Source organism: Acinetobacter sp. Leaf130 (assembly GCF_001423205.1).
GTDB lineage: Bacteria > Pseudomonadota > Gammaproteobacteria > Pseudomonadales > Moraxellaceae > Acinetobacter > Acinetobacter calcoaceticus.
On the sequence record NZ_LMOE01000009.1, the window covers coordinates 57,672 to 173,014 of the forward strand.

107 protein-coding genes and 4 pseudogenes (2 of these 111 cut by a window edge) are annotated in these 115,343 nt (G+C 38.8%); 38 read left to right on the forward strand and 73 right to left on the reverse strand.

The genetic code is table 11. From position 1 onward, the window contains the following. Positions 1 to 716, reverse strand: the 5' portion of a protein-coding gene (locus ASF86_RS17335; protein ID WP_056483991.1) for a fatty acyl-AMP ligase. The gene continues 1,174 nt to the left of window position 1, outside the view; 716 of the gene's 1,890 nt are visible here — the first part of the coding sequence; its start codon is at positions 714 to 716; the stop codon falls past the left edge of the window. Between the two features lie 838 nt (positions 717 to 1,554). Further along, on the reverse strand, positions 1,555 to 2,271 hold the full coding sequence (abaR, locus tag ASF86_RS17340; protein ID WP_056483994.1) for a LuxR family transcriptional regulator AbaR: 717 nt from the start codon (positions 2,269 to 2,271) through the stop codon (positions 1,555 to 1,557). Between the two features lie 635 nt (positions 2,272 to 2,906). Here abaR and ASF86_RS17345 point away from each other — a divergent pair. Beyond that, a complete protein-coding gene (locus tag ASF86_RS17345; RefSeq protein ID WP_056483997.1) occupies positions 2,907 to 3,323 on the forward strand; it encodes a DUF4902 domain-containing protein in 417 nt (138 codons plus the stop codon). A 63-nt stretch (positions 3,324 to 3,386) separates the two neighbouring features. Then, positions 3,387 to 3,953, forward strand: coding sequence for an acyl-homoserine-lactone synthase AbaI (abaI, locus tag ASF86_RS17350; RefSeq protein WP_081407757.1), 567 nt, complete (start codon positions 3,387 to 3,389; stop codon positions 3,951 to 3,953). 149 nt (positions 3,954 to 4,102) lie between these two features. Here the strand turns inward: abaI and ASF86_RS17355 are convergent, their stop codons facing one another. From ASF86_RS17355 to ASF86_RS17385, 7 genes are all read right to left on the reverse strand, one after another. Continuing rightward, complete coding sequence (locus ASF86_RS17355; RefSeq protein ID WP_056484003.1) at positions 4,103 to 5,464, reverse strand: MFS transporter; 1,362 nt, start codon at positions 5,462 to 5,464, stop codon at positions 4,103 to 4,105. A gap of 121 nt (positions 5,465 to 5,585) precedes the next feature. Then, complete coding sequence (locus ASF86_RS17360) at positions 5,586 to 6,611, reverse strand: enoyl-CoA hydratase/isomerase family protein (protein WP_017391544.1); 1,026 nt, start codon at positions 6,609 to 6,611, stop codon at positions 5,586 to 5,588. 12 nt (positions 6,612 to 6,623) lie between these two features. Next, positions 6,624 to 7,397, reverse strand: a complete 774-nt coding sequence (locus ASF86_RS17365; RefSeq protein ID WP_003655631.1) for an enoyl-CoA hydratase — start codon at positions 7,395 to 7,397, stop codon at positions 6,624 to 6,626. A gap of 21 nt (positions 7,398 to 7,418) precedes the next feature. Then, a complete protein-coding gene (locus ASF86_RS17370) occupies positions 7,419 to 8,546 on the reverse strand; it encodes an acyl-CoA dehydrogenase family protein (RefSeq protein WP_017391545.1) in 1,128 nt (375 codons plus the stop codon). Positions 8,547 to 8,557: 11 nt separating this feature from the next. Further along, positions 8,558 to 10,207, reverse strand: a complete 1,650-nt coding sequence (locus ASF86_RS17375; protein ID WP_017391546.1) for an AMP-binding protein — start codon at positions 10,205 to 10,207, stop codon at positions 8,558 to 8,560. A gap of 77 nt (positions 10,208 to 10,284) precedes the next feature. After that, positions 10,285 to 11,175 (reverse strand): 3-hydroxyisobutyrate dehydrogenase, encoded by an 891-nt coding sequence (gene mmsB, locus ASF86_RS17380; protein ID WP_003655640.1) that lies wholly within the window; start codon positions 11,173 to 11,175, stop codon positions 10,285 to 10,287. A gap of 11 nt (positions 11,176 to 11,186) precedes the next feature. After that, positions 11,187 to 12,704, reverse strand: a complete 1,518-nt coding sequence (locus tag ASF86_RS17385) for a CoA-acylating methylmalonate-semialdehyde dehydrogenase (protein ID WP_056484006.1) — start codon at positions 12,702 to 12,704, stop codon at positions 11,187 to 11,189. Between the two features lie 166 nt (positions 12,705 to 12,870). Between ASF86_RS17385 and ASF86_RS17390 the strand changes: the two genes are divergently transcribed. Then, the gene (locus ASF86_RS17390) at positions 12,871 to 13,752 is read left to right on the forward strand and encodes a LysR family transcriptional regulator (protein WP_056484009.1); all 882 of its coding nucleotides are present in this window, start codon (positions 12,871 to 12,873) and stop codon (positions 13,750 to 13,752) included. Between the two features lie 57 nt (positions 13,753 to 13,809). Here ASF86_RS17390 and ASF86_RS17395 read toward each other — a convergent pair whose 3' ends face one another. The 5 genes from ASF86_RS17395 to ASF86_RS17415 all read right to left on the reverse strand — a co-directional run bounded on the left by ASF86_RS17395 (position 13,810) and on the right by ASF86_RS17415 (position 19,975). Beyond that, the gene (locus tag ASF86_RS17395; protein ID WP_081407769.1) at positions 13,810 to 15,237 is read right to left on the reverse strand and encodes an amino acid permease; all 1,428 of its coding nucleotides are present in this window, start codon (positions 15,235 to 15,237) and stop codon (positions 13,810 to 13,812) included. Positions 15,238 to 15,612: 375 nt separating this feature from the next. After that, positions 15,613 to 17,052: an amino acid permease gene (locus ASF86_RS17400; protein WP_005049120.1), complete on the reverse strand. Its 1,440-nt coding sequence runs from the start codon at positions 17,050 to 17,052 to the stop codon at positions 15,613 to 15,615. Positions 17,053 to 17,215: 163 nt separating this feature from the next. Then, complete coding sequence (locus ASF86_RS17405) at positions 17,216 to 17,575, reverse strand: RidA family protein (RefSeq protein ID WP_056484015.1); 360 nt, start codon at positions 17,573 to 17,575, stop codon at positions 17,216 to 17,218. A gap of 10 nt (positions 17,576 to 17,585) precedes the next feature. Then, complete coding sequence (gene alr, locus ASF86_RS17410; RefSeq protein ID WP_056484018.1) at positions 17,586 to 18,689, reverse strand: alanine racemase; 1,104 nt, start codon at positions 18,687 to 18,689, stop codon at positions 17,586 to 17,588. Positions 18,690 to 18,709: 20 nt separating this feature from the next. Further along, positions 18,710 to 19,975 carry a D-amino acid dehydrogenase gene (locus ASF86_RS17415; protein ID WP_056484021.1) on the reverse strand — a complete coding sequence of 422 codons (1,266 nt, stop codon included), beginning with the start codon at positions 19,973 to 19,975 and terminating at the stop codon, positions 18,710 to 18,712. Between the two features lie 136 nt (positions 19,976 to 20,111). Between ASF86_RS17415 and ASF86_RS17420 the strand changes: the two genes are divergently transcribed. Next, complete coding sequence (locus ASF86_RS17420) at positions 20,112 to 20,579, forward strand: Lrp/AsnC ligand binding domain-containing protein (protein ID WP_003655656.1); 468 nt, start codon at positions 20,112 to 20,114, stop codon at positions 20,577 to 20,579. A gap of 42 nt (positions 20,580 to 20,621) precedes the next feature. On the opposite strand, the gene ASF86_RS17425 is transcribed toward ASF86_RS17420, so the two are convergent. Continuing rightward, positions 20,622 to 21,767: a DUF1624 domain-containing protein gene (locus ASF86_RS17425; protein ID WP_056484024.1), complete on the reverse strand. Its 1,146-nt coding sequence runs from the start codon at positions 21,765 to 21,767 to the stop codon at positions 20,622 to 20,624. 74 nt (positions 21,768 to 21,841) lie between these two features. Between ASF86_RS17425 and ASF86_RS17430 the strand changes: the two genes are divergently transcribed. Next, positions 21,842 to 23,941 carry a TonB-dependent receptor gene (locus tag ASF86_RS17430; RefSeq protein WP_056484027.1) on the forward strand — a complete coding sequence of 700 codons (2,100 nt, stop codon included), beginning with the start codon at positions 21,842 to 21,844 and terminating at the stop codon, positions 23,939 to 23,941. Between the two features lie 45 nt (positions 23,942 to 23,986). Here ASF86_RS17430 and ASF86_RS17435 read toward each other — a convergent pair. The 6 genes and pseudogenes from ASF86_RS17435 to ASF86_RS17460 all read right to left on the reverse strand — a co-directional run bounded on the left by ASF86_RS17435 (position 23,987) and on the right by ASF86_RS17460 (position 27,922). Further along, positions 23,987 to 24,315: pseudogene (locus ASF86_RS17435) on the reverse strand (nuclear transport factor 2 family protein). A 28-nt stretch (positions 24,316 to 24,343) separates the two neighbouring features. Next, entirely contained in the window at positions 24,344 to 24,724 is a 381-nt protein-coding gene (locus ASF86_RS17440) for a ribonuclease E inhibitor RraB (RefSeq protein ID WP_016139626.1), read from the reverse strand. Positions 24,725 to 24,852: 128 nt separating this feature from the next. Continuing rightward, positions 24,853 to 25,518 carry an RluA family pseudouridine synthase gene (locus ASF86_RS17445; RefSeq protein ID WP_056484030.1) on the reverse strand — a complete coding sequence of 222 codons (666 nt, stop codon included), beginning with the start codon at positions 25,516 to 25,518 and terminating at the stop codon, positions 24,853 to 24,855. 111 nt (positions 25,519 to 25,629) lie between these two features. Next, positions 25,630 to 26,331, reverse strand: a complete 702-nt coding sequence (locus ASF86_RS17450; RefSeq protein WP_003655668.1) for a DUF1003 domain-containing protein — start codon at positions 26,329 to 26,331, stop codon at positions 25,630 to 25,632. 77 nt (positions 26,332 to 26,408) lie between these two features. Beyond that, positions 26,409 to 26,912 (reverse strand): DUF2867 domain-containing protein, encoded by a 504-nt coding sequence (locus ASF86_RS17455; RefSeq protein ID WP_056484033.1) that lies wholly within the window; start codon positions 26,910 to 26,912, stop codon positions 26,409 to 26,411. A 527-nt stretch (positions 26,913 to 27,439) separates the two neighbouring features. Further along, the gene (locus tag ASF86_RS17460; RefSeq protein ID WP_056484036.1) at positions 27,440 to 27,922 is read right to left on the reverse strand and encodes a hypothetical protein; all 483 of its coding nucleotides are present in this window, start codon (positions 27,920 to 27,922) and stop codon (positions 27,440 to 27,442) included. A 257-nt stretch (positions 27,923 to 28,179) separates the two neighbouring features. Here ASF86_RS17460 and ASF86_RS17465 point away from each other — a divergent pair, with 257 nt between their 5' ends. Then, a complete protein-coding gene (locus ASF86_RS17465; RefSeq protein WP_056484038.1) occupies positions 28,180 to 28,881 on the forward strand; it encodes an SDR family NAD(P)-dependent oxidoreductase in 702 nt (233 codons plus the stop codon). 80 nt (positions 28,882 to 28,961) lie between these two features. Here ASF86_RS17465 and ASF86_RS17470 read toward each other — a convergent pair whose 3' ends face one another. The 6 genes and pseudogenes from ASF86_RS17470 to ASF86_RS17495 all read right to left on the reverse strand — a co-directional run bounded on the left by ASF86_RS17470 (position 28,962) and on the right by ASF86_RS17495 (position 31,382). Further along, positions 28,962 to 29,438 (reverse strand): hypothetical protein, encoded by a 477-nt coding sequence (locus ASF86_RS17470; RefSeq protein ID WP_056484040.1) that lies wholly within the window; start codon positions 29,436 to 29,438, stop codon positions 28,962 to 28,964. A gap of 25 nt (positions 29,439 to 29,463) precedes the next feature. Continuing rightward, the gene (locus ASF86_RS17475) at positions 29,464 to 29,805 is read right to left on the reverse strand and encodes a hypothetical protein (protein ID WP_056484042.1); all 342 of its coding nucleotides are present in this window, start codon (positions 29,803 to 29,805) and stop codon (positions 29,464 to 29,466) included. Positions 29,806 to 29,811: 6 nt separating this feature from the next. Next, positions 29,812 to 30,221, reverse strand: a pseudogene (locus ASF86_RS20140) (hypothetical protein). Further along, positions 30,175 to 30,378, reverse strand: a complete 204-nt coding sequence (locus tag ASF86_RS19475; protein WP_081407758.1) for a hypothetical protein — start codon at positions 30,376 to 30,378, stop codon at positions 30,175 to 30,177. Before ASF86_RS19475 ends, ASF86_RS20140 begins: the two are co-directional and overlap by 47 nt. A gap of 213 nt (positions 30,379 to 30,591) precedes the next feature. Beyond that, positions 30,592 to 31,080 (reverse strand): hypothetical protein, encoded by a 489-nt coding sequence (locus tag ASF86_RS17490; protein ID WP_056484045.1) that lies wholly within the window; start codon positions 31,078 to 31,080, stop codon positions 30,592 to 30,594. A gap of 74 nt (positions 31,081 to 31,154) precedes the next feature. Then, a complete protein-coding gene (locus ASF86_RS17495; RefSeq protein WP_155860178.1) occupies positions 31,155 to 31,382 on the reverse strand; it encodes a hypothetical protein in 228 nt (75 codons plus the stop codon). A 172-nt stretch (positions 31,383 to 31,554) separates the two neighbouring features. Between ASF86_RS17495 and ASF86_RS19480 the strand changes: the two are divergent. Beyond that, a pseudogene (locus ASF86_RS19480) lies at positions 31,555 to 31,677 on the forward strand (4Fe-4S dicluster domain-containing protein); the annotation flags it as partial. Between the two features lie 88 nt (positions 31,678 to 31,765). Here the strand turns inward: ASF86_RS19480 and ASF86_RS17500 are convergent. From ASF86_RS17500 to ASF86_RS17510, 3 genes are read right to left on the reverse strand one after another with little or no spacing between them, the layout of a single operon-like run. Beyond that, positions 31,766 to 32,209, reverse strand: coding sequence for a hypothetical protein (locus tag ASF86_RS17500; RefSeq protein ID WP_056484051.1), 444 nt, complete (start codon positions 32,207 to 32,209; stop codon positions 31,766 to 31,768). After that, the gene (locus ASF86_RS20145) at positions 32,206 to 33,099 is read right to left on the reverse strand and encodes a triacylglycerol lipase (RefSeq protein ID WP_227508805.1); all 894 of its coding nucleotides are present in this window, start codon (positions 33,097 to 33,099) and stop codon (positions 32,206 to 32,208) included. Before ASF86_RS20145 ends, ASF86_RS17500 begins: the two co-directional genes overlap by 4 nt. Then, positions 33,089 to 35,863, reverse strand: coding sequence for a type VI secretion system Vgr family protein (locus ASF86_RS17510; protein ID WP_056484054.1), 2,775 nt, complete (start codon positions 35,861 to 35,863; stop codon positions 33,089 to 33,091). Before ASF86_RS17510 ends, ASF86_RS20145 begins: the two co-directional genes overlap by 11 nt. A 261-nt stretch (positions 35,864 to 36,124) precedes the next feature. Here ASF86_RS17510 and ASF86_RS17515 point away from each other — a divergent pair, with 261 nt between their 5' ends. Then, positions 36,125 to 36,817, forward strand: coding sequence for a tetratricopeptide repeat protein (locus ASF86_RS17515; RefSeq protein ID WP_056484057.1), 693 nt, complete (start codon positions 36,125 to 36,127; stop codon positions 36,815 to 36,817). 11 nt (positions 36,818 to 36,828) lie between these two features. Here ASF86_RS17515 and ASF86_RS17520 read toward each other — a convergent pair whose 3' ends face one another. Beyond that, positions 36,829 to 37,302, reverse strand: coding sequence for a DUF4844 domain-containing protein (locus ASF86_RS17520; RefSeq protein ID WP_056484060.1), 474 nt, complete (start codon positions 37,300 to 37,302; stop codon positions 36,829 to 36,831). Between the two features lie 683 nt (positions 37,303 to 37,985). Here ASF86_RS17520 and ASF86_RS17525 point away from each other — a divergent pair. Beyond that, positions 37,986 to 38,270: a hypothetical protein gene (locus tag ASF86_RS17525; RefSeq protein ID WP_056484063.1), complete on the forward strand. Its 285-nt coding sequence runs from the start codon at positions 37,986 to 37,988 to the stop codon at positions 38,268 to 38,270. A 221-nt stretch (positions 38,271 to 38,491) separates the two neighbouring features. Continuing rightward, the gene (locus ASF86_RS17530; RefSeq protein WP_003655691.1) at positions 38,492 to 38,833 is read left to right on the forward strand and encodes a hypothetical protein; all 342 of its coding nucleotides are present in this window, start codon (positions 38,492 to 38,494) and stop codon (positions 38,831 to 38,833) included. Positions 38,834 to 39,093: 260 nt separating this feature from the next. On the opposite strand, the gene ASF86_RS17535 is transcribed toward ASF86_RS17530, so the two are convergent. The 8 genes from ASF86_RS17535 to ASF86_RS17565 form a co-directional block, all read right to left on the reverse strand. Further along, entirely contained in the window at positions 39,094 to 39,669 is a 576-nt protein-coding gene (locus tag ASF86_RS17535) for a DUF4126 domain-containing protein (RefSeq protein WP_056484066.1), read from the reverse strand. A gap of 121 nt (positions 39,670 to 39,790) precedes the next feature. Next, complete coding sequence (locus tag ASF86_RS19895; protein ID WP_004640417.1) at positions 39,791 to 39,925, reverse strand: zinc ribbon-containing protein; 135 nt, start codon at positions 39,923 to 39,925, stop codon at positions 39,791 to 39,793. A 238-nt stretch (positions 39,926 to 40,163) separates the two neighbouring features. After that, the gene (locus ASF86_RS17540) at positions 40,164 to 41,963 is read right to left on the reverse strand and encodes an ATP-dependent nuclease (RefSeq protein WP_056484069.1); all 1,800 of its coding nucleotides are present in this window, start codon (positions 41,961 to 41,963) and stop codon (positions 40,164 to 40,166) included. 335 nt (positions 41,964 to 42,298) lie between these two features. Then, positions 42,299 to 42,796, reverse strand: a complete 498-nt coding sequence (locus ASF86_RS17545) for a DUF6998 domain-containing protein (RefSeq protein ID WP_056484072.1) — start codon at positions 42,794 to 42,796, stop codon at positions 42,299 to 42,301. Positions 42,797 to 42,948: 152 nt separating this feature from the next. Continuing rightward, on the reverse strand, positions 42,949 to 45,555 hold the full coding sequence (acnD, locus tag ASF86_RS17550) for a Fe/S-dependent 2-methylisocitrate dehydratase AcnD (protein ID WP_056484075.1): 2,607 nt from the start codon (positions 45,553 to 45,555) through the stop codon (positions 42,949 to 42,951). Next, on the reverse strand, positions 45,555 to 46,712 hold the full coding sequence (gene prpC / locus ASF86_RS17555) for a 2-methylcitrate synthase (RefSeq protein WP_056484078.1): 1,158 nt from the start codon (positions 46,710 to 46,712) through the stop codon (positions 45,555 to 45,557). The genes acnD and prpC overlap by 1 nt, the downstream gene beginning before the upstream one ends. Positions 46,713 to 46,780: 68 nt before the next feature. Beyond that, a complete protein-coding gene (gene prpB / locus ASF86_RS17560; protein ID WP_003655707.1) occupies positions 46,781 to 47,665 on the reverse strand; it encodes a methylisocitrate lyase in 885 nt (294 codons plus the stop codon). Then, complete coding sequence (locus tag ASF86_RS17565) at positions 47,658 to 48,368, reverse strand: GntR family transcriptional regulator (protein WP_003655709.1); 711 nt, start codon at positions 48,366 to 48,368, stop codon at positions 47,658 to 47,660. Before ASF86_RS17565 ends, prpB begins: the two co-directional genes overlap by 8 nt. A 45-nt stretch (positions 48,369 to 48,413) precedes the next feature. Here ASF86_RS17565 and ASF86_RS19490 point away from each other — a divergent pair. Together ASF86_RS19490 and ASF86_RS17570 are read left to right on the forward strand one after the other, a co-directional pair. Beyond that, a pseudogene (locus ASF86_RS19490) lies at positions 48,414 to 48,548 on the forward strand (hypothetical protein). A gap of 335 nt (positions 48,549 to 48,883) precedes the next feature. Next, positions 48,884 to 50,098 carry an aromatic amino acid transaminase gene (locus tag ASF86_RS17570; RefSeq protein ID WP_003655711.1) on the forward strand — a complete coding sequence of 405 codons (1,215 nt, stop codon included), beginning with the start codon at positions 48,884 to 48,886 and terminating at the stop codon, positions 50,096 to 50,098. A 50-nt stretch (positions 50,099 to 50,148) separates the two neighbouring features. Here ASF86_RS17570 and dld read toward each other — a convergent pair whose 3' ends face one another. From dld to lldP, 4 genes are all read right to left on the reverse strand, one after another. Continuing rightward, positions 50,149 to 51,855: a D-lactate dehydrogenase gene (gene dld, locus ASF86_RS17575; protein ID WP_056484081.1), complete on the reverse strand. Its 1,707-nt coding sequence runs from the start codon at positions 51,853 to 51,855 to the stop codon at positions 50,149 to 50,151. Between the two features lie 297 nt (positions 51,856 to 52,152). Further along, a complete protein-coding gene (gene lldD / locus ASF86_RS17580) occupies positions 52,153 to 53,304 on the reverse strand; it encodes an FMN-dependent L-lactate dehydrogenase LldD (RefSeq protein WP_056484084.1) in 1,152 nt (383 codons plus the stop codon). After that, positions 53,301 to 54,053: a transcriptional regulator LldR gene (lldR, locus tag ASF86_RS17585; RefSeq protein WP_056484086.1), complete on the reverse strand. Its 753-nt coding sequence runs from the start codon at positions 54,051 to 54,053 to the stop codon at positions 53,301 to 53,303. Before lldR ends, lldD begins: the two co-directional genes overlap by 4 nt. A gap of 19 nt (positions 54,054 to 54,072) precedes the next feature. Then, a complete protein-coding gene (lldP, locus tag ASF86_RS17590) occupies positions 54,073 to 55,740 on the reverse strand; it encodes an L-lactate permease (RefSeq protein WP_171252352.1) in 1,668 nt (555 codons plus the stop codon). 376 nt (positions 55,741 to 56,116) lie between these two features. On the opposite strand from lldP, the gene ASF86_RS17595 reads away from it, so the two are divergent. Then, entirely contained in the window at positions 56,117 to 57,487 is a 1,371-nt protein-coding gene (locus ASF86_RS17595) for a phosphomannomutase/phosphoglucomutase (protein WP_056484090.1), read from the forward strand. A 43-nt stretch (positions 57,488 to 57,530) separates the two neighbouring features. On the opposite strand, the gene galE is transcribed toward ASF86_RS17595, so the two are convergent. The 19 genes from galE to tviB all read right to left on the reverse strand — a co-directional run bounded on the left by galE (position 57,531) and on the right by tviB (position 79,628). Continuing rightward, the gene (galE, locus tag ASF86_RS17600; RefSeq protein ID WP_056484093.1) at positions 57,531 to 58,547 is read right to left on the reverse strand and encodes a UDP-glucose 4-epimerase GalE; all 1,017 of its coding nucleotides are present in this window, start codon (positions 58,545 to 58,547) and stop codon (positions 57,531 to 57,533) included. Next, on the reverse strand, positions 58,540 to 60,210 hold the full coding sequence (pgi, locus tag ASF86_RS17605) for a glucose-6-phosphate isomerase (RefSeq protein WP_056484096.1): 1,671 nt from the start codon (positions 60,208 to 60,210) through the stop codon (positions 58,540 to 58,542). Before pgi ends, galE begins: the two co-directional genes overlap by 8 nt. Continuing rightward, positions 60,207 to 61,469: a nucleotide sugar dehydrogenase gene (locus ASF86_RS17610; protein ID WP_056484099.1), complete on the reverse strand. Its 1,263-nt coding sequence runs from the start codon at positions 61,467 to 61,469 to the stop codon at positions 60,207 to 60,209. Before ASF86_RS17610 ends, pgi begins: the two co-directional genes overlap by 4 nt. A 117-nt stretch (positions 61,470 to 61,586) precedes the next feature. Next, positions 61,587 to 62,462, reverse strand: a complete 876-nt coding sequence (galU, locus tag ASF86_RS17615) for a UTP--glucose-1-phosphate uridylyltransferase GalU (RefSeq protein ID WP_056484102.1) — start codon at positions 62,460 to 62,462, stop codon at positions 61,587 to 61,589. An 11-nt stretch (positions 62,463 to 62,473) separates the two neighbouring features. After that, on the reverse strand, positions 62,474 to 64,348 hold the full coding sequence (locus ASF86_RS17620) for a polysaccharide biosynthesis protein (RefSeq protein ID WP_056484105.1): 1,875 nt from the start codon (positions 64,346 to 64,348) through the stop codon (positions 62,474 to 62,476). A gap of 141 nt (positions 64,349 to 64,489) precedes the next feature. Further along, on the reverse strand, positions 64,490 to 65,665 hold the full coding sequence (locus ASF86_RS17625; RefSeq protein WP_056484108.1) for a DegT/DnrJ/EryC1/StrS family aminotransferase: 1,176 nt from the start codon (positions 65,663 to 65,665) through the stop codon (positions 64,490 to 64,492). Positions 65,666 to 65,804: 139 nt separating this feature from the next. Next, on the reverse strand, positions 65,805 to 66,464 hold the full coding sequence (locus tag ASF86_RS17630; protein ID WP_056484111.1) for an HAD family hydrolase: 660 nt from the start codon (positions 66,462 to 66,464) through the stop codon (positions 65,805 to 65,807). Next, the gene (locus ASF86_RS17635) at positions 66,448 to 67,413 is read right to left on the reverse strand and encodes an ATP-grasp domain-containing protein (protein WP_056484113.1); all 966 of its coding nucleotides are present in this window, start codon (positions 67,411 to 67,413) and stop codon (positions 66,448 to 66,450) included. Before ASF86_RS17635 ends, ASF86_RS17630 begins: the two co-directional genes overlap by 17 nt. Continuing rightward, complete coding sequence (locus tag ASF86_RS17640; RefSeq protein ID WP_056484116.1) at positions 67,410 to 68,012, reverse strand: sugar transferase; 603 nt, start codon at positions 68,010 to 68,012, stop codon at positions 67,410 to 67,412. The genes ASF86_RS17635 and ASF86_RS17640 overlap by 4 nt, the downstream gene beginning before the upstream one ends. Continuing rightward, positions 68,005 to 69,222 carry a glycosyltransferase family 4 protein gene (locus ASF86_RS17645; RefSeq protein ID WP_056484119.1) on the reverse strand — a complete coding sequence of 406 codons (1,218 nt, stop codon included), beginning with the start codon at positions 69,220 to 69,222 and terminating at the stop codon, positions 68,005 to 68,007. The genes ASF86_RS17640 and ASF86_RS17645 overlap by 8 nt, the downstream gene beginning before the upstream one ends. A 3-nt stretch (positions 69,223 to 69,225) precedes the next feature. Next, positions 69,226 to 70,356 carry a non-hydrolyzing UDP-N-acetylglucosamine 2-epimerase gene (gene wecB / locus ASF86_RS17650; RefSeq protein ID WP_056484122.1) on the reverse strand — a complete coding sequence of 377 codons (1,131 nt, stop codon included), beginning with the start codon at positions 70,354 to 70,356 and terminating at the stop codon, positions 69,226 to 69,228. Positions 70,357 to 70,368: 12 nt separating this feature from the next. After that, positions 70,369 to 71,478, reverse strand: a complete 1,110-nt coding sequence (gene wbjC / locus ASF86_RS17655) for a UDP-2-acetamido-2,6-beta-L-arabino-hexul-4-ose reductase (protein ID WP_056484125.1) — start codon at positions 71,476 to 71,478, stop codon at positions 70,369 to 70,371. Between the two features lies 1 nt (position 71,479). Then, positions 71,480 to 72,514 carry a polysaccharide biosynthesis protein gene (locus ASF86_RS17660; RefSeq protein WP_056484128.1) on the reverse strand — a complete coding sequence of 345 codons (1,035 nt, stop codon included), beginning with the start codon at positions 72,512 to 72,514 and terminating at the stop codon, positions 71,480 to 71,482. Further along, on the reverse strand, positions 72,514 to 73,611 hold the full coding sequence (locus tag ASF86_RS17665) for a glycosyltransferase family 4 protein (protein WP_056484131.1): 1,098 nt from the start codon (positions 73,609 to 73,611) through the stop codon (positions 72,514 to 72,516). Before ASF86_RS17665 ends, ASF86_RS17660 begins: the two co-directional genes overlap by 1 nt. Beyond that, on the reverse strand, positions 73,608 to 74,777 hold the full coding sequence (locus tag ASF86_RS17670; RefSeq protein WP_056484134.1) for a glycosyltransferase: 1,170 nt from the start codon (positions 74,775 to 74,777) through the stop codon (positions 73,608 to 73,610). The genes ASF86_RS17665 and ASF86_RS17670 overlap by 4 nt, the downstream gene beginning before the upstream one ends. Before the next feature lie 36 nt (positions 74,778 to 74,813). Then, positions 74,814 to 76,127 (reverse strand): O-antigen ligase family protein, encoded by a 1,314-nt coding sequence (locus ASF86_RS17675; RefSeq protein WP_155860179.1) that lies wholly within the window; start codon positions 76,125 to 76,127, stop codon positions 74,814 to 74,816. Further along, positions 76,124 to 77,311, reverse strand: a complete 1,188-nt coding sequence (locus ASF86_RS17680; RefSeq protein ID WP_056484140.1) for an oligosaccharide flippase family protein — start codon at positions 77,309 to 77,311, stop codon at positions 76,124 to 76,126. The genes ASF86_RS17675 and ASF86_RS17680 overlap by 4 nt, the downstream gene beginning before the upstream one ends. Continuing rightward, the gene (locus ASF86_RS17685; RefSeq protein ID WP_056484144.1) at positions 77,304 to 78,332 is read right to left on the reverse strand and encodes an NAD-dependent epimerase/dehydratase family protein; all 1,029 of its coding nucleotides are present in this window, start codon (positions 78,330 to 78,332) and stop codon (positions 77,304 to 77,306) included. Before ASF86_RS17685 ends, ASF86_RS17680 begins: the two co-directional genes overlap by 8 nt. 21 nt (positions 78,333 to 78,353) lie before the next feature. After that, the gene (tviB, locus tag ASF86_RS17690; RefSeq protein ID WP_056484147.1) at positions 78,354 to 79,628 is read right to left on the reverse strand and encodes a Vi polysaccharide biosynthesis UDP-N-acetylglucosamine C-6 dehydrogenase TviB; all 1,275 of its coding nucleotides are present in this window, start codon (positions 79,626 to 79,628) and stop codon (positions 78,354 to 78,356) included. A gap of 358 nt (positions 79,629 to 79,986) precedes the next feature. Between tviB and ASF86_RS17695 the strand changes: the two genes are divergently transcribed. The 5 genes from ASF86_RS17695 (at position 79,987) to ASF86_RS17715 (ending at position 85,383) form a co-directional block, all read left to right on the forward strand. Continuing rightward, positions 79,987 to 81,087 carry a polysaccharide biosynthesis/export family protein gene (locus tag ASF86_RS17695; RefSeq protein ID WP_056484149.1) on the forward strand — a complete coding sequence of 367 codons (1,101 nt, stop codon included), beginning with the start codon at positions 79,987 to 79,989 and terminating at the stop codon, positions 81,085 to 81,087. A gap of 4 nt (positions 81,088 to 81,091) precedes the next feature. Continuing rightward, complete coding sequence (locus ASF86_RS17700) at positions 81,092 to 81,520, forward strand: low molecular weight protein-tyrosine-phosphatase (RefSeq protein ID WP_056484152.1); 429 nt, start codon at positions 81,092 to 81,094, stop codon at positions 81,518 to 81,520. Positions 81,521 to 81,538: 18 nt separating this feature from the next. After that, positions 81,539 to 83,722, forward strand: a complete 2,184-nt coding sequence (locus ASF86_RS17705; RefSeq protein ID WP_056484156.1) for a polysaccharide biosynthesis tyrosine autokinase — start codon at positions 81,539 to 81,541, stop codon at positions 83,720 to 83,722. 190 nt (positions 83,723 to 83,912) lie between these two features. Continuing rightward, positions 83,913 to 84,638: an FKBP-type peptidyl-prolyl cis-trans isomerase gene (locus ASF86_RS17710; RefSeq protein ID WP_056484159.1), complete on the forward strand. Its 726-nt coding sequence runs from the start codon at positions 83,913 to 83,915 to the stop codon at positions 84,636 to 84,638. Between the two features lie 49 nt (positions 84,639 to 84,687). Then, positions 84,688 to 85,383 (forward strand): FKBP-type peptidyl-prolyl cis-trans isomerase, encoded by a 696-nt coding sequence (locus ASF86_RS17715; protein WP_056484162.1) that lies wholly within the window; start codon positions 84,688 to 84,690, stop codon positions 85,381 to 85,383. A 48-nt stretch (positions 85,384 to 85,431) separates the two neighbouring features. On the opposite strand, the gene murJ is transcribed toward ASF86_RS17715, so the two are convergent. Both murJ and ampD read right to left on the reverse strand, forming a co-directional pair. Beyond that, positions 85,432 to 86,982, reverse strand: a complete 1,551-nt coding sequence (gene murJ, locus ASF86_RS17720) for a murein biosynthesis integral membrane protein MurJ (protein ID WP_171252353.1) — start codon at positions 86,980 to 86,982, stop codon at positions 85,432 to 85,434. A gap of 72 nt (positions 86,983 to 87,054) precedes the next feature. Further along, positions 87,055 to 87,624 carry a 1,6-anhydro-N-acetylmuramyl-L-alanine amidase AmpD gene (ampD, locus tag ASF86_RS17725; RefSeq protein ID WP_017389265.1) on the reverse strand — a complete coding sequence of 190 codons (570 nt, stop codon included), beginning with the start codon at positions 87,622 to 87,624 and terminating at the stop codon, positions 87,055 to 87,057. 171 nt (positions 87,625 to 87,795) lie between these two features. On the opposite strand from ampD, the gene nadC reads away from it, so the two are divergent. Continuing rightward, positions 87,796 to 88,641, forward strand: a complete 846-nt coding sequence (gene nadC, locus ASF86_RS17730; protein ID WP_005049254.1) for a carboxylating nicotinate-nucleotide diphosphorylase — start codon at positions 87,796 to 87,798, stop codon at positions 88,639 to 88,641. Here nadC and ASF86_RS19495 read toward each other — a convergent pair. The 6 genes from ASF86_RS19495 to ASF86_RS17750 form a co-directional block, all read right to left on the reverse strand. Further along, entirely contained in the window at positions 88,638 to 88,805 is a 168-nt protein-coding gene (locus ASF86_RS19495) for a hypothetical protein (protein WP_081407761.1), read from the reverse strand. The genes nadC and ASF86_RS19495 overlap by 4 nt on opposite strands. 424 nt (positions 88,806 to 89,229) lie before the next feature. Next, positions 89,230 to 91,398, reverse strand: a complete 2,169-nt coding sequence (locus ASF86_RS17735) for a phosphocholine-specific phospholipase C (RefSeq protein WP_056484168.1) — start codon at positions 91,396 to 91,398, stop codon at positions 89,230 to 89,232. A 21-nt stretch (positions 91,399 to 91,419) separates the two neighbouring features. Next, positions 91,420 to 91,554, reverse strand: coding sequence for a hypothetical protein (locus tag ASF86_RS20185; protein ID WP_255787789.1), 135 nt, complete (start codon positions 91,552 to 91,554; stop codon positions 91,420 to 91,422). Between the two features lie 133 nt (positions 91,555 to 91,687). Next, positions 91,688 to 92,404, reverse strand: a complete 717-nt coding sequence (gene rph, locus ASF86_RS17740) for a ribonuclease PH (protein ID WP_056484171.1) — start codon at positions 92,402 to 92,404, stop codon at positions 91,688 to 91,690. Between the two features lie 174 nt (positions 92,405 to 92,578). Beyond that, complete coding sequence (locus tag ASF86_RS17745; RefSeq protein ID WP_056484174.1) at positions 92,579 to 93,742, reverse strand: fatty acid desaturase family protein; 1,164 nt, start codon at positions 93,740 to 93,742, stop codon at positions 92,579 to 92,581. A 33-nt stretch (positions 93,743 to 93,775) separates the two neighbouring features. Then, entirely contained in the window at positions 93,776 to 94,801 is a 1,026-nt protein-coding gene (locus tag ASF86_RS17750; RefSeq protein ID WP_056484177.1) for a ferredoxin reductase, read from the reverse strand. A 173-nt stretch (positions 94,802 to 94,974) separates the two neighbouring features. On the opposite strand from ASF86_RS17750, the gene ASF86_RS17755 reads away from it, so the two are divergent. Both ASF86_RS17755 and ASF86_RS17760 read left to right on the forward strand, forming a co-directional pair. Next, positions 94,975 to 95,613, forward strand: coding sequence for a TetR family transcriptional regulator (locus ASF86_RS17755; RefSeq protein WP_003655781.1), 639 nt, complete (start codon positions 94,975 to 94,977; stop codon positions 95,611 to 95,613). A gap of 137 nt (positions 95,614 to 95,750) precedes the next feature. Next, complete coding sequence (locus tag ASF86_RS17760; RefSeq protein WP_005037677.1) at positions 95,751 to 96,398, forward strand: TetR/AcrR family transcriptional regulator; 648 nt, start codon at positions 95,751 to 95,753, stop codon at positions 96,396 to 96,398. 108 nt (positions 96,399 to 96,506) lie between these two features. On the opposite strand, the gene ASF86_RS17765 is transcribed toward ASF86_RS17760, so the two are convergent. Next, on the reverse strand, positions 96,507 to 97,124 hold the full coding sequence (locus ASF86_RS17765) for a thiol:disulfide interchange protein DsbA/DsbL (protein ID WP_002120747.1): 618 nt from the start codon (positions 97,122 to 97,124) through the stop codon (positions 96,507 to 96,509). 180 nt (positions 97,125 to 97,304) lie between these two features. On the opposite strand from ASF86_RS17765, the gene ubiG reads away from it, so the two are divergent. The 12 genes from ubiG to ASF86_RS17825 all read left to right on the forward strand — a co-directional run bounded on the left by ubiG (position 97,305) and on the right by ASF86_RS17825 (position 108,257). Further along, the gene (ubiG, locus tag ASF86_RS17770) at positions 97,305 to 98,018 is read left to right on the forward strand and encodes a bifunctional 2-polyprenyl-6-hydroxyphenol methylase/3-demethylubiquinol 3-O-methyltransferase UbiG (protein ID WP_032033329.1); all 714 of its coding nucleotides are present in this window, start codon (positions 97,305 to 97,307) and stop codon (positions 98,016 to 98,018) included. Further along, a complete protein-coding gene (locus ASF86_RS17775; RefSeq protein ID WP_081407763.1) occupies positions 98,015 to 98,716 on the forward strand; it encodes an HAD family hydrolase in 702 nt (233 codons plus the stop codon). Before ubiG ends, ASF86_RS17775 begins: the two co-directional genes overlap by 4 nt. A 68-nt stretch (positions 98,717 to 98,784) precedes the next feature. Further along, on the forward strand, positions 98,785 to 99,531 hold the full coding sequence (locus ASF86_RS17780) for a YciK family oxidoreductase (RefSeq protein WP_056484183.1): 747 nt from the start codon (positions 98,785 to 98,787) through the stop codon (positions 99,529 to 99,531). 217 nt (positions 99,532 to 99,748) lie between these two features. Further along, positions 99,749 to 100,162 (forward strand): RcnB family protein, encoded by a 414-nt coding sequence (locus tag ASF86_RS17785; RefSeq protein ID WP_004640334.1) that lies wholly within the window; start codon positions 99,749 to 99,751, stop codon positions 100,160 to 100,162. Positions 100,163 to 100,403: 241 nt separating this feature from the next. Further along, entirely contained in the window at positions 100,404 to 100,733 is a 330-nt protein-coding gene (locus ASF86_RS17790) for an RcnB family protein (protein WP_004640333.1), read from the forward strand. Positions 100,734 to 100,854: 121 nt separating this feature from the next. Then, a complete protein-coding gene (gene argA / locus ASF86_RS17795) occupies positions 100,855 to 102,210 on the forward strand; it encodes an amino-acid N-acetyltransferase (RefSeq protein WP_045126142.1) in 1,356 nt (451 codons plus the stop codon). Between the two features lie 332 nt (positions 102,211 to 102,542). Then, the gene (locus ASF86_RS17800; RefSeq protein WP_017389269.1) at positions 102,543 to 103,511 is read left to right on the forward strand and encodes a sulfonate ABC transporter substrate-binding protein; all 969 of its coding nucleotides are present in this window, start codon (positions 102,543 to 102,545) and stop codon (positions 103,509 to 103,511) included. Positions 103,512 to 103,583: 72 nt separating this feature from the next. Then, positions 103,584 to 104,567, forward strand: coding sequence for a sulfonate ABC transporter substrate-binding protein (locus ASF86_RS17805; RefSeq protein WP_056484185.1), 984 nt, complete (start codon positions 103,584 to 103,586; stop codon positions 104,565 to 104,567). A 26-nt stretch (positions 104,568 to 104,593) separates the two neighbouring features. Continuing rightward, positions 104,594 to 105,769: an FMNH2-dependent alkanesulfonate monooxygenase gene (gene ssuD, locus ASF86_RS17810; RefSeq protein WP_056484188.1), complete on the forward strand. Its 1,176-nt coding sequence runs from the start codon at positions 104,594 to 104,596 to the stop codon at positions 105,767 to 105,769. Beyond that, positions 105,766 to 106,563 (forward strand): aliphatic sulfonate ABC transporter permease SsuC, encoded by a 798-nt coding sequence (gene ssuC, locus ASF86_RS17815; protein ID WP_003655804.1) that lies wholly within the window; start codon positions 105,766 to 105,768, stop codon positions 106,561 to 106,563. The genes ssuD and ssuC overlap by 4 nt, the downstream gene beginning before the upstream one ends. Before the next feature lie 13 nt (positions 106,564 to 106,576). After that, positions 106,577 to 107,377: an ABC transporter ATP-binding protein gene (locus tag ASF86_RS17820; protein WP_003655806.1), complete on the forward strand. Its 801-nt coding sequence runs from the start codon at positions 106,577 to 106,579 to the stop codon at positions 107,375 to 107,377. Between the two features lie 259 nt (positions 107,378 to 107,636). Further along, positions 107,637 to 108,257 (forward strand): TetR family transcriptional regulator C-terminal domain-containing protein, encoded by a 621-nt coding sequence (locus ASF86_RS17825; RefSeq protein WP_003655809.1) that lies wholly within the window; start codon positions 107,637 to 107,639, stop codon positions 108,255 to 108,257. Positions 108,258 to 108,293: 36 nt separating this feature from the next. Here the strand turns inward: ASF86_RS17825 and ASF86_RS17830 are convergent, their stop codons facing one another. Continuing rightward, positions 108,294 to 108,860, reverse strand: a complete 567-nt coding sequence (locus tag ASF86_RS17830; RefSeq protein WP_004640319.1) for a hypothetical protein — start codon at positions 108,858 to 108,860, stop codon at positions 108,294 to 108,296. An 81-nt stretch (positions 108,861 to 108,941) separates the two neighbouring features. Beyond that, positions 108,942 to 110,075 (reverse strand): TDT family transporter, encoded by a 1,134-nt coding sequence (locus ASF86_RS17835; protein WP_056484191.1) that lies wholly within the window; start codon positions 110,073 to 110,075, stop codon positions 108,942 to 108,944. A gap of 208 nt (positions 110,076 to 110,283) precedes the next feature. On the opposite strand from ASF86_RS17835, the gene ribF reads away from it, so the two are divergent. The 5 genes from ribF to ASF86_RS17860 all read left to right on the forward strand — a co-directional run. Further along, positions 110,284 to 111,285, forward strand: a complete 1,002-nt coding sequence (ribF, locus tag ASF86_RS17840) for a bifunctional riboflavin kinase/FAD synthetase (protein ID WP_056484194.1) — start codon at positions 110,284 to 110,286, stop codon at positions 111,283 to 111,285. Between the two features lie 61 nt (positions 111,286 to 111,346). Continuing rightward, positions 111,347 to 114,184 (forward strand): isoleucine--tRNA ligase, encoded by a 2,838-nt coding sequence (ileS, locus tag ASF86_RS17845; RefSeq protein ID WP_056484197.1) that lies wholly within the window; start codon positions 111,347 to 111,349, stop codon positions 114,182 to 114,184. Beyond that, entirely contained in the window at positions 114,177 to 114,707 is a 531-nt protein-coding gene (gene lspA, locus ASF86_RS17850) for a signal peptidase II (RefSeq protein WP_003655819.1), read from the forward strand. Before ileS ends, lspA begins: the two co-directional genes overlap by 8 nt. 1 nt (position 114,708) lies before the next feature. Further along, the gene (locus ASF86_RS17855; protein WP_005037703.1) at positions 114,709 to 115,191 is read left to right on the forward strand and encodes an FKBP-type peptidyl-prolyl cis-trans isomerase; all 483 of its coding nucleotides are present in this window, start codon (positions 114,709 to 114,711) and stop codon (positions 115,189 to 115,191) included. Positions 115,192 to 115,327: 136 nt separating this feature from the next. Next, a protein-coding gene (locus ASF86_RS17860) for an NADPH-dependent FMN reductase (protein WP_056484199.1) crosses the window boundary here: on the forward strand, positions 115,328 to 115,343 show its 5' end (the start). Its footprint extends 527 nt past the window's final position; the window shows 16 of its 543 coding nt (coding positions 1-16); the start codon lies at positions 115,328 to 115,330; its stop codon lies off the right edge, out of view.

Sequence of the window (115,343 nt, forward strand, 5' to 3'; positions counted from 1 at the left end):
TCCAGCGGTGACATCACATAGCAAGTCAGACCTACATATACGGTCTGTAAAACCGAGCCGATCAATCCCATATCGTGATAGACAGGTAGCCATGTAAGACCGATATCATCGGCTTGTGTGCCAAAAGCTTCAGCAATCATGACTTCATTTGCCATGATATTTTTATGGGTGACGATCACACCTTTAGGCCAACCTGTTGATCCTGAGGTGTATTGTAGGAAGCAGATATCTTCTTCAGAAATCAGAGGAAAAACCTTTTCCACCAAATCACGTTGCAATTCGGCATCAACGGCATGCAATATTAAATTTTCATTTTGAGCTTTTAATGTGATCAGACCTGATAGCTCAAGAATCTTTTTGGTTGTGAGTACGATCTTTGGCTCACAGTCATTCATAATATTCAAAATATTAGAAAAACCGTTGCGATTAAAAGGCAAGCTGACAGGTACTGCGATAATTTTAGCTTTCAGACAAGCAAAGAACGATACGATAAAGTCCAGTCCAGGCTCGAACAGCAACACGGCACGATCGCCACTGTCTACAAGGTTCATCAATACTTGAGCTTGATGTTGAACCCGCATGTTCAGATCTGCATACGTCAGAGATTGAATACCACCAGATTGTCGTCCCAAATATTCAAAAGCAATCTTGCTTCCATTTAAATTTGCGTGGGACTCCAAAGTTGCAATGATATTATCCGTACACATTACAGCCATAACTTACTCCGATTAATTATAATTCACCCTTAAAACTCGCTAATTCAGAAATTACATGTCTAGCTGGGGCTTTTAATAAAAAATGAATATACTTTTTTTGTTTAAAATATAAATTCACATTATATTTTATGTGCGAGTGTTTTTTATTACACCTGTAAGGGTTTACAGGTTGGCCTGTATTTATTGAAAATGAAGACACTAGATCTCTTTCATAAATTATTTTTATTCAGTCAATTTTGTGAAATCTGGAAATTAAAATTCAATCTTTTGCATCTATTTTGATAATATTTAACAAGGTTTTTAGCCTGTCAACTTATACCCAGTTCGTATTCTTATTTTGTTGCTCTCTTAATTGTAGATCTTGTATTCAAGATCTAATTTACTGTGAGCTTTCTCTTTTTAAGAGCAATACAAGATTCAGGTAAAATCCTCTAATAGCCTTTATTTACAAGGATAAAGCTCATAAAGGAATCTGCTTTAAATTGTATTTGAATAGCTCAAAATCATGTACAGCACCGTGACTAATATATAAACTTAGAATCGATGTATTTCATCCATAGATAATACAAAAAATACAAATATTTATTTTTTAGCAAGAATATTAATCAAAAAAATTATTTATTATTAATATTAAAATAAGAGAAAAATTAAAAACACTTCATTACTTTAAATTTAAAAAATCCAGATTCTCAAGTAAATATTTTTATATAAAAATCCCATTTTAATTAAATTAAAAAATAATTTTCAAATAATTAATTTTATTTTAAATACACACCTAATAATGGTTTATTTTATTAAAACCCAATATTAACTTTCCATATTATTTATATGTGAATTCCTACAAAATTCCTAACATCACAGCCCGAATAGCTGCTGAAATTTTGTTATTCACATTTAGCTTCTGCATTGAATTTCCAAGATGAAAATTTATGGTTCTTTCAGCCACCCCCAGAATCTGGGCTATCTCTGCTGAAGTTTTACCTTCCGCAGTCCAACGTAGAACCTCTTTTTCCCGGTTCGTTAAATAAAGATTAAACTGAGCAAATTCTGCATCATTCACAATTTTAGCAATGCTGGAATGCACTGTCTGAGACAACCAAAACATATTGGTATATTGAGCTTTCTGCTCTTTTTCTGATAATTGGTCAGCGGATCTTGCTAGTGTTAACATCCCCCTTGTACCAATAAAGTCACGGCTTGACTGTGCCCAACCAACATTTAAACCATAAGAACGCGCCTCCTCCCAAAAATCTTTTTGAGATTGCGTGTTCGCAGATTGGCTCGACCAGACAAGAGGTTGAAGTGATAGCATACAATGCTGTACGGTTGGATCTACCCTCACATATTGTTGTTTAACATAACGCTTCTGCCATGCTTCGGGATAATTATTCAACATAATCGTTTTTGGTTCAGCAATAGATAATGGCGACTGCATACCATAAGCACAATAATCAAATCCGAGCTTTAAAGCTGTAGATTTGACGACCTCAAATAGCTGATATTCATTTTTTACCATCAGAGATGCTGATAGTAGATCTTCTTGCCAATTTTCCATTTACTCTTATTAAACCTCATGCATAAATCATTTTTATTTAGTTGCATATAGTGAATTCATAATCCAATTAACAACATTTTTGAGCTTGAGAGGGTGATAAATTCTTTGGATAAACTAGTTTCAGAAAGCTTTTAAGGTTGTTATATTGCATATGTGAATTATGCTTGAAAGTCTCAAATATAAAGAACGCATTTTATTCCAAAAATGAGTATTTTTTACTTTCAAAAGAAGTCTATTATTTACCCTTATTTGCATGTTTCTATTAATTTAACTAAATAATAATCTCTACTAACAATACACTCCGTATAAGTTTTCTATTTATTATCTGGTGGAGCGTAGAATAATTATAATGATCTCGAAAATATTATTTTAATAATAGGATAGATATTATCTACAATACATATGAAAAACTTAAACTATTGATAATCTTGCAACAAGCAACTCTCATATCGAAGCTATAGATGACTCAATTTCTACATAAGTAAAACTCGCTGCCCGAAGTACTTTCTAAAGAACAACTTAACGTTGTGTACTACCAGATTACGTCTAACCTGTAAAAGCTAACAGTATTTTGTTGGCAATAATTTATGTTATTTATCTATAGAACTGTAATTCAAGTCACTTGAACAGGTAGCATGGTCACAATCCCCCCTGATTTCTCAATCTCAACAGATGGTTTTATTCGGATGAATGAAAACCAGCTTATGAATTACCCCCTCCAGCACCTTCTATCTATTGTTGAAACTACACAAATTGAAGATTCTCAAATTCTATATTGTGGGTTTACTGAATGGGCAACATCACGGAGCCCAGCTTTAAGTACCGGATGGGACTGGGAATTTATTGAGAACAATGGAATTGCTAGCTTAAAGCGAATTGGACTACCTCGAAGCAATATCATGATTGTTGATGTTTCTGGTACAGATATTGGATTTGATGTTACTGAAACATTAATCGAAAAAAAAATAGATTCTTTGTTTTGGGAACAGTTCATTTATGCTCAAATCAATACAACGCAAACAAAGACTAAATTAAGTCCAAATTTCTCTTAGAAACCTGTAAATTCTTACAGTTACCACCTTTTCAGCTGTCGAGTAAAGTCGCCTGAAAAATAAGTGGAAGCACTTGTAATGAATGTTATTGCTGGATTCCAAAACAATTTTTCAGAAGTCCTATATACCAAATTTAAAAGTTATCGCTACAAGGTATTTGTTGAACATTTGGGTTGGGAGTTGAACTGTCCAAATAATGAAGAACTAGATCAATTTGATAAAGTCGATACAGCTTACGTCGTCGCTCAAGATAGAGAGTCCAATATTATTGGCTGTGCCAGACTACTACCCACGACTCAGCCCTATTTACTGGGTGAAATATTTCCTCAATTAATGAATGGAATGCCTATTCCTTGCTCACCAGAAATTTGGGAATTATCAAGATTTTCAGCCGTAGATTTCTCGAATCCGCCGACCTCTGCTAATCAAGCAGTGTCATCCCCAGTCTCTATTGCTATTCTGCAAGAAGCGATCAACTTTGCAAGAAAACAAGGTGCAAAACAACTCATTACGACCTCACCTCTTGGGGTAGAGCGGTTATTACGTGCCGCGGGTTTTCGCGCCCATCGTGCAGGACCGCCAATGGCTATCGATGGATATGCCATGTTTGCATGCTTAATTGAAGTGTAGTTTGTTAAATCAAAGTCTAGAAATATTGATGACATTGTAAAATTATAAAGATGAGGGTCATGAGTTCGAGTCTCGTTTCACTCATTAAATTTCAAAAGCCCTAGTCAAAAGATTAGGGCTTTTTTCTATTTAAAGCATTAAACTTAATATTAAGAATGCTCAGTAATTTTGGTTTTCAAATTTAATTCTGATTTCTTATGGTAAGCCTCATCAGTTTTAGTCTGCCAATCACGTGGCATAAATGAAGTCGATATAATCGCAACGATAGCCATAGATCCAATATAAATCATAATTAAGTAAGGATTACCCTGCCCGATACTTAAAAGTTTCGTCGCAATTAGCGGGGCTAAACCACCACCAAGTACCCCAGCTAGCTGTACCGAAATTGAGATTCCGCTATAACGGATTTCTGCCGGAAATTGACGAGCAAAAAGCTGAGCCTGTGGTGCATACATAATCGGGAAAACCACACCAATCGCTAAAACAATTGCCGTCCAGACCAATACCGGATCTTTAGTGTTGAGCATGGTAAAAAATGGATAGCAATAAAGTGCCAATATGCATAAACCAAACATAAACATATTGCGTTGACCGACTTTATCTGACAAATGTCCACATAACGGCGTCATAAATAGAATGACCACAGCACCGCAAATGGTGGCAAATAAAATGTCCTGACGTGGAATCCCAAGTTGAGCAGTGGTGTAAGCCAACGTAAAGGTTGAAGCAATATAGAACCATGCATTCTCAGCAGCACGCGCCAAAATAATCGTGATGAGCTGCTTCGGATGATTTTTAAAAACTTGTAAGGCAGGGACTTTAACTTCCTCGGACTGCTGTTTTACTTTTTCAAAGTCTGGTGACTCTGGTACTTTCACTCGAATGTACCAGCCTACTGCCAGTAAAATAATGCTGGCAAGAAATGGTAAACGCCAACCCCAGCTAAACAGTGCTTCTTCAGGTAATAACGAAACCAGTCCCAGTGCGATTGAGGCTAGCATTAAGCCACCACCCGTACTGGCTTGAGGTAAGCTTCCCCAAAACCCTTTACCGCCTTCAGGTGCATGTTCAACGGCCATAAGCACTGCACCACCCCATTCACCACCCATTGCCATACCTTGAATGAAGCGCAAGACAACTAAACCGATTGCAGCCCAGTAACCAATTGACTCGTAAGTCGGTAATAAGCCAATGAGAACTGTCGGAATCCCCATCAACATTAACGTTAGCAACAACATCGACTTACGGCCAATCTTGTCACCAAAATGACCAAAGACTAAACCACCTAATGGACGCCCAATAAAGCCAACGGCATAGGTGGCAAATGCAGCAAGCACACCCGTAAGGGCATCTAGATTTGGGAAAAATAATTTATTAAAGATAAGAGCTGCTGCTGCGCCATAAATAAAGAAGTCATACCACTCAATGGTGGTGCCGACCATGCTAGAGATGCCTGCTAATCGATGTGATGACTTTTTAGTATGTGAACCGTTTCCTTGTATTGTTTGCATCGCAATTTCCTTTCTTGGATTTTCTTGTTTTGTCTTTTTTATGCTTATGACCAGCCCTGACCATAAGCATTTTCAGGTCTCACTTTATCTCCTTAAGCTTTTTTGTTTTTTGTAATACGGTTTAGCTCAATTTTTCTAAAATTTGCTCTAGCTCCGCATTACGTTCTTGCCACTGTGGTTGTTTATCTTTATCGACAATGAGCGCACGAACACCTTCAATAAAGTCGCCATGCTCAAACCAGATATCCTGTAAATCACGCTCAAGCTGCATGCACTGCGGCAAAGAGAGTCCTCGCCCTAAATGTTGCAGTTTCAAACTCGTTTGTTTGGCAATAAATGAACGTTGCTGCAAAATGCTGAGCATCTTGCTAGTCCAAGTCTTTAAGCTTTCATCTTGTTCATTTTCAAGACTTTGTTCAATTTCATCTAAATGCTGAAAACCGAAATGTTTACGAATACCTTCCGCCAATTGTTTTAATTCACTTTCGGCAGGACTAGTAATAAATCGAGTAATGATCTGCTCAATTCCTTCTTTACTTAAACTTGGCGTATCAACAAGTGCTTCTTGCAATGTTTGTAACTGCTCGCTTGGCACATGGTAGTCAATTAAATCGAGATAGAGTGCATCGCTACTACTGATCTGCTCACCCGTAATTGCCATATAAACGCCGATATCATCAAGTCGAGACAGGAAGTGTGTTGCTCCAACGTCTGGGAAAAAACCAATCGCTGTTTCAGGCATAGCAAATCTGGACTTTTCACTGCTCACGACAATATGACAAGCCTGAGCTAAACCAAAACCACCACCTAACACATAGCCATCGAGTACAACGATAACTGGCTTTTCATATTCACGCAGCGTGGTCAGCATTTTATATTCGGCACTAAAGTAGCCTTTATAGTCAGCCGTACCATTTTTATAACTGTCGTAGAGATATCGGATATCTCCACCTGCACAGAAGGCTTTCGGGCTATTTGACTTAATTAACACTGCCTGAACAGCATCATCATTTCGCCACAGTTCCAATTGGGCACCAATGCCTTCAATCATATCTAGTGACAATGCATTGAGATGAGTCACACGGTCTAAGGTAATAATGCCCAACTTACCTTGTTGCTCAATCATTAAGTGATTTTCTGTATTCATTTTATTGATCTCTTATTGATTTTTAAAATTTGGCTGGCGTTTTTCAACGAAAGCCTGCATTCCTTCTTTTTGGTCAGATGTCGCAAAAATTGAATGGAACATACGTCGCTCAAAGCGTAAACCTTCGGTGAGATTCACTTCATAAGCTCGGTTAATCGTTTCTTTGAGCATCATGTTTGCAGTTAAAGATCGTGCTGCAATTTTTTCTGCGGCTTGCAGGGTTTGTTCAAGTAATTCTTCTTTACTAAAAACACGTGCAACCAGCCCACTTTGCTCTGCTTCTACTGCGCCCATTTGCCGCGCTGTAAAGCACATTTCCATTGCTTTGGCTTTACCAATCGCATGAGTTAAGCGTTGTGTACCACCAATACCTGGAATTACGCCTAAAGTAACTTCGGGTAAGCCAAACTTGGCATTATCGGCACAATAGATAAAGTCACACATAAGCGCCAATTCACAGCCACCACCCAACGCATAGCCGCTAACAGCAGCAATTAAAGGTTTACGGCGCTGCGCGATACGGTCTGCAAGATGGAAAAAGTCATCAAAATAAATATCAGGAAATGCTAAATCAGCCATTTCTTTAATGTCTGCACCAGCGGCAAAAGCTTTTTCTGAGCCTGCTAATACCATGCAGCCAATTTCGCGGTCTTTTTCGAGCTGATCTAATGCCTGATTAATCTCACTAATTAATTCACTATTTAAGGCATTGAGCGCTTGAGGGCGATTTAATGTAATCAGTCCAACCCCATTACGCTTTTCTAATAAAATACTTTGCCACTGCATGATTTATTCCTTGTTCTGGTTTTATAGACTACGTGCGATGACTAAACGTTGAATATCGCTCGTGCCTTCATAAATTTGACAAATTCTGGCATCGCGGTAGATACGCTCAATTGGGAAGTCTTTGAGATAGCCATAGCCACCAAACACTTGTAAGGCGCTCGAACACACTCGCTCCGTCATTTCCGAAGCAAATAGCTTGGCCATTGAGGCTTCATTTAGACACGGTTGCCCTGCTTCTTTTAAACGTGCAGCGTAGTGAACAAGTTGTCTGGCAGCTTCAATTTCGGTTGCCATACTAGCAAGGCGAAAAGCGATAGCTTGGTGCTCAAAAATCGGTTTGCCAAAAGTAATACGCTCTTTGGCATAGCGAGTCGCTTCTTCGAGCGCCGCACGTGCTAGACCTACTGCTTGTGCAGCAATACCAATACGTCCACCTTCTAAATTGGCAAGTGCAATTTTTAAACCTTCGCCTTCTTTGCCAAGCATGAGACTTTTATGAATGCGCACATCGGTCAGAGCAATCTGACACGTATCGGATGCATGGAGGCCTAGTTTTTCTTCAACACGAATGACTTCATAGCCCGGTGTCTCGCGTGGGACTAAAAAAGCACTAATCCCTTTTTTACCTGCACTTGGGTCAGTGACTGCAAACACAATAATCACGCCTGCATTGTTGCCAGAGGTAATAAACTGCTTGGCTCCATTTAAAATGTAATCGTCGCCATCTTTCACCGCTCGGGTTTTAAGAGCCGCCGCGTCTGAGCCTGTATGCGGTTCAGTTAAGGCAAAAGCACCGATCATTTCACCTTGCGCCAAAGGTTTTAAAAAACGCTCTTTTTGCTCATCGGTACCAAATTTTAAAATAGGCACACAGCCAACCGAGTTATGTACACTCATGATGGTTGAGGTTGCGCCATCTGCTGCCGCAACTTCTTCGAGGGCTAGCACATAGGCTAAGTTACCCGTGTCTGAACCGCCCCATTGTTCTGAAACAAGCATGCCCATAAAACCAAGTTGCCCCATTTGAGCCAAGGTTTCCTTTGGGAATGTCCCGTCTCGATCCCAATCGCTGGCATTGGGCTTGATTTGTTCTTGGGCGAAACTTTTCGCCATATCACGAATGAGTAATTGTTCTTCGGTAAATTGCATTATTATTTCCTTTACCCTGCTTTAGCTTGTTGTTTAGCAATTTCTTGATTACGCAATAAAAAGCGCTGAATTTTACCACTTGGAGTTTTAGGTAATTCACTCACAAATTCAACTAAACGTGGGTACGCATGTGCAGAAAGTCGTCTTTTAACAAATTGGCTGAGTTGTTCAGCAAGTGCATCTGAAGGTTGAGCATCGGCAGCTAAAATCACGAATGCTTTAACGACTTCGGTACGATCTGGGTCAGGCACACCAATCACTGCGGCCTCAATCACTGCATCATGTTCAAGCAAAGCGCTTTCTACATCAAAAGGTCCAATGCGATAACCCGATGTGGTGATCACATCATCACTGCGTCCAACAAAGCTCATGCTGCCATCGGCATGTAACTCGGCAGTGTCGCCAGTTAAATAGTAATGACCAATGAAAGGCGATTTTCGGCTTTCTTTATAGCCATCGAACCACATCATTGGAGACTGGCTAATGTCGACCGCTAAAATTCCCGGTGTATCTGGCGGAAGTTCTTCACCTTGTTCATTGACAATCGCAACACGGTAGCCCGGACTTGGGAAACCTGCTGAACCGGCATGGATTTCATGTTTTAAACCATGATGATTACACACCACCATGCCCACTTCGGTTTGTCCGTAGTGATCATAAATCGGAGCATCAAGGACTTGTTTAAACCAGCGAATCACTTCTGGGTTAAGCGGCTCACCTGCACTGCTCACGACGCGGAACTGCCCTTTTAACGGCGCCATTTGTGCTGGATCAGCCGCCATCATCATACGGTAGGCCGTCGGTGCACCTGCCAAATTGTTAATTTTATAATCTTTCACAATTTGACATAGGCTATCTGTGCTGAAACCACCTTCATAAAACAAAGTAGCGTGGCCTAAAAATAACGGCCCCGTAATCGCATAGTACAGACCATAAGCCCAACCCGGATCTGCAATATTCCAGAACGAATCTTCTTCGGTTAAACCAATGGCATCTTGCATATATCGACCAACGGCAATCAGTGCTTTTAACGGCACTTCCAAGGGTTTCGCTGGCCCTGTAGTCCCTGAAGTAAACATCAATAAAAATGGATCTTGGATGCTACGCATGACCAAATCGCATTGATCAGACTGCTGCTTCACTTCATTCCAAAAGTTAAAATCACCAGCTTTGAGCGGAGTACCTTGCACATCGGCAACCGTCACAATTGGAGGGCAATTCTCAATTTCATCAAGCTTGCTGCGGTTACCTACATCGGTCACCACCAACTTGCTTTGTGCAAGCTGAATACGGTGCTCAATCGCCTTTGGGCCAAATGCAGTAAATAACGGTTGATAAACTGCACCAATTCGCCAAGCTGCAAAAATAGTCACGATCAGTTCAGGTGTTCTTGGTAATAAACCTGAAATACGGTCACCTGCTTTCACACCTTGTGATTTTAAAAAGTTCGCAAATTGACTCGACCATTCTTTTAATTCACGGAAGGTGTATTGCTCTTTTCGCCCGTCTTTTCCTTGCCAATACAGCGCAATTTTTTCGCCATCTGCATGTCGATCACAGCATTCATAACAAGCATTTAAAGCATTGAGTGAACCTGATAACATTTTTTTTGCAGTACTTTCCAAATCGAAAGCCTGTGCAGCATTTTGATAATCCATCATATCTTTTCCCTCAGTCCGGATTTGTTGTTATTCACGACAGGGTTTAATTGAGTTAAAGCCATCCTTTGGCTTTGCCGTTATGCCTCTTGAGGCAGGTATTGCTGAATAATGCTCGAAAAATCGAGATTGGCATTACCACGCATGCACATTTGCTGATAGAGCTGCTGCACCATACCACCGAGTAAAATCGGCTGCTTAACTTGGCCTGCAGCTTCGACAGCAAGTCCTAAATCTTTCAACATCAGCTGAGTTGCAAAGCCGTCTTGATAGCCTCTAGATGCTGGCGCATTTTCATTAATATGTGGCCATGGGTTACACACATCCGAACTCCAGCAACGACCACTTGAGCTATTAATTACGCCTGCCAATGCTTGCGGGTCAATGCCTAGCTTCACACCAAGTGCCATACCTTCGGCAACGGCAGCCATTGAAATACCCAAGATGAGGTTATTGCAAATTTTAGCAATTTGACCTGCACCAACCTCACCACAATGAACAATATTTTTGCCCATGTGGCTGAGCACAGGTTTCACTTCATTAAAGGTTTGCTCATCGGCACCCACCATAAAGGTTAGAGTCCCCGCTTGAGCACCAATGGTCCCACCTGAGACTGGTGCATCACAGATTTTAATATTTTTGCTATGTGCAACAGCAGCAATATCTTTAATGGTTTGCGGATCAATGGTACTGCTATCAATGCATAAGCTACCTGCTTTTAGCACTTCCAAGACACCATTTTCACCTAAGTAAACTTCTTTAACGTGCTTTGCAGCAGGTAACATGGTAATGACCACATCTGCTTGTTTCGCGGCTGCCTGTGGGCTGTCACATACCACGCCACCTGCCTCGGCGAAGTGCTGAATAGCAACTTCACTGAGGTCATAACCATAAACTTTGATTCCGGCTTTAAGTAGGTTATGGGCCATTCTGCCGCCCATATTTCCTAGACCGATAAAGGCGATATTCATCCGTGATCCCCTTAACGTAAACTAATGGTTGTGTTTACTGTACCAACTTCATGGCTGTCTTCAAACCAGCGACTAGTAATGGTTTTGGTTTGGGTGTAGAACTGTACAGCCTGTTTGCCATATGGCCCCAAATCACCCAGTTTTGAGCCTCTTGAACCCGTAAAACTAAAGAAAGGTACTGGCACAGGAATTGGAATATTGATACCCACTTGACCAATATCAATGAGGTTTTGGAAAGTACGTGCAATCGCACCGCTTTGTGTGAATAGACCTACACCGTTACCAAATGGGTTGGCATTGATTAAAGCAATCGCTTCCTCAAGGGTGTCTACACAAATAATGGAAAGTACAGGGCCAAAGACTTCTTCTTTATAAATACGCATGTCGGTATTTACGCCGCTAAAAATCGTTGCACCTACAAAGTTGCCCGATTCATAGCCTTGAACTTGAACATCGCGACCATCGAGTAGTAGTTCTGCGCCTTGCTCAACACCGCTATTAATCAAATCAATTACACGCGCTTTCGCACGTTTTGAAATGACAGGGCCAATATCGGTATTCGGCTCATGGCCTGCATTCACTTTTAAGGTTTTCGCTTTTTCGACTAACTCTTGAATCCACTGTTTACTTTCACCTACCATGACTGCAACCGACAATGCCATACAGCGTTGCCCCGCTGCACCAAATGCTGCACCGACTAAGGCATTTAAGGTTTGTTCTTTATTGGCATCTGGCATAACGGCAACATGGTTTTTTGCACCCATCATCGACTGCACACGTTTGCCATGTTGCCCTGCAAGGTTATAAACATGCGTTCCAACCGCAGTTGAGCCAACAAATGAAATCGCTTTAATATCTTTGTGCGTACACAAACGGTCAACCACTTCTTTACCGCCATGCACAACGTTGAGCACACCTGCTGGAACACCTGCTTGAATCGCAAGTTCAACGAGCATCATGGTTGATAACGGATCTTGTTCTGATGGTTTTAAAACAAAGGTGTTGCCACAAACGATTGCCATTGGGAACATCCACAGTGGAATCATCGCTGGAAAGTTAAACGGCGTAATGCCAGCACACACACCCAAAGGTTGCTGCAAAGTATAAGTATCTACACCACGTGCCACACCCTCGACATATTCACCCATTTGTAAGGTGCCTATTGAACAAGCATGTTCAACCACCTCTAAACCACGTTGAATATCGCCTTCAGCATCTGCCAAGGTTTTGCCTTGTTCAGCCGTCAGTACTTGCGCAATTTCCTTCATGTTGGCACGGATTAAGTCTTGCAACTTAAGCATGATGCGCATACGTGCTTGAATTGGAGTTTGACGCCAAGACGCAAAAGCATCTTGTGCAGCTTGAATAGCAGCATCGACTTCTTGAACCGTTGCAAATGGTACGCGACCAATCACTTCTTGAGTCGCAGGGTTAATAATGTCTTGCCATTCCTGTGTTTTAGATTCGATAAAATTTCCGTTAATGAGTAACTTAGCGGTTTCCAATTCGATTTTTTGGATTGTGTTCATAACCTCTCCGTAGGCCATATTTTTATTGTGTTCAATTGTTAGAAAATACTTTTTGATCGTATTTTCTTTATTTCAGTTTCAATTGAGACTAACAAAGAAATCTTTGACCACCAACGCAAATTCATGCACGATTGATGTGCAAATATGCACAGGGATTACAATAAAAATGAAAGTGGATTGGGATCATCTACATTTTTTTCTGGTTTTAGCTCGTACTAAAACTCTAACCAATGCTGCGCGTATTATTGGGGTAGAACATAGTACGGTTGCAAGACGGATTCAGGCCCTAGAACTTGCTTTGGGTACAACGCTCTTTAAGCGTGAAGCGACTGGATATGAGTTGACACCTGAAGGGATGGCACTTGTTCCTCGAGTTGAGCAAATGGAACAAGCTTTCTTACAAATTGAAAAACCACATCAACCTTTGCAAGGTCGTGTGCGAATTGGCACACCTGAAGGCTTTGGAACTGCGTTTTTAGCCCGCTTACTGGCTGAGTTCTCGATACAATATCCACTGCTTACCATCGACCTGATTCCAGTGCCGAAAATGATTAAGCTCTCACACCGTGAAGCCGACATTGTGGTGTCAATTGACCGCCCCACTTCTGGGCCATATATCATTACGCGCTTGTCTGACTATTGTTTAAAGATTTATGGTAGCCAAAACTATCTAGCTCAGAACCCACCTATTCGTGGTTTAGAAGATTTAACCCAACATCGCTTTGTGAATTATATTGATGATCTGGTCTATAGCCCCGAGCTGTACTGTTTAGAACGATTGCCCTTAAAGCTCAATGCAAATTTCCGGAGTAGCAGTATTTTGGCTCAACAAATTGCGGTGAGTGCTGGTGCAGGGCTTGCAATTTTGCCCAAGTTTTTGGCAGATGATAAACCAGAACTTGAAGAAGTTTTAGAGCAACAAGTTCGCTTTACCCATACGTTCTGGATGTTGACCTTTGTTGATTTACAACATGAACCACGCATCAAATTAGTTTGGGATTATCTACGTAAGCAAGCCGATAAATATCAACATTTATTGGTTGATTAAAGAGTCTAAATAAAAAAGCCAATCATGATTGATTGGCTTTTTTGAAATTATTAATCATTAATCAAAAGTTTCTTGGCCTAGTTTCTTCATGCGCGGTTTATAAAACACATGATAGCTAACGCCTAAAACAACTAGCCATAATGGACTAACATATACCGCTTTTAAGGTATCTGGTTCTAATGCCAAAATCACTAAAGTGAACAAGAAAAATGCAATGACAACATACGCCATCAACACCCCACCCGGCATTTTAAAGGTCGATTTAGCATGTAACTCTGGACTCAACTTACGGTAACGTAAATAGCACGCCATGATCAGAAGCCATACGCTAATAAAGAGAATCACACAGAGTGAACTTGCCAAAGTAAATGCTTCCATCGTGTTTGGAACAAAGTACTGCAACACTGCCCCGCCCATAATGAAAATACATGAGAAGATTAAACCATTTGAAGGTACGGCACGTTTTGATAAACGCCCCAAGGCACTTGGCGCCTGACCATCTTTCGATAAACCGAACAGCATACGACTGGTTGAAAACACACCGCTGTTCATAGAGGACATCACCGAAGACAGCACAACTAAGTTCATAATGATGGCAGAAACTGGAATACCTGCATTTAAAAACAACTCAACAAACGGGCTTTTATCTGCGCGAATGTGATCCCATGGTGTCACTGACATCACCACAAAGAGTGCTAACACATAGAATAAAATAATACGAATTGGAATCGCGTTAATCGCTTTCGGTAGATTTTTCTCTGGATCTTTCGTTTCAGCAGCCGTTGTACCAATCAGTTCAACGCCAATAAAGGCAAACACGGCAATCTGGAAACCTGCCAAAAATCCGCTTACACCTTTTGGAAATATGCCGCCATGCGACCACACATTACTTACACTCACAACCTCTCCATGTGGAGCTTGAAAATGAGTGAGGATCATGTAACCACCGACTCCAACCAGGCCAATAATGGCCAAAATCTTAATAAGTGCGAACCAGAATTCAACTTCACCAAACAACTTCACCGTAAGAAGGTTAAGCCCTAAAATGAATAGTACACAGCCTGCACTAATCATGGCCTGTTGCATTGGTGAGAAACTGGCGCCTTCGGGCAGCCAGAAACTTAAATAGTTAATGACCGCAGACAAATCAGCAATACCGACCAGTACCCAGCCTAACCAATAAGTCCAGCCTATATAATAGCCAGCCCATGGTCCGATCAAGTCATAAGCCATATCGACAAATGATTTATAATGTAAGTTGGCAAGCAGTAGTTCACCCAATGCGCGCATCAGAAAAAAGAACATGCCACCAATTAACATGTAAATCACAAGAATTGAAGGACCAGCGAGGGAGATGGTTTTGCCCGAGCCCATAAATAAGCCGGTTCCAATTGCACCGCCAATTGCAATCATTTGTAGATGGCGATTATTTAATTTCCGTTGTAAATGATCAGGGGAGCCTGCCTCATCTGGATGATGAACCATTGTCATATTAGAAGTCCTTTTTATATTTTGCTTAACTTAAAATCAGCAACCTATAGGGAGAAAAACGAACCGTATATCGTGGGTTGCTGAGTCTATACCTCAGGACAAGATGTTCAAGTATATTTTTCCTTAATTGATAAATCGTTTGTCCTGTTTTTTAAGTCACATTATTTATGTAATGCCTTCACGGCAATTTTAATTAACATATCTGGATTCTCCAGATTAGCCGGAGTGTAGCATGCGATAATGCTATATGTACTTTTCCAGTACCCTCAAAATCGCACCATTGACTCAAAAATAAACAATATTATTCCGATAAAAAATCGAAAGAAAATAAAAAAAGCCAATCATGATTGATTGGCTTTTTATTAAAACTTAATGATCATTGACGAGTTCACGTCCTAGTTTTTTCATGCGTGGTTTATAGAGCACATGATAAGTGACGCCTAAAATAACCAACCATACTGGACTGACATATAGTGCTTTTAAAGTATCTGGCTCTAATGCCAAGATCACCAAAGTGAAAAGCATAAATGCCAGAACTATATAGCTCATCCAAACACCGCCCGGCATTTTGAAAGTCGATTTTTCATGTAATTCAGGACGTAATTTACGATAGCGTAAATAGCACACCATGATGAGACTCCAGACACTAATGAATAGAATCACACAGAGTGAACTTGCCAAAGTAAATGCTTCCATCGTGTTTGGAACAAAGTACTGAAGTACTGCCCCACCCATAATGAAGATACAAGAGAAAATCAAACCATTTGAAGGTACTGCACGTTTTGATAAACGACCAAATGCACCCGGTGCCTGACCGTCTTTTGATAAACCGAAGAGCATACGGCTGGTTGAAAACACACCGCTGTTCATTGAAGACATCACCGAAGATAGCACCACCAAGTTCATGATGATGGCAGAAACCGGAATACCCGCATTTAAGAATAACTCAACAAACGGGCTTTTATCTGCGCGAATGTGATCCCATGGTGTTACTGACATCACAATAAATAGTGCCAATACATAGAACAAAATAATACGTATCGGAATCGCGTTAATTGCTTTTGGTAAATTCTTCTCTGGATCTTTCGTTTCAGCAGCCGTTGTACCTACAAGTTCAACCCCGACAAAAGCAAACACGGCAATCTGGAAACCAGCCAAGAAGCCTTCAGTACCTTTCGGGAATAAACCACCATGCGACCAAACATTACTCATGCTTGCTACAGCACCCTGTGGCGCTTGGAAATGGCTGAAAATCATGTAACCACCCACTCCGATCAGGCCAATAATCGCCAAAATCTTGATAAGTGCAAACCAAAATTCAATTTCACCAAACAAACGTACTGTCAGTAGGTTAAGACCCATCACAAACAACACACAGCCTGCACTAATCATGGCTTGTTGAGTTGGAGAAAAGCTCGCGCCATCGGGCAGCCAGAAACCTAAATAGTTGATGACCGCTGAAAGGTCCGCAATACCCACCAGCACCCAACCTAACCAATAGGTCCAGCCCAAATAATAACCAGCCCATGGACCAATCAGGTCATGAGCCATATCCACAAAAGATTTGTAATGCAGATTTGCAAGGAGCAACTCGCCCATTGCACGCATTAAGAAAAAGAACATTCCTCCAATGATCATATAGATCAAAAGGATTGAAGGACCTGCGAGGGAGATAGTTTTACCTGAGCCCATAAATAGGCCAGTTCCAATCGCACCGCCAATTGCAATCAGTTGTAAATGACGGTTAGACAGTTTTCGTTGCAGATGATCAGGAGAGTTTTCTGTATCTGAATGACGAGCCGTTGTCATATTAAAATTCCTTTTTTGAATTCCTTTGTTAAGATCAGCAACCTATGGCGAAAATCGAACCGTATGCCATAGGTCACTGAATCTGTTCACCAAAAAATGACTGGATAAACCGTACCTATCTTCCTTCTGTTAGATACATCATCATTTTTGGAGTAAAAACGAATTACTTTTGTGCTGCCGTCACGGCAATTTCAATGAGCCAGTCTGGATTAACCAAATCGGCCTGAATTGTGGCACGCGATGGAGCAACACACCCTTTTAACCAGTCAACCCAAATGGCATTTACGGCTGAAAAGTCAGAAAGATTTTTTAAATAGAGCTGTGCAGAGAGCAAGCGAGATTTATCGGTATCGGCAAGCGCCAAAAGTTCATCAATCGTTGCAAGAATTTCACGAGTTTGGCCTGCCACGTCTTGCTCGGTATTTTTAGGTACCTGACCTGACAAATAAACCACTTTGTTAAAAACAGTCACGGCGCTCATGACTTCATTGCTATTGATCTTTTGTATATCTGAATTAGACATTCGGATTTCCTTATACCTGATTAATAAATTGAACACGGGCGGTAACGGCACACATCAGTTCATAACCCACCGTACCGGATGAAACTGCGACATCATCAATAGGCAAAATAACGCCTGTACTTGATTGTCCCCAGAGCACCACTTCGCTGCCGACTTTGGCATTTTCAATACCCGTTAAATCGACTGCCAACATATCCATGCTGACGCGGCCGACTGTACGAGTGCGTACAGAGTCCACTAAAACAGGCGTGCCTGTCGGTGAAATTCGCTGATAACCATCGGCATAGCCACAAGCGACAATCCCAATCGTCATTGGTTGCTCTGCGACAAAGTTTGAGCCATAACCTACGCTTTCATTCGCATCTAAATGCTGAATGGAAATAATTTCACTGCATAAACTCATGGTGGGTTGTAACCCCCAATCGGCAATACTATGCGTTGGGTAGTCTGGCGAGCTGCCATAAAGCATGATGCCGCTACGTGCATAATCTGATTTGAGCTGGTCTTGATAACGCAGAATTGCCGCGCTATTACTTACAGATCTTTCGCCCGGTAAATCTTTAATATTTTCTTCAAATGCACTGATTTGATAATCAATACCCTGCTGACCGAAACGTTCTCCATCTGCATCTGAAAAATGCATCATGTGCGTAATCTTGGAGACGTTTGCTAAATTATTTAAACGTTCCCATGCCTGAACATACTGCTGTGGTTTAAAACCAAGACGGTTCATACCACTGTTCATTTTTAGGCAAATATCAAATTGAGCTGGATAAGGATGCTTTTGAACCCACTCAATTTGCTCTTCACTGTGAATGGTGAAACTAAGCTGATACTGCACACAATCAAATAAGTCTTGAGGAGAAAAAATCCCTTCGAGCAACAAAATTGGACCTGTCCAACCTAGAGCACGAATTCGTTTTGCTTCATCAAGATCAAGTAAGGCAAAGCCATCTGCTGCTTTAAACGCTTCATAGACACGTTCAATTCCATGTCCATAAGCATTGGCTTTTACAACGGCAAAAACCTTACTGTTTGGCATAGCCTTGCGTACCACCGCCAAGTTATTTTGCAAGGCTTGACGGTGGATGACTGCGGTAATAGGACGAGGCATGATTTATTTCCTAACGTCCGTTATGCAGCATGTGCGTGTGAATAGCGCTGAATTGAAAGACCATCAGTACTGATTTCAGTCTTATGATTCAATACGATGTCACTGATTAATTTTCCTGAACCACACGCCATTGTCCAACCTAAAGTACCGTGGCCTGTGTTCAAGAACAGATTTTTAAAGCGGGTCGCACCAATAATCGGTGTACTGTCTGGTGTCATTGGACGTAAACCCGTCCAGAAAGAAGCCTGTGCCATATCACCCCCCGGGAACAAGTCCTGAGTCACCATTTGCAAGGTTGCACGGCGGTCTTCATTTAAACCTAAATTGAAGCCACTTAACTCTGCCATTCCACCTACACGAATACGTTGGTCAAAACGAGTAATCGCGATTTTGTAAGTTTCATCAAGCACCGTAGATTGCGGAGCAAAAGCAGGGTCAACAATAGGAATCGTCAACGAGTAACCTTTCACAGGATATACAGGTAACTGTAGATCGAGTGGTTTCAAGAAATCACGTGAATAACTACCAAACGCTAAAACATAACGATCTGCGGTTAAGACTTTACCATTGACCTGAACGCCCTTAATTTCATCACCTTCAACAATCAATTTTTCTACGTTCTGGTTGAACTGGAAGTTAACCCCCAGCTCTTTAGCAATTTGAGCTAAAGCATTGGTAAATAAATAACAGTCGCCTGTCTCATCATTTGGTAAATGCAAACCGCCAACCAGTTTATCTTGGGTATTTGCCAAAGCCGGCTCTACACGACCAAGCTCATTGCCATTTAATAATTCGTAACTTACGCCACACTCTTGTAGCACGCTAATGTCGCGTTGAACCGCTTCCATTTGCGCTTCTTTACGGAATAACTGCAAAGTGCCTTTCGCACGGTTTTCGTAATTAATGCCTGTATCTTTTCTGAGTTCACGTAAGCAGTCACGGCTGTATTCAGCCACACGCATCATACGTTCTTTGTTCACAGCATAACTTTGTGGATTACAGTTTTTCAGCATTTGCGCCATCCACTGTAACTGCCACATGCTGCCATCTAAATTAATAGCAAGCGGTGCGTGGTGTTGGAACATCCACTTCACAGCTTTAAAAGGAATTCCTGGTGCTGCCCAAGGGGTCGAATACCCAGGCGAAATTTGACCTGCATTACCAAAACTTGTTTCTTCAGCAGGACCTGACTGGCGATCAAGAACAGTGACCTCAGCTCCTTGTTGAGCTAGATAATAGGCACTTGCCACTCCGATAACGCCGCTACCTAATACAATTACGCGCATTTCCATTCCCTCACGCACACCAGTTTATTTAACTAGTATATTTCCGCCTCAATAGTTTATTTCACTGTTTTTTGGGCTATAATCTAGGTAAATTTATGTTTTTATCACAAGAATTTTAAAAAAAGAGGAAATATCTATGCGCCCCCTAGATCGTATAGATCGCATGATTCTGGATATTTTGCAGCGTGAAGGACGAATTGCGATCAGTGAATTGGCATCGAGAGTCAACCTGTCGACCACCCCCTGTTCAGAGCGTGTCAAACGACTTGAACGCGATGGCATCATCATGGGTTATTTCGCACGACTAAACCCAGCTTATGTAGACCGTAATCTGCTCGTTTTTTTAGAAATTAAACTATCTGCCAAATCTGGCGATGTATTTGATCAAGTTGCCAGAGACTTAGTCGAGATTCCTGAAGTACTCGAATGTCACCTCATTTCAGGTGAATTTGACTACCTTGTAAAAGCCCGATTAAAAGAAATGAGTGCTTACCGCCGCTTATTGGGTGATCTGTTAAAGAAACTCCCCGCTTCGGCATCTTCACATAGTTATGTGGTCATGGAAGAAGTTAAAGAAACTCTATATCTAGATGTGAGTAAGTAAAGCGAGGCCACTATTGAACTCGCTTTACCCACATTTTGAACATTAGAAATATTTTAAAATCGAAATATGTTTATTTTGATGTTTGAATTTTGAGAACCATTTAACAGCAGGATAAAGCGCAAAAGACAACACAATCGTGATTAACCACAGCATCCACACATGGTTAACCGACAAATAATTGCCATGGTTGACTCCCCATATACTGAACGCAAATACATACATCAGTTTCAACACATATAAATGCAGTAAATAAAAGAACATAGGCACCGAACCAAACACCACCAATGGTTTTAAAAATGTATATTGCTGCATACGTTCAAAAGCAACCAGCATAATTAAACCGATTCCAACATTCAGCAAAATAAACAGCAAAGACGGTGGATACTTGGTAAGGTTAAAAAAGCTCATTAAAGTGAGTTGTAATGACTCAAAATGCTGCCACGGCTGGTCACCATAGATATTGATAAAACGCAGTAAAACAAACAATCCAATACTTGCCAGTCCGGTACTCAATAAATAGCGGCTTCTTTGCTTTGCAGTATATTTTGAACTAAAGAATTGGCCTAAAACATAACCCAGCAAAATAACACCAATCCAAGGCAAAACAGGATAGCTTGTTCTGAGCTTTATACCTGCAAACTCAATCCAGCCACGCTCATGTAAAACGAACCATATATTCTGTAAAAAACCATTTGTAAAATGCACTGAATCTAAAAAGTTGTGCCCAAAAATAATCACTAAAGCTGCGCCAGTAAGAACAGGTAAAGGTAAACTCACACAGCCTGCCAACACCACCATGCTAATACCAATCGCCCATATCACCTGTAAATAAATGACTTCTGGTGGAAAAGTTGCTGTCCAAGCAAAGTTCACCAATGTCAGCTCTAACACAATTAAAAATAGACCGCGCTTCAATAAAAACGCACGGGTTTGCTGTAAATCCTGTTTTTTTGAATGAAATAAAAAAGCCGAAATACCTGTTAAAAGAACAAAAACCGGAGCACAAATATGTGCCAATAACCGACTACCAAATAATGCAGGTTCAGTCACTGTTACATCCATTGGATCTATGACCTGCTTATGCAAATAGAAAGTTTCTCTTACATGGTCGAGCAACATAATCAATATGACCAAACCACGTAAGGCATCAATCGACTGTAAACGCTCAATATTTTTTTCTAAAGCCATAGCGATAATCAATAAAATAATGTAACGTTATACTATTACATTTAATTCCTTTTGTCTTTCATGGCTGCTCATTTATGCAACACAAATTAGGTTTGTTGTCTTCCTTAGGTCTATCGTTTATATCGACACTCAGTTGGGGAGAAGAAACGTCAACGGTACTGGCAACCATACGCGTTCAGGCTGAAGCTACCCAAGAAGATGTAAGTCAAAATAGTTCAGCGACTAAATTTTCCCATGATGTTTTGGACGTCCCTTTTAATCGTGCTTTTGTTTCTAAGCAGGTGATGGAACAACAAGACGTTCAGCGCATTGATGATGCATTAACCTTAGTCAGTGGGGTTTTTCATCAGAATAATTATGGTGGTGGTTTTTGGGATAATTACTCTTTCCGTGGTTTTAGTGGTGATCCAAATTTAGGGGCTACCATGATCCGTAATGGTTTGAGTGTAAACAGAGGTGTTAGTGCTCCCAAAGAAATCGTAAATATTGAGTCTTTAGAATTTTTAAAAGGACCAATGGCTGCACTATATGGTCGCGGCGAAACAGGAGGTTTGCTTAACCTCAACAGTAAAAAGCCACAGTGGGAAAGCGAAAGTGAACTTAACCTACGCGCCAATAGCCAAGAACAATATCGAATTAGTCTGGAACATACCGCGCCTATTAACGATGAACTGGCCTATCGTGTAGCAGTGGCTCATGAAGATAATCAAAGCTTTCGTGATCATGTCAGTAGTGAACGCTGGTTCTTTTCACCACAGCTCACATGGAAAATTTCAGACCAGACTCAACTCGACTTTGATAGTGAATTTACCCAGCACAAAGGAACCTTTGACCGTGGGGTAAGCACCGTTAATCACCAGTTTGTGATGGACCCGAAAACCTTTACGGGTGAATCTGATGACGGCGATATGAAAGTAAAAGATTACTTTTACCAGTTGCGTCTTAGTCACGAGTTTAATCCTGACTGGAAACTGAATAGTGCCGTCAGTTATAAAGATGCTCAAATGGTCGGCTTTTCGACCGAACCACGACGCATACAAGCCGATGGTCGTACTTTAGAACGTCAACGCCGCTATCGTGATTATCAAAGTGAAGATGTGCTGGCTCAGACAGAATTACTTGGCAAAATTGATACATCTTGGGCTCGACATGAAATTTTACTTTCAACTGAACTTGGTCAACTCGACTATCAACAATATCAACTCCGTCGTAACCATGACTCAAATTCCCCCACTACAATAAACACAATTGATATTTACCAACCTGAATATGGGAAATATTTACCAGATTTAGCACCGTTCACCAACACCAAAGAACAGCAACGTTACTTTGCTCTTAATGTACAAGATCAAATCTTTTTTAATGATCAATGGAGTGTGCTTTTCGGCAACCGTTTTGATCAGGTCGAACAAGACTTTAAAAATCACCTGACTCAGACCGAAAGCAACCAGACCCTTCATCAAAATAGCCCACGTTTCGGAGTAAATTTTAAAGCCTCTGACCAATGGGCATTTTATACAAACTATGGTCGCTCATTTGCGATGAATAGTGGTATGAACCGAAATGGTCAAACGTTTGCTCCTGAAAAAGGCGAAAGCTACGAGGTTGGTACAAAATATAAGATTAACGACCAAAGTGTACTCAGCCTTGCTCTGTTTAAAATGAAAAAACAAAATGTGCTGACAACAGATCCAATCGACAGTGCATTCCAAACAGCCGCTGGTGAAGTTAGCAGTAAAGGGATTGAATTTGACTTCAATAGCCAGCTCAATGATCGATGGCTCGTCAATGCCAACTATAGTTATACCGATGCTCAAATTGAAAAAGACCAAGACCTAGCTAAAGGTGCTCGTCTTAGCAATGTTCCAAAACACCAAGGTTCAATCAGCACCAATTATGAATTTCTGCAAGAAGGCACGAAAAAGGCAGGCATAGGTGCCAACCTCACTTATGTGGGTGAGCGCAGTGGTCATAACATTGATAATGGCTTTAATTTACCGAGTTATACGCTCATGAATTTAAATGGCTACTACGCCCCATCTGACCGCTTACGTTATCAGCTGAATGTAAATAACTTGTTTGATAAAACCTACTATGTCTCAAGCTATAGCGATTTATGGGTTCAACCGGGTGAACCACTCAATGCCTCAATTTCGGCACAGTGGAAATTTTAATTCATCTATAAAATAAAAAAGCCCGAATCATTTTCGGGCTTTTCATTAAAACATACCGTTTTCATTGACGAGTGGGTCAGGCTGTATTTGCCCAATGTCCCAAAACTCAGCAATTTTTCCATTTTCAAAAAGACAAATGTGAACCACTGCCAAGGTTGTTAACCCGTTCATTTGCATTTCAATTTTAGAATGCACAGCAACTAAATCACCATCTTCAATGACATGTTGAACTTCAAAGAAGTTACATCACCCGCATAATAAGGGTTGTGATGCTTGAAGTTAGGCGTGGTGTAATTGCTATAGGCTTCATCGACTTCACCAGCTGCGGCAAGCTCTAAAAACCGTACAGCAATTTGTTTTTGAGATAAGTTCATGATTATCTCCTACCCGTTATTTTAGACCTTACTGTAACAGGTCATCTTCTTCGTCGCCTTCCTCGAAGACATAAGCCATACAGCCCCATCCATCATATTCACCCTGAAATTTTTCAGCGATGCTGGCAAACCATTGTTCTAAGTCAACAATGTCTGAATAGTCGGGTTCCATATTAACGAAGATCGTAATAATCCATTCATTTGGCTCAACTGCATCATCTTGAAAGAGTGAAACCTTTTGTTCTTGGTACAGTAAATAGAGTGCACATTGCTCTGCATTTTTCTGATCTTGAAAAGCAATAGAAAATTCAATTTCATGTAGATCGGTTAAATCATCCCCGTCTTCAGCCATTTGCCAAAGTACATTGCCGTTATCGTCATCTGGAAATTGTTCGTAATCACGAGTCATAATATGATCCCTTGTTGTTGTTGCCGTATTAATATTATTCGGCATTAAGAATACCCGACTTTTATTGCAGTTTGGGTATATATTCCGTTCCCAATTGCATCAAATTAATTTTTTTAATTATATAAATTTTAAAAAGGCGCCTGCGATTCAATCACCACATCGGTTCCATTTAATGGATGCTGAAAAGCCAGATATGCAGCATGTAGCGCCATACGGTTTAAGTGAAATTGCTTTGGTTCAGGGTGATATAACTTATCACCCATAATCGGATGTCCAATATGCATCATGTGTACACGTAGCTGATGTGAACGCCCTGTTACTGGTTCTAGTAAAACACGAGTTTGGTCAGTGTGGGCATCATAAACTAGAGGCTGAAATAAGGTTTTGGCATGTTTGCCCAACTCAAAATGCACGATTTGTCTCGGGCGATTTTCCCAATCGGTAATGAGCGGAACTTCAACAATACCCTCTTCCGCGACTTGGCCTTGCACCAAAGCAATATAATGTTTTTTGACTGTTCTGGCCTGAAACATTTTACTTACCGCAACTTCTGCATCGCGATGCTTTGCAAACATAAGCAAACCCGAAGTCGCCATATCTAAACGATGCGTAACCTTAGCCAAAGGGAACTTTTCAAGTATGCGTAAATAGGCACTATCATGATGTTCAGGCAACCTCCCCATAACCGACAATAGACCCGCAGGTTTATCAACCACGACCAAATCGTCATCTTCAAATAAAATTGAAAGCGGATCTTGTGGCGGAGCATAAACAAAGTTGTCGTTTAAAGGCATTGTCGTAGAAACAGCAAGGGAGCATGGCGGCAGATCATAAAGAAATTTCCAATTTACCGCAAAATATTCTATACAGCTCATCATGTTCCACGTGAAACTCAGATTCAGTTTTTACCGTTTTTTATTCATTTCAGATAAAAGATCGAGCTGAATTTCTTGAATATGTGCAAGTCTTTCCCATTGATGCGATAAAAGATGATCCATTTTTTCATGTAAATGTCTAATCTCAAGCTCAGCTTTTAAATTAATTTGATAGTCATGTTGAGCGCGTAACCGATCTTTTACCTCTTGCCGATTTTGACTCATCATAATAACAGGTGCCTGAATTGCAGCTAAACAGGACAATACCAGATTAAGCAAAATAAATGGATAAGGATCAACAGGATGTACAACCATCACTACGGTATTTAAAATGATCCAAGCCACTAAAAATAGTCCAAAACAAGTTAAAAAGACCCAACTTCCGCCAAATGAAGCTATTTTATCTGCTAGTTTTTCACCCAAAGTCCAATTCTGATCGAACTCTGTCTCTGTATTTCGACTAATCAGCTCATGCCGTTGCATACTGCCAATCACTTCATTTTCTAAAGTTGTTAACTCGCCTTTTTCTGAACGTAATAGTGATTGCACATATTTAATACGGTAGTCTGCCAAATCAGCACGACAAATAAAGGTTGAAAAAGACCAATCCGGATAATCTTTCAAGATTTCTTCACCAATGACATCTCGAATGACTTCACCCGAAACCAGATCTTTTAAGGGAAAACTCTTTCCACAAACGGCGCATTGGCGACACTGGTTTTTATTGTCCATTTATTCAGCTCGCAATTGATAATACGTATATTATATAAACGATTTCAATGGATAACATCGTAAATAAAAATAGTGCTCTAACCCAATATCTGTAAAGTGGCTGGTACTATTTTTCGGTGGGCAGGCATCACAGGCAACATGTACAGCCGCCCAAGTAAATTTTTAATATGGACTACTGTGGTTATGGTCAGTACTTGAGTCTTTTCATTTTTATAAATAGATAAAGTCACATTTAAATGTTTATCGTCATCGCCAACCACTAACTCATTTTCGGTACGCTGTAACAAGGTAAAAATTCCAATTCGATCACCAGCTACATATTCATTTTCTTTTTTATGCGCATCAATTTGCTTAAAACTTCCTAAATCTTTAAGCCCAATCTTTGAAGTAATTTTATTGCGCAAGTTCATACTCCACTCTACCCATTGAGGCGTGTGATGGAACAGTTTAATGAGCTGCCCAAATACATTAAGGTCTGGTTGGCCAAGCACAATACTCCACGAATCGTGGAAGTAAGCATTGTTCAATTGAGATGAGATTTGGCTGTCATGCGGCAAGACAGAAAGATAAGGCTTATTCATAAATTATATTCTTGTAAAGTATCGTTTTTATTATAGAGAATTTTTTAGGGTGTCAAGGGAAAACATCTATGGTTTACTTCAACAATTATAACTTTGTAAGTTAGAACCTTATGCCTATAAACTTTTGATCTATAGCGTCCTAAGCCGAATCGAGACCTTTTGGGTGAGTACACACTAACGTTATACGTTTTGGTGCATGCTACTCTTTTCGATCCCTATCACACCCTTGAGATATAGTTTAGCCAGCACCCTGCGGGATTGTTTTTCTAAGAACAGCTAATTTTAACTATTTTTGGAAATTTTTACGCCATTAAGTAAATTAAAAAGAATTTATTCCCACTTCACCATAATTAGTTAAATTTAAATTCCACTTTATTTGTATTTTACGGTTTATTTTACCAATTCGTTAACTGTTTTGAGCAATTAGGCATCAAGACTATAAAAAGAGTCTAACGCTAGTGAAGTATGATTTGTCTATGTAGAATCTCTTGTGTTTAGACCACAAGAGAATTCTACTTTTCATTCAGCTATTTACACTTATTCGTTATATTAAACTTTGGAGATTCATTGAAACTCACTAAGGTAAAGCTTCTATCGATGAAGTTTTCTGTATCTTCATTAGGTGTATGAAAAAACCACTCTGAAATACCATTACTTTTTAAAATAACCTCAAAGTTAAAATTAACTCCCATATTCTTATCTTGGAAATACACTTCATACTCATTAGGTTTAATTTTCAATATTTTAGTTACTTTATAAAACGGATGATCAGGAGTATCAAATGAGAATTTAATTGACTGATTCTTTTGATCAAAGTTCACAAAATTGATATTAGTTGAATTTTTTTCCCAATTCGCCTCCACAGCACACTCATAGATCCATTTCTCTGATTTATCTTTATAAATATAATAATTATTCCTTGCTTGAAACTTTGAAAAAAACTCACTCACAGTATTAGCAAAAGAAAGACTAGGAAAAACCAGTAAAAAATATAAGAAAATAAACCTCATTTACAGACACCTACACTCACAATATTCTTAACCTTACTTTTAGCTATAGTGAAAAAAGATAAATTTTTCATCCTTTTATTTCCTAAAAAAGTATCTCATCCGAATCATTCAAACCAAACTTACTCATTACTGCTTTTAAGATTTTTTGTTTTGCTCTTTTCAGTATTATTTTTATAGATAACTTTTTCGCTTGAATACATTATAAAAACATATTATAAACTATTTCTAACCAAATAATTGGTTTTTGGAACTTTATAATGAACAACAATATTATAATCTTTGGTTATGGAACAGGTATTTCTAAAGCCGTAGCACATAAATTTGGTAAAGAAGGCTATAAAATCGGGTTAGTGGCACGAAATGCCGAAAAACTCGAAAAGGCCATTTTAGAACTTAAATCACATGGTATTGAAGCTTACGCTTTTACATGTGATTTAGCCGTTCTTGAAAACATACCAAATCTTATTAAATGCATTAAAGATCAATTAGGAGAGATTAAAAATATTCATTGGAATGCTTCCCATGATATTGAAGGCAACATATTAGAAACCCCTCCACTGGAGCTCACCAAAAGCTTTCATATTCGCGTTTCGAGCTATATTGCTACGGTACAAGCTTGCCTACGTGATTTAGAAAAAAATCATGGCAGCATTTTATCGACAAATGGAATTTTCGCGTTCGATGCAGTCGGAATAGATTTAGTTGCCAAAGAATATTCATCATTAGCAATTACTGCTGCCGCCCAATATAAAACCACCAACTTACTTGCTCATAGTCTAGCTGACTCAAATGTTTACGTGAGCCAAGTGATTGTGAATGGTTTTGTTGATGGGACATCAGGCGCACAAGATAAGACCTACACAGTACATCCTGAAACCATTGCAGAGCAGTTCTGGTACTTACACCAACGTAAACAAGAAACTGTTTCTCTTTGCGGTGAAGCAATTCAAGCTGCTTAAAATTATTTCTTATGACCGAAGAAGCGTAATAAATTACGCTTCTCTGAACTTCTTTAATTTTAAGCTTGTATGTAGATGAATTATTTTTCATATTTTGAAGGATCAATTTTGTATTTTTTAAATAAAATAGAGCGTACGGAGTCATTTATACTGTCATCATGTTTAATAACTAAATAAATATCTTTCTTAGTCAGAGGAAGTTCTTTTAGTAAATCGGGCAAGTCCGGTGTTCTTATAGCACTGACTTCACTAGGTTGCTTTAAAATATCAGGATCTTGTTCTTCGAAATTAAAATCCACACCTTGCAAATTAAAGTAAACCATAACCCTTCTGTTCAAAGAGTCACTATCATCATATAAAACAGTACCTTCTGGCAAAATATAATATTCTGGCAAAGTACTATTTTTCGAATATTTACCTTCAAACGAATATATCTTTAAAGGTTTTTCTAAAACATGAATTTCTGGTGTTTTTGTAAGTTTCCAGAAGTAATAATTTATTAAGGACTGTATGATGAAAAGTAAAATTAGCAGGGTAATTAATAAATTCTTTTTCATATCTACTTCTTATTAAAAATATCTTTTATTCTTTAATTATAAATTCATAGGTTTTAGTTAGCTTGTCATCGCCTCGCCCATAAAAATATGCATTAATTATAATTTCGTATTTTCCTTTATATTTAGGAATACCCTCTATTTTTATATGATTGTATCCATCTATATCATCTACTGGAGCAATTTTAACTCCCTGATTTTCTGGGATATTAGAAGTTAACACAAAATGTTGCTCAGAGACTTTACCACCTGTAATTTTAATAAACTGTGTATATGACTTTTCAACATAGGCATCAGGTAACTTAATTGGATGAACGTCAACTCTGCTACAACCACTTAGCATTAGCACTAACAAAATATATCTAAACATGTCTTTTTATTCTTTAACTACAAATTCATAGGTCTTACCCAAATTCCCATCACCACTAGCATAAAAACCAGCATATATATGAATCGTAAAAGTTCCCTTATATTTTGGAACTCCAGAAATTTTTAAATTATTATAAGCATCTGCTTCATTTTGATCTATTGGACTATATCAATTGGAAAATTAGTTTCAACCTCAAAAGATTGTGGTATTACTCTACCACCTGTGATGTTCAATTGTTGATTATATGTCTCTCCTACATAGGCTACTGGAAGCCTTTCAGGATCAATTGTATATTCGTGACCACACCCTGTCATAAGTAACAATAGAACACCTAAAGTTATGAAATTAAATTTCAAATTTTTAATCAAATTATTTTCCTTCCCATACAATTGGAAATTTTTCCGATTTAGAGACATTACCAATCATTGTAGAGAGAATTGCTTGGCATTCTAAATTAATTTTTTTAACTGAACTTATATCTATAGGCTCACAACTTCTATTATTATTTGAGCAAAATTCTACCGATACATCAATTTTGTTATTTTCAACCTTATCTATATAAGCATCTAACATTTGGTTGTTATTAGCAGTATTTTTACAAACAATCTTTTTTGATGATGATTTTTTTATTTTATTTAAAACCTCCTTATCTTCAATCTTGATAGAAAAATTTAATTTTTCATTACTTTTTACAATATCATCTATTGTGAAATTTTAAAAACTTTCACTACAACCAGTTAATAAAATTAATCCTAACAAACAAATAAATTTATCCATTTAAACATTTCATTTAAAGTAAGATTTTCTTATAGATTCTTTTGATATCAGAATATTATCTACCATAACTTTACTGCTTTGTAATAAGCCACCAAAAACTACTCTACAAGACATATTGCCAGTTAATAATTTTTCTAATTGGTTCTTATCGATACATACATTCATTGATTCATCTTCGCAAACTTTGAAGTATCCAGATGAAGTATATTTTCCTTTTTTTAACCTTTCTCCCTCAACTGAAATAGCTCCTGTCACAAAGTAATTTTTAATATTATCGCACTTAAAATGTGAATATTTATAATTATTCTCTTGAAAAATCTTATTTAAATCATCATTTGTTTCTAAATTAAATTTAAAAGTATCACCACTCATACCATCCAGATGTGAGTACGTTAAATTCTTAAGGGTTATATCCTTAAAAATTTCTTTATCATTTTTGGCTAAAGGATTACAACCTAACAATGGTAGGGTCGATAAAATTATTAAAAAAGTTCTCATAAATTATTTATCAATCTGTAAAATATTTTTATTTAGAATTAACCTTATCAGTATATTCCTTTGTAAATTTACCATCACCACCACATATTACACCAGCTTTCCATTTCCCACCAAGTAGTAATACCAGCAACTTCCTGACTAGGATCTTTTAATTGGAAAGCTTTATTTTCAGACTCTCTTAAGCTCGCTAATGTGATCCAATCAATTGGTGGAATTTTAGGTAATTGACCATCATAAAAGTTTTTTACACGCACACATCCATCTTTAGCCGGCTTTATTTCTAATTCACCTATTCTAGTCACTCCCGTTTCCCATAATTACTTAACTACAGCTTATAATTATTATGACTGAGATTAATAAGACAAAAAAGTAGACTGCCGGACCACATAATGAAGCCAAGTCTTAATTTGGTAAAGGTTCGTTCAAACGAGCTTATAAACCAGCTTCAATTTGTAGTTTTGAAAATGGGTCTTTCGCTTCCAGATTAACGCAGCGAACTGTGTTCACTGTAAGACTTGTGATATTAAAGCCCCATCTCAAAACATAACATGGGTAATACCTGAAGGCGGCGGTGGTCCAAACTACCCGAACATGTAAATAAATAAACCCGCTTTGGCGGGTTTATTTATTTACATGTTCTCAACTTAATAAATTACAGATCAACTTTAGCACCAACAACTTGATTTTATTCAAAATTAGCATTCGTCAACTTTGCTTTATTTGATTGATAAGCATCATTTGAGTAATTTTTTCTTAATTCAATTCTGCATTCAGTATCAATTTTTGCTTTTTTAATATCGACTGAACAATCATCATTTTTACATATTTCGACATGTGCCATATATTTATATAATTGATTATTAATTTCTTCTGAATCTAAGTCTACTCCACCTCTTACCATAAACTGATTTTCCAAACAATTTAGCTTAGAAATAGGAAATGCATTTTTTTCAGAAATTTCTTTTAAAGAAGAAGAACTTGTAACAAAACCTTGGTATGTTTTTTCTCCACTATACATAGATTGGAAATATTTAAATTTTCCAAAATTAATATCGGTAGATTGAGAATCTATGTTTTTAGAAGTACAACCAAATAATAAAAATATCCATATACATGATAAAAATTTCATTTTACTTGAACCTTTTTTAATTCGGCTTGCAATATTTGCTCTGGTGATTTAGATATACTAGGTATTGTTTCACGCATCATTTTGTTAAACCAAGCGTGACTAAATTTAGTTTCATGAAATGTATTGCTGTGTTCTTTTGGATAACTATCCCATTGCCCTCCAGCATCAGCAATTGCATCATCTGTTGTATAACTAGTAGGGCTAGGATGATACCCTTTCCATTTTGGTTTATAGCCTTCCCATTCCACCGTATTCTTTATATCGGTGACAACATTATTATTTGGTTTACAAAAAACATTTATCCAATTATTTGCAACAGGTTGTGGTGCTAGTAAATAAATTTGGGCTCTTACTGCTGGAGTAGTTAATATATTTGGAGGACTGTTTTTTGATAATAAAACTCCAACAGGGTCAATAGTAATTAATAAATTCACTGGTACCCCTGCTTTGTTCAGTTCTGTAACTAAACCAGATGAATTCCAACCACCCAAACTATGACCTATAATATTAATTTGAGTTTGTGGATTTTTCGCATAAACCTCAAGAATATCTTTAAAAGCATTTCTTTTACCTGAAGCTACAGGAATAGTTACTTTTCTATTATTATAAGCCTCCTCATAGCCATAATATTGTTTTAGATTTTTTGTATTCCCCGTATTAAAATTTTTTGCATAATTACCAACAATTTCTGTAGGCCCTAAAGAATCTCCCACACCTGGTAGTTTTACATCTCCATATATAAAAGGGTATTTATCAGCAGCCCCACCAATAAATGCTGTAAAACTTTGAGTATAAACTGTAAGTTTAACTGGTACAATCGCTGGCACAGGATTAACCGTTCCCATTGTTGTCTTAACCAAATTAGCATAAGCTTGTACTTCAGTGCCCATCGTTTATCACCACATGTATTTTATATTGCTTATTCGGCTCTTCTGTTTCTAACTTAACTAAGCCAGTTCGATCTAACTTACCGCGCTCAATTTCTTTATCATTTTCGTCAAAAATAATATATTCCGTGCCAGGTTTTAGTTTATTTCCTTGTTTATCCATTACATCAAACCATAAACCATATTTTTGTTTTCCTTGTTCGGGTAAATACGGTAATGAACTATTTACATTCCCACCTCCCATAAACAAATGCTGTCCAGCCTTCACTTCAAACTTACCGCCTGTCGTCATAAAAATGCCTGAACCGGTAATTTTGACTTGAGACCCACCTGCGGTGAGCACAATTTCTTTGGCTGCGGTCGCTTCAATTTTGTCTTCTGCTGAAATAATCTGAACAGCTTTACGGGCAATTAAATCTGCTCCGTCACCTTGCGCTTGTATCTCAACTTTGCCTTTGCCTGCATATAGTCTTGCCCCTTCTTGCGCTGCAAAAAGGCTAATCTTGTTTTGAGCATGCGCGATTAAATTCTTTTGGGTAGACAAGTTAATACTGTCTCCAGCAGTTTGGTTTAGCTGCCAATCTGCGCTTAAGTGAATGTCTTCATTACTGCTCAGCGCGATGCTATTTGGACTCGCCAGCAGCATAATTGCATCTTTGAAAGTTTTGGCTTTTGCGTTGTCTTGTTGCTCGAGTTTTTCAATAAAGGATTTTAGGTTTTCTAAATTTTCTAAAGGGTCAGTTTGCTGATTTTTGGCAACTTCACTGAGTGCCTTGGCATTGTTAAGGCCACCTTCGATTTGTTGCTTGGCCTCATTTGCATCGAGGTGTACACCTTGTGCTTGGTCCTGTTTATGAGTGCTAACGAGTAAACCACTTCCAGCTCTTACCGCACCCCACTGATCAGTTCTTAGCTCGAAGCCTTCACCTCGGCCATCACTTTCCGCCTTGTCTTTTGGATGGCTTAAGTTACCCAAGTTGAGCTGGCTTGCCGCATGGCTGCTTTGTAGCTGGGCACTGATTTGTCCTGTAGTATCATCAAAACGTAGTTGGTTAAAGCCTTTACCATCAACTTCTTCGGAGCGAATGCCGCTCAGTTTTTTAGTGTCGGGTAGTTGGCCTTTCTGGTCGAATTGGGTTGGGTTACGTTCAGCTTCGTGAATTCGACCCACCACAAATGGACGGTCAATGTTGCCGTCAAAAAAGTCGATGACAACGATCTCACCCACACGTGGCAAGAAGCGTGCTCCATAACCCGCACCTGCCCACGGGGTGAGTACATCTACCCAAGCGGAGTCGGTGTCATTTTCATTACTTCCCGCTCCACCATCATGGCTATGGTCATCAGTTCGGGTAAACAAGAAACGGACTTTAATACGTCCCCACTGATCTACATGGATGCTTTCGCCTTCCAACCCCACCACTCTAGCACGCTGTGGGTAAGCGGCTGGTCGGTGTTCTAGCGGACTATATTCAGGGACAGCTTTAATGTTGCGTCGAACGACATTCAGCTCAGCAAAGTGGCGCTGCTCAGAGTTTTGCGTATCGAATTGAGCTGCCTTGAGCTTGTCTTTTGGTAACAGGCGCTCGAGTTGCTGTTGTAATTCTTTCGGTAAATTATTCTGGTTGTAGTAGTGCTTACTTAAGATTAAGAACTCTTTATCAGCACTGTCGTGGCGCTCAAGTTCTGGGTGGTCATTGAGCTCAAACCAGTAACCCACCTGTGCATCACGGACGTTACCTGAAACGGTAAACTGTTTCGAACTCAGGTGATGGTATGCATTGATGTTCTGATTGAACTGTTCAATCTGACTATTACCGGAAGCTGTGGCTTGGTCTTCACCATTTAAGTCTTGCATCCACGCTGGGCTGACGTGCCATGCATCCTCAAGGTTTAGGCTGGCATTGTCATAGTGTTCACTGTGCTGCTGCGTGCCCTGTACGCTGCCACTACCTTCTTCTTGTTGTAGGGCATCAGCTTGCCAGCGTTGCACATGAACCGAGGTTGGTTGTAAGCGGCGTTCTGCCTTAACTTGCGTAATGGTATCGAACTGTTCTGTAGCACTGCTGCGCTGGTAGCGCAAACTACGTCGTTCAAGGGCTTGATAATTTTGGTTATCGTCAATTAAACGTAACACTTGCGGCTGAATGGACGCATTCGGGTCAGCGACCAAAAGCTGCGATTCGTCGACTAGCCAGTTAATGCCTTCGCTACGCCACAAACGGGTTAAAAAGTCATAATCGCTTTCGTTTGACTGCATCACAAATGGACGCACATCGTAGTCTTTGCTTAACCCTGCCGTGTCGAGCGTTAGGCTTGCGGCAAATAACGGGCTTTTACCTTGCCATTCTTTAAACAGAATTTCGCTAATATCCCGCACGCTTTTGTTCATAAACACGCGGCTATTACGACGTTTATGCCAAAGTGCAGTTGGGTCTTTTAAGGTGAGATTATAAATAGTGAGTGAACCGTCGCTTTGCCCTTGGCTCGCTTCAGTAATAATGCCTGTAGTTCTAAAGAACTGGCCCATGTCAGTGACCTGATCGACGACAACCTGACAGCCAATAAATTGTTTTAATGCGATGTGTGCGTTAGTCGACAGACACAGTAACTCAGCAACGCTGCCCTGATTGAGCGTATGTTCGCCATCAACACGTTGCAAGAAGACTTGCTGATTTAAAGACTGATTTGAGAATTGGATATGAACAGCACGATTTTGTGAAACAAGACCTAAACGCTCCAATATACTCGACACACTCATCTGCATTTTTATTATCAATCAAACTTATATTTAGGCCGCATTTTAATTAAAAAAAGACTAACCTGTCTATCTATACTCATTTTCAAAATGTAACTGGTCTAAATATGCTGTTTTAGGTTAATTTCTTATTAAATAGGTATTTAAACCGTAAAATCAGATCATTTTAAAGCGCTATAAAGTGCCTACATATATTTAATATTTTTCTTTTATATTCAAATAGATATTAAAGAAAATAATTTTTCAAATTAATAAAATTCAGGATGAGATATGAAAATAAAAAAGTCTGCTTTTTATATATTTATGGTGATTTTCTCACTTCATTCTTCAGCATTTGCTGAACCGAGTGTCGCCGATATTCAATATCGTGCGCAACAAGGGCAACCCGTGGCTCAATATCATTTAGGCATGATGCTTTTAAGCGGCGAACAAGGCGTTGTTAAAAACTATGAACAAGCTTTTAAATGGCTAACTGCGGCTGACCAAAATGGAAGTGTGGGCGCAAAATATAGTTTAGGAATGATGTATTACAGAGGTGCTGGCGTCGAAAAAGATGCCAAGTGCGCTTTTGATTATTTTACTAAGGCTGCGGCTAAGGGTCATGCTAAAGCGCAATATAACTTAGGGGTTTTATATGACAAAGGTGAAGGAACTGCGCAAAATTATGTGCAGGCGTTTGAATGGTTTACTCGTGCTGCCGAGCAAGGCTATCCACCTGCAGAATATAATTTAGCTCAGCTATATAAAAAAGGTCACGGCGTCACCCAAAGTGATGAGCAGGCGCTTAAGTGGTACACCAAAGCCGCCGAGCATGACGAAAGCGATGCCCAGTACAACTTGGCCCAAATGTATTTAAATGGTGAAGGCACGCCGAAAAACTTAGAAATGGCAAAGAAATGGTTTCAGCAAGCGGCCAATGCAGGCGATACAGATGCGAAAGAAATGCTTAAAAGTTTAGAATAAAGAATCAAAACTTAATGTTTATCTTGCTCCAATAAATTACTAATTTCTTCACCGTATACCCATTTATTTAAAATACCTTCCGAACTTTCTAGGCCTACAATATCGAGAAAACTTTCAAATGTAGTTGCCACTTGTTCTCGATCTTCTGTATCAAGCTTATCAGGATCGATTTGGCTAATTCCATAAGCAAGAACATGTAAAAGTTCTGCCTTAGTTGGCTCATTCTTTTGTTGATAGAGCGCAATAAAAGCTTGTGCAGCATTAGCCACTTTTTGATCCAAACTCATACGTAATGCAGGATCTTGAACCCCTGTGTATAGCTTTCCATCTCCAGCAAAATGATCTTGAGTTTTAAACTTTTCTAATTGTTGAATAACAATAGAGTTAGAATTTTGAATGCCCATTTCTGTTTTATTCTCAGTTTTTTGGGCACAACCAACTTGTGAAATTAAGACAGCCATGACTAAAACCAAAAGCTTTTTCATAATTCTATTAATTTTTTATTTAAAGAAAGTAAATATAAACTAATTTGATTATTATTTTCTACATCTTTGGAGTTTTATTTAATTCTTTATTTTTTCTAATTAAACATAAACATTAATTCCATTATTTTAAAAATACATTTAGATTTATTATTAAATCAAAAATATTCTAAATATTAAATTGACGTAATTAAAATCACCGATTATTATCTCGTTGCTGGCCTACATTGCCAGTCGGTTATGACAGACCGCGAATAACAAAGTCGATATGCAAAATTCTTATTTTGTGTGTCGGGAACTCGTTCGCCCCCTTTTTCTCTATGGTAGGGCGGAAGGGGGACACCTTTGTGTGTGCTGGTTCCTTTGTTTCCAGTCTGTCAACCCTCTTTCGTTCTACCACCATAATCAATTGACGGTGATCTGGTGGTAGAGCTCCATACTTTTAAGGAGTTGACCATGACACTTTCAAATTTATTCCCTCTCTAGTTTAATTATTTTATTTATTTAAAATTTGGGTTTCCTATTGCCTATTTTTTAAATTTATAAATTATTTTTATTTTAAAAGTTTAATTATTTTATTTTCCTGTATTTATGGGAGGATTAATTATTACCTAAAATTTATTTAAAACCTTAAAACTAATTATATTTTTATTCTACTCATAGATATAAATCATTATGAGAATAATATGACAATTTATAAATCTATTTTGGCTTTAAGTTTCATTCTAGGTAGTTTGGGTATTTCGGGTTGTAACCTACACACTCAGCAGGATTTTGAAAAAATTTGCCTGTCGGGTGGGCACACCCAAGCCAGTTGCGACTGTATTTACCAGCGACTTGCACAAGCTTACTCCCCTAAGCTGATGCAGCGCCTAGAACATGTCAGTTTGCAAAGTCCTGTTCTCCCACAGGACTTTGCCCCTACTTTTTTCAGCGTCATGCAGCGGTGTGACAAAAGTAGTATGGGCTAAGCGTTTGGCTAAGCCTCTTTATCTCTGTGTTGCAGTGGTTTCTTACTTTAAATCAGCGCAAAAGATTAAAGTCTGTTGTGGCACAGAGGCCTAAAGAAGAATATTTTTAAGAAATTTGCACTCTTATAGTTTAGATATTTCTATACTCAGCTCGTTTTTAACGATAAAGTCATGTTTAATAAGTAGTATTTTTTATCATTAATATCATAGAGCTAATAAAAATGAGTTTTTATACAGAACTACAAGTCCGTTATACAGATTTTGACACGATTGATTTATCTACTGAAAAGCAAAAAATTCTAGAAATATTAACGGAGGATTCAATCCACGAAGATGTTTATGGTGATTTAGTAGAAGCCTTTACTAATGGTCATGCAGGTCTTCGTATTGATTCCGTTTATTGCATAGAACTCATAGAAAAAATTACCGCCCTATTTCCAAATGCAAATTTTGAATGTCGAGGGTTAGGAGAAGAGTACTTCTATACGTGGATCCTCTGTGTTGAAAATGGCCAGATCATTTTTAGCAGCAAGCCTTGGGAAAGTGAAAATCCTTTTATATAAGAATAATCATACGTTCATATTGTTTTGTACGTTTTAACCTACAAACTTTTAGGGATTTTGCGGATTGGCGACTCCCTACTTTTTTCCTATGATGGGTTCATACAGGAACAGGATGTTCCAGAACACAAAACTACAATAATAGGTTCATGCACTAGGAGCGTGAGATACGACAAGAGTCATATCTAGCAACCAAATACGAAAAAGCCCRACAGGATGTYGGGCTTTTTTTATGGTCATTTTAAAATGATGATGAAGCTAATCTATAACGGGCTATGTGCCTGTTCTTGCTTTTTATGGCGTATCCAACGTATTGCCAAAATAACAGCAATAACCACCACAACTGCAACAAGTGCAGGAACTAACAAAGCTGAAACTGAAAGTAAAATTGCTCCAATCCACTCCCCTGTAGCGACTACAAAATTCCCCAAGCCGCCAGTGGTTGCAGTTGAAACCCCGCGTGCAGCAACTGTACTCATTTGCACCACACCTGCCGTACCACCGCCCACAATAATGGCTGCTGCCCAACCTGCGAATTGTGACATTTCACCACTACTCACAGCCATTGTCGCTAATGTACCGGCAATCATAGCCGCAGGGGTTGCGACCGTGTCTAAGGCATTATCGACCCATGGAATATAGTAAGCCGCAACTTCGCACATCGTTGCCACACCTAAAGCCAAGCAAACCGATGGCATGGCTAACCACTCGAAACCTTTTGATGGCTCAAACCATCCCATCATGGTTGCAATGCTCATCACCAATAGCGGCACAAACACGCGAAAACCGCAGGCAGCGCTCAGCCCCACACCAATACATAAACCCAATATTGTTTCCATAAGGTTTCCTTTTTCATGCCCATCGCAGGTCTTGTTATATAAGTCTTATTTTAAACTAACAAAAAGCCCCATCGGGTGACAGGGCTTTTTGTTAAATGCGAACGCAAATATTATTTTATTCTTAACGTTTAAACTCAGTGCAATAGCATTTAGTGCACGGCGGTAAACGATCTGTATTAATTTCTAAAAACACTCTCTGGCCACATTGAGCGCAGAAATAGAAGCCTGTTCCGGGTTTTTCGCCAGCTGTTACCATGATTGCGTTCCTATAATCGTATAGATATTAAACAGGAATATAACCCAGTTAGAGTGATTGTCAATTGTCCATTTCGCCCGATGATGATGGCATAAATGCAAAAAATGTTATTTGTACGATTTATCTTACAAGCTTTTAGGGATTTTGCGGATTGGCGACTCCCTACTTTTTTCCTATGATGGGTTCATACAGGAACAGGATGTTCCGGAACATAAAACAACAATAATAGGTTCATGCACTAGGAGCGTGAGATACGACAGGAGTCATATCTAGCAACCAAGCTTCTTAACCACGTAACTAAATCACTAATACCCTGATAATCAGCACAAGTAGCATTACAACCATTATTTATAACATCTTGCTTAAATTTAGCCCATTCACTTTCAGTTTTACTAGATGTACCTATATGAGCCTCTATCGCACCTTTTTTCCAAATCCATATCCCTTGGGCTTTCATTTTATTATGCAAAGATTCTATTAAAGGAATCGCATCCGTTTCTGCTGCTAAGATTTCATATGCTTTTGCAGCAGAAATAGTTGGATTCTTTTGTGGTAATCTTGTAGAGGTATTTAAAGAAATTCCTTTTTGTGGTGCAATTCTTTCAAGAATTACTTTGATATTTACAATATCACTATCAGTTGAAGACAGAAAATTGTGGGTAATCGCTCCATTAAAACAATAATCAAGATCACATATAGCTTTTGTAGGTAAATCCATCTCGGCTAAAATAGCCAAAGATTTCTGCGTATCATTTACACCACCTTGTGCAACCAACGCATGCTTTTCCTGCCCCATTGTAATATTAGATAAACATTTAAATATAAATGGTAATAATCGGAGTTCTGTCTTACCTTCTGTCAAAACTACATTTTCAGCAAATAGTAATTGAGTAGAGTAAGTCAAACTGAATAAGTGTTCCATCTGATGAGTTGAATTTGGTACAACGTTTTGAATCGCATCAACTAAGCGCTTTCTAGAATATGTTCCACGCTGCTCATTTTTTCGGATTAATATTGCTGTTTCTGCACTTTCTGCTGTTATCATCTGAGCAGAATGAGTTGAAATAACAACTTGATAACCATTTCTAGATAATGCAATCAACGCTTCTCTTACTTGCTCAATTGCAAAGGGATGTAAATATAGTTCAGGTTCATCGATTAGTAATAACGTAGTGGATTGTGTACCGTTCTGCCTTTTAATTTCGGCTAAATATTGAACCAAAGCCATTTGTATTGATCGTTGTGCACCATGTCCATATGAAGCAAAATCACGAGCATTACCCTGTCCTTCAAAAACTTTCAACGTACCTGTTTTTACCAAGTCATCAATCGTTGGAGTTTCAAAATGCAACTTTACACTCATCCCAGGAAATAAATCATTTACCTTTAAATTAACCCCTTGATCTATATTTGCTAGTTCACTAAATCTTTGGTCCCCGCTACTTGAAATTCTTGCTGCGACTTCTAACAAATGCTGATTCAGTTCACTTTCATGAGAAGTTTTTACAGGTTCTAAAAACTCTGCTAATAATTTTCCAATAGTAGTAGTAGTTTTTGCTTTTGAAGCATCTTCTGCGGCATTTTCCATAGCTCCTATTCTTATTGGTTCTGGTAATAAGACATTGATGGCATTATCAATCCCTGTCGGGTTTAGAATCCAATCACTACTTGTCTGATCCCAAACAGAAAGCTTTATATCCGTTGTTTTAGCATTGGGTTTATCTTGTATTCGACGTATCTTAAGCTCTCCATTTACAATTTGCCCCTCTATAGATCTCTTTTGATTTGAAGGCATCAGATCAAGTAATTGTGAAGAAATTCCAACAATTGTTGCTATTACTTCTACGGGCTGAGATACATCATAAAAATCTTTTTCTGCAAGGCTATTTTTTCTTAATAACCATTGAATTGCAGACAAACAGTTAGATTTACCTGCGTTATTATAGCCAATCAAAGGAGTAAACTCCGATAAGATTATCTCTGTATCAGCACATGACTTAAAGTTTTTAATAACTATATTTGAGATTTTATGTGACATATATTCCCCTTATTTCTTTTTAGATACCAATATGTTTAATTAGTAGTTTTAAGAAATAAATCTTATTAATAATTTCTATGTATAAGGCTTTTTATATTTATGAACTCCATAAAATAGCCCCACTTTACAGTAGGATTATTTTGAATACTTTTCAATCAATTATAGACTAAATATTAAACTGCTTAGTCTTCTAAAAAGTCTTGCGCAATTTCATTTTGTACGCTTTAACCTACAAACTTTTAGGGATTTAGCGGATTGGCGACTTCCCACTTTTTTCCTATGATGAGTTCATACAGGAACAGGATGTTCCGGAACATAAAACAACAATAATAGGTTCATGCACTAGGAGCGTGAGATACGACAGGAGTCATATCTAGCAACCAACTTTTATTTGAGTCATCTTGTAAATTCATTAATGTTCTAGCTTTTGATATATCAAGCTCATATTTACCCACACCTTTATACAAACGAGCAACTGATACCGCCCGTTTTATACAACCATAATAAATAGTCACTAAATACCCATCAATATATTGAAGTAACATCAGGTCATCTGCAAAATGGGATGTTTTTTCTGAAATAGCAACAAAACCTGTCTTTTGTGCTGTAGTTTTGACACTTATCTTTCGACCATCTTTTGCAATCACATCAAATCCATGTTGATTTGCTCTATGTGACAGTGCACCACCAACTATAAGTGCACATTCAAATTCCCCAAGTCGCCCAATCAAATGTCTTACTTCTGTTGGTTTTACACCAAATTCCTCAATTTCTAATTTGATCAACTTTAAATATTGATCACGAAGAGCAATTAAACGATCATTAGTAATCATTACTCATTTTCCAATATTTTTAAATAACCGTTTAAATTTGACAGATTCATAAAGTTAAAAATTTTATCTAATCTTATTATTTCAAAGTTTATAAAAAGCCCCACTCTAAAGCGGGGCTTTTAAAACCATATCAATAAAGTTTAACTAAAGTATTAAGCCACTTGGCCTTCTAAAAAGTCTTGCGCAAAACGCTGTAATACACCGCCCGCTTCATATACAGAAACTTCTTCTTCTGTATCTAAACGGCAAGTCACAGGCACTTCAACAATCTCTTCTTTACCATCTGCTGTGGCGCGTTCAATCACTAAAGTTAAAGTCGAACGCGGCGCGATATTACCAATCACGCTATAAAGCTCTGTACCATCTAGCTTTAAAGTTTTGCGGTTTACACCTGCTTTAAACTCAAGTGGTAACACGCCCATACCTACCAAGTTAGTACGGTGAATACGCTCAAAACCTTCTGCCACAATTGCTTCAACACCTGCAAGGCGTACACCTTTCGCAGCCCAGTCACGGCTTGAACCCTGACCGTAGTCAGCACCCGCAACAATAATTAATGGCTGCTTACGGTTCATGTAGGTTTCAATCGCTTCCCACATACGCATTACTTCGCCTTCTGGCTCTACACGCGCTTTTGAACCTTGCTTAATTGTGCCGTCTGAACGAACTACCATTTCGTTATACAGTTTCGGGTTAGCAAATGTTGCACGTTGTGCAGTCAAATGGTCACCACGGTGCGTTGCGTATGAGTTGAAGTCTTCTTCTGGTAGACCCATTTTATGAAGATATTCACCCGCAGCCGAGTCCATCAAAATCGCATTTGAAGGCGACAAATGATCGGTGGTGATGTTGTCACCCAAAATTGCAAGCGGACGCATGTTCGCTAAAGTACGTGGTGCAGCCAATGCCCCTTCCCAATATGGAGGACGGCGGATGTAAGTACTTTGTGGACGCCAGTCATAAAGCGGACTTTCGGCCTCTACGGTTACACCCAAGTCAAACATTGGAATGTAGACTTTACGGAACTGTTCAGGCTTCACAGCTTCTTTAACTAAAGCATCAATTTCAGCATCAGATGGCCAGATGTCTTTCAGGTAAATCGGGTTACCGTCTTTATCATGACCCAAAGCATCTTTTTCGATGTCAAAACGAATCGTGCCCGCGATTGCATATGCCACAACTAGTGGTGGAGATGCCAAGAACGCTTGTTTTGCGTATGGATGGATACGGCCATCGAAGTTACGGTTACCAGACAGTACTGCTGTCGCGTACAAGTCACGGTCAATAATTTCTTGTTGAATGACTGGATCTAATGCACCAGACATGCCGTTACACGTCGTACAAGCGTAAGCCACAATACCAAAACCAAGTTGTTCTAAGTCTTTTAGAACACCCGCTTCTTCGAGGTAAAGTGCAGCTGCTTTTGAACCCGGTGCAAATGATGATTTCACCCAAGGTTTACGAACCAAGCCTAGCTCATTTGCCTTACGTGCCAACAAACCTGCTGCCACGGTATTACGTGGGTTAGAGGTATTTGTACACGAAGTGATTGCAGCAATAATGATTGCGCCATCAGGCATTAAGCCGTCAGAGCGGTTTTCAACAACACCTGCAATGCCTTTTTCTTTTAGGTCAGCAGTTGATACACGTGCATGTGGGTTTGATGGACCAGCAATGTTACGTGTTACTTCTGATAGATCAAAACGTAGTACACGTGGGTACTCTGCTTTGGTCATGTCAGTTGCCCAAAGGCCAATTTCTTTTGCGTACTGTTCAACCAATGCCACTTGAGCATCTTCACGACCTGTTAGGCGTAAGTAGTCAATCGTGTTTTGGTCGATGTAGAACATCGCAGCCGTAGCGCCATATTCTGGTGTCATGTTCGAAATGGTTGCACGGTCACCCACAGACATGCTGTCAGCGCCTTCACCAAAGAACTCAAGGTATGCACCAACCACACGTTCTTTACGCAAGAATTCAGTTAAAGCAAGTACGATATCTGTTGCAGTAATGCCTGCCTGACGCTGACCTACAAACTCAACACCAATAATGTCTGGCAGACGCATCCAAGATGCACGGCCCAACATCACGTTTTCAGCTTCCAAACCACCAACGCCCACAGAAATTACGCCCAAAGCATCTGTATGTGGAGTGTGTGAATCTGTACCTACGCAAGTGTCTGGGTATGCCACGCCATCACGTGCCTGAATCACCGGAGACATTTTCTCTAGGTTAATTTGGTGCATGATGCCGTTCCCCGCAGGGATTACATCGACATTTTTAAATGCTGTTTTAGTCCACTCAATAAAGTGGAAACGGTCTTCGTTACGACGGTCTTCAACAGCACGGTTTTTTTCAAAAGCGTCTGGGTCTGCACCACCGAATTCCACTGCTAAAGAGTGGTCGACAATGAGCTGAGTTGGTACAACTGGATTAACTTTAGATGGGTCGCCGCCTTTGTCAGCAATTGCATCACGCAAACCTGCAAGGTCAACCAAAGCAGTTTGACCTAGGATATCGTGACACACCACGCGTGCAGGATACCAAGGAAAGTCTAAGTCCTGACGGCGTTCAATTAGCTGCGTTAAATAGGCAGTTAAGTTCTCGGCATCGGCACGGCGTACCAATTGCTCTGCAAGTACTTTTGAGGTGTATGGCAGTTTTTCGTATGCGCCTGGCTGAATATCTTCAACGGCTTGACGCACGTCGAAATATTCAAGCTGGGTTCCTGCCAGCGGTTTACGGTATTTTGTGTTCATTAACCACGCTCCGCCAATGGTTTAAATTTGAGGTTTTCAGGGCCTGTGTAGTTCGCGCTTGGACGAATGATTTTGCCGTCTTGGCGTTGTTCAATCACGTGCGCTGACCAACCTGCTGTACGTGCAATCACGAATAATGGTGTGAACATTGGAGTTGGAACGCCCATTAAGTGATAGCTCACAGCACTGAACCAGTCGAGGTTCGGGAACATGTTTTTCGCATCTTTCATCACTGCTTCTAAGCGTTCAGCGATTAAGTACATCTTGGTGTTCTCTTGTGCTTGTGCCAAGTCATGTGCCACTTTTTTGATGACTTCGTTACGTGGGTCAGAGATTGTATACACTGGGTGACCAAAACCGATCACAACTTCTTTTTTCTCAACACGGCTACGGATGTCTGCTTCTGCTTCGTCTGCGTTGTCGTAACGTTGTTGAATTACGAATGCAACTTCGTTTGCACCACCATGTTTAGGTCCGCGCAGTGCACCAATACCGCCTGTAATTGCCGAGTACATGTCAGAACCTGTACCTGCAACCACACGTGACGTAAATGTAGATGCATTGAATTCGTGCTCAGCATACAAAATGAGTGATGTATGCATTGCTTCAATCCACTCTTCAGATGGTTTTTCACCATGAAGTAAATGCAAGAAATGCGCTGCAATTGAGTCGTCATCCGTTTCAACTTCAATGCGACGACCGTTGTTGCTGAAGTGATACCAATACAACAACATTGAACCTAGGCTTGCCATTAATTTATCAGCAATATCTTTTGCGCCCGCTTCGTTGTGGTCTTCGTGCTCTGGAGTTAAACACCCTAGAACTGAAACACCAGTACGCATTACATCCATTGGGTGTGCAGATGGAGGAAGTTGTTCAAGTGCAGTTTTAAGTGCTGCTGGTAAGCCACGAAGTGCTTTTAATTTTGCTTTATACGCTTTGAGTTCAGCTTTGTTTGGTAATTTGCCATGTACGAGCAAGTGAGCAACTTCTTCAAACTGGCTACCCACTGCAAGGTCAAGAATGTCATAGCCACGATAGTGCAAGTCGTTACCACTACGTCCTACAGTACAAAGTGCTGTGTTGCCTGCAACTTGTCCGCTAAGTGCAACTGATTTTTTTGGTTTGAAGCCTGTTGTTGTTTCATTTGAGCTCATAAGATTGTCCTTTCCTATCTATCTGAATTTATTTATTAAACACGACGGATTCGTACCGTTTTCACTTCTTATTTCTTTTTAGCAAATGCGTTGTCTAAGTAGTCTTCAAACGCATAGTAATTAATGCGTTCATATAACTCTTTACGCGTTTGCATAATATCAACCACGTTCTTTTGCGTGCCTTCTTTACGCAAGGTTTCATACACAGTTTCGGCTGCTTTGTTCATCGCACGGAAAGCAGAAAGTGGATAAAGCGCAAGGCTTACATCGGCAGATGCTAACTCTTCAGTGGTAAACAGTGGTGTAGAACCAAACTCTGTGATGTTTGCCAAAATTGGTGCGCCAGTTGTTTGAGCAAATTGCTTGTACATATCAAGCTCGGTAATTGCTTCAGGGAACAACATGTCTGCACCCGCTTCAATGTAGGCACCTGCACGGTCAATTGCAGCTTGCAAACCATCTACTGCCAATGCATCGGTACGTGCCATAATCACAAAGCTGTCATCACCACGCGCATCGACCGCAGCTTTAATACGGTCAACCATTTCTTCTTGAGTCACAATGGCTTTGTTCGGACGGTGACCACAACGTTTTGCGCCCACTTGGTCTTCAATGTGCATTGCCGCAGCACCAAACTTGATGAGTGCTTTTGTTGTACGTGCAATGTTAAATGCAGAAGCACCAAAACCTGTGTCAGCATCGACCAATAATGGAAGATCACATACATCGGTAATACGGCGTACATCGGTCAACACATCATCAAGGTTACTGATTCCCAAATCAGGTAAGCCTAAAGAACCAGCGGCTACACCACCACCTGATAAGTAAATCGCTTTATAACCTGCACGTTTTGCCAAAAGTGCATGATTGGCGTTGATGGTTCCAACCACTTGTAATGGCTTTTCTTGGGCTACGGCATCGCGAAATAGCTGACCTGCGGATTGTTTAGCCATTGTTATGTTCTCCTTGTGCTTGTAGCAGTGTTTGCTCAATAATTTTGTAAGAGGCATTGATATGTCGATGCATCAGCAACTCGGCAAGTTCTCCATCGCCTTCTGCAATTGCATCTAAAATACGGATATGTTCGTCCCAAGCTTTGCTCGGTCGATCAGGTGTGTTTGAAAACTGAATTCGGTACATGCGGATGAGGTGGTAGAGCTCATCACACAACATTTTTTCTAGGGTTTTATTGCCACTACTTTTGATAATGCAGTAGTGAAAATCGTCCTGCCCTTCTTGCAAGTAATATCCTTTACCTGCTTTAAAGTTTTCATCTTCAGCATGCATACGCAATACATCACGCAATGCCAAGATTTGCTTTTTATCAATATGCTGTGCAGCAAGTTTGCAAGCCAAGCCCTCTAAAGAAGCACGAATTTGGTAAAGCTCTTTAAACTGTTGCAGTGAAAGCGAAACCACGCGTGCGCCCACATGTGCAGTGCGCTCAACTAATTTTTGGCCTTCAAGACGATGAATCGCTTCACGCAAAGGTCCACGGCTAATGCCATAAGTCCGTGCCAGTTCAGGTTCAGATATTTTGCTACCTGCCGGAATTTGACCCAAAACAATAGCCGTCTGTATTTGTTTAAATACATTCTCGGTCAGTGTTCTACCCTGACTTTGTAGAGGCTCTGGTGCGAAGGTCAAATCTTGCATATTGTCGACAATTTTTACTCAATTATGGCTTTTATAGCGGTATGAATGAAAAAAATCAAGGTGATTGTTGACACTTCAGAGAACGCATCAGGTCAATTTTTATAGCTTAACCTCTTATTTCACCTTATATTTAGACTATTACGCCACCTACCTATTAGTATTTATAAAACAAAGATTTAATATCAATTTATCTATAGTTTTATGGTTCTTTCCCAAGTGTTTTTTGGGCGCTAAACTTTTGTTTCAAACTTTAGTCTACAACCCATGTATGACAGTAAGATTGTAGACAATCTGTTGGAATGAAATCATGAGTTATAAATTAGTATCTATTTACCGTAATTTCTTTTAAATCTTTTTTATCGTTTCTTCTGGAAAATATCGATATTAGTGAAATTATCTGGTGCTTCACAGTAGCTTTATTGGTACATTATTGAGCATCGACATAGATGTAATGTATTTTTCGAGACAGAAAAAACTTAACTCTATGCATATTGTTGAATGAAAGGACTTTTTTGATGTTTCAACATATCCCCCCATACGCAGGCGACCCAATTCTCTCTTTAATGGAACAGTTCAATGCTGATACTCGTTCTGAAAAAGTAAACTTGAGTATTGGTCTTTACTATAACGAAGACAGTATTGTTCCTCAGTTAGAGACCATTATTGAGGCGCAAAAGCGTATTGAGCCTAAGAACGGTAAAACCAAACTTTATTTGCCAATGGAAGGCTTCAAACCTTACCGTGAAGCAATTCAAGCACTTTTATTTGGTGCAAACAGCCCAGCAGTTAAAGCGGGCCGTGCTGTAACCATCCAAACGCTTGGTGGTTCAGGTGCATTGAAAGTTGGTGCTGACTTTTTAAAAACTTATTTCCCAAATTCAGATGTTTGGGTAAGCCAACCAACTTGGGATAACCACGTTGCGATTTTCAATGGCGCTGGCATCAAGACTCATTTCTACCCATACTTCGATAACGAAACTCGTGGTGTAGATTTTGACGGTATGTTGTCTACGCTTAAAACTTTGCCTGAGCAAAGCATTGTTTTATTGCACCCATGCTGCCATAACCCAACAGGCGCTGACTTAAACCCAGCGCAATGGGACCAAGTGATTGCGGTATTAAAAGATCGTAACCTTATTCCTTTCCTAGACATCGCTTACCAAGGTTTTGGCGATGGTATGGAAGAAGATGCGTATGCAATCCGTGCTTTAGACCAAGCGGGTCTAAACTTCATTGTGAGCAACTCGTTCTCTAAAATCTTCTCTTTATATGGCGAGCGTGTTGGCGGCTTAACTTTCGTATGTGACGATGCAGAAGCTGCTCAGTGCACATTCGGTCAGTTAAAAGCGACTGTACGCCGTATTTACTCTAGCCCTCCTACAACAGGTGCATGGTTAGTTGATGAAGTGTTAAATGACGCTGAACTTAACCAACAATGGCAAGGTGAAGTGAAAGAGATGCGTGAACGTATTATTAAAATGCGTAGCATCTTAAAAGATGAACTCACCAAAGCATTACCCGACCGTGACTTTAGCTACCTTGTAAACCAAAAAGGTATGTTCAGTTACACAGGTCTAACTGCTGAGCAAGTTGATATTTTGCGTGAAGAATATGCAATCTACTTAGTACGTAGTGGCCGTATTTGTGTAGCAGGTTTAAACATGAACAATGTTTACACTGTTGCTAAAGCAGTTGCCGAAGTGCTTGCAAAATCAACAGAAGCAGCATAAAACAGCTTTAAAAGAAAAGGCGCTTCGGCGCCTTTTTTTATATCTCTAACTTAAGATTTAGCTTTGCCCCAATACTTCAGTTTTGAGGTGTGCCCAATACCCACATTAAAACTATTGGTTGGGTCCAGTTTTTGGTAAAAGTTCGCTAATGCAGGTTTGGCAATGTAGAGATGTCCGACATTATGCTCTGCCGGATATTCAGCACGGCGCGCATCGAGTAATTTCCACATTTGATGTTCCATTTCTAATGGGTCATGGCCTTTTTTAAGAATATAGTCCTGATGGAAAACATGGCAAAAGAAATGCCCATAATAGAGTTTATGGATGATGTTCTTTTCCATCTCGGCTGGCAGTTGCTCTACCCACTCACGGTCATTACGGCGTAAAGCAATATCTAGCGCCACAATATCTTCAACTTCACTACGATGCGTATCACGATAACGAATTGCAGCTCCTGCAATAGCAAAACGGTGTAAGAAAGCCTTTCGCCCTTCCTCTTCGCTACATACGAAATAGCTACCTGACTGATGCACTGCAAAATATTCTTTTAAAAACTGCTCGGTTTGGGCTTTCGAATTATTTTCAACACGTAAAACTAAATGATGCTCAAAACGGTCTCGATATTCCGTCATACGCTTTGGCAAATGGCTTGGTAAAAAGAAAGTAATGGCCTGTAAAATATGATCCGTTAAACCTTTAATTTTAAATCTTTCTAAAAAGCCATCGACTTTATCTTTCATGGCGAAGGCTTTTGGAACATTCGCTGTGCCGAATTTCTCAATGAACAAGAACGTGTCTTTTCCATACTTTTCACCAATCAAGTAAGCATCGCGGTGAATATACTCACCTGCAATCGGTAGACTTGGCAAAGAGGTAAGTAAGTAACGGCGAATCGCTGTTAAATCATCGGCATCATTAGTACCTATATAAAAGACATTGCTCTCTACTTTTTCATAAGTATCAAGGCGTACCGCAAACACACAAACTTTACCTGCCGAACCCGATGCCTCAAACAAACGTGACGGGTCTGCATTAAAGCGTGCAGGTGTATCTTCATCGACTTGCGTCACATCGTGGGCATAACGCTGGTCCGAGGCTTGCTTTTCACTGTCATCTAAAATATCTACGGCTTGGTATTGCTGCTTCTCTAAACGAGTCAAAATTTCTTCGGGTGTCGAGCCTAAATTCACACCCAAATGATTCACCAGTTCTAATTGACCAGCGGCATTCACCTGAGCATAGAGCGCCAGTTCCGTATAAGCAGGGCCACGGCGTACCAATGCACCGCCAGAGTTGTTACAGACACCACCGAGTACTGATGCGCCAATACATGATGAGCCAATCACCGAATGTGGTTCACGATCATAGCCCTTTAAAATTTGCTCTAGATTATCTAAGGTCGCACCCGGTAAACAAATCACCTGCTTACCACCATGAATGACTTGAATTCCCTTTAAACGGCGCGTACTCATGACCAAAACAGGACGGTCATAGTCATCACCATACGGGGTTGAACCACCAGTGAGGCCCGTATTTGCCGCCTGCATAATCACAATACAATCTGCCTCAATTGCAGCCTGCAAAACTTGCCATTGCTCTAGCAATGTTCCCGGCACCACTACAGCAAGCACTTTCCCCTCTCCAAAACGACGACCTTGGCGGTACTGACGTGTGCTTTGATCGTCGGTCAAAACATGTGAACGCCCTACAATATTCTGTAAACGTTCAATCACTACTTGAGGAGAAAATGTTTGCATGATGGTTTCCTTTTGGTCATCCATTTATCAAATTAGACCAATACGACGGGGTCTCACCGTTTGTAATTTATAATTTAATTAGCTCATTCTCTAATTCGAATCAGCCCTATATTTACTATCGCGGTTGGCGGCAGGGATGCCGCCTGTTGAGCAACCGTACAAGGAAGTACGGTTTGCTCAACAAAAGGTTTTTGGTTACTTTTGACCTTTCAAAAGTGACAAATGCCTATACGCAAAACATTAGCAAATCACCAAATTTTAAGGCTGTGCTTACTGCTTCACTTAAAAAGTTATTTCTTAAAAACCTTGCTTCATCGCCTGTACTAAACAATCCGCATTAATATCCTGAATCGACTTAGCACCCGTGAGCGTCATCGCAACACGCATTTCCTTATCAATCAAATCAAGTAAGTTCGACACACCTTGCCCACCTGCTGCTGCCAAGGCATACACAAATGCGCGACCCAGTAAAACCGTATCAGCACCAAGAGCCAACATACGCACCACATCTAAACCATTACGAATGCCTGAGTCGGCCAAAATCGCCAAATCACCTTTCACCGCATCAGCAATCGCAGGCAATGCACGAGCAGATGACATCACGCCATCTAACTGACGACCACCATGGTTCGACACCACAATACCATCAGCACCAAAACGCACGGCATCTTTGGCATCTTCAGGGTCTAAAATACCTTTAATTACCATTGGGCCATCCCAAAATTCACGAATCCACTCAAGGTCTTTCCATGAAATAGATGGGTCGAAGTTTGAACCCAACCAGCCAATATAATCTTCAAGCCCAGTCGGTTTGCCTAAATATTTAGAGATATTACCTAAGTCGTGCGGACGACCCATTAAACCAACATTCCACGACCAATGCGGATGGAACATAGACTGCATATAACGACGCATCGCTGCATTTGGTCCACTCATTCCCGAATGTGCATCACGGTAACGCGCACCCGGTACAGGCATATCTACCGTAAACACCAGTGTTGAGCAGCCTGCCACTTTTGCACGTTCCAAAGCATTACGCATAAAACCACGGTCACGTAATACATAAAGTTGGAACCACATTGGTCGGCTAATTGCAGGTGCAACTTCTTCAATCGGACAGACTGAAACCGTTGAAAGCGTAAATGGAATACCCTTTTTATCGGCTGCCATCGCGGCTTGAACTTCACCACGGCGCGCATACATGCCTGTTAAACCAACAGGAGCCAACGCAACCGGCATCGACAACGTTTCATTAAACAGTTTTGTCTCTAAACTTAACGCTGACATGTCATTGAGCACACGTTGACGCAATGCAATTTCTGACAAATCTTGTACGTTACGCTTTAAGGTATGTTCCGAATACGCTCCACCATCAATGTAATGAAATAAAAACGGCGGTAAGCGACGCTGTGCCGCGGCACGATAATCATTGCCAGAAGAAATAATCATTTTGAATCAACTCTATTTAAACGGTTTGCACGTTTCTGGCGAGCTTCGTCTTCATCCAGAGAACGCACATGATTAATCACAAATTCAATATGACCGCAGACAGCTTGGCGTGCGGCCTCGGGATCTTTACGATCGATCGCATCCATGACCTGAAAATGCTGTTCACTCAGCAAGTCACCATTTACGGGGTCGTTATAAACTTTTTTACGTCCCAACAAGACGTTGTATTGCAGTAAATCAAACAGGCTACGCATCATTTGAATCAGCACCACATTGTGCGATGCTTCTGCAATCGCCAAGTGGAATTCAGCATCCGCCACCGCAGCCTGCGCTGAGTCACCCGCATTTTGATGGTGACTAATTTCATTAAAATAATGATGAATTTTGGCGCGGTCTTCGGGTGTTGAACGTAATGCGGCATACCACGCAGTCCCCCCCTCAAGTAATAACCGCGCCTCTTGCACATCAAAACGGTAGAGTGGATCTTCTTCAATCAAGTTGCTAATCGGGTTCACAATGAGTTGCTGTGGCCACTGTTCAGGTAACTGTTGAATATAAGTACCATCACCCCGACGGCTAATAAGCACACCTTGACTATTGAGCTGTTGAATCGCTTCACGCAAAGAAGGACGAGAAACCCCCAAGCTAGTTGCAAGCTGGCGCTCGGCAGGCAAACGGTCACCTTTTCTCATGTGACGCTCTTCAATTAATGCCTGCAATTTCATGACCACTTGATCGGAGATTCTCATCGCGTTTCCTTCACTGGAGTTATGGAATCATCCACGGAACAAGATAAGCCTGAACCGTAATAATGATGCCAACAAAGACAGTGAATATGATGCTATGTTTTACCGTGAAACGGAATAAGTCAGATTCTTTTCCAACCAAGCCTACTGCTGCACAAGCAATTGCAATTGACTGGGGAGAAATCATCTTACCTGTCACACCACCACTGGTATTCGCTGCTACAAGCAATACTTCCGGAATACCAATCTGCTGAGCAGTAGTTGCTTGTAATGCGGAGAACAAAGCATTCGAAGATGTATCTGAACCCGTAAGGAAAACACCAAGCCAACCTAAGAATGGCGAGAAGAAAGTAAAAGCATGACCCGTATGCGATAGAGCCAAAGCTAAAGTTGCAGATAAACCTGAATAGTTCGCAATAAAAGCAAAAGCTAACACCATACCAATTGAATAAATTGGTGTTTTTAACTCATTTAGTGTTTCACCAAAGGTCGTTACTGCCTCACTCGCTTTCATTTTCAAGAAAATAGCGGTGATGATTGCAGCAATAAAAATTGCAGTACCTGTCGCAGAGAACCAGTCAAACTTATAAATCGCTTCATATGGCTTCATCTCTGCCACAATCGGCGGCATTTTTTCGACCAATTTATGCAAATACGGCACTTCAAGTTTAAAAATTAAATGTTCCAGTGCCCCATCTTTTGCAAATAATGCTTTAAATGGCTTAACACTCCAGATGGTTACCATCACTGTTAAGATCGCAAATGGAGACCACGCCTTAGCAATTTTTCCAATGCTATAACGTTGAATTGTTGTAGGTTGTTGAGTTAGCGTTTGACCAGCTTCAGGTTCAAAACGGAAAATATGTTTTGGTTTCCAGAAACGGAACAACACAGTCAGGCTGACCAATGAAGCAATTGCCGCTGTAATATCAGGTAATTCAGGACCAATAAAGTTAGATGTTAGATATTGTGCAATCGCAAAAGCACCTCCACCCACCAACACCGCAGGCCAAGTTTCCTTAACACCACGCCAGCCATCCATAATTGCCATGATCCAGAACAGCACAATCAGCGTTAAAAACGGCAACTGACGTCCAACCATCTGGCTAATTTCCATGGTATCTACACCAGAAACCTGCCCCGCCACAATAATTGGAATACCCATCGCACCAAATGCAACTGGCGCCGTATTCACAATCAAACATAAACCGGCAGCGTAAAGTGGTTTAAAACCTAAACCAACGAGTAGTGCAGCGGTAATTGCGACAGGAGCACCAAAACCGGCAGCACCTTCAAGGAACGTACCAAAAGCAAAGCCAACCAGTAACATTTGTAGGCGCTGATCTTCAGTAATTGACAAAATGCTTGAGCGAATCACCTCAAACTGGCCTGTTTTTACCGAAATTTTATATAGAAAGACTGCCCCAATAATAATCCATGAAATTGGCCATAGACCGTAGAAGAAACCATAAATAATGGATGCAAAGGCCATTTGACCCGGCATTTGATAGAAAAAGAGAGCGATCAACAATGCAATAATGACTGTGCCCGTACCCGCAATACTGCCTTTTAAACGAAAAACCGCCAAGGCCAAAAAGAAGAAAATAATCGGGATTAATGCAACCGCACTGGACAGCCAAATATTATTTAAAGGGTCATAAAGTTGTTGCCACATATTGAGCATTGTCATCTCCTTGAAATGCTGGGGCGATTTTTTTGTACCTTAAAATTTTAAACATTTAGCACAATTGGTATGACCAATTAAAATTTACATGCAAATGTTATTCCTTAAACCACAGATCACATCATAAACACGAGCATTAGCAAGTTCAAGCATTAAATAATCACCACAATTGGTATGACCAATAGTACCAAGTAAAATCAAGCTATTTCTAATTCATAAATTTATTTATTAGACTAAAGTCGTAAAAATACTTTCTTATAAACTTAAATATAAACTACAGAAATGAAGCGTAGAACTTGAATATAAAAACTATAAACATAACCATTTATTGAGAAATGTATAATAATGCTCAAAACTCAAATCATTTGTATTGAACTGAATAATGACTACTTTAACGTGTTTTAAAGCCTATGATATCCGAGGTAAACTCGGCACCGAATTGAATGAAGAAATTGCCTATAAAATTGGCCGCGCTTACGGACAAATCTATAAACCAAAGACTGTAGTTGTAGGTTGTGATATTCGTCTAAGTAGTGAGTCTTTAAAACAAGCGACCATTCGCGGCCTAAATGATGCTGGTGTGAATGTGCTTGACTTAGGCATGACAGGGACTGAAGAAGTTTACTTCGCCGCTTTTCATTTAGATGTACAAGGTGGTATTGAAGTTACCGCTAGTCATAACCCAATGGACTATAACGGTATGAAATTGGTTCGAGAAAATGCTCGTCCAATTAGTGCAGATACGGGTTTAAAAGAAATTCAAGCTTTAGCAGAAACCAATCACTTTGAAGAAGTTAGCCAAAAAGGCACAACTCAAAGTTATAACATTTTACCTGAGTTCGTTGACCACTTAATCACCTACATTGAACCTGCAAAAATTCGCCCGTTAAAGTTAGTGGTAAACGCGGGTAATGGTGCGGCTGGCCACGTCATTGATGCCATTGAAGCAAAATTTAAAGCGCTCAATATTCCTGTCGAATTTATCAAAATTCACCATGAAGCAGACGGTACCTTCCCAAATGGGATTCCTAACCCAATTTTAATTGAAAACCGGGACAGTACCCGTAATGCTGTACTTGAACATCAAGCAGATATGGGTATTGCTTGGGACGGCGACTTTGACCGCTGCTTCTTGTTTGATGAAAAGGGTCAGTTCATTGAGGGCTACTATATTGTTGGCCTATTGGCTCAAGCTTTCTTGATTAAGCAACCTGGCGAAAAAATTGTTCATGACCCACGTTTAGTGTGGAATACGTTTGATATTGTCGATGAATACAAAGGCATTGCCGTACAGTCAAAGTCTGGTCATGCCTTTATTAAAGATGTAATGCGTGAACACAATGCCGTATATGGCGGCGAAATGAGTGCTCATCACTACTTCCGTGACTTTGCTTACTGCGACAGTGGCATGATTCCGTGGTTACTCACCATTGCCCTACTCTCTGAAACTGGACAATCTCTTTCTACCCTCGTTGAAAATATGATTGCCAAATTCCCTTGTAGCGGTGAAATCAACTTTAAAGTGGCTGATACACAGACCACTATTCAAAAGATTTTCGATTTCTATGCTGATCAAAACCCACAAATTGACCGTACCGATGGTGTAAGCCTCGACTTTGGCGCATGGCGTTTTAATGTACGTGCTTCAAACACCGAGCCTTTACTACGTCTCAACATTGAAAGCCGTGCAGACCGTCAAGCTCAGCCAATGCAGCATTATGTAGATGAGTTGACAGGATTGATTCAAGGCTAATCCATAATAAAAAAGGAGCGATTCGCTCCTTTTTTATTGGTATTTAATTATATCCATTAGGATTCTGCTTCTGCCAATTCCAACTATCCTTGAGCATATCCTCTAAACTATATTGCGGTTGCCAACCCAACTCAGCAACTGCACGGCTATTGTCTGAAAAAGAAGTCGCAACATCGCCAGCTCGACGTGCTACAAACTCAAAGGCTACAGGTATGCCATTAACTTGTTCAAAGGTGTCTTTAACTTGCAAAACAGATGAACCATTACCTGTGCCGATATTCCATGCTCGGCAACCCTTCGACTGTAAACGGTTATTTAGAGCACACAAATGCGCATTCGCCAAGTCAACCACATGAATATAATCACGTACACCAGTGCCATCTACTGTGTCATAGTCATTGCCATAAATGGACAATTTTTCACGGCGACCCACAGCAACTTGAGTCACATACGGCATTAAATTATTTGGAATACCTTGTGGATCTTCACCAATACGTCCACTCTTATGTGCACCGACTGGGTTAAAATAACGAAGCAATGCGATTGACCATTCTGGATTAGACGCTGACAACTTTTGCAATAATTGTTCAACAATCAACTTAGTATAACCATAGTTGTTACTTGGCATACCTGTTGGCATGTCTTCATTTAATGGCGATATATTAGCTTCGTCATACACCGTGGCAGAGGAGCTAAATACAAGTGTATAAACACCAGCCTTTTCCATCGAGTTAACCAGTTGAATGCTACCCGCAATATTATTATCAAAATAAATGAGCGGTTTTTCTTGGCTTTCACCTACGGCTTTTAAACCCGCGAAGTGGATCACAGCGTCAATTGAATGGCTCTGAAAAACACGATCAAGCTCATCTGCATTACGAATATCGCCCTGTACAAAAGTTAAACTTTTTTGAGCGATATCTTGAACTCTATTTAGAGATTCTTCTGAACTATTCGAAAGGTTATCAAAAACGATAACTTCATGACCAGCCTGCAAAAGCTCAACACATGTGTGTGAACCAATATAACCTGCACCACCAGTGACTAGAATTTTAGCCATCTACTTTTCCTAACAATATTTTAATTAATCCACGCGTTGAAGCATCAAGTGTTGAAAGGTCATTTTGAACACCGTTTAAAATCGGAAGTAGCTGATCAGCAATCTGCTTACCTTTCTCAACTCCCCACTGATCAAATGGATTAATATTCCAGATCACAGACTGCACAAAAACTTTATGCTCATATAAAGCAATCAACATTCCTAAACTATAGGGATTTAATTCTTTCAATAATAATGTAGAACTTGGTTGATTACCTTCATATTGCTTATAAATTGGTAAATTCTCTAATTCAGTCGAGTCTAAAGCTTCATTACCAAAGGCTAGTAATCTCGATTGTGCTAAACAGTTTGAAAGTGCAAGATGATGTTGTTCGACCAGAGCTTCTGCATTTTCCACATAGGTAAAATGATCTGCATTATAACGTTGGACCGGGGCAATAAAGTCACAACTTACAGCTTGCGTTCCTTGGTGTAACAATTGATAGAAGGCATGTTGAGCATTTGGTCCAACCTCCCCCCATATAATAGGACAAGTATCAAGCTCAACTTTTAGGCCATTGCGCTGTACTGACTTCCCATTAGATTCCATTTCTAGCTGTTGCAAATAGGCTGCAAAATACTTTAATCGTCCATCATAGGGTAATACGGCATGGGTCTGAATATTTAAAAAGTTATTATTCCAGATTCCTAACAGGGCCATTAAAACCGGAATATTTTGATCAAAACTCGTATTTTGAAAATGCTCATCGACGGCATAAGCCCCTGCTAAAAGTTGCTGGAAGCCTTCCACACCAATCGTCAATGCTATAGGCAATCCTATACAAGACCATAGAGAATAACGTCCACCCACCCAATCCCAAAGCAGTAACTGGTTTTCAGGCGCGATTCCCCATTCTGACATTTTGTCAGCTTTTGTAGATATACCAATAAAGTGACTTTTTAATACACGAGCATGTGTTCCTAAGGCTTTTTCAAGCCACTGACGAACTGTTTGTGCATTTGATAAGGTATCAATCGTACCAAAAGACTTAGATGAAATAATGAATAATGTTGTTTCAGGACGAAGTTGATGGAGTAACTCAGATAACTGACTACCATCCATAGTCGAAACAAAGTGAACATTTAAAGGCTTAGCTGTTTTCACCTTAAAATCAGACAACGCATGAGTAACCATTTGCGGTCCTAAATCAGAACCACCCACCCCAATATTAACAACGTCTTGAATCACTTCACCAGTTGAGCCACGATATTGCCCTGCATGGATTTTTTCCACTAAGGCATACATACGTTGTAACTGGCTATGAACTTGTTCTGTTAAGTCTGGAAACTTTGAATAGTCAGCCGGTAAACGCAATGCCCAGTGCATTGCTTCACGTTGCTCAGTACAGTTAATTTTAGCTTGTGAAAAAAGGCGATTAACCCATTCAGTTAAGTTTTTAGTATTCGCAAGAGCTACTAATTGTTCTAAAATATCTTTGGTTAAGCGATGCTTACTATAATCAAAAAATAATTGATCAAATTTTATAGAATAATTTTGAAAACGATCAGGCTCTAAAGCAAATAGCTCTTTTATATGTAATTTCGAGTTTTTTCCACCTAAAGTTTGCAGATAAGTTAAAGGCGAGATTAATTCCTTTGGAAATTGCTCAATTGATTTACTCATAAGCGACCTACTCCTTCATAAGCAAAACCTTTCGCCTTTACATAAGCAGGATCATAAATATTACGCCCATCTAAAATTAAAGGATGCTTCATTAATTGTTGTAGTTGCTTAAAGTCAGGACTCCAATATTGCTTCCATGCAGTAACTAGACATAGTGCATGCGCATCTCGTACCGCCTCATATTGATCAGTACATAAAATTAAATCTTCACGATGCCCATAAGCTGCTGCTATTTCATCTAAAGCTTGAGGGTCATGTAGGCGTACTATTACACCTTGTGCCCATAATGCAGCTAATAAAATATGAATCGGTGAATTGTGTATATTCGAAGTATTTTCTTTAAAAGAAGCACCCCAAATCGCAACTGTTTTGCCATTTAGGCTACAGTGATAATAATTCCATAACTTACGGAATAAAATTTCTTTCTGCTGCTCATTAATAGCCCAAACTTGCTCCAGAAGGCGGCTTTTTGTTCCAGTTTCAGACACAGTGCTCGAAAGTGTTAAAATATCATGCGAAAAATTCTCACCGCCAAATCCTACGCCTGGTGATAAGTATGCAGCGCCAATACGTGTGTCAGCAGCTATACCATGCTTTACATTCGCAATATCAATGCCTAACTTTTCAGCGACCATAGCCAAGTCATTCATATAACTAATGCGGGTAGCCAACATGCCTGAAATACTGAGTTTAGTGAACTCAGCATCTAAAATCGGCATAAATAAATATTGGTAACTAAATTGGAAAAAAGGACGCAATAATTCCTGCATAGTTTCACTTGCATCTCTAGATTCCACACCGATAATGACATGTTTTACATTCAATACACTATTAATAGCATTACCTTCCTGAATCACATCAGGAAAGTAAACCCACTCATCTTTTGGCAAATGCTGTTTTAATTTTTCTGTACCGTGCAAACCAAAAGTAGAACCATTAATCATTAACCGTGGGTGAACAATTGGTCTTTCACTCAATTTTTCAACCGTTTTTAATGCAAGTTCAATTTGTGTTGGGCTAAAACAGAATAAATAAACTTCAATATCTAAAGGAATCTCAGAAAAAGGGCTCTCTTTTAAGAAACCCGCTTTTCGCTGCTTATTTAAATAATTATTTACGTCTTGATCTTGATAAGAAAGTACAGAAATATTTTCTTCACAGGTGACACTTGTACACCAGTAAATTTGATTACCATATTCAGCTAATAACGCTGCCATCACGCCGGCATGTAACGTTGTTCCAAATACTGCGATTTTCATTGCACACCTGATTTTTTCGTATTTTATAGATTTCTCTTCCCTTTACAGGAAGAGAATATACTGCTCAGCTACTATATTCAGTAGTTTTTACAAATGCTTAAGCAGAACTACAAAACTTTATAATTTAAGTTCTTGAATCAGCTGTTTAAATTCCAATCCTAACTTAGGGTGTGCAACACCATAGTGTAATACAGCTTTCAAATAGCCAAGCTTGCTGCCACAGTCAAAAGTTTGGCCTTGCATCCGATAGGCTTCAACGGTATCAGTTTCTTGAAGCATCGCGATCGCATCAGTTAACTGTATTTCATTACCCGCACCTTTGGGTGTATTTTCCAAAAGCTGCATAATCTTAGCAGGTAAAATATAACGCCCCACCACGGATAAATTAGAAGGTGCAGAACCTATAGCAGGTTTTTCGATAATTCCCTGCATAGCAATACTTTCACCCTCATTCAGGCTCTGCTTCACATCAACAATTCCATATTGATCTACAAGATGGTCTGGTACTGCCTCAACCATGATTTGAGCAGCTTGACTTGATTCATAGCGTGAAATCATACGCGATAGATCATTTTTCCCTGAGTTATCTTGAACCAATACATCTGGTAACAACACAGCAAAATCATCTTGCCCAACAATACTTTTTGCACATAAAACAGCATGCCCCAAACCCAAAGGTTGAGGCTGCCTTACACTTACCACACTCACATGAGATGGAATAATCTGTGTAATTTCTTCAAGTAAATCGAACTTTTTCTTTTGCTCTAGAGTCGTTTCTAGTTCAAAGTTTCGATCAAAATAATTTTCAATTGATGCCTTAGATGAATGAGTGACCAAAATAATTTGCTCAATTCCAGCCTCTACAGCTTCACGCACTACATATTCAATTGCAGGACGATCTACCACTGTGACCATTTCTTTGGGAATTGACTTACTTGCTGGTAAAAAACGTGTACCTAATCCAGCTACCGGTAAAACTGCCTTTTTAATCACACATTCACTCTCTAATTAACCATAATATCTTTACTACGTTTATAACCATCGACATAGTGTTCGAGTTGACAAAGAGCCCAATCAATATCTTTTTGAACAGCAGTCATATTATTAACCCGCTCAAAAACCTCTTGAATCTCTGTAAGAGGATAAAACTTTTCAAATGATCGAAGAATTCTACTGTGCTCGGTATATTCAGTATTTTCTTGATCAATTAATAATTCTTCATAAAGTTTTTCACCTGGGCGTAATCCGCTGTAGTGAATTGCGATATCCCCTTGCTCTGAATCATGTTCACGCACAGTTAAACCACTTAAAGAAATCATTTGTCGAGCTAAATCCTGAATACGGACAGGTTCACCCATATCAAGTAAAAAGACATCTCCACCTTTACCTAGAGCACCAGCTTGAATAACTAACTGAGATGCTTCAGGAATGGTCATGAAGTAGCGCGTTACATCTGGATGGGTCACAGTAATAGGACCACCTTTTGCAATCTGATTTTTAAATAAGGGAACTACAGAGCCTGAAGACCCTAATACATTACCAAAACGTACAATACTAATTTGAGTCTGCTTTTGGGCTTCAGCCATTGCCTGACAATAAAGTTCGGCCATGCGTTTTGATGCACCCATAACATTGGTTGGACGTACTGCTTTATCAGTCGAAATTAAAACGAATGTCTCAACACCCTTTTTCACAGCTGCATTTAAACTATTCGCTGTTCCAATCGCATTGTTCTTGAGGCCAGCAATCGGGTTACATTCTACTAAAGGTACATGTTTATAGGCAGCGGCATGATAAACAGTCTGTACGCTATATTGCTCAATAATACGCTCTAATTTTTGTTGATCCTGAACCGTACCTAAAATTGGAACAATTTCACATTGAGCGCTTAGACGTAATTCTCTATCTATACTGTAAAGAGCAAATTCCGTAATTTCATAAATGATCAACATTTTAGGTTGATTTTTAATAATTTGTCGACATAACTCCGAGCCAATAGAACCGCCGGCACCTGTTACCATTACGATTTTATTATGAATATTTTTTGCAAGTAGATGATCTACAGGTGGTACTGGGTCACGTCCCAATAAATCAACAATGTCTACTTCACGAATATCAGCAACTTTTAGTTCACCATCAACCAGCTGAGTAAGGCCAGGAAGTTCCGTAATTTTAAGATGTGCAGGTTCTAACTGTTGAATAATTTCACTTTTGCGTACGCGACCTACTGAAGGTAATGCTAATAAAATTTCATCAGTTTTATATTTTTCAAAACGTTGTAAAGCTTTTTCTAAAGATAGTACTTTCAAACCGCCAACCATATGGTCTTGCAAAGAACTATTATCATCAATGAAGAAAACAGGTAAATGGTTGCCAGAACGATAAAGCACAGCTGCAATTTGCTGACCAGCATCACCTGCACCATAAATTGCTATACGCTTTCTCTCTTCCCCTGTGAGTAATGCAGACTTTACAATAAATCGGATAAATGCACGGCTACACCAAACCCAACTAAACATTAAGAAACCAAACATCAATGGAATTGATGTTGGAACAAAAGCTGCCGAGAATGCATTTAGGCCATATAAAACAACTACCATCAGTGCAACAGCAAGCGCTAATTTTGCAATAAAGGCTTCGTTAAAAGTACGAACAATAAAGCGATATACCCCAGTTACCATTAAACTTAAAATAGCAACGATAGTAACGATTGCTACTCCATAGTTAATCCCTGGGATAACTTCAGCACCTAAATCAAACAGTCGAATGGCATAACATAGCCACAAAATAACAGGAAACGCAAAAAGGTCTACAAGAACCAAAAAACATTGTTTGGTGAGTCTTGGGGCAGACGCAAACTGATAAATAATCTTTTTCACAATACTCTTCTAATCGTTCTAGTAACCGTGCGATATTTATACTCATTTCTCATATAACTAGAAATAAAATTTACGCAGCGGTTACATAACTTTAAATCAGATCATAATTTAAAAGAAAGCTATGTGAATAGCTTCACATTTTTATGATTGTATAGCTCTACTAACAACATTAATTGCACTAATTGTTTTTTCTATACTATCTTGGCTCAAAGTAGGATGTACCAAGAACATTAAGCTTGTTTCACCTAATTTCTGCGCATTTTCCAGACGTTTTTCTGGACGCCATGAGGTGTCATCGAAAGCATGCTCTAAATAAACTTCTGAACAAGAGCCACTAAAGCAAGGTACATCTTGAGCATTAATTTCTTGCATTATACGATCACGTGACCAGCCATCTGGTAATGCCTCTAAATTTACTTGCACATAACATTTATAATGCGCATGAACATAATCATCTGAAGCGATATGAACGTTAAAGTAAGGAGAATTTTCAAACGCTTTTAAAATCTTTTCTGCATTTTCAGTACGCTTTTGTGTCCATTCAGTCATACGTGTTAACTGAATTCTACCAATAACTGCTTGCATTTCCATCATGCGCCAGTTAGTACCAAATGAGTCATGCAACCAGCGGAAACCTGGAGGATGTTGTTTATTATAAATACTGTCGTAGCTTTTACCATGGTCTTTATATGACCACATTTTTTTCCAAAGCGCCTCATCATTTGTGGTGACCATCCCGCCCTCACCACCAGTTGTCATAATTTTATCTTGGCAAAAAGACCAAGCAGAAATATGACCGATTGATCCTGCAGCTTTACCTTTATATTTTGCACCATGAGCCTGTGCGCAATCTTCAATAACATAGATACCACGCTCAGCTGCAAGTTGCATAATCGGATCCATATCGCACATCCAACCAGCTAAATGTACACAAATAATCGCTTTCGTATTTGGTGTAATTACAGCTTCAATCGTACGTCGTGAAATATTCTGAGAATCTAATTCTACATCGGCAAAAACAGGATTAGCGCCCGCAGTTACAATGGAACTCGCTGAAGCAAGAAAAGTACGAGATGTCACAATCACATCATCACCGACACCAATGTCTAAAGCTTTTAATGCAACATCTAGTGCCACGGTACCATTTGCCAAAGCTACCGCATATTTTGTACCAGAAAATTCGGCAAATTCTTTTTCAAAAATTCTACATTCTTGACCAGTCCAATAATTTACTTTATTTGATAGTAATACATTTTTGACTGCGTCAGCTTCTTCTGTTGTAAAACTTGGCCATGGTTCAAATGCAGTGTTTAACATTTCGTTTTTCCTTTCGTCTATCATTAACTAAATGATAATTTTATTTACGAATATATTTAGACTATAAAAATAAATGAAAGAAATTTCTTTCATTTATTTTTATACTTATCTCACTAGAGACATCACAGGTCAAAAGCTATCAGTTAATAAACTCTTGTGTTAGAAACTGATTAATTTCCATCCAGGAATTAAAATAATGATGTGCTTGATACTCTTCTGCTATCGAAAAGTCCTGCTGATGTATATTTTTACCCTGATCTCTTAGGCCGATTGTTATCCAGCCTAAACGCTTTGCCGTAATAAAATCCTTTTTTAAATTATCTCCAATATAAATATATTGCTCACAACTCAAATCCTCAATTATTTTCTTATAATTCAATAAATTGGGCTTTTCTGAGTTAATTTCTTCTGAAATTACAATGCTTTCCAATAAAGACTCTAATCCTAAAGCCGCAATCTTATTTCTCTGAGTCTTCGAACGTCCATCTGTAATCATCCCATATTTATAGACAGGACTAAATTCCAACAAAGTTTTTAATACATCAGGGTATAGCTGAATATTTGGTTGGTGAAATCTATACCAATCTAACAATTGAGATCTATCTACTTGATAATCTTTACTCACGCTAGAAAAGACATTTAGACCTTGGAAATACTGATTCAGCATCCGATTAAACAAATCTAAAGGATTATCACTTATCTTATTTGCGATAAAGTAATAAGCAGATTTTAGATAATCTAATTCTGAATATAATGTATCATCCAAATCCAAAACTAATGCTTTAGTTCTCATAATCATTAACTAATACTTCCGCATCATAACGCAGCATTAAAAGATTATCTTTCCATTCATTAAACTCTGCAATATCGTGATTTAATAAATATTCTTGAATTATCCATTGACTATAGTTAGCACCTGCCAAATAGCTTAATGGATATCCTCCACCAAAACGAGGATTAATTTCAATCCCTAAAATTACATCTTGTTTTTTACTCAGAAATACCTGAATAGTTAAACAGCCTCTAGCACCTTCAATATATTTTAATTTATGCATAAACTCAGAAACAATCTTATTTTTTCTCGTTGCTCCCTTATTTACTTCCCCTGCTCTAACAAAAATACGTTGGCGAGGTACTACGCACTTAAGATCTGATTTTTTGTCATAATAACAATCAACTGTAAATTCATCAAAATCTTGGGTAGAAATATACTCCATAAACATAAGTTTAGGGTTATTTATATGCTCTTCTTTAATATCACCTTTATTGTAAGCAACGAAAATTCCTTTACTTAAACTTCCATCATAAGGCTTTACAAAGACTGGATATTTTAAATCTTCAAGATTATATTGCTCAGGAATATCAATTCCCTTACTTTCAAAAAAAGTATTTGTTTTTCTTTTATCTCTACATTTCTGTATAAGGCCTAAATCACTCACCAACAACTGAATATTATTATCTTTAAATTTATCAATATTTTCACTCAAAATTAATAATTCCGTATCAATAGTAGGAATTATTAATTTAACTTCGTTCTTTAAACACAGCTCTACTAACGTGTCAATATAATCCTCATCAGTTACACGAGGAACTTGAAAGTACTTATCAGAAATATGACAAGCTGGAGCTAAAATAGGATTTAAATCTGCAGTAAAAACCTGACTATTCTTAAAATACTTTTTTAACTCTTCCTGAAAAGAACGTACTAAGGAAACTCGCTGGCCTGCTGAAGTAATTAGAATATTCATTTATTTTTCTCACTACCGGTAAACTTACTCATTGTTGCTTCACCAACCTCATTAATGTCATCTTTAGTAATTACTTTTTTAACAGTCTTCAACATAATCTTAAAATCTAACCACGTAGATCGATTCTCAACATACCAAGTATCAAGCTTAAATTTTTCTTCCCAACTAATTGCATTACGACCATTCACTTGTGCATGTCCAGTCATACCAGGACGTACATCATGACGTTTTGCTTGTTCTTTATTATACAATGGTAGGTATTCCATCAATAATGGTCGTGGCCCCACAACACTCATATCACCTTTAATCACATTCCAAAGTTCTGGCATCTCATCCAAGCTAGTCGAACGCAACATTTTCCCAAAAGGTGTTAAACGTTCGCTATCTGGTAGTGGGTTGCCCTGTGCGTCTACAGCATCTTTCATGGTACGGAATTTTATCATTTCAAAGGGCTTACCACCTAAACCTGGCCGGATTTGGCGAAACAGCACAGGTGAACCTAAATTCTTTTTTACTTTATAAGCAACATAAAAGTATAAAGGTGACAACAATAGCAGCGCGGTTGAAGCAATGATGATATCCAGTAATCGTTTAAGCATTTTTCACTCTTTCAAAAATTGCAACAAATTGTTGAGTCCCACTTTCTAGAGATAGTTGTTCATTATAAAAATTACGTGCGTTTAATCCTAACTGCTGTTGTTCTACAGCGCTCAATTGATATATGTCTAAGATAGCATCTCTTACACTATTCTTATCCTCTGATACAGCTATACGACCACATTTTGCTTGTTTAACAATATCTGCGGCATCTCCGGCTACAGCCATTAAAAGTGGCTTTCCAATAGCCATATATGCTTGAGTTTTTGAAGGAACTGTTATTTCAAACAAAGGATCTTTTTTCAGGTGAACTAATAACACATTGGCATTCATTAATACCCCTCCAACCTCAGACATTGGCATTCGGGGGATAAAAGAGACATTCTTAATTCTTTCATGATTTAGACGTAATTTAAGCCGTTCCGTTTCTGTACCAGCACCCACAAAAACAAATTGAATGTTTTGCACTTCTTCTAAATCTTTAGCAACATCTAGTATCGTATCTAAGGCCTGAGCTTTCCCCATATTTCCTGCAAATACAATATTAAATTTATAATCCATTAATTGTTTGTATTCTGATTTTAAAGGTTGTGTTTGCATCAGACTTTCTTCATCGCACCAATTATAAATGATACTTATTTTATTTTCTGCCACCCCTCTTTCTATTAATATTTTTTTGAACCCCGGGCAAAGTACAACGATATGATCTACAAACTTGTAGACTAATTGACAAGTTTTGCCAATAATATTCAAAAGCCTCTGATTATTTAACATTCCAGTCGCTTTTAACGTATCAGGCCACATATCCTGAATATCATAAACGACAGGAATCCGTCGAAATAACTTAATAAAGACAGCAGCTATCCCCACTGTTAATGGAGGATGGTAAGCGTAAATAACGTCCGCTTTTTTAGTTGCAAATATACCAAATAACATCGCCATAAAAGCGAAGGTAATATAATTGAAAATCCTTTTTAACGCAGAGCTATCGTGATTCGGATACAATGCGACTCGTAAAACTGAAATTCCATCAATATCTTCACGTTGATAAAGTTTCATTTTATAACCATCATAAATTTTTCCTCCTGGATAGTTGGGGAATCCAGTCAGAACCTGTACTTGATGGCCTTGTCTTTGTAATTCCTTAGCAAATGCCAAACCTTTAAAAGTTGGCTCTGGGTCAAACCACTGCGTTAAAAGAAGAATTTTCATTTCTTAATATTTTTTCCAAATCACACGATTTACATAGTCCGTATAACTCATAATGATACGCACAACTTTTTCACTTACGTTTGGCATGCTATAGTCTTCAACTAAACGTAAAAGACGATTTTCACCTCTAGACTGCCCTTCTAAAATTGCCAAACCTTGTAAAATACGTTCCGCTTTTAAACCCACCATCATTACAGCAGCCTCTTCCATTCCTTCTGGACGCTCATGTGCTTGACGTAAGTTAAGTGCAGGGAAATTCAAGATTGATGATTCTTCATTAATCGTTCCACTATCAGACAATGCAGCTTTTGCTGAAAGCTGTAACTTGTTGTAGTCGCTAAAACCCAGTGGTTTTAATAATTGAATTAAAGGGTGAAATTCAACATTTAACTCTTCAATACGCTTACGCGTACGAGGATGTGTCGATACAATCACAGGATACTGATATTGCTCTGCAACTGCATTTAACATTTCAACCAAATCTAAGAAGTTCTGATCTGAGTTAATATTTTCTTCACGATGAGCACTCACAATAAAGTATTCATGCTCTTTTAAATTTAAACGTTCAAGTACATCAGAAGCTTCTATTTTTGCTTTGTAATGATGAAGTACCTCAAACATTGGACTACCTGTTTTGATTACTAAATCAGCAGGCAAACCCTCAGCCAATAAATAATCACGTGCAATCGTACTATACGTTAAATTAATGTCAGCAGTATGATCAACAATACGACGGTTAATTTCCTCTGGAACACGCATATCAAAACAACGGTTGCCCGCTTCCATATGGAAAGTTGGAATTTTGCGACGTTTTGCTGGTAGTACTGCCATACAGCTGTTAGTGTCACCCAAAACAAGTAAAGCTTCAGGTTGCACTTCATCTAAAATCTTATCAACTGCAATAATTACATTACCAATTGTTTCTGCACCTGTCGCACCAGCTGCATTTAAGAAATGATCAGGTTTACGGATACCTAGATCCGTAAAGAAAATTTCATTCAATTCATAGTCATAATTTTGACCTGTATGAACAATAACATGATCAAAATATTCATCACACGCAGCCATTACACGTGATAAACGAATAATTTCTGGACGTGTGCCCACCACTGTCATTAATTTTAACTTTTTCACAAATCTATACTCTTAATTTGTTATTGGCATCGCATAAGTATCTGGCTTATTGCGATCAAAAATCTCATTTGCCCATAGCATTACTACCATCTCATCTTCACCGATGTTAGTAATATCATGTGTCCAACCAGGTACAGTTTCTACAATTCGTGGTTCATCGCCATGCGTTTCAAGCTCATAAAACTCACCTGTTACGACATGCTTAAACTTAAATAGTGCCTTACCTTTAATAACAAGGAACTTCTCAGTTTTTGTATGGTGATAATGACCACCACGGGTAATCCCCGGATGAGCAGTAAAGTAAGAAAACTGTCCTGCATCTGGTGTCTTTAGCATTTCAACAAATACACCGCGAGCATCACCATATTTTGGCACACTGTAATCGAATTGCTCAGGCTTTAAGAAACTCAAATAAGTTGAATAAAGAGCACGAGTTAGCCCAGTTCCCACCCGATCTGTAATAAGCGTATCTCGAGATGCTTTAAAGCCATTTAAAACTTTAGCTAAGTCACCTACAGTAATTTGATACTCAGGTTCAACTTGGAAAATTTGTTCAACCTGCTGACCATTCATAATAGCCCAGAATGCCTCAACTACATCATCGACATAAACAAGACGAATGACAGCATTTTCATCATGGATTTGTAGCTGCAAATCATTTGCAACATTATGGCAAAAGGTTGCAACAGCAGAGTTATAATTCGGACGTGACCATTTACCAAAAACGTTGGCTAAACGGCAAATATAGGCCGGATTACCTTGTGCTTGGTTGAGAGCTACCAACGCCTGCTCTCCCCCTAACTTACTTTTACCATAAGGATTATCACGTTCGACCTGAATAGAGGACGATAAGATAATCGGAGTTTTCTTATTCGCTTGCTGCAAAATTTGACAGATCTTTTCTGTTAAAGTGGTATTGCCTTCGGCAAATTCACTTTCATTTAAAGGGCGATTTACACCTGCTAAATGTACAATCCAGTCTGAAGCGAGAATTGATTGCTCTAACTCTTGATCTGTTGTTTCACGATGAGCTTTTAAAATCTCAACTTCAGGTTTCTCTGATAAAAATTGGATCAAGTTTTTTGCAATAAAACCATTAGACCCCGTGACTAAAATCTTCATATTAAGCCTCTGGATCTACATATTTTCCTTGTGTAAGCGCACGAATAAACTCTAGTTTGAGTAATAATTTTTTCATGCCTTCCACATCCAAACGTTCAGTATTATGCGAATTATAATCTTCAAGTTCAGTAATTTTTAAATCACCATTCTCAACATACTTTTCATAATTAAGGTCACGTTGGTCTGCTGGTACACGGAAATAATCACCTTGATCAATTGCCACAGCCATTTCCTCACGGCTCAACAATGCTTCAAATGCTTTTTCACCATGGCGAGTTCCCATAATTGAAATCGGATACTCTTCAACATTTAATAGTTCTCGCAAGGCTTTTGCTAAAACCTCAATCGTTGCAGCAGGGGCTTTTTGAACAAAAATATCACCATTTTCACCATGTTCAAAAGCATAAAGTACTAAATCAACTGCGTCTTCTAATGTCATCATAAAACGAGTCATATTAGGATCAGTAATTGTAAGAGGTTTTCCTTGTTTAATTTGGTCAACAAACAATGGAATCACTGAACCTCGTGATGCCATAACGTTCCCATATCGAGTACAACTAATAACCGTGTCTAAACCCTCTAAATTACGAGACTTCGCTACGATCACTTTCTCCATCATCGCTTTGGAAATACCCATTGCATTAATTGGGTAAACCGCCTTATCTGTACTTAAGCAAACAATTCTTTTAACATGATTTTGGATCGCTGCTTCAAGCACATTTTCTGTACCCAACACATTGGTTTTAACAGCTTCCATTGGGTGAAATTCACAAGAAGGAACCTGTTTTAATGCTGCTGCATGGTAAATATAATCCACACCACGAGTAGCATTTAAAATACTGTTGTAGTCACGAACATCACCAATATAAAATTTTAGCTTCGATGATTGATACTTTTTACGCATATCATCTTGTTTTTTCTCATCTCGGCTAAAGATACGAATTTCTTTTATGTCAGTGTCTAGAAAACGCTTTAAGACTGCATTCCCGAATGACCCAGTACCACCAGTAATTAATAAAATCTTATCCGCAAACATCATTTTCTCTCCAATGATTTCCAAATACCTAAATATTGATTAACAACCGTCTTAATTGAATATACTTCAGCACATCTTTTAAATGCGTTTTCACTTAAAAGATGTTGCAACGAGTCATTTTTTGATAAAATTCTCAAAGCCTCACCGAGACTCTTTTCATCAGCAACATCTACTAAAATTCCTGCTTCGTTCTCTAACATTTCAGGAATAGCACCAACTTTAGTCGCAATAATTGAATTCTTAGTTGACATTGCTTCAAGTATTACATTTGGAAATCCTTCTGTATAACTAGGCAAAGCAAATATTTTTGACTTTTTAAGCTCTAATAAAACCGCATCATTATCCAAATTCCCTAGAAAATGAATATCTTTATTTTTTGACACGCTATATTTTTCATCTAATTTTTCAAAGAAATCTTGATCAATAGGACCAATAAGTTTTAGCACCCAATTATCTAAATTAAGAGTAATAAATGAACTTATCAGCTCTTCAACACCTTTTTCCTTTTTCACCCACCCCACAAAAGAGATGATATTTTCTTTGTTTGAACTTTCAACAATTTCCTTTTCAAAAGCATAATCTATACAGTTTGGTATTAAACATGCCTTTCGTGAAGTATGTTCTGAATAATTAGCTAAGAAGTCATAGGTTTTTTGATCAATACAAATAATTTTATCTGAACATTTGAATATTAACTTTAACAAATAATACTCATAGTTTTTAGTTTCAAAAATCTCAGGAACTCTCCCGAAACGGATATGTGTTATAAATTTAGCTTGAAATAATTTAGAAGTAAAAGAAAATACAAAGTCTCTTACTAAACCAAAACTTCCAGAAGAAGTAAGATGGACAATATTGCTCCCAGTGACTAAACAGAGTAATAACTTGAAATAGTTATAAAATAACTGCAGATTACCACCAAATATTCTGAGCCACACTCCACTATGAACAGACCTCCACCTCACAGCAATATCTAAATGTTTATAACTAATAACTTTATTTTCATCTAAATAAGCTATTAACTGCTCTGTCCAACGTGCTATACCACCATAAGGTGGTGGAAGTGGAGATACTAATAAAAGCTTAGCTTTTCTCATACACTTAATTCTTCATTAATACTATTAAAAAACTCAGATACATTCTTACGAATCAAAATTGACTTTGATGAAAGTTCTTCTTCTGCGGTTCTCACTGCATTTACTTTCATAGCTTTCTTTTGTCCTAAAGAAAGCATTAACATCTTTCTAATAACAGTTTCTATTGCTTGTTTTGAGTTATCTTCAATAATAAACCCATTGTGCCCATCTCTTAGATATAACCCAATATCAGAGGTTAAATTTGTTGCAACAGGTACACCTAATGATAAACTCTCTACAAACTTAGACGGAAAACCATATCTGTTACAGTGGATATCAGGTCGAGTAAAAATTGTAAAATCAGCCTTTGCTATAAAACTATTTATTTCCTCTTGCTTAACTTTTCCATGTATCCGAATGCTAGCAGGCAACTCCTGAATATTATACTTCAACTTTAGCTCTACTTCACTTGGACCAAATATATCTAATTTTATTTCATTATCTATAGAAAGTTGATCTACCACTTGAATAATTTCATATAAACTATCTTTATTGCCAATATTACCAGCATAAATTAAAGACAGCATATTACTCTCACTAATTAATGGCTCATTCATTTCTATCGCGACTAGCGGAGGTATTACAACAGTCTTTTTTTTATTAAATACTTCACTTAGACTAGAGCTAATTGTAATAATACCATCGGCTCGTGGATAAACATATTTGAATGCAAGTAGAAAGCTATTATAAAAAAAACCGTACCTTCCACCCATCATTTGTGAAGGTTCATACCATTCAACAACATCAAAAATAACTCTTATATTATTATTTTTACAATATTCTACAATTTTTTTTGCATAACTATAATAACCACCATATACAACTACATAGTCAGGTTTAGTGTCTAATTTTTTGAGCCAGTCAATAGTATTATTCCCACTTTTGAAAATAAAATTAAATAATCTAGCAATACCTTTTGAATCTACATACAACTCATTAAGACCATAATATTTTATCTGAATATCATTACTTTCAAATTTATCCTCCTCAACTCTACCTCCATGTCCAACAATTACATTATACCCTAAACTTTTAAGCAACATAACATTACCCAAGACCCGTTTAGACGCAGCTTGACCAAAAGGAAATGAAAATGCTCCAACATATGCTATTAACTTTTTATCCATAATTAAAATACAGTAACTTTTCACATTAATAATGCTCTAGTTACATACCCTCTTCACAAAATTAAACTTCTTATTTAAGATGTCAGCCTGGGCCAACATTATCCAAAATATTACTGGTGCAGTGAAATTATTAGTAATCGCAATCCCGAAAACTAAGAACACCAACATAATAGATAAAAAATAATGTGCTCTATTAGAACTATCTTTTAAGTAGTTTTTTGAAGCCGTCACAACTGTCAGTGTCCCACCTAAAAAGACTAAAGCTCCGCCAACTAATCCAACAAAAATTCCATTATCTGCTGTTAAAGACAAAGGAAGAAAATGAGGATAATATCCATTCCAGTCCCATCCTTTTCCAACACCCAACCAAAAATGGTCTTTAATAACTGAAAATGAATAAATATATCCCTGAACCCTATCCACAACAGAAATATCATTTTGATCAGGAATTAAGTATTTTGAAATATCAGAGAATACAAACATTAACATTCCTAGTAACACACTACTAAATATAATTATAAATTTTATTAGAAAGTTTTTTTTATCACTAGATAAAACATTAAGAATAGCTATATAAAACAAACCAAGGATAAAAAACAACATTGGTCCTCGTGTCAATGAATTCAACCATCCAATTAACCCACAGAAGAATACAATAACTGCTAAAAGCTTCTCCCACAGTCTACCTGATGTCATAAAAAGATAAACTGCTACTAACAAAGCTAAAACCGAATGAAATCCCAAACTATTAGGGTTATGATAAATAGAATATCTTGAATATGCACCTTTTATTGATGTTCCAGTAGGGGCAGAAAAATTAACCTCACTAACATCATTTACGAATATACCTTCTTCGGCCTTATAAAAACTACCATCAAGAAACATTAAACTCGGTGTCAATAAAATAATAGTAGCAATAATTGTCTTAATAACTACATAGTTAATAAATTTTTCATTATTGTTGTTTTTCACCCCCATAACATACCAAATAAAATAAACAGGCACACCACTAAACACTAATAAAGAAATAGCCCAAATAATATCATCACCCTTAAACAAACTATTAAAAGTTATTAAAAAAGAGACCAACAAAACAGAAAATAACTTTAACGATTCCACTCGATTTATTTTCTTAATTGAAAAAAATAAATAAGACACTGAATAAAGGAACAAAATTAAAAATAAAACACGAGTGTACAACTTAAAGTTTGGAAAACTCAAACTTAAAAACTCTAAAAATGCATACCCATCTCTATCAGCTGCAAAAAAACCATAAAGTAGCAAAGAAACAGACGCATTTTTCAAGAAGTAAATCATACTTAACAATATTATAAATACGAAAAATTTCATATCCATCCCTTATTCTTTAAAAGCCTATATGTCACCAACATAATAAGAAAATTACCTAAAGTTCCAAATACCGACAATACATAAATATATGTATTGAAAGAATAATCAAATATAAAAATTGACATAAAAACGATTAAAAGCAATAAATCTATTGGAAGCTGAAAAATTTGTTTTTTTTCTGCTCTTAACAAAACCCTATAAGGCAATGCCATTATAAAAGATAAAACCCAAATAACTATATATTTAGACATCCACACAGCATTATGCCAATCACTCTTAAGAATTAGATTAAATATAAAACCCGTACTATAAAAAGCTAAAAATGCCGTCACACAGAAAAAAATCATTGATCTTTTAATATTAAAAAAATATATTTCTTTGAAATTTTCTCTTGCCACATATTGAAGTAGAATAGGAGAAACAACCTGTGTTAATAAGAAAGCTGGCCCCCAAACCAATTTATGAATTACAGAAAACTCTCCACCCACTGAATAAGAAAACTTATAAGTAATAAACAATAGAGGGGAAATAAACATGCTAGTAGATATTAATTCTTGTATAGTGCCAGTTATTAGAAATTTTTTATTTTCCAAAAAAATTAAAATACTCTCTTTTATATTCAAATAAAAACACATATTGCTTTTACAGAAAATAACACTGAACAACACCAATATAAACTCTGAAAAAACAACTCCCAGCACTAGCCCTAGCGATTTAGTATAATATGAAAAGAATACTTGACTTACTACAACAGCAACACTTCTTATTAAAATTCCGACTGAATATAACTTATTTTTACCCCCCCTTAAAAGAACAGCCCTAAACAATACATTAAAACAATAAAAAACAACATATAGCATTGTTAAGGTTAGTAACTCTACTCTATCATCTTGAAAAATAAAGTATGAGAAACAAATAAGAAATAAGAAGCAAAAAAATTCTAAAATAAAGGAACAGATTAACCCTGTATTAAAAATACGACTTATATTATCTTTACTAATCAAAATTAAATTATTAAATTGCAAATTACAAATTAAAGAAATAAAAGTGATAATAGAAACGATTATAGAAAGATAACCAAAACTCTCTTTGGTATATAAATATGTAAGTATTGGTTGCGAGGCTAGCTGTAATAGCTGTGCTAAAGCCGTTACAGCAGCAACAGAAAAAATTAACTTAAACATTTAAAAAGTGTACATACCAAGGCATTGCTTCTTGAAGACCCTGAATTACGTTATATCTACCTTCATATCCAAGATTTTTATATATTTTACTTACATCAGCTTGTGAATGTCTTACATCACCTACCCGAAATTCTTTATATAAAGCATTTTTAATATAAACAACATTATTTTTATTTAATTCTTCACGGATCGCATTAAATAAAACATTTAATGTTGTTCTATCTCCAACAGCAACATTATAGACTTGATTTTTAGCATCCTCATTTAGAGTTGTTGCAGCTAAAATATTTGCTTGTATTGCATTATTTATATAACAAAAATCTCGGCTAGTTTCACCATCGCCATTAATTGTGACATCTTGATTCTGAATCATAGCTGAAGTCCATTTCGGAATTACAGCTGCATATGCACCATTTGGGTTCTGACGTTTACCAAATACATTAAAATAGCGAAGCCCTATCGTCTGAAAACCATATGTCTTTGCAAAAACATCTGAATAAAGCTCGTTAACATATTTGGTTACCGCATATGGAGACAAAGGCTTACCAATATTCTCTTCTACTTTTGGTAATGCAGGATGATCTCCATAGGTTGAACTACTTGCTGCATATGTAAAGCTTTTTACATTTGCATCTCGAGCTGCGACCAACATATTCAAGAAGCCTGTAATATTAGCACTATTTGTTAATATCGGATCTGCAATAGAACGAGGAACAGAACCTAGAGCTGCTTGATGCAAAACGTAATCAACATTTGCACATACTTTCTGACAATCTTCTAATTGACGAATATCACCTTCATAAAAAGTAAAATTTTCCCACTGTTGTTCTAAAACCAGACTCTTAACTTCATCTAAATTATATTGAAACCCTGTTGAAAAATTATCTAAACCAACAACTTTTTGGTTCAACTTTAATAAAGTTTCTAACAGGTTTGATCCGATAAAACCTGCAACGCCAGTTATTAACCATGTTTTTGGAGTTAACTTAAGCTGCTCTAACACATGTTCATATTGACTCATATTTTTTCTCAACAAATATTATTATAGACGGATATCTGACTCAGATTGAGCAAAAACATATTTCAGATCATAAAGAACATGCGATGTTTTACCTAAAGATCGAATTGCATCAATACCCATTTCTTTAAATTCGTTATGGGCAACTGCTAATATTACAGCATCATATTGACCTGCTGTAGGTTGATTAACCGGCGTAATACCATATTCGTGTTGAGTTTCTTCCCTATCAATCCAAGGATCATATACATCTACATCTACATGATATTCTTGTAATTCTTTTACAATATCAATAATTTTTGTATTACGAATATCTGGGCAATTTTCTTTAAAGCTTAGACCTAATACTAAAACTTTAGCCCCTTCAACTTGAATTTTCTTTTTTATCATTCCTTTGACAAGTTGAGTAACAACATATGCCCCCATTGAATCATTCAATCGGCGCCCTGCTAAAATAATTTCTGGATGATAGCCAATTGCTTGGGCTTTATGAGTTAAATAATATGGGTCGACTCCGATACAGTGCCCACCGACTAAACCTGGGCGGAATGGTAAGAAGTTCCATTTTGTACCTGCAGCTTTAAGTACCTCTTCTGTATCAATACCTAGTTTGTTAAAAATAAGTGCCAATTCATTAATTAAGGCAATATTAACGTCACGCTGTGTGTTTTCGATAACTTTTGCAGCCTCAGCAACTTTTATACTCGCTGCTTTATGTGTCCCTGCTTCAATAATTAAAGTGTAAACTTCATCAACATAATCAGCAATTTCAGGTGTTGAACCTGAGGTGATTTTTAAAATATTAGTAACGCGGTGAAGTTTATCGCCGGGGTTAATACGTTCTGGGCTATAACCAGCAAAGAAATCTTTATTAAATGTCAAACCTGAAATTTCTTCGAGCACTGGGATACAAACTTCCTCTGTGGCACCCGGATAAACGGTAGATTCGTATACGACAATATCACCTTTTTTCAGAACTTTACCGATACTAGTAGAAGCTTTAACTAAAGGTGTTAAATCTGGCTGTTTATAATCATCAATTGGAGTTGGAACAGTGACAATAAAAAAATTACAATCTTTTAAATCTTCTAAACTTGTAGTGTAACTTAATTGAGCTGCTTGTTTTAATTCTTCTGGTGAAACCTCTAGGGTATGATCTTGACCGTTTTTTAATTCACTTATACGTTTTTGATAAATATCAAAACCCACAACTGGCACTTTTTTGCCAAACTCAACTGCCAATGGCAAGCCTACATAACCTAAACCTATAATCGCTATTCTTAAATCGGCAAGTTGCATAAAAGTTAGCCTTATTCCTTACAAATTGTATATATAATAAAAAATATATCTTGACTGGATATTGTCGTGCGTAACTATATCAGTTTTTTTTCATCAACTATAAAGCAATTGTATAAAAGTGTTTACAAGCTTTTTCTCTGGTTATATTTAAGTAATTTTTAAGAAGCCAATCCCCGTTCTCTTAGAAATTCTAAATTATACAAATAAATTAATCATACAAAGCTGTACGATTTTTCTGTGTTTTTTAATTTTTTTTCGGCTAGAATCACAACGTCTATATCTAAGATAAGCACTTAGTGCTAAACGATTAACGATATCAATTGATATCAATTAAAGATAAATACACAAAGGGTTTCGTGTGAAATATTGTCAGTTTTTTTCTGTTCTTGCCTTGAGTTTAAGTGTCGCTAGTTGTGCTGTCACTTCTGGTTTACAAACTTATGATATTCCAGATGAGGGTGTGTATAGAACCGATCTCGGAACTACAGTTAATGTTGTTAAAATCTCTCAAGACACACTACCTGCAATCCAACCTGCGCAAACTAATTATCGCAACAACTACCAAACTTTATTTAAAAATCAACAACCTATATACAAACTAAGCTCAGGTGATGTTCTTTCCATCCAGCTTTGGGCATATCCTGAAATTACTCCACCAGTAAATAATATAAACAATGAACAGTCGATTCAGGCAAGTGGTTATCCAATCGACCAAACTGGCTACATTCAATTTCCTTTAGTAGGTCGCTATAAGGCAGCTGGTAAAACTCTTGCTCAAGTGAACCGTGAATTGCGTGGCCAACTAGCCCGTTTCTTAAAAAACCCAGACGTTGTTGTAAGAGTACTGTCCTACGAAGGTCAGCGCTTTTCTGTGCAAGGCAGCGTCACAAAAGGTGGGCAATTTTACTTAAGCGATCAACCTGTAAGTGTTTATTCAGCACTTGGCATGGCTGGTGGTGTCACTACAATGGGTGATAATACTTATATTCAACTCATTCGAAATGGTCAAACCTATAATCTAAACACAATTGATTTAGAGAAAGCTGGCTATTCATTGCATAAGCTCTTGATTCAGCCAAATGATACACTTTATGTTAGTACTCGCGAAAATCAAAAGATTTACGTTATGGGTGAAGCAGGTAAAAACCAAGCTTTACCAATGCGTGATCAAGGGATGACATTAAGTGATGCTTTAGGTGAAAGTTTAGGTTTAAATCCTTTATCTGCCAGCGCTAGCAAAATCTATGTGTTACGTACCAATCCAAATGACAGAACAACTGAACTTTACCATTTAAATTTGATGAGTATTGGTGATTTTGGCCTAGCGAATCAGTTTAAGTTACGTAGTAATGATATTGTTTATGTTGATGCGACAGGCTTAACCCGCTGGCAACGTGTTGTCAATCAAATTATTCCATTCTCAAGTGCGTTATATAACATAGACCGTTTGGGACAATAGTATTATGCAATTTAAGAATATTTTGGTGGTCTGTATTGGAAATATCTGCCGAAGTCCTATGGCAGAATATTTTTTAAAACAACAATATCCTCAGTTAAATATTGAGTCTGCTGGTATTTCTGGGCTTATTGGTCATCAAGCTGATGAAAAAGCAAAACTTTGTATGCAACGATTAGGCATTGATATGCAACCTCATGTTGCAAGAAAATTAAATGCTGAACATATTAAAAAAGCTGACCTTATTTTGGTCATGAGTCACAACCAGCAAAAACATATTGAGCAAGTATGGCCCTTTGCAAAAGGTAAAACCTATCGCTTAGGGCATTGGCAAAACAGAAATGTGCCTGATCCCTACCAGCACGATCAAGCTGTTTTTGATGAAACCTGTCAACTTATTCAACAGTGCATTGCTGATTGGAAACCTTATATTTAACACCAAGATTTTAAACTTATGAACCAAAATACAAACACCGAAGATACAATTGATTTAAAAGAATTGTTTTTTTCACTGATTGCTCAGTGGAAGCTAATCGCACTCTGCATTATTTTAAGCCTTGTGTGTGCGCTGCTCTATTTACGTGTAACACCAGACACCTATTCGGTTGATGCTTTGGTTCAAGTTGAAGACAGCAAAGGGGCTTCTGCTGCACTTTTAGGTGATTTATCTAATATGATTGAGCAAAAGTCTCCTGCTCAAGCTGAAATTGAAATTTTAAAGTCTCGTCTGGTCTTGGGTTCGGTCATTAAAGACTTACATCTGAATATCCAAGTTTCCAGCACTGAAAATACGCTTACTCATCGCCTATTAAGCGATACTGACTATAAAACTGAATACACTAAAAAATCAGTTTTATTTAAAGATGATTTAAAAAGTTTTGAAATTCGTGAATTTGAAGTACCAGCGTACTATCTAGACAAAAATTTATTTCTTAATTTTGATAAACAATCCTTGCGTTTGACCGACCCGGAAACAGAAGAAGTAATATTAACTGTTCCGTTAAATCAAGCTAATCACGTCGCTGGGCCACATGGACTTTGGAAAGTTGCAATCTTTACCAAAGATCAACTCGATCCAACTTATAATATTAAAAATTTATCCATACCAGCTACTGTAAATGCACTTAGCTTAAACTACTCAGTCGCAGAACGCGGTAAGCTTACAGGTGTTTTAGGTTTAAATTATCAAGGTCAAGACAAAGAGCATATCACTAAAGTTTTAAATGCAATTTTGGCAACTTATAGTGCACAAAATATTGAACGCCGTTCGGCTGAATCTGCTCAAACTTTAAAATTCTTAGATGAACAATTACCTGATCTTAAGAAACAACTAGATGATGCTGAGCGTCAATTTAATAAATTCCGTCAGCAATACAACACAGTTGATGTGACCAAAGAATCAGAGCTTTATTTAACTCAAAGTATTACTTTAGAAACAAAGAAAGCAGAGCTTGAACAGAAGCAGGCAGAAATGGCCGCAAAATATACTGCTGACCATCCTGCAATGCGTGAAATTAATGGCCAGCTTTCAGCAGTCAATAAACAAATTGGTGAGCTCAACAGTACTTTAAAACAATTACCAGACGTACAACGTCAATATTTACAATTGTATCGCGAGGTTGAAGTAAAAACTCAGCTTTACACTGCATTATTAAATTCTTATCAACAGCTTCGTATCGCAAAAGCTGGTGAAATTGGAAACGTACGTGTCGTTGATACTGCTGTTGAACCAGTCGAACCAATTAAACCTAAAAAATTACAAGTCCTTATCTTATCTTTATTCTTAGGCAGTTTTATAGGAACATTAATTGCCTTACTACGCAATATGTTACGTACAGGCATTAAGGATTCTGGCCAAATTGAAAATGAATTAGATTTACCTGTCTATGCAACAGTACCACGTTCTCCAATTCAAGAAAGTCGCGTTAAAATTTTAAAGAAGAAGAAGAATATTCCTATTCTTGCAGTTAAAAATAGTGATGATATTGCAATTGAGAGCTTACGTAGTATCCGTACTGCAATTCACTTTGCATTGGCGAGTGCGAAAAATAATATCATTATGATTGCAGGCCCGTCTCCAGAAGTAGGTAAATCCTTTATTTCGACGAATCTTGCAACAATTTTTGCGCAAGGAGATAAGCGAGTATTGCTTATCGATGCAGATATGCGTCGTGGTTATATGCACAAATATTTTGATGTTGATGTCAAACCAGGTCTTTCTGAATTGCTAAGTGGTCAAGCTGACCTACAAAAAGTATTGCACAAAACTCAAGTTGCTAACCTTGATGTGATTACACGTGGTAAGAGCCCAACAAATCCTTCAGAAATTCTAAGCTCAAACCAATTTAAAGAATTACTTGAACAGCTACAAAGTCAATATGACCACATCATTATTGATACTCCACCAGTACTTGCAGTAACCGATGGTATTATTATTTCGCAATATACTGGTGTGAACTTAATTGTTGCTCGTTATGCTAAGTCACAAATGAAAGAACTTGAATTAACACTTAATCGCTTTGAACAAGCAGGTGTTAAAGTCAACGGCTTTATTCTCAATGACATTCAACGTGCTAGCGCGGGTTATGGTTACGGCTATAACTACGCCTATGCTTACAAAGCACAAAAAGAAGATTAAGCGTAAAGTCATAAAAAAACCGGATCAAATGATCCGGTTTTTTATTTAAGATTTTTTAAGTACATCCCTACTAAAACTAACTAAAATATATAAAAAACCACTCGTTTTTTTTCTTAAACATTCTATGCTTAAGCATGCTAAGATCAAAAGCAGCCTTTTTAGACTCAAATGATTATTTTTGGAACCTTTTATGAGTAAAGCCTTACCCATTGCTGTCGCTGTAGTTTTAGGCGGTGCTGCACTTGTACCAGTATATTATGCAAGCCAACATCCGACCACAGAAGTCGGAAGCAAGGCAAATAAAAATGCCACCCCAATTGAAAAAATTAGTTATGTTCTTGGATATGAAGTTGCTCAGCAAACTCCGCCTGAACTAGATACAAAATCATTTGTGAAAGGGATTCATGATGCTCGCAGCAAGCAGCCAAGTGCTTATACTCAAGAAGAGTTAAAAGCTGCTGTAACCGCTTATGAAAAAGAATTACAGCAAAAAATGCAGCAACAGAATAAACCAGAACAAGCTGCTGGTGTTGCTCCTGAGTCTGCCGATGCTCAATTTCTTGCAGAAAATAAAACAAAAGCTGGTGTAAAAACTACGGCGTCTGGCTTGCAATATATCATTACTAAAGAAGGCACAGGTAAACAACCCACTGCGCAGTCTATGGTTAAAGTACATTACGAAGGCCGTTTAATTAATGGTCAAGTTTTTGATAGTTCTTATAAACGCGGTGAGCCAGTTGAGTTTCCACTCAATCAGGTTATTCCAGGCTGGACTGAAGGACTTCAATTGATGAAAGAAGGTGGTAAAGCGACGTTCTTCATTCCATCGAATCTTGCCTATGGCCCTCAGGAAGTTCCTGGTATTCCAGCAAACAGTACGCTGATTTTTGATGTAGAACTCATTTCAGTGAAATAAAAACATTCAGGAGAGTAGAACACTACTCTCCTTTTTTTTGGAAAACGGCATGAAAAAAATTGGTCTAATTATTGCAGCATCAACAATGAGTTTATCTGTTCTTGCTGCAACTCCTATAACAAATAAAAGCCCAGCAAAAGAACAATTTAGCTATAGTTATGGCTATTTGATGGGTCGTAATAATACTGATGCATTAACAGATCTAAATCTTGATACTTTTTACCAAGGTCTTCAAGAAGGCGCACAAAGTAAAACAGCACGCCTAACTGATGAAGAAATGGCAAAAGCGATTAATGACTATAAGAAAACCTTAGAAGCCAAACAACTCGTCGAATTTCAAAAAACAGGTCAACAGAATGCCCAAGCAGGTACAGCATTTCTTGCTGACAATGCAAAAAAATCAGGTGTAATCACGACTAAATCTGGTCTTCAATACCAAGTATTAAAAGAAGGTAATGGTCAAAAGCCGAAAGCCACATCTCGTGTTAAAGTAAATTATGAAGGTCGTTTACTCGACGGGACCGTATTTGATAGTTCTATTGCCCGTAATCATCCAGTTGAGTTTCAGCTCAGTCAAGTAATTACTGGTTGGACAGAGGGTCTACAGACTATGAAAGAAGGCGGAAAGACTCGCTTCTTTATTCCGGCTAATCTTGCTTATGGTGAGGTCGGTGCTGGCGACAGTATTGGCCCAAACAGTACTTTAATTTTTGATATTGAATTACTACAAGTTTTACCGAAATAAATTCATTAGATATAAAAAAAGCGATCATTTAAGATCGCTTTTTTATTTTTAGTGTTTTAAGTCTCTAGGACGAAAACCTGTAACGACGAGAGCAACCAGATAAGCGACTACGCCGACTACACACAATCCAACCACTTCGGCAACACGTAACCACTGTGAAAGTTCACCGTTATACCAATTTAATGCAAACCAAAGTGCTGCAATCATGGCAAGGTTCGCTAAACCATATTGAAGAAACAGCTTTTTCCAATGTGAACCAAATCGGAAAATATTCCGCTTATGCAAATAGAAGTAGAGTAAACCTGCATTCACCAAAGCCGAGCCTGAAGATGCCAAAGCAAGTGCCATATGCTCTGCGTGCCAATCAATCAGCTTAAAGAAACCAATAAATATAACGTTTAAAATAGCATTCGCTGCGACTGACATTAAACCGACACGTACAGGTGTTTTGGTATCTTGCTGTGCATAGAAACCCGGAGCAAAGACTTTAATCAGCATAAACGAAATCACACCAGCGCTCATACATTGCAGTGCTAGAGCTGTCATTTGTGTATCACGTAGGTCAAACTCGCCACGCTGGAATAATGCCTGAATAATCGGTGTAGAAAGCATAAATAAGGCAATACTTGCTGGTAAGCCAACTAATACAATAATTTTTGCAGCCCAGTCGATCATACCGCGGAACTTTGCTTGATCTTGTTCTGCATGACGGGCAGAAAGTGAAGGTAAAATCACTGTACCAATCGCAACACCAATTAAACCTAACGGCAATTCAGTCATACGCTCTGCACTGTAGAGCCAAGATACTGAACCATCTTGCATGAAAGATGCCCAAATCGTATTTAATAACAAGTTAATCTGGGTAACAGATACCCCAAATAATGCTGGCAGCATTAACTTTAAAATGCGTTCTACACCTTCATGTCTAAAATCAACTTTAGGTGGAATCAGCAGATTTTTACGCCATAATTCTGGAATCTGCAAAGCTAACTGCAACACCCCTGCCACAACCACTGACCAACCTAATGCTTTGATCGGTTCAGCCATATACGGCGTAAGCCACCATGCGCCTGCAATCATCGCGACATTCAGCAAAACTGGTGAAAAAGCTGGTGAAGCAAACGATCCATAACTATTTAAAATACTGCTGGCAAAAGCGGTCAGCGACATAAACAATAAATAAGGGATGGTCAGACGGAACATACTGACGGCTAAATCGAACTTTTCAGGATCATTATGGAAACCCGGGGCATACATATAAATGATTGCTGGGGCTAGAACCATAGCGACAAAAGTTAGTAGGGTCATGACTGTCAGCAAACAGCCAAATACCCGACTAATTAAGATCTGCACTTCAGCGTGTGCCCGGCCTGTTTTATATTCAGTTAATACTGGAATAAAAGCCTGAGAAAAGGCACCTTCGGCAAATAATCGTCGAAAGAAGTTGGGAATACGAAAAGCGACGACGAAGGTATCGAAATCTTTACCCGCACCAAACACGTTGAGCAATACGACGTCACGCACTAACCCTAACACTCGTGATAACATCGTCATTGCACTGACAATAAAAGTCGATCGCCATAATGCCATCGTACTCACCTACAGCTATATTCGAAAGACGCTATTGTAATGAAACTAGAAAATCTTTTCGTTGTGAAATGATGAACAAACTCAAGTTTTTTTCTGACCCAACAATTGTCTAAAATGCTGCCATTTAAAATAAGGTCCCGGATCAGTTTTTCGGCCGGGCGCAACATCTGAATGTCCTGCAATATGGTTTTTAATTTCAGGATAAGCCTGACGAATGGCAGTAACGACGTCGGTTAATACGTCGTATTGTACTTCTTCAAAGGGCAAATCATCACTTCCTTCAAGCTCTATACCAATTGAATAATCATTGCATTCTACTTTGGCTAAATAACTCGAACGCCCTGCATGCCATGCCCGATCATTAAAATTAACAAACTGTAGGACTTCCCCACTACGTAAAATCAGCAAATGCGTAGAAACCTGCATCCCCTCAATGGTCTGGAAATAAGGATGAACTGACCAATCTAACTTGTTTTGAAAAAACTGCTCAATATACCCGCCTCCAAATTGAGATGGTGGCAAGCTAATATTATGAACAACAATCATTTGAATTTCGGTACCAGTCGGACGCTGGTTAAAATTTGGAGAAGGGATTTGTCTCGCCCCTTTTAATTGCCCATCTATAACTTCATACGGTGTGATTTGCTTCATTGAGATGCCAATAAATTGCTTGCCAATTGTTTTAGTTTAAAACAGTTATCTACTTTTCAAAGTAGTAAATGCGATTGTTTATCGCGATTAATCTCATAAAACAGCTTATTTTTAAAGTCGACGGTGCTAATATATCGCAAGTTTTAGGGTCATCGACAAAATGGAAACCGTATGAGCATACCTCAGTCTTTGCTTGAACAATCAATTCAAATCAATATTCAACAAGCATTACAAGAAGATATTGGGGACGGTGACATTACCGCCATGCTCACACCTGAAGATGAGCAAGCCACTGCAACCATTATTAGTCGCGAAGATATGGTCTTAGCTGGCCAACCTTGGGTAAATGCGCTCATCTCAGCTTATGACAATACTGTTCAAGTGACTTGGTTAAAACAAGAAGGCGAGCGTGTTGCTGCAAACGAAGCATTTTTAAAACTTGCTGGTTCTGCACGTAGCTTACTTACTGTAGAGCGCCCTGCTTTAAACTTTATTCAAACTTTATCTGCGGTTGCGACAAAAACAGCTGAATATGTTCAACAGCTCGAAGGTTTAAATACAAAACTCCTCGATACACGCAAAACCTTGCCAGGCTTACGTATTGCACAAAAATATGCTGTAGCTGTTGGTGGTGGTCAAAACCATCGTCTAGGTTTATTTGATGCGTTCTTAATTAAAGAAAACCATATTATGGCAGCAGGTGGTATTGCTCAGGCAATTGCCAAAGCCCATCAAATTGCACCGGGTAAACCTGTTGAAGTCGAAGTTGAAACTTGGGATGAGCTAAATCAAGCACTTGAAGCTGGTGCAGACATTGTTATGCTAGACAACTTTAGTCAACAGCAAATGATTGATGCTGTAAAACATGTTGCAGGCCGTTGTAAGTTAGAGGCATCAGGCAATATCACCATTGAAAACTTACGGGAAGTTGCCACCACAGGTGTTGACTACATTTCTATGGGCGTGCTGACTAAAGACGTTAGAGCTGTTGATTTATCAATGCGTTTTAATGCTTAAATAAAGTCCACATCGTTATTAGTATTTTTTTGCGACTTGGTCATGTCTGCTGCTTGAGTTTTCTGCCATGCTGACTGAGTCGCTTGTGCCCCACTATCACGTGGATCAGCAGTCATTAAAACAAATGTAACTACTGCTAATAATACAATAAAACCTTGTAGCATAAATTTTCCCCATCACTCTTAAAAAATTAAGATCCTACAATAAAAGATAAATATGACCAGGCTTAGGAGATTCTGTTACAGAAGGTAAGTCTTTATTTTCATTATTCATCTACACAACAAGATATTACCTCTCTTCATTTATATTTCCCAACATTAGATTGTGCGAGATGTCATCTACAACCTGAGCAAGACAAAGCGATTATAGCTTTGTCGAAGCGCAAGAATGTTTTAAGCCTGTCTTTGTCTTTCGGTACGTAACAAAGATTAATTAATCTTTGTTACGTACCTCACTTTGGGCAAAACCAAAGTAACGAATTAGCTACTTCCACTGGATGAATAAACGATAAGACTCCGTCGTGCTAGCTAATTTAAAATAAATTATTAACCCAAAACTTCAGCTTAATCACTCATCCGTTATAGCAACTTAAGACTCTAAATAACCCATATATGGATCAGAAATTGAATCTTCTTGGGTTTCAATACGGCCAGCAAAGCGACGGCTAAAAGTAGCATCATCAGCTAATGTCACAGTGAAGTCATACCAGCCACCAAATTCAGACATATCCCAAACCAGTTCTTTTTCAGAATGATCGGTTTCTATATTCCATGTCTTATTTGCAAGATAAGCATTTGCTTTGACTGTCAGCTTGACTGACTTACTACCATCATGACGCACTTTTAAATATAAATTCGCATCACACTCTTCTACACACACTCTAATTTCTGGCAATGCTTGAGTCTGGTTAGCTTGGCTTAAATTGCCTTTAAACGCACGATGGAAACCATTTGGCCCAAGTACCCATAAATCGTACTGCCCATTTGTAGCATTCCAGACATCATCTAACTGTTTACCCGCTTCAACCATATAACGGCGTGGAATCGCTGTAAGATCTAATCGGTTATACACATGGAAAACCGCTGCCTGTTTACCTGTATTTGAAAACATCAGCTTGACTGTCTTTTGTGCTGCATCAACTTTAGCACTGGTATGCAAAATATAAGGCAAAGCACGTGAAGGTCTAATGCCCATTTCCTGCTGTGCAAATTGTTGCTGGCTTGGAACCGGAACTTGTGGCAATAAAGCTTGAGCAACACGAATAGCATCGGCTTCTGCTTTTGTTTTCTTACCTACTAACTCATTTACAGGCAAAAGGTTCGGTGTTTTAAAATCAAAAGCTGTCGTTAAATCACCACACACGGCACGACGGTATGGACTAATATTTGGTTCTTGCACACCAAAACGCTTTTCTAAGAACTGTAAAATAGAAGTATGGTCAAAGACTTGTGAATTCACCCATCCCCCACGACTCCATGGTGAAATCACATACATGGGAACGCGTACACCCGGTCCATAAACACGTCCATCTGTTGCGGGTTGAGATTTTGCTGTAGCGACTGCTGGATGAGTAAAGTACTCATAAGACACTTGTTGATCACTTAAAGTCGTTTTCCCCTGAACTACACCTTTTTCATCTTTAGAAGGTGCACTTGGTGAAGGAATATGGTCAAAGAAACCATCATTCTCATCAAAGTTCACTAATAAAACCGTCTGGCTCCAAACTTGAGGGTTTTCAGTTAAAGCATTTAATACTTCCTGAATATACCAAGCACCCTGTACAGGACTAGATGGCCCTGGATGTTCACTGTAAGTTGCAGGAGCAACCAACCAGCTTACTTGCGGTAATTTTCCTTGAGCAATATCTGTTTTAAAAGTTCCTAAAAAACCACCGTCCGGCATGGTGTTAGCAATACCCTTATAAAGCGGCTGTGTTGCATCAATCTTTTCATCGTATGCAGGGCAAACGAGAGCATCGTTACTTACAGGTTGCCCCGACTGCTCATTTGCACGGCGGTACTGTTTGAAACCTGCTAGAGGATTGTCGGTAAAGTTATCCGGCATATTCTGGTAGATTTTCCAGCTAACGCCAGCCTGTTGTAAGCGCTCAGGATAGGTCGTCCATTCATAACCCTCATTTGAAGGACCAATACCATCAAACTCATTTACAACACTCGCAACACCTGCACCTGTAGGACCATTCGTTCCGGTCCAGATAAACTTACGGTTTGGATTGGTACCGGCATGCATCGCACAATGGTAAGCGTCACAAATGGTAAAAGCGTTGGCTAATGCAAACTGATATTCCACTTCCTGCTTTTTATAATATCCCATCGACTGTGGCTTTTTATAAGTGACCCAATCACTCATTCGACCATTGTCCCAAGCGGCCTGACCATCGGACCATGAATGAGGTGTACCTGAAACGCGCTGTGCATTTCCTAAGCGGCTATCCAAATGGTAAGGCAATATTTTATTTTTCTTAGCATCATATTGTTCCCAAACCTTTCGGCCTTCGGTCATTGGAATGGTAAAGCGGTCTCCAAAACCACGCACGCCTTTTAGTGTTCCAAAATAATTATCAAAAGAACGGTTTTCCTGAGTCAGAACCACGATGTGTTTAACATCTTGAATAGTTCCACTTTCAACTTTGGCATCAATAGCTAAGGCTTTTTGAATACTAAGCGGGAAACTCGCTAAAGCAGCTGTCCCAAACATGGTTTTTGTAGAATTTAAAAGAAATTCGCGACGATTCATTAGTTCTATCCTGAGTTCTTATTATGGTGCACAGTGCATTTTGCAATTACTGGTCGGCGGTGTTGTTGGCGATGAATTGTCTGAGTCGTTATCATCGTTACAAGCACTGAGCATAAGTGCTAAAGATGTAATTAATAAAAGTGAAAGTTTTCGCATTGGTTTTTTCCAAACGGTTTAAATGCGAACTACTAATAAAGCGTAAAAGTGACAGGCAAGTGATGTTTTTATGTCGATTTGATGAAGGTATAAAAAAACGCATCCGAAGATGCGCTTTTTGGAAAGTGTAAAATTACCAGCCTAAAGCTTCTTGTTGCTTTTTAACGAGCTCGGCAATTCCCTTTTCAGCCATTTCTAACATGGCATTGCTTTGTGCACGGGTAAATGGTTTATCTTCGGCTGTACCTTGAATTTCAATAAATTCACCAGCTTGTGTCATCACTACGTTTAAGTCAGTTTGACAGTTCGAATCTTCTTCATAACAAAGATCAAGCAATACTTCATCTTGATACATACCCACAGAAATTGCAGCAACTAATCCTTTAAGCGGATCATGCTTAATTTTCTTTTGAGACAATAAAACATTCATAGCATCAACCAATGCTACAGCCGCACCAGTAATTGATGCAGTACGTGTACCACCATCTGCCTGAATCACATCACAGTCGATAGTAATGGTATTTTCGCCAAGCTTTTTCAAATCGACCATAGCACGTAAGCTACGACCAATCAGACGTTGGATTTCCTGTGTCCGGCCCGACTGTTTACCACGCGCTGCTTCACGGTCACAACGTGAGTGTGTTGAACGCGGTAACATGCCATATTCAGCAGTGACCCAGCCCTGTCCTTTTCCTTTTAAAAACCGTGGAACCGAATTATCGATACTTGCAGTACAAAGGACTTTGGTGTGACCAAACTCAACCAGAACTGAACCTTCTGCATAATGGGTATAATTACGTGTGATTTTTACTTCACGTAACTGGTCTAATTCACGTTGGTCAATACGCATAATCCTTCCTAACTTCTCTTAAATACAAATCTGGGCATAGTATAGCAAAGGATTTTGACAGGTTGAGTTTATTCCCTACTTTCAAATGTAAGTCTGCACTTTTAATGACTCAAAAATAAAAATAGCCCCTTAAAAGGAGCTATTTGGAATACCTTAAACAATGCTCTATCTTTATTAAGCAGTTTTGCCAAACATGCCTTTTACCGCCTCAACAAAGGTCCGCTTGGTCGCCACTAAACGATCAACCACATTGTCAGGCAAAGAGTGAACAGCCAGACGTTTATACACACTCAAAATTTGAAATCCAAAGGGCGCGGTATTGTACTGTTGACCGAACTCTGCACAGACTTCACGTACTTTAGGTGCCATCTCTTGATAGCGGTTGGCAGGTACATCAGGAAACAAGTGATGTTCGATTTGATGACTCAAGTTGCCACTCAAGAAATGCATGATTTTACCGCCAGTAAAGTTTGCTGAACCACGGATCTGACGCAAGTACCACTCTGCTTTGGTTTCATTATCAATATTGTCAGTGATAATTTCAGAGTCTTCTGTGAAATGACCACAATAAATCACGGTCGATGCCCAGTAGTTACGGATCAAGTTAGCAAAAAAGTTACCAGCCAATACTGGCAAGAACATTGGTCCTGCAATTAGTGGGAATAGCACATAATCTTTACCAAACTGACGTACCATTTTTTTACGTAGATTTTTAGATTCTACATACACTTCTTTCCAAGTTTTGGTGCCATCAAACAACACTTTTTCCATCTCTAGACGTTGCAAAGCCAGTAGCCATTCAAAACCCGTTGACAATACAAAACCCATTGGCACGTTGAATAAAAAACGAGGTTCCCACTTTTGCTCACGGCTCATGCGCATTACACCATAACCGCTAATATCATGATCCATGCCAAACACATTGGTATAGGTATGATGCTTATAGTTATGGGTATATTTCCAGTCTTCACCAGTACACACCGTATCCCAGTCATAGGTTGCACCGTTAAGCGTTGGATCATTTAACCAGTCAAACTGACCATGCATCACATTATGACCGAGTTCCATGTTTTCAACGATTTTTGATACGCCTAGCATAGCCGTACCCAACAACCATACTGGTGGAATCCAACCACCAAACATCAACATGCCACGTGATGCAATTTCGGTGTAGCGTACAAAATTACGTACTTTGTAAATATATTTTGAATCTTCTTCCCCGAGATCTTTCATCACTTCAAGACGAATTTCTTCAATGCGGCGACCAAAAGCTTCTGTTTGCTCTGGGGTTAAATGTGCCGATTTTGATGTTGCTTTAATTTCCACTGCCATATTCATAATGGTATCCTCAAATCTCTTTTATGTTTGTTTTTATAGATCAATCGTGACTGGGCTAAGGGCTTGGTTCACGCATAACTTAATTGCACGATTTGGTTGATCGTCAATTTCACCTGTTAATATATTCTGGGTGACACCACTGACTTTGGTACACGTACATTGGTTGCATACACCCATACGACAACCATGCTGTGGACGTAAACCAGCTTGCTCTGCACTGCTTAATAACGTTGTCGTGGCAAGAAAGTTTTGTTGCGAACGACGAAATATGATTGGTTGTGCTTCATTAGACTGTTCGATTTGAACAGGCATGAAAAACTCTTGATGGAAGTTTTCCAACACATCATGTTGCTTATAAATATCTTGTGCCTGACGCATCATGCCGTGATGACCACATGCATACATTTGTAGGTCTTTAAAGTTCGGGACCAGTTTCGCCAACAATTTCGCATCTAAATGCTGCTTTTGCTCAGTGGTATTAAAAAAATGATATTGAAGCTCTGGATGCTTTTCTGCCAAAGCTTTTAATTCAGCATGAAAAATTTCTGCGCGATTAAAGTAAATGACATGAATCTGTTCGAGCTGCTGTTTCAAAGCTTGCTGCAAAAGTGAATAAATTGCAGTAATGCCACTACCTGACGCAATTAAAATCGCAGGTTGCTGGCCTTGGTGCAAAGTAAAATCACCTTGTGGCTGTGAAATCTCAATGCACTCTCCAACATGTAATAGTTGAGCTGCACTAGACACTAAGCCTTGTACTTTAATACCTAAAGAGATTTCACCTTCATTCGTTACTTCAATAATTGAATAACTACGCTGGTGGTAAACCCCATCTATAAGTAGGGTCAATAAAATACTTTGTCCAGCACATACCTGATCGAATTTAAAATTACGATTCGGTTTTAGCTTGATAAGCACCATATCGGTATGTAGAGACTGAACTGCGGTAATTTCTGCAAGTACGCGTTTCCAAGCCCAAGTCACGTTAATTTTCTGCAAAACAAAATCAACGAAATCTTCTCGAACCAAATGTGGCTGATAACTAAGTGTTGCGTTCATACGTTCCTCTTTTGTATCTGGCTATTTATTTGAGTGAACACATGTTCGTATAGTGAACATATGTACACTATATTTATAACTGTTCACTCAGTCAACACTTGTTCACTATTTTTTTTATGAAAGTTTGCTCTTTTTTGTTAGACTCTGGCTCACGGTTTAAATAGGTTCTTTTAATGTCGATACGGGATGAACGAAAACAGCAAAGTCGTCAGGCACTCCTTGATGCAGCCTTGCATCTGAGCACGTCTGGGCGTTCGTTCAGTAGTATCAGTTTGCGTGAAGTTGCACGTGAAGTTGGTTTGGTACCGACAGCGTTCTATCGTCATTTTCAAGACATGGATGAACTTGGTAAAGAACTGGTTGATCAAGTCGCACTACACTTAAAGAGTGTTTTACATCAATTGGGTCAAAGTTATTTACAACATAAATCTACGAAAACTCAGACCAGCATTGAGCTATTTGTTCAGGCGGTAAATCATAGCCCTAAGCAGTGGCAATTTATGATTTCCGAACGTTGGGGAGGTTCAGAAACGGTTCGTGCAGCAATTGCCCGAGAAATCGAATTTCTGATTGAAGATTTAACAACCGATCTTACCAAACTCGAAAATTTTAAACATATTCAACAACCTCAAGACTTAAATGTCTTGTCTACTATTTTGACCAACATGTCATTTACATGGGCAATGACGTGGCTCAACCTATCTAAACAATATCAAGACGAGCAGCTCAAACAGCAACAAACTGCCTTTATCGAAAATGCCTCTACACAAGTTCGCTTACTCTTTAGAGGGATTGCAAACTGGGAACGGTAAAAGCGGCAAATGACAAAAAACAGGTTATGTGGTAATACGTAAAGAGAGAAAGAAAAAGGCTAAAAATTTCGAGAAAAGTCTTTTTCTTTTTACAGGAAGTAAACTATTAGTTAGGCCAAACTGGTGTGGGAATACCTATGAATCTTGATCGTCATACACAGTTTTTGATGCGCAAAGAAAAAATTCTGAGCGTGGCAGAAAAATTGTTACTAGAAAACAATCAGGAAATTACTCTAGATGAGTTAGTGGCCGAGCTGGATATTGCTAAAGGCACACTTTATAAGCATTTTAGAAGCAAAAATGAGCTTCTACTTGAGTTAATTATTCAAAATGAAAAGCAAATTTTAGAAATTTCTAAAAAATATAATACAGATTTCAAAGAGTATGCTCCTCATTACATGCTTCACCATTTGCTTACGCCTGGAAAAACGATTCTATTGCATCAACTTGAAGAAAATCTGACGATGACAGAGTCTAAGTTGAAGCATCTTTTCGAAGAACTTTATGAAATCCGCCAACAGCGCATTTTAGCTATTAAAGATATTACTGAAAATTATTTAAAATCATTAAATTATGATATGTCGATTCGTGATTATTTGTCTTACATCTGGTCACTGACTTATGGCGCATCATTGCTTTTAAATTCTACGTATTACCAGCGTTCTATTGGTTCTCGCCAAAAGTTAATTAATTTATATATTAATCAGGCCTTATCGCTACCAACCCAAACAGTTAATTTTGATGTTTTAAATTTCCAAATTGAAGATGAAAACCCAAAAAATTAATTGAAATATTTCGTGATAATTAACAAAAATTTGAACATCGATATAAATTTTAATTGAATAAAAATGGGCTTCAGATGAAGCCCATTTTTGAAGTAAAGCCTAAACAACTTATTTTGCTTTACGTTCTTTCTCAATTAAATAATTAAGAACTTGAGTGACTTTACCATCTTCACCCTGCACGACATATTTACCATTAACTACAACCGCAGGAACACCTGTTAATTGGTACTGTTGAGCAAGTTTATTTGATTCAGCAACTTTTGCAGTCACAGCAAATGAGTTGTAAGTGCTATTAAATTTCTGTTCAGGAACACCGTAACGTGTGAAGAACTTAGCTGCAGAAGCCTGATCAAAAATTTGTTGACCGTTCACCTGAATCGCATGGAACAATGGTAAATGCGTGCGTTTACGTACACCTAATGCCTCAGATGTATAATATGTACGCGCCCCTTGTTCCCACATTTTATTCATTGCAGCTGGTGTACGTACAAAACGCACATCTTTAGGAATCTGTTTTAACCACGTTTGCATATGCGGTTCAAGTTTAAAACAGTGTGGACATCCATACCAAAAGAACTCTCGAACTTCGATTTTCCCCGGGACTTCCACTTTGCCTGGATTGGCAATCACGGTGTAGTCTTTACCAGCAACAAAATCTGCTGCCATTGCACTACCCGATACGGCCATAATTGCTGCACTCAAACCACCCAAAACCAATTTTTTCATTGCTACAGCTTTTCCTCTAAGTTGTTATGCATTAGCTTATGCCCTAAATATAAAACAAATATGCTAAATTCGTTTTGCTTCTGTGAAGTTTTTTATTGGGTTTATCGCTTTTTTCCCAATAATCGCTACACTAACGGCGAACTACATCCAAAAAGATAACTCAAGTTTAGAGGTAGCACCATGTCGCAATTGAATGTTGATTTACAAGAAATCGCAAAGTTTGAAGCACTTGCTGCCAAATGGTGGGATCAACATTCTGAATTTCGCCCACTTCATCAAATTAATCCACTACGTTTAAATTGGATTGATGAACGCGTAGGCGGACTTGCTGGTAAAAAAGTACTTGATGTCGGCTGTGGTGGCGGTATTTTGGCTGAGAGCATGGCACGTCGTGGAGCAGATGTACTCGGTATTGATATGGGTGAAGCACCACTAGCTGTAGGCCGTTTGCATGCTCAACAAGACAATGTTCAAAATATTGAATATCGCCAAATTCCTGTAGAAGAATTAGCACAAGAACAAGCTGGTCAATACGATGTAGTGACTTGCATGGAAATGATGGAACACGTTCCAGATCCTGCATCTATTGTAAAAGCTTGTCAGGCTTTGGTTAAACCGGGTGGTCATGTGTTCTTTTCAACCATTAACCGCAACCCAAAATCTTATTTATTTGCCATTATTGGTGCAGAATACGTACTACGCATGTTGCCAAAAGGTACACATGATTATCATAAATTTATTCGCCCATCTGAAATGGCACATGACATTCGTAATGCAGGCCTTACTTTAAAAGAAATGACTGGACTGCACTACAATCCGCTTACCAAGCATTACTGGTTAGCGCCAAATGTCGACGTTAATTATATGGTTCACACGATCAATACAGGTGCATGATGAAAGCTGTTTTATTTGATTTAGACGGTACTCTTATCGATACGGCTGCTGACTTCATTCGTATTATTCAGCAAATGTGCCGTGATGGAAGACGTCCGGTTGTTGATGCCGATCTAATTCGTACTCAGGTTTCTGAGGGTGCACGTGCGATGGTTAAATTGGTCTATCCAGAGCTGGATGTGACCAATCCGATTTTCTTGGCACATCGCCAAAACTTTTTAGACATTTACGGCAATAACATTGTGGTCGATACAGACCTGTTTGAAGGCATGTATCCGCTTCTAGAAACTTTAGAAGCTAAAGAAATTCCGTGGGGTATTGTGACCAATAAACCTCGTGGTTTAAGCGAGTCTCTTTTAGAAAAGTTAAATCTGACTGAACGCTGCGCGGTTTTGGTATGTCCTGAGGATGTCAGTAAAACCAAACCGGACCCTGAACCAATGTATTTGGCGGCTAAACAGTTGAATATCCCAGCAAATGAAATTATTTATGTGGGTGACCATCCACGTGATATTGATGCTGGTCGCAATGCCAATATGTATACTATTTTGGCTGCATATGGCTATTTACCAATCGAACACCGTGATGATCTCGCTGCATGGCAGGCCGATTCGATTGTAAATACGGTGACAGAATTACACGATATGTTACGTCAAAAGCTTCCTGCTCTACAGGAAAATCAGCGTATGATAAGTTAACATAAGAGTTTTATAGGCTTTTTTAACAGTTATTCGTTTTATCAATATAAAAAGAAGGAGGTTTACCAATGAAATATTCAGAATACCAACCTCGTCCGGATCTACTCAAAGATCGAATTATTTTAATTACTGGCGCTGGTGATGGAATTGGGCGAGCTGCAGCTCTGACTTATGCCCTACATGGCGCAACCGTTGTACTGCATGGTAGAACCTTAAATAAACTTGAAGTTATTTATGATGAAATTGAAAGTCTAGGTGCACCGCAACCAGCAATTTTACCATTACAGCTTTCGAGCGCTTCTGACCGTGATTATGACTTTTTAGTCGATACGCTCGAAAAGCAGTTTGGACGCCTAGACGGTATTTTGCATAATGCGGGTATTTTAGGTGAGCGCGTAGAACTAGCACATTATCCAACCGAAACTTGGGATGATGTCATGGCGGTTAACTTGCGCGCGCCTTTTGCTTTGACTCAAGCACTATTACCACTTTTGCAAAAATCAGAAAATGCCTCTGTCGTATTTACCAGCTCTGGCGTAGGCCGTGAAGCACGTGCCTTATGGGGTGCATATTCTGTTTCAAAAATTGCAATTGAAGCGGTCAGCAAAATTTTTGCAGCGGAGAATACTTATCCAAATATCCGCTTTAACTGCATTAATCCAGGCGCGACACGTACCGCAATGCGTGCTAAAGCCTACCCACAAGAAGATCCGAAAACACTACCTACACCAGAGTCGATCTTGCCTGCTTATCTCTATTTAATAGGTGAAGATAGCTTGGCGCTCAATGGTCAAAGTATCGATGCACAGGATTAAAATGTTAAAGATGAAAAGCTAAAGAAAATTACAGCCGATCATCAAATCTGGCTTGCCTATACCTGAAAAGATATATACAAGCCTTTTTTATTATTGATAAAAACTCTTGATCTATCCGTAATTTTAATTGAACCATTAAATGATCTTCACAGTTTCTCTGCATTTTGCGCGTAGAGTATTCAACATGAGAGACATCAGATGTAAACGAGGATGCATCATGAAAAAGTTGTTCACAATCTTAACCCTTTCCATAGCCGTACTCACTACAAGTATGGCGAGCTTTGCTGATCCTCCTTTTGACCGAGGCCATGGCCCCAAAGGTCCTAAAGGTGGAGGACCACGCGGTGAATGGAACGATCGTGGGCCAGGATTTGGACGTGATCATGATGAAGATCGTGTCCGTGACGAACGCCGTATGCGCGAGGAACGTGGTTTTGAACGCCTTAAACAGCATCGCTGGCAGCCGGGCTATGTGATGCCACAGCACTATCGTGGTAATGGCTACAAAGTCGACTATAAAGACAGTAACTTGCCGAAACCAGGCCGCAGTCAACAATGGTACAAAATCAATAATGACTATATTTTAGTCGACACTGATTCTAATAGTATTGTTAGTATTCGTGGTTTTTAAAACGATAGATCCTCGCTATCGCTGAATAAAAAAGGATAAAGCCTCTGGGTTTTATCCTTTTTTATTACTTATATATTTTAAAAATAAAAAGATTTTTTATAGTCTTACACTTCGTATTTTCTTAATTTCTTCTTATTTCATCGTTAGTTTTCACATTTATTCTTCGTAGCCTCCACGATTTATCTGTAATTGTTCACTAATCTTTAGTTATTGAAATTTAATTCATCATTCGAGGTTTACAATGAAAAAACTAACAACAGCAATTGTTCTTTCACTCAGTGGTTTAGTTGCAACAACAGCAATGGCAGCACCTAACGATCATAATCATCATGGCAATTACCAAAACCATGAAGTAAAAACCGTTAAAGTGATTAAAAAAGATGACCATCGTAATGTTTGGCGAGCAGGTCAAGTTGTACCCCGTGAATATCAACACTCACGTTACGTGATTGACTATCGTCAGCATCAAAAATTAACTAAACCGGGTCGCTACCAAAAATGGTACAAAGTAAACGGAAATTATGTGCTGGTAAATGAACAAAGCCACAAAATCATTAGAGTTGTTCACTAATTCTAAAATTCTTTAAACACCCAAACTCTGATTTGGGTGTTTTTTTATCTAAAACATGCGACTTTAATCTTTTTTGTTTAGAATCATCTCTATATCTTTTTGCTGTTGATTCGAGATCGGTATGCCAAGCAAGTCTTTAGAAAAGTCGCATAATAACACCCAGCATTATGTACACTGGTTTCGACACTCAGCGCCCTACATTAATGCTCACCGCGATAAAACATTCGTATTGATGTTTGGTGGTGAAGCAGTCCGTCATCCTAATTTCGAACATATCATTCACGATATTGCTTTATTACACTCTCTTGGTATCCGTTTAATCTTAGTTCATGGCGCACGTCCGCAAATTAATCAAAATCTTAAAGAAAAAGGAATTGAAACCCCTTTTTATGACAACTGCCGCATTACTACACGTGAATCTTTAGGCTGTGTCATGAGTGCCGTAGGTTCCATTCGCCTAGAAATTGAAGCATTGCTTTCTATGGGCTTAGCGAACTCTCCAATGTACGGCGCTCGAATAGATGTGATATCGGGTAATTTTGTGACTGCTAAACCTTATGGCATTCGTGATGGAATGGATTTCCAGCTCACAGGTGAGGTTCGCTCTATTGATACCGATGCGATTGATCGACACCTCGATAATCATAATATTGTGCTACTGGGGCCAACAGGTTATTCCACTACAGGCGAAGTATTTAACTTAAGAGCAGAAGAAGTTGCGACCAAAACTGCAACTTATTTAAAAGCAGATAAACTCATTTTTCTTGGGGAACAACAAGGGCTTCTTAATGAGGATGAACAAATATTACGTGAGTTAAGCCCACATCAGCTCGACTACTATATTCAACAATACCAAACCATTAGTCCAACGCTCACTTTACATTTGCAACAAGCCAAAAAAGCGTCTTTATCTGGCGTACATCGCGTACATCTTATTTCATATGCCTATGATGGCGCCCTTCTTCAAGAGTTATTTACTCGAGATGGTATAGGTACCATGATTACCGATGCACATTATGAAGAAGTTCGCACAGCCCATATTCAAGATGTGGGTGGTTTAATGAATTTATTACGCCCTTTAGAAGAAGAAGGCATCTTGGTTTATCGTTCACGAGAACGTTTAGAGCAAGAAATCAGCCAGTTTGCTGTCATTGAACGCGACGGTATGATTCTAGCGTGTGCTGCACTTTATCCAATTCCGACTGAGTTTAACGAAACTCGTTCTGCAGAAATTGCCTGTGTTGCCGTGCATCCAAGTTATCGTAAATCAAACCGTGGTAGCCAAATTCTGCAATTCCTTGAAGAAAAAGCCAAAGAACAAGGTATTCATCAATTATTCGTTTTAACAACGCGTACCGCTCACTGGTTTTTAGAACATGGTTTCCATCAAGTCAGTGTTGATGAGTTGCCCAATGCTCGTCAAGCGCTCTATAACTACCAAAGGAATTCTTTAGTGTTTAAAAAGCTGCTCCCTTAGCCTTTGCTCTTTTTAAGATATTCTTATTTCAGATAAGCTTAGTTAAAAAAGTACAACCATAAATGCTATTAATTTATGGTTGTACTTTTTTTAAATCTCTATTTTTAATGTTTTAATATTTTTTATTTTATTTACATCAACTTAATCACAATTCATTAAACATATTTCTTTTAGATAAATCATTTTTTTGCATAAGTTTATAGCCTATTGTGTTTAGCTTTTTTTTGCATAAATAAAGACCGAATACTTATTTTTTCTGAAATAAAAATCCCTTTAGGGTATCTGCTCACCCAATTATTTTTTCTTTTCTCTTTCGGGGAGCACGAAACCTCATGGCACTTTTCAACACCACTTCATGGGCAAAATATTCAGTCATCGCGGCCAGCCTAGCAGGAGTGATGATGCTAAGTGGTTGTGCCAAAAAAGAGGAACAAGCCACCACAACTTTAAATATTGGCTATCAAAAATATGGCATCCTTCCTATTTTAAAGGCCCGTGGTGACCTAGAAAAAGTACTAAAAGATCAAGGCGTGCAAGTAAAATGGGTTGAGTTTCCTGCTGGCCCTCAATTGCTTGAAGGCTTGAATGTAGGGAGCGTTTCACTTGGTGAAGCAGGTGAAGCTCCCCCAATCTTTGCTCAAGCTGCCAATCCAAATTTAGTCTATGTCGCAAACCAACCCGCTGCCCCAAAAGCAGAAGCACTATTGGTACAAAAAGATTCTCCAATCCACTCTATTAAAGATTTAAAAGGCAAACGTGTTGCTCTTAATAAAGGCTCGAATGTTCATTACCTGTTATTGAAAGTTCTAGAAGCCAACAACTTAAGCTTAAGTGATATTCAACCTGTTTATTTACCGCCATCAGACGCACGTGCTGCCTTTGAAAAAGGTGCGGTAGATGCATGGGTGATTTGGGATCCGTTCTTTGCAGCGGCTGAACATCAAATTCAGGCACGAGTTTTAGCAACAGGTGAAAATTTGGTAAGCAATCATCAGTTCTATTTAGCTGACCGTAAGTTTGCAGAAAATAATCCGAAAGTTCTCAACACAGTTGTACAGACACTTAATCAGACAACTGAATGGGTCAGCACACATCAAGATGAAGCTGCCAAGCTACTCGAAAAACCTACAGCACTTGAGTTTGATGTACTCAAAACCTCCATTTCACGTATGGGTTTTGGAGTTCAGCCAATATCAGACAAGGTGGCACAAGAACAACAACAAGTAGCTGATGCCTTTTATGCGCAAAAGCTCATTCCAAACAAACTCACCATTCAAGACGCCATTTTAAAACTGAAATAAACCCAGCTTAGGCACGGCTTAAATAACCATATAAATGCTGTGCCTTGCCTCAAGGGGAACAAGGATATCAATATGCAACATCAGTCATTTTTCAATAAAAGTCAGTGGGTCCAGTTAGCTAAACGAATTAGTGCAGTCACTGTATTAGGTTTAACAATTGCAGCGCCAGCTTGGGCAATTGATCCAACTGTGAAAGAACTTCGTATTGGTTTTCAAAAAAGCTCTATTAATTTTGCGATTGCCAAACAGCAAAAATTATTTGAACAAGAATTTCCAAATGCCAAAGTTACTTGGAATGAGTTCCCTGCTGGCCCACAAATTTTAGAAGCTTTAGCTGTCGGTTCACTTGATGTTGGAGTCACTGGAGACACCCCACCAGTCTACGCACAAGCAGCTGGCAAGCCTTTATATTACATTGCTTATGAAGCGGCTAAACCACTGGCATCGGCAATTTTAGTTCCTAAAAACTCACAACTGAAACAGCTTAAAGACCTGAAAGGCAAACGCATCGCGCTGCAAAAAGGTTCGAGTTCACATTATTTACTTGTACAAGCCGTACGTAAAGCAGGCCTAAACTGGAGCGACATTACTCCAATTTGGCTTACGCCTGCCGATGCTCGTGCTGCATTCCAAAAAGGTGCCGTTGATGCATGGGCAATTTGGGACCCTTACTTCGCTTCAGCACAATTAGAAGACCAAGCCCGTGTTCTTGCATCAGGTAAAGGCTTAAGCCCGAACTATACATTTTATTTAGCCGCTCCAGATTTTGTTAAACAACATCCTAAAGCCGTTTCAGGACTCATCAAACAAATCAATCAAGCCGACAAATGGGTTCAAAGCCATCAAGCAGAAACGGCAAGTGCCATTGGGCAAAGCACAGGTCTTAAGCCTGCGACCAGTGACTTATTCATTAAACGTCGTCCACGCCCATCATCGGCAGCGCCACTCAACAGCAAAGTTATTGCTGAGCAACAACAGCTCGCAGACATTTTTACCCAACAAGGCATCATTCCAAAACCCATCAGCATCAAACAAGCTGTTTGGATTGCCAAGTAATTTCAATAGACATATAGGTAATGCACATGAAAATTTTCTGGTTTATTCCTACCCACGGTGATAGTCGCTATTTAGGTACAAGTAAAGGCGCTCGTCAGGTTGACCATGCCTATATGAAGCAAATTGCTGTGGCGGTAGATAATTTGGGTTATGAAGGCGTACTTATTCCGACGGGTCGTTCATGTGAAGATCCATGGATTGTAGCGGCTAGCCTCATTGACGCAACTCAACACCTTAAGTTTTTAGTTGCGTTACGTCCGGGTGTAACAACACCAGCTTTGGCTGCGCGTATGGCTGCAACATTTGACCGCTTGTCGAATGGCCGTGTGTTACTCAACTTAGTGACTGGTGGTGATGAAGCTGAACTACGCGGCGATGGTTTATATGAAGATCACTCAACACGTTATCAGACAGCCAACGAATATGTAAAAATCTGGCGTGAAATTTTGACACGTTCGCATACGGGTGAAGCATTTACCTTTCACGGCGAGCGTTTACAAGTTGATGATGCAAAACTGCTTTACCCCCCTGTTCAAAAGCCTTATCCACCACTTTGGTTTGGCGGTTCTTCAGACGTCGCTGTCGACTTGGCCGCTGAGCAAGTCGATACGTACCTCACGTGGGGTGAGCCACCAGCAGCAGTTAAACAAAAGATCGAACATGTTCGTGCCAAAGCTGAGGCTAAAGGCCGTAAATTAACTTATGGTATTCGCTTACATGTCATTGTTCGCGAAACCAATGAACAAGCATGGGCAGCAGCTAACGAACTTATCCAATATCTTGATGATGCGACCATTGCTGCCGCACAGAAAAAATTTGCACAAATGGACTCTGTCGGTCAACAACGTATGGCAGCTCTCCACGGCGGTAACCGCGACAAGCTTGAAGTATCTCCAAACCTCTGGGCAGGTATTGGCTTAGTCCGTGGCGGTGCGGGTACAGCACTTGTAGGTGACCCTGAAACAGTCGCTGCTCGTATTCAGGAATATGCTGACTTAGGTATTGATACCTTTATTTTCTCGGGCTACCCGCACCTTGAAGAGTCAATCCGTTTTGCAGAGTTAGTATTCCCTCTACTACCAATCGAAACCCGAGCGAAACTTGCTCAGCCAAATTTAACCGGTCCATTCGGTGAAATTATTGCCAACAACTATGTTCCCGACGAGAAGAAGCAAAATAGTTCCGTCAAGGAGCCTGCATGAGTAAAGATGAAAGTATTGTTTCACGTGGAACAAAACAAATCGGGCAGCATTTGCTGCCTTGGATTTTCCCGATCATCCTATTGATTGTCTGGCAAATTGCATCGAGTTCTGGTCTTTTAGAAAGCCGTATTTTGCCGGCCCCCACGGCAGTCATTTCCGCTTTTTGGCACTTACTCGTTAGCGGAGAATTATGGCATCACGTTAAGGTCAGTGCAGGTCGCGCTTTGCTTGGGCTTTTAATTGGGGGCGGATTGGGTTTGCTATTGGGTTTACTGAATGGCTCTTCGCGATTTGCCTCCACCCTACTCGATACGACCTTGCAAATGATTCGTAACATCCCAGCATTGGCACTTATTCCACTCGTCATTTTGTGGTTCGGTATTGATGAAACAGCAAAATTATTTTTAGTCGCAGTAGGTGTTTTTTTCCCAATTTATATCAATACCTATCACGGTATTCGGTCAGTTGACCCTCAATTGATTGAGATGGGTAAAAGCTACGGACTTTCACGTTGGCAGCTCTACAAAGAAATTATTCTCCCGGGTGCGATGCCTTCTATTTTAGTCGGTTTACGTTTTGCTTTAGGCTTAGTTTGGGTATTGCTGATTGTTGCTGAAACCATTTCTGCTCAAGCTGGTATTGGTTATATGACCATGAATGCACGTGAGTTTTTACAAACAGATGTGGTACTGGTCGGTATTCTTCTTTACGCCTTACTAGGCAAACTGGCAGATGTCTTAGCACAGATTTTAGAGCGCTATTTACTACGTTGGCACTCTGGATATCAGAAATAAGGGAGCTTAAAACATGACAAATCTGAATTTAAATATTAATCAGAATGACGTGCAGCTCATTCCTGAAGAGCCAACAGAATCACAAGAACCTACATTAGGCGCAGAGATTCTGATTGAGCAGCTATATAAATTTTATGGCGAGGTTAAGGTTCTTGAAGATCTTGACCTACACATCCAACCTGGTGAATTTTTAGCAATTGTTGGTCGAAGTGGCTGTGGTAAAAGCACCTTACTACGTTTAATTGCCCAACTTGAAAAAGCCAGTTTTGGAGAAATTAAATTTAAGTCTGCTCGCCATTTGCGTGAAGGCATTACCAATGATGATATTCGAGTCATGTTCCAAGATCCTCGTTTACTTCCTTGGAGAAATATTCTTCAAAATGTTCAACTTGGACTACCAAAATCGCAACATGCTTTAGCTGAAGAGTTACTAGAAAAAGTTGGTTTAAAAGAAAAATCGGGACAATGGCCCTCACAGCTCTCTGGCGGCCAGCGACAACGTACAGCTTTAGCACGCGCACTGTCGCATACGCCACGCATTTTGTTGTTAGATGAACCTTTGGGTGCATTAGATGCCCTCACCCGTCTTGAAATGCAAAGCTTGATTGAGCGCTTGTGGAAAGAGCAAGGCTTTACCGCCATTTTAGTGACACATGACGTAAGTGAAGCAGTGCAATTAGCTGACCGTATTATCTTATTAGATAAAGGTCAGATTGCTCAAAGTTTCCAAGTTAATTTGCCACGCCCACGCAAAAAGAGCATTAGTTTTGCCCAACTTGAGCAACAAGTACTCGATGCTGTTTTGGCAACTTAGGTTTGCAATGAGTAATAAGAACCGTTCAACCGAAAAATGCCCAATTTACGAGCAATAAAGCAGCTGTTTTATTGCTCTTTTTTAGGGCGAAATTTTAAAAATATTTTTAAGAATAACAATAAACTAGTTAAATTCTTTATTTTTTGCACAATAGTATATCTATTACGCAAATAACTAGCCGTTTTTTGATTAAAAAAGCAAGACACCTGTGCACAAATCAAACAATTTCCCTTACAATGGGAATATTATTTTTTTAATTATGCAGCAGATGGAACAAAAAAAGAGTACCCAAAAGCGCAATCAGCTTCTTGCTGCCGCCCTTGACGTATTTTCGGTCTATGGGTTCACTGGCGCAAGTCTGGATGAAATTGCCCAACTCGCCGACATGCATAAGTCGAATATTTTCTATTACTACGAAAATAAAGAGTCTTTATATGTAGAAGTGCTCACAACTGTTTTACAAAAATGGTTGGCCCCCTTACAAACATTAGAATCTGAATTAGAACCAGCCGAAGCCCTATCTCACTATTTAATACAAAAAATCGAACTGTCTCGTAGCCAACCGAAAGCATCTAGATTGTTTGCATTAGAAATAATTCAAGGCGCTCCGCATATTTTACCTATTCTCAAAGGACCATTAAAAAAACTATTTAAGCGCAAAGCTAAAGTCATTCAGACTTGGCAAGAAGAAGGAAAGATTTCACCAGATATCGACCCAGAATTATTAATTTTAAACATTTGGGGCCTTACGCAAAACTATGCAGATTTTGCAACCCAAATGGAAATGGTGACTGGAAAAACTCTTCGTAACCGAAGCATGTTCCAACGCTCAATTGAGCACACAGTACACCTGATGCTCTATGGCGTATTGCCTCGTTAAAACCAAAAAAAGATCGGCAAACTTGCCGATCTTTTTTTAGAAATGATTTTGATAAAGGGCCAAAAGTTTTTGGGCACCTAATAATAAATTTTCTTCCCAATCCAGATGTGCAGTGTCATCTGCTCCATCAGTAATATACTTCACCGAAATCAAGCGAACTCCTAACTTATGGCAGACTTTGGCTAAAGCATAACCTTCCATATCCACCACATCGCAAGCTACCTTTGGCTGGCCTGTTTCAAATGAATCGCCAGTACCACAAATCCCCTTTGGTAAATCAGCAAAATGTGGTTGAAGGTGAATTTCAGCTGGCAAGTGATCATCTAACGGCGTTACACCTACCTCAAACCCTAACGGTGAAACATCCATATCACGTTGTACAAAAGTCTTCACCTCGACCAAATCATGGCGATTAAACGCAGAGCTTCCTGCTGTACCCAAATTAATTAAAGTTTTACAGCCTGTTTTTTGAATAACCTCAAATGCTTTAAAAGCAGCATTAATCTTGCCAATACCACTGTAATGGACTTCAACACCTGCCTGTTCAAATAAACCTTTAGATTCATTAGGAAGTGCCATAATTAAAGCAATATCAGTGTTCATTCAAAAAGCTCAAATCAAAATTAAATAAAATTAGAAAATAAGTATAAATCAGGTGCAAAAGCTTTTTGCACCTTTTCATGATCACTGCATTTTTTGTTGTAAGGCGATTAAGCATGGAGAAAAGAACAGTTGACCACTATATGCTCCTGCTAGCGTTTTCTTCATTACAACGCCCCACATCGTCAATAATAGAATACTCAATGCCACAGCAACGTATTGTAAAAATACAATTTCAACCTGATGTCTTAAATTAAATAGCGCCAAAATAAATACGCCTAATGGAAAGGTTAACCCCCACCAACCTAAGTTGAATGGAATACCTGTCTTTGCATGACGAAGCGTTGTTAAGATTGCTAGACCAAGCCACCATAACCCGAAACCTAAAAGCACCAGACTGCCCACGATTCCTAAAGCTTGAAAGACATTCGCGAATTGGTCAAATCCTACATTTGGCGCCACTCTTTGTGCCTGTTGCCCTAGCAACAATAATCCTAAAGCACCTGTACCAATTGGGCCTAAAGAGAGCCAGCTAGAAATCGCGACTTCTTTTTCAGGTAATTGATGCAAAGCCATACGCAACATTAAAATTGTCAAAATAGCGAATGCCGGTAAAACAGAGATTCCCCAAAGCACATAACCAGCCAGTAATAAATGAAAGCTATGCAAATTTGCTGGTAAATGAGCAACTAACATGCCCGCAGAACTTGCTGCTACTTCACAGGCAACCACAGGTAAAAGCCAGATTGCAGTCATAGTATGTAACTGATGGTTCTGACGGCTAAACATGCAAAACGGCACAATCCACGCAATTGCTAGAGCTAAAAAGACATCGATATACCATAAAGCTTGGGCAATATGGATTGCCACTTCACCGTAAAGCCCACTACCAAAGCTTAAGAATCCATTTAGTATGGTAGCTAACCCCATCGGAATAGCACCTAAAAACAAGCTCATATTAGGATGCTTAAATATTTGCTTCGCTTCATGAGGGAAAAGCAACCACCGTAATAAATAGAGACCTGAAAAAACACTAAATAGGACAATATTAAATTGCCATAACAAGGTTGCTAGCATGAATAAAAATGATTGAGCAAATGGAAGCTGAATTAAAATCATACTTACCACACCGGTACCCATAGTCGCTGTAAACCAATTTGGGGTAAAATGTCGTATAACATCTTTGCTTTGATTTAATTGGTAAAAGGGTTTTTTCATCTTAATTCTCTAATCAAAGAGTGGATGAAAATATAGTAGAGTAAATAATTAATAAGAAAAACTGATTTATTTTTATTTAATTCATCAATATTTTAAATATAAAGAATATTCATATTGAAAAATAACTGAGTAAAAACACAACAACAAGACGAATCTGTGAGATTATGGCAATATATAGCCCTTGCAAAAATAGCCATATTTTAAGTTCATGAAACTGCTTCGTCTTAATGCGTTATCGCCCAATTTTCAGTTACCACCAACAGCGGTAACTATTGGTAATTTTGATGGTGTCCATTTAGGTCACCAAGCGATGATTGCTCAACTCAAAAAAATTGCTGCAGCACAAGGCTTAAAAACATTGGTCATGATTTTTGAGCCACAACCTCTTGAGTTCTTTCAAGGCTACGATGCTCCTCCTCGTATTAATTCATTACGGGAAAAAGTCGAATATCTAGCCGAACTTGGAGTAGATTACATTGCAGTTGCTAAATTTGATCAGCACTTCCGTAGCATGAGTGCTACTGAATTTGCCGATTTATTAAAAGACAAATTAAACGCACAAGCTTTGGTTTTAGGCGATGATTTCCATTTCGGCAAAGACCGTCAAGGCAATAGCGAATTTTTAAAAGACTACGGATTTGGGGTCACCAATTTACATACCATTGAACTCGAAGGTGAACGTGTAAGTTCAACTCGTATTCGTCAGGTACTTCAGGCAGGAAATCTTGCCTTAGCCGCTAAATTATTAGGCCGTCCATACAGTATTACTGGACGTGTTCAATATGGTGACCAGATTGGACGAACTCTCGACTTTCCAACCATTAACGTTCGCCTCAACCGCCATAAACCTTGTTTAAATGGCATTTATGGGGTTGAAGTCATTTGCGAAACAATGTCGTTAACTCAAAAAGTACTTCAGGACGCACCTGAAAAACCGGGAATTGCCGGATATCATGAAAACAGCCTATATGGCGCGGGTCATGTCGGTACACGTCCAGCCATTCAGCAAGAACATCCAGAGTGGAGATTAGAAGTACATTTCCCTGATGTTTCTGCTAATCTGTATGGCTTATTTATGCGGGTGACTTTTCTTCACTATCTTCATGGTGAATTGAACTACCCTTCGCTTGAAGCACTTAAGGCAGGAATTGATAATGACGTGCATCAGTTACGACAATATCGTAACGACACGACACAATTTCCTTTTTAATTCGAATTTTGATTGTAAAACATGTCGGCTCCCAAGCTGATTAAACTGGATGAAAACTTGCATGAGCGATAAGCAAACTCCTGAGAATGCAGTGGACTACAAAGCCACGCTAAACCTGCCGGATACTCAATTTGCAATGAAAGCAAATTTGGCAGTACGTGAAGTGAAATGGTTAGAAGAGTGGTATACCGACAACATTTATCAGCAGATTCGTGCATCGCGTATTGGCAAGAAAAAATATATTTTGCATGATGGCCCTCCATATGCGAACGGTACAATTCACTTAGGCCATGCGGTCAACAAAGTACTCAAAGATATTATTGTAAAAAGCCGTACTCTGTCAGGTTTCGATGCGCCTTATGTACCGGGCTGGGACTGTCATGGTTTGCCAATCGAACTAAAAGTTGAAGAAAAAGTAGGTAAAGTTGGTGAAAAAGTTGACGCGGCTACTTTCCGTAAACTTTGCCGTGAATACGCACTAAAACAAATTGATTTACAGCGTAATGACTTTAAACGTCTAGGTATTTTAGGTGACTGGGATAATCCTTATCTCACCATGAACTATAAACAAGAAGCCGATATTGTTCGTGCTTTAGGTTTAATTCAAAAAAATGGTCATATCCAGCCGGGCTTAAAGCCAGTGAACTGGTGTATGGACTGTGGTTCTGCGCTTGCTGAAGCTGAAGTTGAATACGAAGATAAAAAATCTGACGCAATTGATGTTGGTTTTGGCGTTGTCGATCTAAAAGATTTAAGTGATCGTTTAAGCGTAGACGTTCAAGATCCAACTGATATCGTGATCTGGACCACTACACCATGGACATTGCCTGCGAACCAAGCCGTTGCTTTGCACGCCGAAATTGAATATCAATTGGTACAAGTGACTACTGAGCGTGGTAAGCAAAACTTCATTCTTGCTAAAGACCTTGTTGCTTCAGCAATTGAACGCTATAAACTTGAAAACCCAGTAGTTCTAGCAGACTTTACTGGTAACAAGCTTGAAAACCTTACACTACAACATCCTTTACTTACCGATCGTCAAGTTCCGGTGATTTTAGGTGAACACGTTATCGCAACAAGTGGTACAGGTGCAGTACATACCGCTCCTGGCCATGGTGCAGATGACTATAAAGTAGGTCTTCAATATAACCTTACAGTAGATAACCCAGTGGGTGGTAATGGTGTTTATTTACCAACTGCCCCTATCTATGCTGGTGAGCACATCTATAAAGCCAATCCAAAGATTATCGAAGCTTTGGGTGCTGTAGGCCGTTTATGGGCACATCAACCAATCAAACACAGTTACCCGCACTGCTGGCGTCATAAAACCCCTATTATTTTCCGTGCAACCCCGCAATGGTTTATTAGCATGGATCAAAAGGGTTTACGTGAAGGTGCCATTAATGCAATTGAAAACGATATCGAGTTTGTACCGAACTGGGGTAAAAACCGTATCGAATCAATGATTGAAGGACGTCCAGATTGGTGTATCTCACGTCAACGTACTTGGGGTGTGCCAATTCCATTCTTCGTGCATAAAGATACGAACGAATTACACCCTCGTACACCTGAATTAATCGAAGAAGTTGCTAAACTTATCGAACAAGAAGGTATCGAAGCATGGTTCAAACGTGATGCGAAAGACTTCATTGGTGAAGATGCTGAACAATATAATGCTATTCGCGATACCCTCGATGTATGGTTCGATTCTGGTACAACGCATTACGCTGTACTTGAACAACGTGAAGATCTAGAAAGTCCTGCCGATTTATATTTAGAAGGTTCAGACCAACACCGTGGTTGGTTCCAGTCTTCTTTATTAACTTCTATGGCAATTCACAATCGTGCACCATACAAAGCATTGTTAACACATGGCTTTACGGTTGATGAAAATGGTCGTAAGTTATCGAAATCTTTAGGCAACTATATTCCGCTTGAAGAAATCATCAAACAGCTTGGTGCTGATGGTTTACGCTTATATGTAGCTTCTAGTGACTATCGCTATGAAATCGCGGCATCTAAAGAAATCTTTAGCCGTGTAAGTGATAGCTACCGTCGTATTCGTAATACATTACGTTTCTTGCTTGCTAACTTAAATGGTTTCAAACCAAGCACAGATGCTTTGGCAGTAGATGACCTCATCGCTCTCGACCAATACATCTTGCAGCGTGCGAATGAAGTACAACAAACGATTATCACTGCCTATGAAGAAATGAACTTCCATGTGGTGTGTAGTGCGTTAACAAGCTTCTGTATTAATGACTTAGGTGGTTTCTACCTAGACATTATCAAAGATCGTCAGTACACCACTAAAGCGGATTCTCAGGCACGTCGTTCTGCACAAACAGCGCTTTACCATATTGTCCAAGCATTTATCCGTTGGATGAGCCCAATCTTAAGCTTCACCGCTCAAGAAGCTTGGCCACTCATTCCAGAACAAACTGAAAAGTATGTATTTACTTCAGAATGGTACGACTTGCCGGTTCCATCAAAAGCAAACTTGCTTTCTGAAGAAGATTGGCAAACATTGATTAGCGTAAAATCTGCAGTAAATAAACAGATTGAAGCAGCGCGTAACGCTAAACTTGTCGGCAGTAATCTTTCAGCCAAAGTTGAACTTTGGGCAAATGAATCATTACAAACAGTTTTAAACCAACTGGCTGATGAACTCCGTTTTGTTCTTATTACTTCAGAAGTAGTGGTACATCCATTTGCTGAACAAGGTGAAGCAACTGAAATGGAAGGCTTACGTGTACAAATATCTGCAGCTGAAGGTGAAAAATGCGCACGTTGCTGGCATGTCCTTCCAGATGTAAATACACATGCCGATCATCCTGGTTTATGTGGTCGTTGTATTGTGAACGTCACTGGTCGTGGCGAAGTGAGAAAATATGCCTAATTCACAAGCTAAAAAAGGCTTATTCCAGTTTTATCCACACAACCTAATTTGGCTTGGACTTTCTGTCCTTGCCATTGTGTTGGATCAATGGACAAAATGGATTGCAAGTACACATCTGAACTACGCGGATCCAGTACCTGTGCTTCCATTTCTAAACTGGACACTATTACATAACTATGGTGCAGCCTTTAGCTTTTTATCTGATGCAGGAGGATGGCAACGCTATTTCTTCACATCTTTAGCAGGCTTAGTTTCAATACTTTTTGTATTTTGGTTGCTTCGTATGCCTAAAAAAATGGTGGTGCTACCTGTAGCCATCGCTTTAATTTTAGGTGGAGCTTTAGGCAATTTAATTGACCGTATTACCCTAGGTTATGTAGTCGATTTCATTCATGTTTATTACCAAAATCATCACTTTCCAGCTTTTAATATTGCGGACAGTGCCATTACCCTAGGTACCATCTTGCTACTCATCGATACATTCTTCCTTGAGAAGCAACGTAACCAAAATTCGGATGCATAATATGACCGAAATTATCCAACCTAATGAAGAAATTCGTATTACAGACGGCTCTAAAGTCGATCTACACTTTTCTGTTGCTATTGAAAATGGTGTAGAAATCGATAATACACGTAACCGTGAAGAACCAGTTACTCTTACTATTGGTGACGGAAATCTTTTACCAGGTTTTGAAAAAGCCTTATTTGGTTTACGTGCAGGTGACCGTCGTACGGTGCATCTTCCACCTGAAGATGCATTTGGACCATGGAATCCAGAAAATATACAAACTTTCGATACGGTTAAGTTTGAACAACGCCCTATTCCTGGCCATATGATTGAGTTTGAAGATAAGGCAAAAACAACCTTATTCGGCGTAGTGAAGTCGGTAAATGATGACATTACAGAAATTGATTTTAATCACCCGTTAGCTGGGAAAAATATTACCTTTGAAGTAGAAATATTCAAGGTAACTCCCGAAGGCCAACAGGGCATTAAGCTCATATAAATAAAAAGCCCTCTTAATGAGGGCTTTTTATTATTCAATTTTTTATTGATGACATAAGAATCCTTACAAATTCTATATTCTCTCCCACCTATATAATGAATTAACTTATAAAGATAAAAATTCTTAGGAAACATACATGCTGGTCTATATTA

Excerpts from the sequence above, each read along its gene's own strand:
- abaR (WP_056483994.1), bottom strand. The coding sequence starts at position 2,271 with ATGGAAAATTGGCAAGAAGATCTACTATCAGCATCTCTGATGGTAAAA.
- ASF86_RS17345 (WP_056483997.1), top strand. The coding sequence starts at position 2,907 with ATGGTCACAATCCCCCCTGATTTCTCAATCTCAACAGATGGTTTTATT.
- ASF86_RS17355 (WP_056484003.1), bottom strand. The coding sequence starts at position 5,464 with ATGCAAACAATACAAGGAAACGGTTCACATACTAAAAAGTCATCACAT.
- ASF86_RS17360 (WP_017391544.1), bottom strand. The coding sequence starts at position 6,611 with ATGAATACAGAAAATCACTTAATGATTGAGCAACAAGGTAAGTTGGGC.
- ASF86_RS17365 (WP_003655631.1), bottom strand. The coding sequence starts at position 7,397 with ATGCAGTGGCAAAGTATTTTATTAGAAAAGCGTAATGGGGTTGGACTG.
- ASF86_RS17370 (WP_017391545.1), bottom strand. The coding sequence starts at position 8,546 with ATGCAATTTACCGAAGAACAATTACTCATTCGTGATATGGCGAAAAGT.
- ASF86_RS17375 (WP_017391546.1), bottom strand. The coding sequence starts at position 10,207 with ATGATGGATTATCAAAATGCTGCACAGGCTTTCGATTTGGAAAGTACT.
- mmsB (WP_003655640.1), bottom strand. The coding sequence starts at position 11,175 with ATGAATATCGCCTTTATCGGTCTAGGAAATATGGGCGGCAGAATGGCC.
- ASF86_RS17385 (WP_056484006.1), bottom strand. The coding sequence starts at position 12,704 with ATGAACACAATCCAAAAAATCGAATTGGAAACCGCTAAGTTACTCATT.
- ASF86_RS17390 (WP_056484009.1), top strand. The coding sequence starts at position 12,871 with ATGAAAGTGGATTGGGATCATCTACATTTTTTTCTGGTTTTAGCTCGT.
- ASF86_RS17395 (WP_081407769.1), bottom strand. The coding sequence starts at position 15,237 with ATGGTTCATCATCCAGATGAGGCAGGCTCCCCTGATCATTTACAACGG.
- ASF86_RS17400 (WP_005049120.1), bottom strand. The coding sequence starts at position 17,052 with ATGACAACGGCTCGTCATTCAGATACAGAAAACTCTCCTGATCATCTG.
- ASF86_RS17405 (WP_056484015.1), bottom strand. The coding sequence starts at position 17,575 with ATGTCTAATTCAGATATACAAAAGATCAATAGCAATGAAGTCATGAGC.
- alr (WP_056484018.1), bottom strand. The coding sequence starts at position 18,689 with ATGCCTCGTCCTATTACCGCAGTCATCCACCGTCAAGCCTTGCAAAAT.
- ASF86_RS17415 (WP_056484021.1), bottom strand. The coding sequence starts at position 19,975 with ATGCGCGTAATTGTATTAGGTAGCGGCGTTATCGGAGTGGCAAGTGCC.
- ASF86_RS17420 (WP_003655656.1), top strand. The coding sequence starts at position 20,112 with ATGCGCCCCCTAGATCGTATAGATCGCATGATTCTGGATATTTTGCAG.
- ASF86_RS17425 (WP_056484024.1), bottom strand. The coding sequence starts at position 21,767 with ATGGCTTTAGAAAAAAATATTGAGCGTTTACAGTCGATTGATGCCTTA.
- ASF86_RS17430 (WP_056484027.1), top strand. The coding sequence starts at position 21,842 with ATGCAACACAAATTAGGTTTGTTGTCTTCCTTAGGTCTATCGTTTATA.
- ASF86_RS17440 (WP_016139626.1), bottom strand. The coding sequence starts at position 24,724 with ATGACTCGTGATTACGAACAATTTCCAGATGACGATAACGGCAATGTA.
- ASF86_RS17445 (WP_056484030.1), bottom strand. The coding sequence starts at position 25,518 with ATGCCTTTAAACGACAACTTTGTTTATGCTCCGCCACAAGATCCGCTT.
- ASF86_RS17450 (WP_003655668.1), bottom strand. The coding sequence starts at position 26,331 with ATGGACAATAAAAACCAGTGTCGCCAATGCGCCGTTTGTGGAAAGAGT.
- ASF86_RS17455 (WP_056484033.1), bottom strand. The coding sequence starts at position 26,912 with ATGAATAAGCCTTATCTTTCTGTCTTGCCGCATGACAGCCAAATCTCA.
- ASF86_RS17460 (WP_056484036.1), bottom strand. The coding sequence starts at position 27,922 with ATGAGGTTTATTTTCTTATATTTTTTACTGGTTTTTCCTAGTCTTTCT.
- ASF86_RS17465 (WP_056484038.1), top strand. The coding sequence starts at position 28,180 with ATGAACAACAATATTATAATCTTTGGTTATGGAACAGGTATTTCTAAA.
- ASF86_RS17470 (WP_056484040.1), bottom strand. The coding sequence starts at position 29,438 with ATGAAAAAGAATTTATTAATTACCCTGCTAATTTTACTTTTCATCATA.
- ASF86_RS17475 (WP_056484042.1), bottom strand. The coding sequence starts at position 29,805 with ATGTTTAGATATATTTTGTTAGTGCTAATGCTAAGTGGTTGTAGCAGA.
- ASF86_RS19475 (WP_081407758.1), bottom strand. The coding sequence starts at position 30,378 with ATGTTAGATGCTTATATAGATAAGGTTGAAAATAACAAAATTGATGTA.
- ASF86_RS17490 (WP_056484045.1), bottom strand. The coding sequence starts at position 31,080 with ATGAGAACTTTTTTAATAATTTTATCGACCCTACCATTGTTAGGTTGT.
- ASF86_RS17500 (WP_056484051.1), bottom strand. The coding sequence starts at position 32,209 with ATGAAATTTTTATCATGTATATGGATATTTTTATTATTTGGTTGTACT.
- ASF86_RS20145 (WP_227508805.1), bottom strand. The coding sequence starts at position 33,099 with ATGGGCACTGAAGTACAAGCTTATGCTAATTTGGTTAAGACAACAATG.
- ASF86_RS17510 (WP_056484054.1), bottom strand. The coding sequence starts at position 35,863 with ATGCAGATGAGTGTGTCGAGTATATTGGAGCGTTTAGGTCTTGTTTCA.
- ASF86_RS17515 (WP_056484057.1), top strand. The coding sequence starts at position 36,125 with ATGAAAATAAAAAAGTCTGCTTTTTATATATTTATGGTGATTTTCTCA.
- ASF86_RS17520 (WP_056484060.1), bottom strand. The coding sequence starts at position 37,302 with ATGAAAAAGCTTTTGGTTTTAGTCATGGCTGTCTTAATTTCACAAGTT.
- ASF86_RS17525 (WP_056484063.1), top strand. The coding sequence starts at position 37,986 with ATGACAATTTATAAATCTATTTTGGCTTTAAGTTTCATTCTAGGTAGT.
- ASF86_RS17530 (WP_003655691.1), top strand. The coding sequence starts at position 38,492 with ATGAGTTTTTATACAGAACTACAAGTCCGTTATACAGATTTTGACACG.
- ASF86_RS17535 (WP_056484066.1), bottom strand. The coding sequence starts at position 39,669 with ATGGAAACAATATTGGGTTTATGTATTGGTGTGGGGCTGAGCGCTGCC.
- ASF86_RS19895 (WP_004640417.1), bottom strand. The coding sequence starts at position 39,925 with ATGGTAACAGCTGGCGAAAAACCCGGAACAGGCTTCTATTTCTGCGCT.
- ASF86_RS17540 (WP_056484069.1), bottom strand. The coding sequence starts at position 41,963 with ATGTCACATAAAATCTCAAATATAGTTATTAAAAACTTTAAGTCATGT.
- ASF86_RS17545 (WP_056484072.1), bottom strand. The coding sequence starts at position 42,796 with ATGATTACTAATGATCGTTTAATTGCTCTTCGTGATCAATATTTAAAG.
- acnD (WP_056484075.1), bottom strand. The coding sequence starts at position 45,555 with ATGAACACAAAATACCGTAAACCGCTGGCAGGAACCCAGCTTGAATAT.
- prpC (WP_056484078.1), bottom strand. The coding sequence starts at position 46,712 with ATGAGCTCAAATGAAACAACAACAGGCTTCAAACCAAAAAAATCAGTT.
- prpB (WP_003655707.1), bottom strand. The coding sequence starts at position 47,665 with ATGGCTAAACAATCCGCAGGTCAGCTATTTCGCGATGCCGTAGCCCAA.
- ASF86_RS17565 (WP_003655709.1), bottom strand. The coding sequence starts at position 48,368 with ATGCAAGATTTGACCTTCGCACCAGAGCCTCTACAAAGTCAGGGTAGA.
- ASF86_RS17570 (WP_003655711.1), top strand. The coding sequence starts at position 48,884 with ATGTTTCAACATATCCCCCCATACGCAGGCGACCCAATTCTCTCTTTA.
- dld (WP_056484081.1), bottom strand. The coding sequence starts at position 51,855 with ATGCAAACATTTTCTCCTCAAGTAGTGATTGAACGTTTACAGAATATT.
- lldD (WP_056484084.1), bottom strand. The coding sequence starts at position 53,304 with ATGATTATTTCTTCTGGCAATGATTATCGTGCCGCGGCACAGCGTCGC.
- lldR (WP_056484086.1), bottom strand. The coding sequence starts at position 54,053 with ATGAGAATCTCCGATCAAGTGGTCATGAAATTGCAGGCATTAATTGAA.
- lldP (WP_171252352.1), bottom strand. The coding sequence starts at position 55,740 with ATGACAATGCTCAATATGTGGCAACAACTTTATGACCCTTTAAATAAT.
- ASF86_RS17595 (WP_056484090.1), top strand. The coding sequence starts at position 56,117 with ATGACTACTTTAACGTGTTTTAAAGCCTATGATATCCGAGGTAAACTC.
- galE (WP_056484093.1), bottom strand. The coding sequence starts at position 58,547 with ATGGCTAAAATTCTAGTCACTGGTGGTGCAGGTTATATTGGTTCACAC.
- pgi (WP_056484096.1), bottom strand. The coding sequence starts at position 60,210 with ATGAGTAAATCAATTGAGCAATTTCCAAAGGAATTAATCTCGCCTTTA.
- ASF86_RS17610 (WP_056484099.1), bottom strand. The coding sequence starts at position 61,469 with ATGAAAATCGCAGTATTTGGAACAACGTTACATGCCGGCGTGATGGCA.
- ASF86_RS17625 (WP_056484108.1), bottom strand. The coding sequence starts at position 65,665 with ATGTTAAACACTGCATTTGAACCATGGCCAAGTTTTACAACAGAAGAA.
- ASF86_RS17630 (WP_056484111.1), bottom strand. The coding sequence starts at position 66,464 with ATGATTATGAGAACTAAAGCATTAGTTTTGGATTTGGATGATACATTA.
- ASF86_RS17635 (WP_056484113.1), bottom strand. The coding sequence starts at position 67,413 with ATGAATATTCTAATTACTTCAGCAGGCCAGCGAGTTTCCTTAGTACGT.
- ASF86_RS17640 (WP_056484116.1), bottom strand. The coding sequence starts at position 68,012 with ATGCTTAAACGATTACTGGATATCATCATTGCTTCAACCGCGCTGCTA.
- ASF86_RS17645 (WP_056484119.1), bottom strand. The coding sequence starts at position 69,222 with ATGAAAATTCTTCTTTTAACGCAGTGGTTTGACCCAGAGCCAACTTTT.
- wbjC (WP_056484125.1), bottom strand. The coding sequence starts at position 71,478 with ATGAAGATTTTAGTCACGGGGTCTAATGGTTTTATTGCAAAAAACTTG.
- ASF86_RS17660 (WP_056484128.1), bottom strand. The coding sequence starts at position 72,514 with ATGTTTGCGGATAAGATTTTATTAATTACTGGTGGTACTGGGTCATTC.
- ASF86_RS17665 (WP_056484131.1), bottom strand. The coding sequence starts at position 73,611 with ATGAGAAAAGCTAAGCTTTTATTAGTATCTCCACTTCCACCACCTTAT.
- ASF86_RS17670 (WP_056484134.1), bottom strand. The coding sequence starts at position 74,777 with ATGGATAAAAAGTTAATAGCATATGTTGGAGCATTTTCATTTCCTTTT.
- ASF86_RS17675 (WP_155860179.1), bottom strand. The coding sequence starts at position 76,127 with ATGAAATTTTTCGTATTTATAATATTGTTAAGTATGATTTACTTCTTG.
- ASF86_RS17680 (WP_056484140.1), bottom strand. The coding sequence starts at position 77,311 with ATGTTTAAGTTAATTTTTTCTGTTGCTGCTGTAACGGCTTTAGCACAG.
- ASF86_RS17685 (WP_056484144.1), bottom strand. The coding sequence starts at position 78,332 with ATGAGTCAATATGAACATGTGTTAGAGCAGCTTAAGTTAACTCCAAAA.
- tviB (WP_056484147.1), bottom strand. The coding sequence starts at position 79,628 with ATGCAACTTGCCGATTTAAGAATAGCGATTATAGGTTTAGGTTATGTA.
- ASF86_RS17700 (WP_056484152.1), top strand. The coding sequence starts at position 81,092 with ATGCAATTTAAGAATATTTTGGTGGTCTGTATTGGAAATATCTGCCGA.
- ASF86_RS17705 (WP_056484156.1), top strand. The coding sequence starts at position 81,539 with ATGAACCAAAATACAAACACCGAAGATACAATTGATTTAAAAGAATTG.
- ASF86_RS17710 (WP_056484159.1), top strand. The coding sequence starts at position 83,913 with ATGAGTAAAGCCTTACCCATTGCTGTCGCTGTAGTTTTAGGCGGTGCT.
- ASF86_RS17715 (WP_056484162.1), top strand. The coding sequence starts at position 84,688 with ATGAAAAAAATTGGTCTAATTATTGCAGCATCAACAATGAGTTTATCT.
- ampD (WP_017389265.1), bottom strand. The coding sequence starts at position 87,624 with ATGAAGCAAATCACACCGTATGAAGTTATAGATGGGCAATTAAAAGGG.
- nadC (WP_005049254.1), top strand. The coding sequence starts at position 87,796 with ATGAGCATACCTCAGTCTTTGCTTGAACAATCAATTCAAATCAATATT.
- ASF86_RS19495 (WP_081407761.1), bottom strand. The coding sequence starts at position 88,805 with ATGCTACAAGGTTTTATTGTATTATTAGCAGTAGTTACATTTGTTTTA.
- ASF86_RS17735 (WP_056484168.1), bottom strand. The coding sequence starts at position 91,398 with ATGAATCGTCGCGAATTTCTTTTAAATTCTACAAAAACCATGTTTGGG.
- ASF86_RS20185 (WP_255787789.1), bottom strand. The coding sequence starts at position 91,554 with ATGCGAAAACTTTCACTTTTATTAATTACATCTTTAGCACTTATGCTC.
- rph (WP_056484171.1), bottom strand. The coding sequence starts at position 92,404 with ATGCGTATTGACCAACGTGAATTAGACCAGTTACGTGAAGTAAAAATC.
- ASF86_RS17745 (WP_056484174.1), bottom strand. The coding sequence starts at position 93,742 with ATGAATATGGCAGTGGAAATTAAAGCAACATCAAAATCGGCACATTTA.
- ASF86_RS17750 (WP_056484177.1), bottom strand. The coding sequence starts at position 94,801 with ATGAACGCAACACTTAGTTATCAGCCACATTTGGTTCGAGAAGATTTC.
- ASF86_RS17755 (WP_003655781.1), top strand. The coding sequence starts at position 94,975 with ATGTCGATACGGGATGAACGAAAACAGCAAAGTCGTCAGGCACTCCTT.
- ASF86_RS17760 (WP_005037677.1), top strand. The coding sequence starts at position 95,751 with ATGAATCTTGATCGTCATACACAGTTTTTGATGCGCAAAGAAAAAATT.
- ASF86_RS17765 (WP_002120747.1), bottom strand. The coding sequence starts at position 97,124 with ATGAAAAAATTGGTTTTGGGTGGTTTGAGTGCAGCAATTATGGCCGTA.
- ubiG (WP_032033329.1), top strand. The coding sequence starts at position 97,305 with ATGTCGCAATTGAATGTTGATTTACAAGAAATCGCAAAGTTTGAAGCA.
- ASF86_RS17775 (WP_081407763.1), top strand. The coding sequence starts at position 98,015 with ATGATGAAAGCTGTTTTATTTGATTTAGACGGTACTCTTATCGATACG.
- ASF86_RS17780 (WP_056484183.1), top strand. The coding sequence starts at position 98,785 with ATGAAATATTCAGAATACCAACCTCGTCCGGATCTACTCAAAGATCGA.
- ASF86_RS17785 (WP_004640334.1), top strand. The coding sequence starts at position 99,749 with ATGAAAAAGTTGTTCACAATCTTAACCCTTTCCATAGCCGTACTCACT.
- ASF86_RS17790 (WP_004640333.1), top strand. The coding sequence starts at position 100,404 with ATGAAAAAACTAACAACAGCAATTGTTCTTTCACTCAGTGGTTTAGTT.
- argA (WP_045126142.1), top strand. The coding sequence starts at position 100,855 with ATGCCAAGCAAGTCTTTAGAAAAGTCGCATAATAACACCCAGCATTAT.
- ASF86_RS17800 (WP_017389269.1), top strand. The coding sequence starts at position 102,543 with ATGGCACTTTTCAACACCACTTCATGGGCAAAATATTCAGTCATCGCG.
- ASF86_RS17805 (WP_056484185.1), top strand. The coding sequence starts at position 103,584 with ATGCAACATCAGTCATTTTTCAATAAAAGTCAGTGGGTCCAGTTAGCT.
- ssuD (WP_056484188.1), top strand. The coding sequence starts at position 104,594 with ATGAAAATTTTCTGGTTTATTCCTACCCACGGTGATAGTCGCTATTTA.
- ssuC (WP_003655804.1), top strand. The coding sequence starts at position 105,766 with ATGAGTAAAGATGAAAGTATTGTTTCACGTGGAACAAAACAAATCGGG.
- ASF86_RS17820 (WP_003655806.1), top strand. The coding sequence starts at position 106,577 with ATGACAAATCTGAATTTAAATATTAATCAGAATGACGTGCAGCTCATT.
- ASF86_RS17825 (WP_003655809.1), top strand. The coding sequence starts at position 107,637 with ATGCAGCAGATGGAACAAAAAAAGAGTACCCAAAAGCGCAATCAGCTT.
- ASF86_RS17830 (WP_004640319.1), bottom strand. The coding sequence starts at position 108,860 with ATGAACACTGATATTGCTTTAATTATGGCACTTCCTAATGAATCTAAA.
- ASF86_RS17835 (WP_056484191.1), bottom strand. The coding sequence starts at position 110,075 with ATGAAAAAACCCTTTTACCAATTAAATCAAAGCAAAGATGTTATACGA.
- ribF (WP_056484194.1), top strand. The coding sequence starts at position 110,284 with ATGAAACTGCTTCGTCTTAATGCGTTATCGCCCAATTTTCAGTTACCA.
- ileS (WP_056484197.1), top strand. The coding sequence starts at position 111,347 with ATGAGCGATAAGCAAACTCCTGAGAATGCAGTGGACTACAAAGCCACG.
- lspA (WP_003655819.1), top strand. The coding sequence starts at position 114,177 with ATGCCTAATTCACAAGCTAAAAAAGGCTTATTCCAGTTTTATCCACAC.
- ASF86_RS17855 (WP_005037703.1), top strand. The coding sequence starts at position 114,709 with ATGACCGAAATTATCCAACCTAATGAAGAAATTCGTATTACAGACGGC.